Genomic DNA, 113,083 nt, shown 5'->3' with positions numbered 1-113,083 from the left:
CGTCGAGCGGGAAGTCGATCGGGAACTCGCCGAAGAGGATCCGCCCGGCGGTGCTCGCGGCATCCGTCACCGCCTGGGCGGCGGCCTCGGCGTGCTCGACCGGAGTGTGGACGATGACCTCGTCGTGCAGGAAGAACGCGATATGCGGGCGCCGGGCGAACGCCGGGCCCGACGACGGCGCGCTCGCCTCCGCGGCGACCGGCGCGATCGCCGACAGACGCGTGCGCAGGTCGGCGAGCCACGCGAGCGCCCACTCGGCGGCGGTGCCCTGCACCACGAAGTTGCGCGTGAACCGGCCGCGGTCGCGTGCCCAGCGACGGGCGCGGGTCTCGTCGGCCCCGGATGCCTCGGCCTCGGTCGCGCGCGACTGCGCGTCCGACCAGGTCGAGGACGGCGGCGGCGAGGTGCGGCCGAGCCACGTCGAGACCAGCCCGCCATCCTCGCCGACGCGGGCCGCATCGTCGACCAGGCCCATCGCCTTCGGGTAGGCGCGGCGCAGACGCGGCACGAGCCGGCCGGACTCCCCCGTCGTCGCGCCGTACATCGCTCCGAGCATCGCGATCTTGGCCTCGGACCGTGTCGCGACCGTGCCGCTTTCGACGATGCCGGCGTACAGGTCGCGACCTCGCGCCGCCGCCGCGAGGGACAGGTCGCCCGCCATCGCGGCGAGCACGCGGGGCTCGAGTTGCGCGACGTCGGCCACCACCAGACGCCAGCCGGGATCAGCGCGGACCGCCTCGCGCAGCTGCCGGGGAAGCTGCAGCGCACCGCCGCCGGACGACGCCCATCGGCCTGTCACGACGCCCCCGGGCACGTACACCGGCCGGAAGCGCCCCCCGGTGACCCACTCGTCGACCCATGACCAGCCGTTCGCCGACAGCAGCCGCGCGAGCTTCTTGTACTCCAGGAGCGGTTCGACGACGGGGTGCCGCTGCTGAGCCAGTTCCCATCGGCTCGTGGAATCCACCAGCACACCGACCCGGTGCAGCGCCCGCAGGAGCTTCGGCTGCGAGTCGAGGCTCGCGGCCGGATCTCCGAGCGCGTCCCGGACGCGCGCGGCCGCCGCGGCGAGCTTCGCAGGCTGCCCACCGCTCGGGCTGCGCTCGCCGAGGCTCTCGACCAGGATGCGATCGTGCTCGGCGACATCCCACGGCAGGCCGGCCGCACGCATCTCCGCCGCGACCAGCGCGCCGGCGGATTCCGCCGCCGTGAGCAGACGGAGCCTGCCGTGATCGGTGCTGCCGGCGATCGCCTGACGCTGCCGCGCGAACTCCGCGATCGCGGCATCGGCATCGGAAGGCGGCCCGCTCGGGATCGACGCGTCGTCCAGAGTGAACAGGGCGGGCGCCGTGCCGGCGCTGTCGACCGCGGGCGCGGCATCCCATCCGCTCGCGTGGCGGACCTCCGCCCCAGGATCGACGAGCATCGACGAGCGCAGGATCGCGTGACAGAGCCTCAGGTCGTGGCAGCGCGCCACGCGGATGCCGCGGTCGAGCAGGGACGGGTACCACCGGGGCGTGTCGTGCCACACCCAGCGCGGCGCGAACCGCGCTTCCGCCTGCGCGATCCACTCGGCCTCGACGGATGCCGCGAACTGCTCACGCGCGTACTCCCGGCCTGTCGGGTCGAGAAGTGCCGCGACGGTGGTGTCATCCGCCCGGCCGAGGACGATCCAGGCCGGCGTGTCAGCCGAGTCCACTTCGTGTCACAGCCCGGACTCCTCGTCGCGCACCAGGATGCAGCCGCACTCGGGGCACGTGACGACCTCATCCTCGGGTGTCTGCCGCAGCGCGTTGAGGTCGGTGCCCGAGAGCACCATGTGACAGCCCTCGCACGTGCGGCGGCGCAGCAGCGCCGCGCCCGCGCTGCGCGCCGCGACCCTCTCGTACAGCGCAAGCAGGTCGGCGGGCACGGTCCCGGCGATCGCCGCGCGGTCACGCGTCGCCGCGTCGAAGGCGGCGGTCGCCTCGGCGACGGCACGCTTTCCCTCGGCGCTCAGCTCGGATCCCTCGGCGTTCGTGGCCGCGATCAGCGCCTCCTGCTCCGCCACCGCGGCATCGGCAGCCTCCAGGCGCTCCATCACCGCCAGCTCGGCGTCTTCCAGATCGCTCTTGCGCCGGGCGAGAGCCGCGAGCTCGCTCTCGAAGCCTTGAGCCTGCTTCGAGTTGCTCGACGCGGCGAGGCGCTCGGTGTCGCGGGCGGCGCGCGCGTCGACCACGACGACGTCGGACTCGATTCGCGCGAGCTCCGCACGGAGGTCATCACGCACGCCCAGCCGCGTCGACAGCTCGCGCGACAGCTCCTGACGGCGGGACAGCAGCTCCTGAACGCGGCTCGCCTGCGGCGGGTTCTTGCGGGCGTTGTCGGCGTGACGGATCCGGGCGTCGAGCTGGGCCACCTCGACGAGGCGGCGCTGGTCTGCGGGGCTGGCGTTCACGGATACAACCTACCGCGCATCGCCCTCCCCGCCGACGGGGACCGACCTGGCCGATGTGCTGACCGAAACCGGTCCAGGTGGTCCCAGCGCAGGCCTTGCAGGTCGTGCCGAGCCCACGGTCAGACGGCCGGGCAGTGGCAGCGGTCGGCCTCGGGCACTCCGGCGAGTGCGACCTCGATGTGCTGACCGCACCCGGTCCATGTCGGTCGGCCGCAGCGTGAGCAGGTGACTTGCTGGCACATAGGCGTTCTCCTCGGTGTCTTGTCTGCGGGCGGGGTCAGGCGAGCATCATGAAGAGCTTCTCGAGCTCTTCGGTGGTGATGCCGTCTTCGGCGAGGGCGGCGTCGGGGTCGCTGAGGCAGTCCTTCATCGCGGTGGACACGATCGCGAAGCCGGCGCGGTCGAGGGCGCTGGAGACGGCGGCGAGCTGGGTGACGATGTCACGACAGGGCTTCTCCTGCTCGACCGCGTTGATGACGGCATCGAGCTGGCCGCGGGCGCGGCGCAGTCGGTGCACGATGCGACGCTGCACCTCGGGGTCGGTCGTGCGCATGGGGTTCCTCTCGGTCGGGGACGGTCCGGTGATGTCGATGTGCCGGCGGGGCTCAGGCATGCTGCATCGCCTCGTCGAATCGGAGGAGCTCGGCGGCGCGGTCTGCGAGCGCGGCCTGGAGGGTGAGGATGCCCCCGGACAGGGAGGCGGAATCGAACCCCGCCTGTGCCAGGACGCGGTGCGCGATCGCCGAGCGCACTCCGGAGGCGCACATCACGCGGACAGGACGCCCTTCGGACGCGGTGCGGACCTCGCCGAGACGTTCGCGCAGCTCGGTATGAGGGATGTTCAGCGCGCCGGGCAGATGCCCGGTGGCGAACTCCGCCCGGCTGCGCGTGTCGAGGACGAACGCTTCCGCGAGGATCCGGTCCACGTCCTGCGCGTACCAGAGTGCGAGCGTTCCGGTGCGGACGTTCTCCCCGAGCATCCCGGCGAGGTTCACCGGGTCCTTGGCCTGTCCGTAGGGCGGCGAATAGGCCAGATCCAGATCGATCAGGTCTTCTACGGTCATTCCTGCGCGAATGGCGGTGGCGAGCACGTCGATGCGCTTGTCCACCCCTTGCGCACCGACCGCCTGTGCGCCGAGCAGCAGCCCGTCCGATTCGCGGAAGTGGACGATCAGGTGGAGCTGGCTCGCTCCGGGGAAGTACCCGGCGTGCTGGTTCGGGTGCAGATGGATCGTCCGGTAGACGCTGCCGGCGGCATCGAGCGCAGCGCGGTTCGCACCCGTGAGCGCAGCCGTCAACGAGCCGATGCGCACGATCGCGGTGCCCACCGGGTGCGGGATCGGCCGGGCGGTGCCGGGTCGGAGGATGTCGTCGGCCACGAGCCGCCCCGCACGGTTCGCTGGTCCCGCCAGGGCGACGGGGCGGCGGTCTCCGGTGACGGCGTCGGTGCTCACCGTCGCATCGCCCACGGCCCAGATGCCGGGAACGGAGGTGCGGCCGTGCTCGTCCACCACGATCGCGCTCCGCTCGCACCTCACCCCTGCGGCCTCGAACGCAGTGGTGTCGGGTCGCACGCCGACCGAGAGCACGATCAGCTCTGCGGGCAGCTGCGTGCCATCACCGAGGGCGACCAGGTCGTGCCCGGCGCCCGGCTGGATGCCGGTGGCGGCGATCCCGATGCGGGTGTCGATGCCGAGCGCGTGCAGCTCGTCCGACACCAGGGCGGCGAGCTCCCGTTCCAGCGGAGGCAGGACATGGTCGGCGAGCTCGACCACGGTCACGTCCAGCCCTTGGCGGGCGAGTGCCTCGGCGGCTTCGATGCCGATGAACCCGGCACCGAGGACGACCGCGCGCCGCGCTCCCTCCTCGACCTGCTCGCGCAGGGCAAGGGCGTCGTCGACGGTGCGGAGACTGCGCACTCGCGGAGAGTCCAGGCCCGGGATCGGCGGTCGTGCGGCCTGGGCGCCCGGTGCGAGCACCAGGGCGTCGTAGCTGATCCGCTCGATACCCTCGGGGGTGTGCACGGTCAGGACCCGCTCCCGAGGGTCGAGTCCGGTGACCTCGTGACGGGTACGCACGTCCAGGTCGAGAGCGGCACGCAGCGACTGCGGGGTCTGCACGAGCAGCTTCGCGGGGTCGGCGATCTCCCCGCCGACGAAGTAGGGCAGCCCGCAGTTCGCGTAGGAGACATACTCGCCGCGTTCGATCACGATGATCTCGGCGGACTCGTCCAGGCGCCGGGCGCGGGCGGCGCAGCTCATGCCGCCGGCGACGCCTCCGACGACGACGATCCTCATCGCGTCGCCTCCTGCTCCTGATGTGCCTGAGCGGCGAGCTGCGCGCGGACCTGGTCCATGTCCAGGTCGCGCACGGCGGCGATCACCTGTTCCAGTTGCGCGGGTGCGAGAGCGCCCGGCTGGGCGAACACCAGGATGTTCTCGCGGAAAGCCATCAGGGTCGGGATCGAGGTGATCCGGAACCCTGCCGCGAGCTGCTGCTGCGCCTCGGTGTCGATCTTGCCGAACACCACGTCGGGGTAGGCTGCGGATGCCTGCTCGAATACGGGCGCGAACGCGCGGCACGGGCCGCACCATTCCGCCCAGAAGTCCAGGAGCACGATGTCGTTCCCGGTGATGGTGGGTTCGAGGTTGTCGAGGGTGATCTCGCGGGTAGTCATAGTACCAGTATACCCCCCAGGGTATCCCGGAGGGCCGGGAAGGGCAGTGGACAGACCCTCACTCGGCATCGTGCACGCACTCGACACGACAGTCGCCGATCTCATCGGAAGGAATCACGACGCGTCGCGTCCTGTGGGCCCTGCCGGGATCGAACCGACGACATCCACGGTGTAAACGTGGCGCTCTACCAGCTGAGCTAAAGGCCCGCGCCGCCAGTCTACGAGGTGCGTCCGTACCGGCTCGAACTCGCTAGGCTGGCAGATGGTGCGTTGTGCGAGGCTGACAAAGCCCGCAGCGCTCCGGCAGTGATTCCCTGGCACGATCTGCCAGACGACGAAAGGTCTTCTGTGACTGTCAACGATCAGGATCCGTACTCGCAGGACCCCCTCGACAGCGATCCCGACGAGACCGCCGAGTGGCAGGAGTCCCTGCAGCAGCTCGTGCAGGCCAAGGGCCACGGTCGTGGCCGGGAGATCATGCTGAGTCTTCTGCAGACCTCACACGAGCTGCAGCTGAACGTGCCGCAGGTTCCGACCACGGACTACATCAACACGATCGCCCCCGACAACGAGCCCGAGTTCCCCGGCGACGAAGAGCTCGAGCGGCGCTACCGCCGCTGGATCCGCTGGAACGCGGCCATCACGGTGCACCGTGCGCAGCGCCCCGGCATCGGCGTGGGCGGCCACATCTCGACGTACGCGTCGTCCGCCTCGCTCTACGAAGTCGGCTTCAACCACTTCTTCCGCGGGCTCGACGCCCAGGGCGGTGGCGACCAGATCTTCATCCAGGGTCACGCCTCCCCCGGCATCTACGCCCGCTCGTTCCTCGAGGGCCGCCTCAGCGAGACGCAGCTCGACGGATTCCGTCAGGAGAAGTCCAAGGCGCCGGAAGGCCTGCCGTCGTACCCGCACCCGCGGCTCATGCCTGACTACTGGCAGTTCCCCACGGTCTCGATGGGCCTCGGTCCGATCAACGCCATCTACCAGGCGATGACCAACAAGTACCTCACCAACCGCGGCGTCAAGGACCTCTCGGACTCGCGCGTGTGGGCCTTCCTCGGCGACGGCGAGATGGACGAGGTCGAGAGCCGTGGTCAGCTGCAGGTCGCGGCGAACGAGGGCCTCGACAACCTGACCTTCGTCGTCAACTGCAACCTCCAGCGGCTCGACGGCCCGGTGCGCGGCAATGGCAAGATCATCCAGGAGCTCGAGAGCTTCTTCCGCGGCGCCGGGTGGAACGTCATCAAGGTCGTGTGGGGCTCGGGCTGGGACGAGCTGCTGTCCCAGGACGTGGACGGCGCCCTGGTGCACCTGATGAACACGACGCCGGACGGCGACTTCCAGACCTACCGCGCCGAGGACGGCGCATTCATCCGTGAGCACTTCTTCGGTCGCGACGAGCGCACCGCCGCGCTGGTGAAGGACTGGTCCGACGAGGACATCTGGGGCAAGCTGCGCCGCGGCGGACTGGACTACCGCAAGGTCTACGCCGCGTACAAGGCCGCCACCGAGCACAAGGGCCAGCCGACGGTCATCCTCGCCAAGACCATCAAGGGCTACGGCCTCGGGCATCACTTCGAGGGCCGCAACGCGACCCACCAGATGAAGAAGATGACGCTGCAGGACCTGAAGTACTTCCGCGACTCGATGCGCATCCCGATCTCCGACGCTCAGCTCGAAGAGAACCCGTACCTACCCCCGTACTACAACCCGGGCGCGCAGGAGGAGACGATCCAGTACATGCTGGAGCGCCGCCGCGCTCTGGGCGGATTCCTGCCCGAGCGCCGCTCGCACCACGTCGGCCTGCAGCTGCCCGGCGACGAGGCGTACGCCCTGCCCAAGAAGGGGTCGGGCACGCAGGAGATCGCCACGACGATGGCGTTCGTGCGCCTGCTGAAGGACCTCCTCCGGGCGAAGGACTTCGGCCACCGCATCGTGCCGATCATCCCCGATGAAGCACGCACGTTCGGTATGGACGCGTACTTCCCGACGGCGAAGATCTACAACCCGCACGGCCAGAACTACACCTCGGTCGACCGCGAGCTGCTCCTGGCCTACAAGGAGAGCCCGCAGGGGCAGATCATGCACGTCGGCATCAACGAGGCCGGCGCGGTGGCCGCGTTCACGGCGACCGGCACCTCGTACTCGACGCACGGTGAGCCGCTCATCCCGGTGTACGTCTTCTACTCGATGTTCGGGTTCCAGCGCACCGGCGACGCCCAGTGGGCCGCCGGTGACCAGATGGCACGCGGCTTCATCATCGGCGCCACCGCAGGCCGCACCACGCTCACCGGCGAGGGACTCCAGCACGCCGACGGCCACTCGCAGCTGCTGGCCTCGACGAACCCCGCCACGGTCTCGTACGACCCGGCGTACGGGTACGAGATCGCCCACATCGTGCGTTCGGGCATCGAGCGCATGTACGGCGGCAACCATCCCGACCCGAACGTCATGTACTACCTCACGGTCTACAACGAGCCTCTCGTGCAGCCCGCCGAGCCGGAGGGCGTGGACGTCGACGGCATCGTGCGCGGCATCCATCGGATCTCCTCGCCCGAGGGCGACGGACCCCGCACGCAGATCCTGGCGTCGGGCGTCGGAGTGCCGTGGGCGCTCGAGGCGCAGCAGCTGCTTCGTGACGACTGGGGCGTGCAGGCCGACGTGTGGTCGGTGACCTCGTGGACCGAGCTGCGCCGCGACGGCCTCGCCGCCGACGAGCACAACTTCCTGCACCCGCAGGAGGAGCCGCGCACGGCGTACGTCACCGAGAAGCTGCGCGACGCCGCAGGACCGGTCGTTGCTGTGAGCGACTTCATGCATGCCGTGCAGGACCAGATCCGCCCGTGGGTGCCGAACCGGTTCGTCACGCTGGGCGCCGACGGCTTCGGCTTCTCGGACACGCGTCCCGCTGCCCGCCGCTTCTTCAAGATCGACGGCCCGTCGATCGTGGTCCGCGCGCTCCAGGCCCTCGCGGCCGAGGGCGCGGTGGACCAGGGCCTCGCCGCGCAGGCGATCGAACGGTACCGCCTGCACGACGTCACCGCGGGCACGAGCGGGAACGCGGGCGGCGAGAGCTGACGCCTTGATGGCCGAACCGACCGAGGTGATGGGCAAGACCGAGACGCTGGCATGGCTGCGGCGCATCTCGGGCGACCTCGCCACCGTCACCATCAAACGGCTCGAAGACACCCTCCCGTGGTATGCCGAGATGCCGCCGGCCCGACGCTCCGCCGTCGGGCTGGTGGCTCAGGCGGGAATCACGTCGTTCATCCAGTGGTACGACGACCCCGGCTCGACCCCATGGATCGCCTCGGACATCTTCGCGGTGGCCCCCCGCGAGCTGCTGCGCAGCGTGAGCCTGCAGCAGACGCTGCAGCTGATCCGCGTGACCGTCGAGGTCACCGAGGAGCGGGTCGCCGGCAAGGGCGAGCACCTGCGTGAGGCGATCCTGCTCTACTCGCGCGAGGTGGCCTTCGCGGCGGCCGACGTGTACGCACGCGCCGCCGAGGCACGTGGCCTGTGGGATGCCCGGCTCGAGGCGCTCGTCGTCGACTCCATCCTCACCGGAGAGGCCGACGAAGAGCTTCCCAGCCGCATCGCCGCCCTCGGCTGGCACGGCCACGGCGAGGTCGCCGTGCTGGTGGGCACCACGCCCCCGCAGTTCGACGTCGATCAGCTGCGCCGCACAGCCCGCAAACTCGGCGTGGACGTTCTGATCGGCGTGCAGGGCTCGCGGCTGGTCCTCGTGCTCGGCCGCGCCGAGCCGTCCGCGCGCGCCGACGAGGCGACCGGCGAGCTGCCGTTCGGCGAGATCGCGAAGCGGCTGGAGCCGGGATTCGGCACCGGACACCTCGTTCTCGGGCCCACCGTCCCCGCTCTGGTCGACGCGAGCCAGAGCGCCCGCGCCGCGCTCGCGGGGTTCGCCGTCGCGCGGGCCTGGCGCCATGCGCCGCGTCCGGTCGAGGCCGACGACCTCCTGCCCGAGCGGGCGCTCGCGGGCGATCCCCTGGCGAAGCAGACGCTCGTCGAGCGCATCTACCGCCCGCTGCAGACGCACAGCACCGACCTCGTCGCCACGCTGTGGGCCTACCTCGACAACGGCCGGTCCCTCGAGGCCACCGCACGGGAGCTGTTCGTGCACCCCAACACGGTGCGCTATCGCCTCAAGCGCGTCTCCGAGGTGATCGGCTGGGACGCGACCGGGCCGCGGGAGGCCCTCATCCTCCAGACGGCGCTGGTCCTCGGTTCGATCGGCACCGATGCCACTCGACGCCGGCCGCAGAACATTCGCCGCAGCCAGGTCTGACCCGAAGGACGCACCATGACTGTGTGGGACGCACACAAAGCCCTTTGCGATTCTTGTGACGGTGTCGCCAGAACCCGCTCCTCGATCGTTGGCAGGATGGAACGGTGAGAATCGCGGTCTTCCCCGGGCAGGGTTCGCAGTCCCCCGGCTTCCTTGCCCCCTGGCTCGACGTCGACGGCACTCGCGATCGACTCGCGCAGTACTCCGAGTGGTCCGGCGTCGACCTCATCGCCGCCGGCACCGAATGGGATGTCGACCGCATCCGCGACACCCAGGTGGCACAGCCGCTCATCGTCGCCGCGAGTCTGCTCTCGTGGAACGCGCTCCCCGACCGCGACCGCGTGGGCGGTGTCGCCGGCCACTCGGTCGGCGAGTTCGCCGCCGCGGCGGCCGCGGGCATCCTCAGCGAGCAGGCGGCGCTCACGCTCGTCGGCATCCGCGGCCGCGCGATGGCGGAGGCCGCTGCCGCGGCCGAGACCGGCATGAGCGCCGTGATCGGCGGTGACGAGGCGGCCGTCCTGTCGCGGCTCGATCAGCTCGGCCTCACGCCCGCGAACTACAACGGCGGCGGACAGCTCGTGGTCGCCGGTGCGATCCACGCGCTCCAGGAACTTGCCGCCGAGCCGGTCGCCGGTACCCGGGTCATCCCGCTCCAGGTCGCCGGCGCCTTCCACACCCGCTACATGGCCCCAGCCGTCGAGACGCTCCGCGCGGCGGCGGCCGAGGTCGCGGCATCCGACCCCGCCGTCACGGTGTGGAGCAACCGCGACGGGCGCGCGGTCGAGGGCGGTCCCGCCTTCGTCGACCTGCTCGTCGACCAGGTCGCCTCTCCGGTCCGCTGGGACCTCTGCATGACGTCCTTCGCCGACGCCGGCGTCACGGGCCTCGTCGAGTTCTCGCCCGCGGGCACGCTCACGGGGCTCGCCAAGCGCGCGCTGCGCGGCGTGCCGGCCGTCGCCGTCAAGACCCCTGCCGACCTGGACGCGGCCGCGACCCTGCTGGCCGCCGACGCCTGACCGGAGAGATCCCGATGATCCGCTCGATCGTGCAGCCCACCGGGCCCGCGCACACCCGCATCTACTCGTACGGCGCCGCGCGCGGCGAGATCGCCGTCCCCAACGACGACCTCGTCGGCCCGATCGACTCGAGCGACGAGTGGATCCGCCAGCGCACCGGAATCGTGACGCGCATGCGCGCGGTCGCCGAGACCGATGCGATCGATCTCGCGACGGATGCTGCCCGTGAGGCCATCGAGCGCTCCGGGGTCGACGCGTCCCTGGTGGACGCCGTGATCGTGGCGACCGTCAGCAACCCCAAGCAGACGCCGTCGGTCTCGGCGATCGTGGCCGACCGGGTCGGCGCCAACCCCGCGGCCGCCTACGACGTCAACGCGGCATGCGCCGGCTTCGCCTACGGGATCGCCCAGGCCGATGCGCTCATCCGCGCGGGCGCCGCGAACTACGCGCTCGTGATCGGCGCCGAGAAGCTCAGCGACGTCGTCGACCCGACCGACCGCAGCATCTCGTTCCTGCTCGGCGACGGCGCCGGCGCCGCGCTGGTCGGCCCGAGCGACACGCCCGGCATCGGTCCCACCGTGTGGGGCTCGGACGGCTCGAAGGCCGACGCCGTCGGTATGAACCACACGCTCACCGACTTCCGCGACGGAAAGGCCCCCTGGCCGACGCTGCGGCAGGAGGGCCCCACGGTGTTCCGCTGGGCGGTGTGGGAGATGGTGAAGGTCGCGCGGCAGGCTCTCGAGGCCGCCGGGATCGAGGCATCCGATCTCGCCGCGTTCGTGCCGCACCAGGCCAACATGCGCATCATCGACGAGTTCGCCAAGCAGCTCGGGCTCCCCGACACCGTCCTCGTCGGCCGCGACATCGAGACGACCGGCAACACGTCGGCGGCCTCGATCCCGCTGGCGACCCACCGGCTCCTCGCCGAGCACCCCGAGCTCAGCGGCGGCCTGGCGCTCCAGATCGGCTTCGGTGCCGGCCTGGTCTTCGGCGCCCAGGTGGTCGTCCTCCCCTGAGGGCGCAAGCCCCGACTCTAGACTGAGACCCGGCCCCCGGGCTCGTGACCCCTAAGAAACAGGAGAAAACCCATGGCATTCACCAACGACGAGGTTCTCGCCGGACTCGCCGAGCTCATCACCGACGAGACCGGCATCTCGGCCGACGAGGTCGCCCTCGAGAAGTCGTTCACCGACGACCTCGACATCGACTCGATCTCGATGATGACGATCGTCGTCAACGCCGAAGAGAAGTTCGGCGTCACCATCCCCGACGACGAGGTCAAGAACCTGAAGACCGTCGGCGACGCCGTCAGCTACATCGCGTCCAACCAGGCGTAATCCCCCCGGTGGGGGCTGCGGCCCCCACCGGCACACCCACGAGGACTTCCACTGCACATGAGCACCTCCCGCATCGTCGTCACCGGCATCGGCGCGTCGTCTCCGCTCGGGGGCACCGCACCCGAGAGCTGGGCCGCACTCCTGGACGGCGCCTCGGGCGCCAGCACCCTCGAGTACGACTGGGTCGAGCAGTATCAGCTGCCCGTCACGTTCGCCGCCCAGGCCAAGGTTCGCCCCGACACCGTTCTCGAGCGACCTGTCGCGAAGCGCCTCGACCCGTCCTCGCAGTTCGCGCTGGTGGCGGCCATGGAGGCGTGGGCGGATGCCGGGAGCCCCGAGGTCGAGCCCGAACGGCTCGGCGTCGACTTCGCCACCGGCATCGGCGGTCTGTGGACGCTCCTGGACGCGTGGGACACCCTGCGCGAAAAGGGTCCGCGTCGCGTGCTGCCGATGACGGTCCCGATGCTCATGCCCAACGCGGCGGCCGGAAACCTCTCGCTCCACTTCAACGCACGGGCGTACGCGCGCACGGTCGCCAGTGCCTGCGCCTCGAGCACCGAATCGATCGTCAACGCGGTCGAGCACCTGCGTGCCGGGCTCGCCGATGTCGTGATCGCGGGCGGCACCGAATCGACCATCCACCCGATCACGATCGCAGCGTTCTCGTCCATGCAGGCGCTGTCGCGTCGCAATGACGACCCGGCCACCGCGTCGCGCCCCTGCAGCGTCGATCGCGACGGCTTCGTCATGGGAGAGGGCGCGGGAGTGCTCATCCTCGAGACCGAGGAGCACGCGCGCGCCCGCGGTGCCAAGATCTACGCCGCCGTCGTCGGCGGCGGCGTCACGGCGGATTCGTACCACATCACGGCGAACGACCCCGAGGGGCTCGGCGCCTCGCGGGCGGTGCGCATGGCACTCGAGATGGCGGATGCCTCGCCCGACGACGTGACGCACATCAACGCGCACGCGACATCGACGCCGGTCGGTGACCCGAACGAGTACACCGCCCTCAAGACGGTGTTCGGTTCGCGCATCGACGACATCCCGGTCTCGGCGACGAAGGCCTCGACGGGTCACCTGCTCGGCGGCACCGGCGCGCTCGAAGCGATCTTCACGGTTCTGGCGATCCGCGACCGCGTGGCACCGCCCACGATCAACATCACGACGCAGGATCCCGAGGTGCCGTTCCGCATCTCGGGCGAGACGGCGCCACTCGGCGACGGTTCGCAGCTCGCGATCAGCAACTCGTTCGGCTTCGGCGGGCACAACGCCGTCGCTGCATTCGCCTCGGTCTGACACCGCGCACGACGCAGGCTCCTCGCGGCGCCCCCGGCACCCTTCGACACGCTCAGGGATCGAACCGGGGGCGTCGCGTCGAAAGACGGGCGGTGGCGATTCGCCTTCCCAGCGCCAGGACTCTTCTCACCGGCATCCGGTAGTCGCGCCTCGCCCCGCCCGTGTCTCTCGACCTCACCCCACCTTGTGCAGCCACACCACCGGCGCGTCGTCGCTCGCGTGGCGGAACGGCTCGAGCTCCTGATCCCAGGCGGCGCCCAGCGCGACCTGGAGCTCACGCTGCAGCTCCAGCGCGTCGCCGCCGGCGATCTCCATGGCGTAGCGGATGCGGTCCTCGCCGATGACGACGTTGCCGGCGGAATCGGTCTGGGCGTAGTGGATGCCGAGCCCCGGCGTGTGCAGCCACCGGCCGCCGTCGCTGCGGGGCGTGGGATCCTCCGTCACCTCGAACCGCAGATGCTCCCACCCACGTATGGCGGTCGCGAGTGCCGCGCCGGTGCCTGCGGCGCCCTCCCAGTAGAACTCGCTCCGACGACTGCCGGCGAGTACGGGCTGGTCTGCCCAGTCGAAGCTGACGGCACGCCCGAGGGCGCGCCCCACCGCCCACTCGAGGTGGGGGCACAACGCTCTTGGCGCGGAGTGGATGTAGATCACCCCACGCGCCTGTGGTGTCGCCATGTTCTCTCCGTTCGTCAGGTGCGTCTTCCCCTACGACCTGAGACCGGTTCACGGCGATGCTGTTCGGTTGTGCTGCGGCCATTATCGCCGAGAGGGCGGTCGAATCACAAGAGTGTGATTCGACCGCCCTCCGGCGTGGTCTCGGACCGGCTCGGCTCAGGCCTCGCTCATCGCCTGGACCTCGGCCTTGCCCTTGGCCGCGTAGTAGGCGGCGCGGGCGGCGTCGCGGCGAGCCTGCTCGGCCTGGCCGGCGTCGAGCACGTCCTGCGCGACTTCGAACTGGTCGGTCGTCGGCTTGCCGTGGTACTTCTCGATATAGGCATCGAGCTCGGGGCCCGACTCCCACGACGTGATGAGGCAGTAGCGGGGCTCGTCGCCGTCGTGGTGCACGGCGTGCCACAGGCGCTGCGTGTCGACGATCAGCTGCGCGCCCGCGGGCAGCGCGACGCGGTACTCGATGCTGGGGTCGGTGCGGTTCTCGCGCAGCACGAAGTAACTGTTCTTGTCGTCGGTGAGGTTGAAGAACCCACGCACGACCCACCCGGTGCCGTCGGGGTTGAGGCGGTTGTTGTCGTCCTGGTGGAGGTTGTACAGCGCGTCGGCGTAGCTGTTGGGCTGCAGCTCGATGATGCGGCAGCGGCCGACGTTCGCGCCGGGCTCCTGAGCACGGCGGGTGAGGGTCGGGGCCTTCTCGACCTGCGACGGGATCCAGACGCCGTCCTTGTCGGTGCGCGGCGGCGTGTGGTTCCAGAAGCCGTTGCACTCGATCTCGCCCTTGGCCGAGGCCAGCGGCGCGAAGCGGGTGTCACCCGAGGACTTCCAGTCGACGTACTCGATGGACAGCCATTCCTGAGGGTCGATCTCCTCGTTGTAGGAGTCGAGCACCACGAAGCCGGTCTCATCGAGAGCGGCGGACTTGATGTAACCCATGACGAATCATGCCTTTCGGTCAGTGAGCCAGCACGTTTTTACAGGCTCAACTTAGGCAAGCCTACCTCGGCGTCCCGGCAGGCCCCGGCAGCGCGGCCCGGCGCCGCCGGGACCGGAGCCGCCCCCCATAGACTGGACGGGCCATGGTCACTGCCACGAATGTCGACGCGACTGCCGTCAACACGATCGGGTGGCTGTCCGCCGCGGACTGGACCATCGTCGTCCCCGTCTACCAGCGGCAGTACCGGTGGGATATCGGCGGCTGCGAGCAGCTCCTCGCCGACATCCGCGCGGTGGCAGACCTCGACGATCGTCACATGCACTTCATCGGCTCGATCCTCTCGTCCGCCAGCGGCGGATCTGGCGACACCGAGCTCGTCCTGATCGACGGTCAGCAGCGCACCACCACGCTGATGCTCCTCGTGGCGGCGCTGCAGCACACCGTGCGCGAGGCCCACCCCGAGCTCGCCGATCAGCTGCAGCGGGTCCTTGTGCACTCTGAGGACCCTTCGCGGACGAAACTGCGTCCGCACCCGGCCTGGGCGTCGGTGTTCGAGCGTGTCGTCCTGGACCTGTCACCGTCACCCGGCGAGCAGCGCGACTCGCGCTTCGACGACAACTACGCGTTCTTCCGCAGCCAGATCAGTCTCGACGAGGCGCCCCACATCTGGCGCGGACTCCAGAAGCTCGAGCACGTCGCGATCACGCTGGGGGCCGGGGCCAACGCCCAGCAGATCTTCGAGAGCCTCAACTCCACGGGCGAACCGCTGCGCGATCACGAGCTCATCCACAACTACGTGCTCATGGGCCTCAACCACGTCGAGCAGCGCCAGATCGAATCCGACTTCTGGCAGCCGATCGAGCGCGACACCGGCGAGCACATCGCCGACTTCTGGCGTCAGTACCTCACGATGCGGACGGGCCGCGAGGTGACCGTCGTCGGCGGCCGCGGCGTGTACGACGCGTTCCGTCACGAGTTCCCGCGGCTGGAGTTCGCCGACCTGCTCGCGCACGCCGAGGAGTGGCGGGCGCTCGCGCGGGTGTACCGCACCCTGCTGGATCCCGCGCAGGCTCCGGATGCCGACATCGCCCGTCAGTTGCGGCATCTCAACACGTTCGGCTCGGGCATGTACCCCCTCGTCATGCGCGCCTACCGCGATCTCGAGCAGGGCCGGATCGATCGTGTGGAACTGCTCGACACGCTCGAGATGGTGCAGTCGCTGCTGATGCGCCGCTGCGTCGTCGGCACCGGCATCGAGCGGTTGGTCGCGCGGCTGTGCCGTGCACGCGAGGACGGCCGCGACGCGTTCATCGCGGCGGTGTCGCGCATCACCCCGTCGGACGAGCGGATCGCCGTCGCGCTGAAGTACTCCGAGCTGCCCTACGCGACCTACGTCCTCACTCGGATCGCGGGTGTCGACGGCGCGGAAGCACTCGACCTCGAGCACATCTTCCCGCTCGCACCGGCCGACTCGTGGACGGGCGACGGTGTGCGCGAGTGGTCGGCGTACACCGAGGACGAGCAGAACAGCCACCGCGCGCTCGCACAGACGATCGGCAACCTGACCGTACTCGAGGAAGACCTCGCCGTTCGCGCCTTCGACCGCCCGTTCCCCGAGAAGAAGAGCCTCTATGCGCGCAGTGCCGTCGCGGCGACGGCCGAGCTCGCGCAGCTCCCGGCGTGGGGAACCGCGGCGATCGCCGAGCGCTCGGCGCGCCTCACCGAGCGGTTCGTACAGGTGTGGCGTCGTCCCGGTGGCCCCGCGATCGACGATGACGGCCTCACCCCCGTCCTCGATGCGGTGCGCCGGCGCGGCTGGCCGCTCGGCTGGCACCGCGAGTGGTCGTATGTCGAGTACTGCGGTGAGCACTGGGAGGTGTACGACGTCAAGCACCTCTTCAACCGCGTGTTCAAGCGGCTGTGGGCCGACGCGCGCGACGCGGTCGTCTCGTACAGCGCCCGCCGCGGCGGGCCGGTCTACACCGCGCAGTCGTGGAACGGGCAGTGGGACCGGCTCGACGACGATCACTCGCTGTACATGGGGTGGGACTCGAGCTACATGCTCAGCGCCGCGCAGGGCGTCCTCGAAGAGGCGGGTCTTGCTCCTGAGGTGTTCGTCAAGTACTCCTACATCGGCAACGCCATGTGAAAGGCGGTGACGGATGCCGAGGCATCCGTCACCGCCTTGTCACCTGCTAGACGAACTCGATCTTCGCGTTCTCGTTGTTGAGGACGATCACCGGGGTGATCGCAGGATGACCCGCCGCACGGATCCGGGCGAGGTCGAAGCGCAGCAGCGGCGTGCCCTCACGCACGGACTGGCCCTTCTCGACGAGCGTCTCGAAGCCGTCGCCCTTCATCCCGACCGTGTCGATGCCGACGTGGATGAGCAGTTCGGTGCCGTCGCCGAGGACGAGGGCCACCGCGTGGCTGCTCTCGAACGTGGCGCCCACCGTCGCGTCCGCGGGAGCCCTCACGGTGTCGCCGGCCGGCTCGATCGCCACTCCCGGGCCCATGATCCCCTCACCGAACGTCGGGTCGGGCACCTCCGACAGCGGAACGACCCTGCCGGCGAGCGGCTGACGCATCCTGACCGTCGTGGAGGTGGCCGGGGCGGTGCGCACGCCCGCGCCGCCGGCATCGGCGGAGGCGGCGGCCGACGACGAGGCGACCTCGGGCGTCGCCCCCGCGGGCACGGTCGCCTCACCGGCCATGACCTTCTCCATCGCGTCCTTCACGAACTGCACGTTGAGGCCGTAGACCACCTGGACGGACTTTCCTCCCGGCTTCATCGTGCCCGCAGCGCCCGCTCGCTTGAGCGCGGTGTCGTCGACCTTCGACACGTCGGCGACCTCCATGCGCAATCGTGTCGCGCAGTTGTCGAGTTCGAGGATGTTGTCTTTGCCGCCGAGGCCGTCGATGAAGCGGTCCGCGGTCACGAGGTACTTCTCGTCGACGGAGCTGGTGTCGAACTCGGTGCCCTCGGCGAGGATGTCGTCGTCCTCGCGTCCTGGCGTCTTCAGGTTGAACCGCTTGATGAAGAAGTAGAAGACGACGAAGTAGATGCCGAACCAGAAGAGGCCCATCACCGGGATCAGCCAGGGATTCTGGGCCATCGGATTCATCCAGCCCAGCACGAGGTCGACGAAACCGCCCGAGAACCCGAAGCCCATCCGCACGGGAAGTATCTGACTGATCGCCATCGAGATGCCCGTGAAGACCGCGTGCACCAGGTACAGCACCGGCGCGAGGAACATGAAGGCGAACTCGAGCGGCTCGGTGACTCCCACGAAGAACGACGAGATGGCGCCTCCGAGGAGGATTCCGTACGCCAGCTTCTTGCGCGTCGTCCTGGCCGTCAGATACATCGCCAGAGCGGCGCCCGGCAGGCCGAACATCATGATCGGGAAGAAGCCCGTCATGTACTGGCCCGTGACTCCGTACGTGCCCGTTCCGTCGAGGAAGTTGTTGAGGTCGTTGATGCCGGCGACATCGAACCAGAACACCGAGTTGAGTGCGTGGTGCAGGCCGACCGGGATCAGCAGCCGGTTGAGGAAGCCGTAAATGCCGGTTCCGAAGGCGCCGAGCGTGACGATCCATTCGCCGAAGCCGACGAGAGCGGTGTACACGAAGGGCCAGACGAAGAACAGGATGATCGCCAGCACGAGCGAGAAGCCCGCCGTGACGATCGCGACCGAGCGCTTGCCCGAGAAGAACGACAGCGCGTCGGGCAGCTTGGTGTCTTTGAACCTGTTGTAGCACCACGCTCCGATCAGGCCGCAGATGATGCCGACGAACACGTTCTGCACCCGGAGGAACGCCGGGTCGACCTCATTGACATCGCCGACGCCCGTGAAGAGCATCACGGTCTCGGGCTTGAGCAGCGTCGTGACGACGAGCCACGACACGAGACCGGCCAGTGCCGAGGTGCCGTCGGACTTGTTCGCCATGCCGATCGAGATGCCGACCGCGAAGAGCAGGGCCATGTTCCCGAGCAGCGAACCGCCCGCCGCGTCGAGGAAGATCGAGACGAGGTTCGGACTCTTGCCGCCGTCGCTGATCCAGAATCCGATGCCCGACAGGATCGCCGCGACCGGCAGCACGGCCACCGGGAGCATGATCGATCTTCCGAGCCTCTGCAGGAACTTCATTGTTCGCCTCCGTGGGGAGTCAGGGACAGTGTGATGCCGAAGACGCTACACGGAACGCGAACCGCGCAGACAGGCAGCCCCCTCCGAAAGTAAGGATGGTGAACGAATTCTCACGCGGGCCGCGGTCGCGACACGGCGCTGTCGATGCTCGCCCCGCGGCGAGGGCTCTACGCTGGCGACATGACGGAGCTCACCGCACCGCCCCGCCTGCGCATCCGCTGGGGCTGGTTCACCGCCTGCATCGCCCTGGGCGCAGCGGGCATTCTCGCCGGCCTCGCCATCGCACCGCCGGAAGACCGCAGCACCTACGTCGCCGGCGTCCTCGGCGGAGCCAGCACGACGCTGCTCCTGGTGGGCATCGTGGTGCTGCTCGAGCGCCGCATCATCGACGCCGCCGTCCACGTGGTGCGCGATGCGGCAGAGGATGCCCGTGCTCGGTCGGATGCCCTGATGCGGGAGCAGGTTCGGGAGCTCGAGGATCGTCTCACAGCCATGTGGGCGATGACGGCGACCGCCGACGACGCCGCTCGTCACCGCGACGAGACGCGTCGCATGACGGATGACTTCGCCCGGCGCGTCGTCGACGAGTACACCGACGGAGCCGACCCGGCGTAATCCGAGTCCCGCCGCGGCCACTCAAGCAGCGACGGGACCCGGTCGGTAGGGCGGGTGGGACTTGAACCCACGATCGTCGGGTTATGAGCCCGCTGCCTTGACCAGCTTGGCCACCGCCCCTCGCACGTGCGTGCGCAGACGAGCCTACCCGCAGACGTCAGCGCTTTTCCGCGTCGTCCGCGGGATCTTTCACCGGCGGCTCGGGCCAGACCTTGGCGACGGCCTCGGTCACCCGGATCGAGCCGGTGCGCGGGTGCGCGGAATCCGTCGCTCCCCCGCTGCCACGCTTGATCGGGAGCTCCTGGCTGTCGCTGACGATCTGAGGATGGTGCCGCGCCAGCTGGAAGACGCCCCACACCGAGATCGCGCCTGCGACGCCGAACGCGATGTACACCCACAGCGGGGCTCCGGTGGCCTCCTGCAGCACCAGCAGGCCGATGAGGATCGCGACGAGCGGGTCGACGACCGTCAGTCCGGCCACGACGAGATCGGGCGGTCCGGAGGAGTATGCGGTCTGCACGAAGTAGGCGCCGACGATCGCGCTGAGGATGAGCGCGGCGAGGCACGTGAAGGTCAGCCAGTCGAAGTCACCGGTCTGCACGCGCACGATGACGACCTTGGCGAGCGTCGCGACGAAGCCGTAGATCACACCCGCGGCCGTGATGTAGAACAGCGGCCCGACGCGCTTGCGGAACCAGATCCACAGTCCGGCGAAGACGATGGTCACGACCCCGAGCAGCACCAGGATCGTGATGAGCTGGCCGTTCGAGACGGGCTTCTCGGTGGCGAACAGCGCCGCGATCGTGACGAAGAGGAAGATGCCGCCCACGCACGCCGCGATCGCGATGAGCGAGCGTTTCGTCGGGCGATGCCCGCTGATCTGAGCATTCAGGAGTGTCGTGATGACCAGCGCGATGGCGCCGAGGGGCTGCACGACGATGAGCGGCGCGAACGCGAGGGCCGACAGCTGACACACGATCGCCAGCCCCAGCATGAGCGTGCCGATGACCCACGACGGGCGCGAGAGCAGCTTCAGCAGCTGTCCGGCACCCAGGCCCTGGTTTCCGGTCGACCCGCTGAGCCGCTCGACCTTCGTGACGCCGCGGTGCTGGTACTGCGCGCCGAACGACATGAACACGGCCCCGAGGAGGGCGAGCGGGATCCCGATGAGGATGCCGGGGTTCTGGAACGCGCCGACGAGCTGGTCCCCGACGTCCTCGAGCTCTACCACGGTCCACACCACATGAAGACACTAGCCGCAGCCACCCCGGATAGGCTCGAGGCGTGGCCGTTCTCCCGATTCGCATCATGGGCGATCCCGTCCTCCACTCCCCCGCGTCGCCCGTCGAGGCGATCACCGACGAGGTCCGCGAGCTCGTCGCCGACATGTTCGAGACGATGGATGCCGCGCCCGGCGTCGGCCTGGCCGCCCCGCAGGTCGGCGTGCCGCTGCGCATCTACACGTATTCGTACGCCGACGACGACGGCAACCCGTGGCGCGGCGTGATCCTCAACCCCGAGCTGTGGATGCGCCCGGCCGAGCCCGGCGAACCCGATCCCGACGAGGAGTCCGAGGGGTGCCTGTCGTTCCCCGGCGAGCGGTTCCCGCTCCGCCGTTCCGACGAGGTGCTCGTGACGGGCACCGACCTCGATGGCGAGCCGGTGCGGATCCAGGTCGACGGGTGGCGGGCGCGCATCATGCAGCACGAGTTCGACCACCTCGACGGCGTGCTCTACGTCGACCGTCTCGGCGACAGCGACTGGAAGACGGTTCAGAAGATCGCCCGCAAGCGCGGCTGGGGTCGGCCTGGCCAGGCCTGGACCCCGGGGATCGACGACCTCGACGCCTGACGACACGCGCAGCGCACGAAGAAAGCCCCGAGGGTGGAGCCTCGGGGCTTTCGCTCCCCCACTTGGACTCGAACCAAGAACCTATCGGTTAACAGCCGATTGCTCTGCCAATTGAGCTATGGAGGAATGTCCGCGCTCTCGCGCGGGCAACCAGTCCATATTAGCAAAGCCCGCGGGGTGGTCATGACACCGCGGGCGGATGGTCACGACCCGACGAGCCGCCGGTCGGCCTCCGCGCTCGGTGTCCACAGCAGGTCGCGGGTGCCGTGCCCGTACGCGACGGCGTGGCCGCCGCGGAGCACGAGCACGTCGGCGTCGAGTTCGCGGACGACTTCCGCATCGTTCGTGACGACGAGCGCCGCCATGCCGAAGTCGTGACGACGGCGCAGGATCGCGTCGCGGACAGCCTTGCGCACCTCGACGTCGAGGTTCGCGAACGGCTCGTCGGCGATCAGCACGCGCGGCTGGAGCACGAGCGCCCGCGCGATGGCGACGCGCTGGCGCATTCCGGCGCTGAGCTCATAGGGATACTTGGCAGCCACGCCGAGCGGCAGCATCATCTCGTCGAGCAGCGCCGACACGCGAACAGCGAGAGCTCGCTGGTTCACGCGCCGGTCCCGGCTGGTGATGGGCTCGCCGATCACCTCGCCGACGGTGAGCCTCGCAGGCAGGCGCGCGCCCGCCGACTGCGGCAGGTGGCCGCAGTAGTAGGTGAGCAGGCGGTGCGCCCGCCCGGGACGGCGCACCGGGATCCCCTCGACGTGCGCCGTGCCGCCGACCACGGCGAGCCCGGACTCGTCAGCCCCGGCGAGGACGGCGGCGAGCGACGACTTGCCGGCGCCGGTGGGCCCCATGAGAGCGAGGGCGGCACGGTGCTCGAGCACGAATGACACGCCGTCGATGACTCGCGCCGTCGATCCGCCCCGCGCAACGCGCGCGATCGAGAGATCCGAGCAGTGGATCGCGACCTCAGCGTCTCGTCGTCGGGGCATGCCCTCATCCTGCCTTGCGGACGCCGCCGATACCAACGGTGCGGCGTGTCACGCCTCGTCGGCGAGGGTCCGTCGCTGCGCGTCCAGCTCGCGCAGCAGGATCCGGATGCGGCGCCCCTCCTCCGAGTCGGGGGGCACGCGCTGGATCGCGCCCAGCAGTTCGGCCTTCTCACGGTCGAGGGCCCTCATCACGAGCCGTCGCAGCAGGTCTCCGGCCGATGCCACCGCCGCGTCGTCGCTCAACGCGGGGAAGTCCCCGGCGAGCAGCTCCGCACCGAGTGTGCGGTACGGCTCGCGCACGGCATCGAGCGCGTCGATCGCCCATCCGGGCCGCTGCCGGTCGCCGGCGGCGCGCACGGCGCCGCGGACGGCGTCGAGGGCGGGGTGACGCATCGGCGGCTCGAGTGCCCGCTCGATCAGGGCTTGGTCGAGGCGGTGACCGAACTGCAGCACCCCCATGAGCGCGTCGCGCTCGAGGCCGGCCTCGGGCGTGCGCGGCAGGTCAGCAATCCCCACGCGTAGTCCGGACTCCGCACCCGGCGCCGGCGCCGACGCGGGCTGCGGACCGCTCTCCCGCCGCGAGGCGCCACCGCCGCGACCCGCGCGATCGACCTCGCGTCTCACGTCCTCGGTGTCCATCCCGAGCCGCCGGGCCAGCACGCGGACGTACTCGGGCTGCAGCAGCGGGTCGCGCAGTTCGGCGACCACGGGGGCTGCGGACCGCAGTGCCCCGACGCGGCCCTCGACGCTCGCGAGGTCGTACCCCGAGATGCGCTGGTCGAGCACGAATTCGACCATCGGTACCTTGGTCTCGACCAGGGCGCGCACGGCGCCGTCGCCGCGGGCGAGGCGCAGGTCGCAGGGATCGAGTCCTTCGGGGCCGGTCGCGACGTACGTCTGGGCGTTGAACCGCTTGGCATCGGCGAACGCCCGCAGCGCTGCCTTCTGGCCTGCGGCATCCGGATCGAAGGTGAACACCACTTCGCCCGAGGTCGAGTCGTCGCCCATCACCCGGCGGAGCACCGTGATGTGGTCCGAGCCGAACGCGGTGCCGCACGTCGCGACGGCCGTCGTGATGCCGGCCAGGTGGCACGCCATGACGTCGGTGTAGCCCTCGACCACGACGACGCGGTGCTCGCGCGAGATGTCGCGCTTGGCGAGATCGAGCCCGTAAAGCACCTGGGCCTTCTTGTAGATCGTCGTCTCGGGCGTGTTGAGGTACTTGGGACCCTGGTCGTCGTCGAAGAGCTTCCGTGCGCCGAACCCGATCACCTGACCGGTGACGTCGCGGATCGGCCACACGAGCCGGCCACGGAACCGGTCGTAGACGCCGCGCTGCCCTTGCGACACCAGGCCCGCCGAGCTGAGCTCCTCGTCGCTGAATCCCTGCGATCTCAGCGCCGCGAGCATCGACGACCAGCCCTTGGGCGCGTAGCCGACCCCGAAGTGCGCGGCGGCGCCGGCGTCGAAGCCACGCTGCCCGAGGAACCGCCGGGCGGTGTCGGCCTCCGATGAGGTCAGCTGTCCGCGGAAGAACTCCGCCGCCGCCGCGTTGGCGGCGTACAGCCGGGCGCGTCCGCTGTGCTCGGGGGCCGCGCCGCCGTCCTCGTAGTGCAGCGTGTACCCGATGCGCGAAGCGAGCCGCTCGACCGCCTCGGTGAACGAGACGTGATCCATCGCCCGCAGGAACGAGTACACATCGCCGGACTCGCCGCAGCCGAAGCAGTGATAGAACCCCGCCTGGGGGCGCACGTTGAAGCTCGGACTGCGCTCGTCGTGGAACGGGCACAATCCCTTCATCGAGCCGACGCCCGCCGACTTCAGGGCGACCCGCTCGCCGATGATGTCGGCGATGTTCGTCCGCGCCTTCACCTCGTCGACGTCGGCCTGACGGATCCGCCCTGCCATCAGCGGCCCTCGCGCGATCGCGCGTCGACGGGCCGTGCGCCCGGAGCCCAGATGCCGACGGATGCCGCATCCACCGGCGCGATGAGGGCGCCGTGCCACGCGATCGCGAGCTGATCGGTGAGGCTCGCGACCTGGTCGACGACGACACGCCGGCGTGCGGCATCCGTCTCGGCTGCGGCGAAGTCCTGGCCGTGCAGCGGATCGAGCGCCTCGGGTCGCTCCCACAACGCCGTCGCGAGCCGCTTGAGCAGGCGGCGCTGCTCCTTGTACAGATCTTTGCGACCCTCGATCGAGACGACGGCGGCGCCGATGATGCCCTTGAGCACCGCCATCTCGGCCTCCACGACGCGCGGCACCACGAGGTGGCCGCGGTAGCGCGTGAGCACGCTCGCCGCATACGCCTCGCGCGTGGCCGTCGTCGCGGCTCGCGCGAAACGCCCGATCAGGTCGGACGTGAGGTTCTTCAGGCGCGCGAGGTCCGCGCGCGTGCCGTCGAAGCCGTCGATCCACTCCGGGATGCGGGTCAGCCGGAACAGCGCGTCCTCGAGCTCGTCGCGGGCGAAGTCGAACCCGACCCACGACTGGATCGCGGTGACCAGTGCATCGTGCTCGCCCGCGTCGGCGAGTCGCGCAGGGTCGAGGTAGCCGTTGACGATGGCGTCCTCGAAGTCATGCACCGAATAGGCGATGTCGTCCGAGAGGTCCATCACCTCGGCCTCGATGCACCGCACGCGCCCCGGTGCGTCCTCGCGCAGCCACCGGAAGACCGGCTCGTCGTCCGGGTACACGCCGAACTTCAGCCGCCCTCCCGGATCCGGCAGCGGGTGATCCGAGGTCCACGGGTACTTGCACGACGCGTCGAGGCTGGCGCGCGTGAGGTTCAGGCCGAAGCTGCGTCCGTCGTCGATCACCTTGGGCTCGAGCCGGGTGAGGATCCGCAGCGTCTGGGCGTTCCCCTCGAAGCCCCCGATGTCTTCGGACCACTCGTTCAGCGCGCGCTCGCCGTTGTGGCCGAACGGCGGGTGGCCGAGGTCGTGGCTCAGGCAGGCGGTGTCGACGACGTCGGCCGCGAGATCGAGCGCCGTGGCGAGCTCACGCCCCACCTGGGCGACCTCGAGCGAGTGCGTCAGCCGATTGCGAGCGAAGTCGGCGGGGCTGGCGGGGCTGAGCACCTGCGTCTTCGCAGCGAGGCGCCGCAGTGCCGCCGAGTGAAGCACCCGCGCCCGGTCCCGCGCGAAGTCGTCGCGCTGCGACCGGTGGTGCTCGGCATGGAAGCGGGCGGCATCCGCGTCGTCGTAACCGGTGGGACGGTCGGACGAGCCGACGAGGTCACCCACCACTGTGGTCGAGTTCCGCTTCGGCGAGGGCGCACGATGCCTCGGCCCCGAGCTCGCGGGAATCCAGCCACCCGTCAGGCAGTGCCGGGCGCTTCGGGCTGCCGGCGCGCCCGCGCTGGCCCTCTGCCGCGGCGCCCGGGTAGGGGGCGTCGAGTTCCATCGTGGCGAGGAGCGCGTCGATCTCGTCGAGGCTCGAGACGGTCGCGAGCTTCGCGCGCAGGTCGCCGCCCACCGGGTACCCCTTGAAGTACCACGCGACGTGCTTGCGGATGTCGCGGCATCCGCGGCCCTCGTCCTCGAAGAACTCCACGAGCAGCTCCGCGTGCCGCCGGAAGGCCCGGGCGACGAAGCCGAGCGTCGCGTCGACGGGCTGACCCGGGGCCGCGCCGGGCGAGCCGAGGGCCCGGGCGAGATCACCGAACAGCCACGGCCGGCCGAGGCATCCGCGTCCGACGACCACGCCGTCGCAGCCGGTCTCGACCATCATGCGCACGGCGTCGTCGGCGGACCAGATGTCGCCGTTGCCGAGCACCGGGATGCTGGTGACCGTCTCCTTGAGCTTCGCGATCGCCGACCAGTCCGCCTCGCCCGAGTAGAACTCGGAGGCCGTGCGGGCGTGCAGGGCGACGGCCGCGACGCCGGCATCCTCCGCGATGCGCCCGGCGTCGAGGTAGGTCAGGTGGTCGGCGTCGATGCCCTTGCGCATCTTCACCGTCAACGGCACATCGCCGGCGGCGCGCGCGGCACGCGTGACGATGTCGCGGAACAGGCCGATCTTCCACGGCAGCGCGGCGCCTCCGCCCTTGCGCGTCACCTTCGGGACCGGGCAGCCGAAGTTCAGGTCGATGTGATCGGCGCGATCCTCCTCGACGAGGAGGCGCACCGCAGCCTCGGTGGTCGCCGGGTCGACCCCGTACAGCTGGATGGAGCGCGGCGTCTCGGACTCATGGTGCGTGATGAGCCGCATCGTCGTCGCGTTGCGCTCCACCAGGGCACGCGTCGTGATCATCTCGCTGACGTAGAGGCCGGCGCCGTACTCGCGACACAGTCGCCGGAATGCCGTGTTGGTGATCCCCGCCATCGGCGCGAGCACGACCGGCGCGTCGAGGTCGATGGGCCCGATGCGGAGGGTCCGCGCGGGCGCGAGAGCAGTGGTCACGAGTTCATTCTCCCAGAGGAATCCGGCGCTTCGCTGAATCGGAGGGCATAGCCTGGGGATATGACCGAGGCGACCACGACCGACCTGCGCGAGATCCCCTTCCAGACTGCCGACGGAGGCACCGCGACGCTGTCCGACTACGCGGGCAACGTCCTGCTCGTCGTGAATGTGGCGTCCCGGTGCGGGCTCACGCCGCAGTACGAGCAGCTCGAGCAGCTGCAGCGCGCCTACGCCGACCGCGGCTTCACGGTGCTGGGATTCCCCTGCAACCAGTTCATGGGGCAGGAGCCGGGCTCGATCGACGACATCCTCGAGTACTGCTCCACGACGTGGGGGGTGACGTTCCCCGTGTTCGACAAGGTCAACGTCAACGGCGGCAAGGCCGCCCCGCTCTACAAGGAGCTCAAGCGGACGCGCGACGCGGACGGCAAGAAGGGCCGGGTCGGGTGGAACTTCGAGAAGTTCGTGATCACCCCCGAGGGCTCGGTTCACCGGTTCCGTTCCAAGGTCAAGCCCGACGACCCCGCGATCGTCGAGGTCATCGAGGCGCACCTGCCGCGCTGACGCCGCCGGTCAGCCCGCGGCCGTCACCGGCTCGCGGTGCTCGGCCCACACCTGGCGGACGATCTGCGCGAACGCCTCTGCAGGCTGCGCACCCGACACGCCGTACTTTCCGTCGATCACGAAGAACGGCACGCCGTTGATCCCGTAAGCCGCCGCCTGCGCCTGATCGGCGCGCACCGCGTCGAGGAACCGGCCGCTGCGCAGCGCCTCGCGTGCCGCGTCGGCGTCGAGTCCGGCATCCGTCGCCAGCTCCACGAGCTCGTCCTCGCGGCCGAGGTGGCGGCCCTCGGTGAAGTACGCCGACATCAGGCGCTCGGTGAGCTCGCGCTGACGCCCCTGCTCCTTCGCGAAGTGCAGCAGCTCGTGCGCCTTCACGGTGTTCGTGTGCTGGAGGATGTCGAACCGGTACTCCAGGCCCGCCTCGGCGGCGACGCCGGTGACGCGCTCCAGCATCTGCTGCGCCTGCGTGGCGGAGATCCCCTTGTGCGTGGCCAGGTACTCGGCCTCGCCGCCCTCGAAATCGACGGGTGTGTCGGGCGACAGCTCGAACGAGTGGAACGTCACCTCGACTGCGGGGGCGTCGTCATCAGCGGATGCCTCGGCCAGTCCCTTCTCGAGATTCCGCTTGCCGATGTAGCACCAGGGGCAGGCGATGTCGCTCCACACGTCGATCTTGATGGCATCCGTCATGCTGAGGGCAACCGCGAATGCCGCTCCTCGTATTCCATCGACCGCCGCGCGAGCACGGCGGCGAGGAAGAAGCACACCGCGCCCACGAACGTGCCCACGTTCACCCAGCGCATGTCGAAGACCTCCGCCGTCGCCGGGAGGACGTACGCGCCGACGGCCGAGAAGCCGAACGCGACGGATCCGGCCATGTTGAGCCACGTGCCGTGAGCGGTCCTGGCGTCGGGATCCCACAGCTCGTGGCGCCGGTAGGCCGCCACGAGGGCTGCGGCGCTCGAGAGGAGGAACGCCGCCGACCCCCAGGCATCCGGAACCCAGCCCGTCGACGCGGTCGACGACTGCTGAAGGGCGCCCACCAGCACCGCGCCGGTACTGACGTTGAACAGGAGCGTTCCGAGGAACTGCACCGCCGCCGACCACCAGTCGGCGAACTCAGCCGGCGATGACGAGCGATGCGGCGGACGCCGGCCGCTCAGTGCCAGCTGGATGAACGCCGCCAGCGTGAAGAAGACCGAACCGGCGAAGAACGTCGCCGCGTCCCATACCGCGCCGACGGCGTCGGCGTACCAGGGGACGACACCGAGCGCGAAGAACAGCGATCCGATGGCGAATCCCCAGGACTCGCGCCGCAGTCTCGTGGTTCGGGCTCGGGGTGTGCGCATCGCGTGCTTCGCGGTCGGTGTCGTACTCGGGTCTCGCGGTTCAGTGGTGGAAGGAACCTGCTTCCTCCTCCGTCATGGGCACCGTGATCGGATGCCGGTCGAAGTGCGCGATCGCGGCGCGGTAGTCGTCCATGAGAAGCGACGCCTCATCACGACTGAATCCGACGCGCACGAGGATGCGCTGGACGGCGAGGTCCTCGCGGTCGGCCGGCATCGTGTACGCGGGCACCTGCCATCCACGGGCGCGCAGGCGGTCGGCGAGATCGAACAGGGTGAACGGATGCTCGACGCCCTCCTTCAGCTTCCACGACACCGCGGGGATGCCGGCTTCGGGGCTTCCGTCATTGATGATCTCGAAGTGCTCGAGCTTGCCGATCTCGGCGGCGAGGAACATCGCGGTGTCGTAGCAGGACTGGTGGACCTTGCGATAGCCCTCCTTCCCGAGCCGGACGAAGTTGTAGTACTGGGCGACGATCTGGCCGCCGGGTCGCGAGAAGTTCAGCGCGAACGTCGGCATGTTCCCGCCGAGGTAGTTCACGTTGAAGATCAGGTCCTCGGGCAGGTTCTCGGCGTCCCGCCACACGATCCAGCCGACGCCGAGCGGAGCGAGCCCGAACTTGTGGCCGGAGGTGTTGATCGACTTGACGCGGGGCAGCCGGAAGTCCCACACGATGTCGGGGGCGGTGAACGGCGCAAGGAAGCCGCCGCTCGCACCGTCGACGTGGATCGGGATGTCGAGACCGGTCTCGGCCTGGAGCTTGTCGAGCGCCTCGCTCACCGCCTGCACGGGTTCGAACCCACCGGTGAAGGTGACGCCCAGCGTCGGCACGACGCCGATCGTGTTCTCGTCGACCCGCTTCAGGACCTCGTCGGGGGTCATCAGCAGGCGGTCGCCCTCCATGGGGATCTCACGGAGCTCGACATCCCAGTAGCGGGCGAACTTGTGCCAGCACACCTGCACCGGCCCCGAGATGAGGTTCGGCTTGTCGGTCGGCTTGCCCGCCGCCCGCCGCCGAGCACGCCAGTTCCACAGCAGCGCCATGCCACCGAGCATCGCCGCCTCGCTCGATCCGGTCGTGGAGGTGCCGAGCGTGTTCACCGCGTCGGGCGAGTTCCACAGGTCGGCGAGCATGTGCACGCAGCGCGCTTCGATCGCCGCGGTCTGCGGGTACTCGTCCTTGTCGACCATGTTCTTGTCGAGGGTCTCGTTCATGAGCTGACGGACCTCTGGCTCCAGCCAGGTCTGGCAGAACGTGGCCAGGTTCTGGCGCGAGTTGCCGTCCATCATGAGCTCGTCCGAGACGACCTGGTACGCGTGGCGGGCGAGATGCTCGGTCTCGGGGATCCGGTACTTCGGCATCGAGATCGACAGATCCGACGACGCGAAGACCTCGTCGAGCAGCTCGTCCCTGATGGATTCCCGCTTGTGCAGCATGGCTCTCCTTCCGCGCCGCGCCTCCCAGGCGCCGGCGACGCTCGAGGCCACGCTACGAGAATGCGCGGGGTGTCGTCATCCCGCGATCTGAGTGATGTGAGACGCGACCGAGAGTCTCACCCGCGCGCGGGTTCGTCAACCGCTCCGCCGAACCGGCGTTCGCGGCCGAGGTACAGGTCGATGCCGTGCCAGAGATCCTGACGCGTGAAGTCGGGCCACAGCGTGTCGAGGAAGACGAACTCCGCATAGGCCGACTCCCACAGCAGGAAGTTCGACGTGCGCTGCTCGCCGCTGGAGCGGAGGAACAGGTCGACGTCGGGCATGTCGGGGCGGTAGAGCCGCCGCTGGATGAGCTTCTCCGATACGGCGGACGGTCTCAGCCTCCCCGCCGCGACATCATCGGCGATCGAGCGCATCGCGTCGACGAGTTCGATGCGGCCGCCGTAGTTGACGCACATGGTGAGCGTCAGCACGTCGTTGCCGGCGGTGAGTCGCTCGGCGAACTGCAGCTCCTTGATGACGCTCGACCACAGGCGCGGCTTGCGGCCGGCCCACTGGATGCGCACGCCCCACTCGTTGAGCTGATCGCGCCGCCGGTGCAGGACGTCGCGGTTGTAGCCCATCAGGAACCGCACTTCGTCGGGCGATCGAGACCAGTTCTCGGTGGAGAACGCGTAGACCGACAGATGCTTGACGCCGGCCTGGATCGCGCCGGCCACCACGTCCAGCAGCGCGGCCTCGCCCGCCTTGTGGCCCTCGATGCGGGTCAACCCGCGGCGGTTCGCCCAGCGGCCGTTGCCGTCCATGACGATCGCGACATGGTTCGGCACCGTCCCGGGGTCGTACGCGGGCGGGTACACCCCGGTCCAGTCAAGCGGCCGGTAGGGCACGGCATCGCGATGCGTGTACGGCTTCGGGGTCACCGGGCGCCCTCCTGCGGTGCGGACGAGACATGGGAGAGCGAGCGGATGCCGCGCTCGAGGTGCCATTGGGCGTACGCGGCGATGAGGCCCGAGGCGGCCGCGGTCGAGCCCGGTGCCGCGGCATCCACCCTGTCCCACTCCCCCGCCATGAGCGACTGCAGCAGCGAGACCGTCGCGGTGTCGATGCGTGCCGCACCGGTGGGTGCGCAGTCGCCGCAGACGATGCCGCCCTGCTGCGCGACGAACGTGTCGTGCGGGCCTGCGCGTCCGCAGCGCGCGCACTCCGAGAGACCGGGAGCCCAGCCCGACAGCGCCATCGCCCGCAGCAGATACGAGTCGAGCACGCTGCGCGCGGCGTGCTCTCCGCGCGACAGGGCCCGCAGTCCGCCGACGAGGAGGAGGTACTGCTGCGGTGTCGCCTCGGCCTCGTTGAGTCTGTCGGCGGCCTCGACCATGGCGTGCGCGGCGGTGTATCGGTCGTAGTGCACGGCGATGTCGGCCCCGTATGAGCCGAGCGATTCGGCCTGCTGCACGATGTCGAGCGATCGTCCTCGGTAGAGCTGCACGTCGGCGACCATGAACGGCTCGAGCCGCGCGCCGAACCGCGAGGATGTGCGGCGCACGCCCTTGGCCACCGCGCGGAGCTTGCCGTGGCGACGGCTCAGCATCGTCACGATCCTGTCGGCTTCCCCCAGCTTGTGGGTTCGCAGGACCACGACCTCGTCGCGGTAGGTGGGCACCACCCAATTATCGCTGTGCCTGCCCGCCCGGGGGCGACCCCACGCGGCAGCGGCGGCGGTCTCCGCCCCGTCGGCGTGTGCTGGTGAACCGGGAAGTGCTAGGGGTTCATTATGTACACTATTCACTATGTCGGGCACGCACATTCTCGATCGGCTCCTCGCGATCTCACAGCTGCTGGAAGCAGACCAGGCGACCGAGCTCGACCGCCGAGGGCTGACGACGGCCCGCACGCACCTGCTCTGGGTGCTGTACCACGGCGGACCGGCCACGCAGATCCAGCTGGCTGAGGCGATCGGCGTCACGCCGCGCAACGTCACCGCGCTCGTCGACGCACTCGACGCCACCGGGTTCGCGCGCCGCGAGCCGCATCCGACCGACCGCCGCGCGGTGCTCGTGCACCTCACCGAACGTGGGCTGTCGATCATGGAGACGATGGATGCCGAGCACACCGCGCTCGGCAGCGATCTGGTCGCGGGTCTCGACGCCGACACCGTCGCCACGGTGGCGCGCGCCCTCGAGCACATCCAGGGCCGGCTCGCCGAGCTGATCGCCGACCATGCGGCCCGCGAGGACGAGCGGGCGGCCCTCGGATGAGCGTGGCGGCCGAAACGGCGCCTGCGCGCGGACACTCGATCGCACGCCTGGCTCGCGCGGCCTGGCGCGCAGAGGTCGGGATCTGGCTGAGCCTGTACCGGTGGGCGTTGCGGCGGCCGCGCGTCCCCGCCGGAGCCTCCGGGTTCTCGTACCACTCCCCCGTGCTCACGATCCTCGTGATCTTCATCGTCCTCTCGGCGGTGGAGCTGCCGATCATCGACCTCATCGTCCACCCGTGGCCCTGGCTGCGGATCCCGCTGCTCGCACTCGGCATCTGGGGCCTCACGTGGATGATCGGGTTCCTCCTCGGCTTCCTCACGCGCCCGCACGCGGTCGGTCCGGACGGCATCCGCGCCCGGCTCGGGACCCACCTGGACGTCGACCTGCCGTGGGACGTCATCGCCTCCGTCGAGCGGTCGCGCGACGTCACCGAGAAGGCGCCGAAGATCAGAGACGAGCCGCACGGCCGCACGCTCGCGATCCGCATCGCCAACGAGACGAACGTGCTCGTCATCCTCGAGCGGCCCGTGCGCACCCGACTCGGTACCGACGAGGTCGAGATCGACGCCGTGCGGCTGTGGGCCGACGATCTCGACGGCTTCCTCGACGCGGTGCGCACCCACATCCCGTGACACCCGCCACCGGTGCGGCGCACGCGACAATGGGAAGGTGAACGAGCAGACCTTCGTGATCCCGCTGTGGGCGGATCTGATCGCCGTCGGGCTCGGCGGCATCCAGGGCGCCCTCTTCGCGTCCGGCTTCCGCGGTCAGCGGCGCCTCGACCTCCTCGGGGTCGCCATCATCGGGATCGTCGTCGGCATGGGCGGCGGACTCATCCGCGACCTGCTGCTGAACGTCACGCCGACGACCTTGCAGAGCAACTGGTATCTGCTCACCGCGACGGGCGCTGCCCTGTTCGGGATGCTGCTGGCCGGCGTGTTCCAGCGGCTCAACGCCGTCATCGTCGGCCTCGACGCACTCGTCATCGGGCTCTTCGGCGCCTTCGGCACCAGCAAGGCTCTCGTGCTCGGGATGCCCCTGGTGCCGGCCGTCTTCGTCGGCGTCTGCTCCGCCGTCGGCGGCGCGATCCTGCGCGACATGATCATGGGGCTGCCCGTCGCGATCATGCACGTCGGCTCGCTCTACGCCGTCGCCGCCGGCGTCGGCTGCCTCGTGCTCGCGACCGCGCACGAGCTCGGCGCGGATGTCGTCGTGGCCGCCGCCATCGGGATCGCGGTGACCGCCGTCATCCGTCTGCTCGCGGTCATCTTCGACATCTCGCTGCCCGAGCAGCGCGCGCTGTACCGCCGCAAGGTCGCCGTCGAGACATCGACGATCCCGATCGTCAAGTCCTGAAGCGCCCGGCGCCCTCGCCGCCGACGCCATCACCGCACCGGACGAGCGAGGTCGGCGCTCCGGCGGGTGCGTGCAGGGATCGCACGCGCCCGCCGGACGGCGCCGGGAGCTGCTCGTCAGACTCCGGCGAGGGCCCCGGAGCGCTCCCGCGTGCGGATCGCGCGGTTCACGCCCGAAACGATCGCCTTCAGCGACGCGGTCGAGATATCGCCGTCGATGCCGACGCCCCACAGCCGCTCGCCATCGACCTGCAGCTCGACGTAGGCGGCGGCCTGCGCGTCGCCGCCCGCGCTCAGCGCGTGCTCGACGTAGTCGTAGAGCGTCACATCGAAGCCCTGCGCGCGGACGACTTCGAGGAACGCCGCGACCGGACCGTTGCCGTGGCCGGATGCCTCGTATTGCTCGTCGCCGTCACGCAGCGTGACGTCCAACGCGACGTCGCCCGACATGTCGCTGCGGGTGCTCGTGGCGAGCAGCTCGAAACGGCCCCAGCGGTCGCCCGAGACCACAGACGGCAGGTACTCGTCGGTGAAGATCGCCCAGATCTGGTCGCTGGTCACCTCGCCGCCCTCGGCATCCGTCTTCGCCTGCACGACGCCCGAGAACTCGATCTGGAGCCTGCGGGGCAGGTCGAGCGCGTGGTCGGTCTTGAGCAGGTAGGCGACACCGCCCTTGCCGGACTGCGAGTTGACGCGGATGACCGCCTCGTACGAGCGTCCGAGGTCTTTCGGGTCGATCGGCAGGTAGGGCACGCCCCACTCGATGTCGTCGACCGTCACGCCCGCCTCGGCGGCGCGCGCCGCCATCGCCTCGAAGCCCTTCTTGATGGCGTCCTGGTGCGAGCCGCTGAATGCCGTGAAGACGAGATCGCCCGCCCACGGGCTGCGCTCGTGAACCGGAAGCTGGTTGCAGTACTCGACCGTCCGCTTCACCTGGTCGACGTCGCTGAAGTCGATCTGCGGGTCGATGCCCTGCGTCAGCAGGTTGATGCCGAGCGCCACCAGGTCGACGTTGCCGGTGCGCTCGCCGTTGCCGAAGAGGCATCCTTCGATGCGGTCGGCGCCCGCCAGGTAGCCGAGTTCGGCCGCCGCGATCGCGGTTCCGCGGTCGTTGTGCGGGTGCAGCGAGAGGATCACGTTCTCGCGATGGTTCAGGTGACGGCTCATCCACTCGATGGAATCGGCGTAGACGTTCGGCGTCGCCATCTCGACCGTGGCCGGCAGGTTGATGATGACCTTCCGGTCGGGAGTGGGTTCGAACACGTCGAGCACCTGGTTGCACACGTCGACCGCGAACTCGAGCTCGGTGCCGGTGTAGCTCTCCGGCGAGTACTCGTAGAACACCTCGGTGCCGGGGACGCGCTTCTCGAACTCACGGCACAGCCGCGCTCCCTCGAGGGCGATGTCGATGATGCCCTGCTTGTCGGTCCGGAACACGACCTCCCGCTGCAGCACGCTCGTGGAGTTGTACAGGTGGACGATCGCGCGCTTGGCGCCCGCGATCGACTCGAACGTGCGCTCGATGAGGTGTGCGCGGGCCTGTGTCAGCACCTGGATCGTGACGTCGTCGGGGATGAGGTCGTCTTCGATCAGCTGCCGGACGAAGTCGAAGTCGGTCTGACTCGCCGACGGGAAGCCGACCTCGATCTCCTTGTAGCCCATGCTCACGAGCAAATCGAACATGACGCGCTTGCGCTCGGGACTCATCGGGTCGATGAGCGCCTGGTTGCCGTCGCGCAGGTCGACTGCACACCATCGGGGTGCGGTCGTGATGCGGTTGTCGGGCCAGGTGCGATCGGGCAGATTCACCGAGATCTGCTCGTGGAACGGCCGATACTTGTGGATCGGCATGCCGGACGGCTGCTGGGTGTTCTTCATGAGTGGTCGCTTCCGTTGTGATCCTCGATCGATGCGAGATCGAGGCTGGCTGAGAGCCAGATGTGCGGGCCAACGAGAAGCTCCGCGACGAGGAAGGCCCTAGAACGAGGTCTCGTCGCGGCGGCTAAGAAGGAGAAGCGAGCCAGCGCGCATGGTCCGATGGTAGCAGGGTGTCGCGAATCAGGGCGAGACGATCCTCCTTCGCGCGACACTTTCCGGGTATGAGCCGTCGTCATCGCCGATCTCCGGGTCTCGCCCTGCTCGCACTCGCCACCCTCGTGCTGGCCGGATGCGCGACGCCGTCCGCCTCGGATGCGCCTCCTGGGGCATCGCTCGGGTCGCTGTACCCAGCACCGCCCGAGGAAGAGGTCGTGGGCGTCGGCACGGTGATGGACGTCGGGGGCTCCGTCGAGCTGTGCCTCGGCCCGGTCGCCGAGTCCTACCCTCCCCAGTGCTCCGGGCTTCCCGTCCAGGGGTGGACGTGGGACGGCGTGGAGGGGTCCGAGAGCTCGGGCGACACCACCTGGGGCGCCTATGCCGTGCAGGGGACGTACGACGGCGAGTCGTTCACCGTGACGCGGCCGCCCATCATGCTGGCGCTGTACGACCCGATGATGATCGAGGACCCGACGGGCGGCGTGCCGGGCACCGCCGACGAGGCGACCCTCCTGCGCATCCAGGAGGAGCTGCCGGCGGCGCTGGGCTCTTCGTACCTGAGCTCCTCACCCCAGGACGGCCGGCTGTGGGTCGACGTGGTCTGGGACGACGGGACGTGGCAGCGGGCGGCCGACGACGACTTCGGCGCGGACGTCGTCGTGATCCGGTCCGCGCTGCGCGAGACGGCCGGCTGACGCCGCCGCGCCGTCGATCAGAATCCGAGGCGCCCCAGCTGCTTGGGGTCGCGCTGCCATTCCTTGGCGACGCGCACGTGCAGCGAGAGGAACACCCGCCGACCGAGCAGAGGCTCGATGCCCGCACGGGCACGCGCTCCGACATCGCGAAGACGCGACCCCTTGTGCCCGATGATGATCGCCTTCTGGCTGTCGCGCTCGACCACCACATCGGCGTAGACGTCGGTGAGATCCGAGTCCTCGCGCGGCGCGATGTCCTGCACGACGACGGCGATCGAGTGCGGAAGCTCGTCGCGGACGCCGTCGAGTGCGGCCTCGCGGATGATCTCGGCGATGCGGTCCTCCGTCGACTCGTCGGTGACGATGCCGTCCGGGTAGAGCGCGGGACCCTGGGGCATCAGCGACAGCAGCTCATCGCTCAGCACGTCCAGCTGGTCGCGGGTCAGCGCCGACAGCGGGATGACGGCGGCCCAGTCCTCGCGGAGCTGGTCGACCTCGATGAGGCGCTCGGTGATCTGCTCGCGGGTGGCGGCATCCGTCTTGGTCACGATGGCGACCTTCTTCGCACGCGCGTAGCCGTCGAGCGACTCCGCGATGCGGCGGTCGCCCGGGCCGACCTTCTCGGTGGCGGGCACGCAGAACCCGATGACATCCACATCGCCGAGCACCTGCTCGACCAGGTCGTTGAGCCGCTGCCCGAGGAGCGTGCGCGGCTTGTGGAGTCCAGGCGTGTCGACGATCACCAGCTGCCCGCCGGGACGATTCAGGATGCCCCGGATCGCGCGCCGCGTCGTCTGCGGCTTGTCGCTCGTGATCGCGACCTTCTCGCCGACGAGGGCGTTGGTGAGCGTGGACTTGCCGACGTTGGGCCGGCCGACGAACGTGACGAATCCGGACCGCCCCTCGGCAGCCTCGGTGACGGGCTCGGTCATGGGGTGTCCTCCTTCTTCGGGACGCGGGTCTCACCGGTGCGCGTCCCCACCGTGCGGATCTCGCCCGTCCGCGGCCCGCGACGGGGCTCCGGCGGCGAGGCACCGCGCTCGACGAACACCGTCGAGATGCCGCGGCCGCGACCGCGGGACGCGCCGCCGGTGAGTACGAGACCGGCGTACTCGGCGGTGGCGCCGGGCTGCGGCACGCGCCCGAGCGCCTTGCCGAGGAGGCCGCCGATCGAGTCGACATCCTCGTCCTCCAGCTCGAGGCCGAACAGATCGCCCACCGCGTCGAGTCCGAGTCGCGCGCTCACGCGGTAGTGCCCGGGCTCCAGCTCGGTCACCTCGTCGCCACGCGGGTCGTATTCGTCCGAGATGTCTCCGACGAGCTCCTCGATGAGATCCTCGAGCGTCACCAGGCCCGACACTCCGCCGTACTCGTCGATGACGAGGCACACGTGGACGGCCTCCCGCTTCATCTGCTGCAGGAGCGTCTCGGCCTTCATGGACTCCGGCACGAACACGGCAGGGCGCGCGATCCTCGTGATCGGCGCGTCGCGCCAGCCCGACTCGTCACGGAACGCGAACTGCACGAGATCCTTGAGGTACAGCACGCCGACCACGTCGTCGGCGTCGTCGTCGACGACCGGCACGCGCGACACGCCCTTGTCGAGGAACGTCGCCATGGCATCGCGGGTCGAGGCCGAGGCATCCATCGTCACCATGTCGGTGCGCGGCACCATGACGGCGCGCACGAACGTGTCGGTGAAATCGAACACCGAGTGGATGAGCTCCCGGTCGTCCTGCTCGATGAGCTCGTTCTCGGCCGCCTCGTCGATGATGCTCAGCAGCTGCTCCTCGGACGCGAATGATGCACCCCGCGTCGCGCCGGGAGTGATGCGCGTGCCGAGGGCGACGAGCCCGTGGGCGAGGGGTCCGAGCAGGATGCGCACGCCGCGGATGACGGGGGCCGACCCGCGAAGGAGAGCCTTCGAATAGAGGCGTCCGACCGTCCGCGGGCTCGCGCCCACGACGACGTACGAGACACCGGTCATGAGGATCGCCGCCGCGAGCATCGCCCACCAGATGCTGTCGAACAGGTCCACGAACGCCACGGTCACGAGGACCGCCGCCGAGGTCTCGGCCAGCACGCGGATGAACAGGACCGCGTTGGCATGCGCTTCGGGGTCGGCGGCGATGCGCTGCAGCGAGACGGTGTTGCGGCCGCCGGCGCCGAGCTCGGCGAGGTCGGCGCGCGACGTCACGCCCAGAGCGGCGTCGATGGCGACCATCAGGGCGCCGAACGCGAGCAGCAGCGCCGCCGCGACGAGCAGGAGGGCAGCGGTCATGTGCGCGGTCGGCGCCGCTCGGCGGCCTGGAACGACGTGATGAGCTCCCGCTGGAGCCCGAACATCTCACGCTCTTCCTCGGGCTCGGCGTGGTCGTACCCGAGCAGGTGCAGGAGCCCGTGGGTCGTCAGCAGGATCAGCTCGTCCATCGTGCTGTGCCGGGCGGCGGCGGCCTGCGTCTCGGCGACCTGAGGGCACAGGACGATGTCGCCGAGCAGACCCGGCGGCGTGGGGGTGTCCTCGGTGCCGGGCCGCAGCTCGTCCATCGGGAAGCTCAGCACGTCGGTCGGGCCGGGCTCGTCCATCCACTGCACGTGCAGCGCCTCCATGGCGCCCTCGTCGACCAGCAGGATCGCGACGTCGGCCTCCGGGCTCACATGCAGTTCGGCGAGGTTGTGCTCCATGAGCCGCAGGAGCACCGTCTCGTCGACGTCGATGCCCGACTCGTTCCCGATCTCGATGGTCATGAGCGTCCTCGCTTCGGAAGGTGATCCCGCGGTCCCGCCGGGCGCGCCGTCGAGCGGCGTTCGGCGCGATTGGCGAACTCGGTCGCCTCGTCGCGTTCGCGACGCGCGGCCAGCCGGCGTTCGTCGTATTCGCTGTACGCGTCGACGATGCGCCCGACGAGGGTGTGCCGCACCACGTCGTCGCTGGTGAGGTAGGCGAAGTGGATGTCGTCGATGCTGTTGAGCACACGGGTCACCAGGCGCAGCCCCGATGCCCCCTGCGGCAGGTCGATCTGGGTGATGTCGCCGGTCACCACCATCCGCGTGCCGAAGCCCAGACGCGTGAGGAACATCTTCATCTGCTCGGGCGTGGTGTTCTGCGCCTCGTCGAGCACGACGAACGAGTCGTTCAGCGTGCGTCCGCGCATGTAGGCCAGCGGCGCGACCTCGATTGTTCCCGTCGCCATGAGCTTGGGAACCAGCTCGGGATCCATCATCTCGTTGAGAGCGTCGTAGAGCGGCCGCAGATACGGGTCGATCTTGTCGGTGAGCGTCCCCGGCAGGAACCCCAGCCGCTCCCCCGCCTCGACGGCAGGGCGGGTCAGGATGATGCGGCTGACCTCCTTGCGTTGCAGCGCCTGGATGGCCTTCGCCATGGCGAGGTAGGTCTTCCCGGTTCCGGCCGGGCCGATCCCGAACACGATGGTGTTCTCTTCGATCGCGTCGACGTACGCCTTCTGACCGAGCGTCTTCGGACGGATCACCTTGCCACGGGATGAGAGGATCGCCTCGCCCAGCACCTCGGACGGGCGTGGACCGCCTTCGCTGCGGAGGATCCGGTTCGACGAGGCGACGTCCTCCTCGCCCAGCGCGTGTCCTGCCTTCGTCATGGCGAGGAGCTCGCCCACGAGCGTGCGCGCGGCGGCGACGGCCGCCGGCTCACCGCTCAGGGTGATCTCGTTGCCGCGCACGTGCACGTCCACGTCCGGATGCTCGCGCTCCACGACGCGCAGCAGACGATCCTGCGGGCCGAGCAGCTGGACCATCGCGACGCCGTCGGCGTACACGCGTTCGGTGGTGGATTCGTCAGGCACCCAGGCTCTTCTCTTCAAGGCCCCCCGCGAGCACATGCGCGTGCACGTGGAAGACGGTCTGGCCCGCGTTCGGGCCGGTGTTGAACACCAGGCGGAAGTCTCCGTCGGCGTGCTCGGCCGCCAGTGAGTTGGCGAGCCCGACGAGCTCGGCGAGCAGTTCGGGGTCGCCCGCGGCCAGTTCGACGACGTTGCGGAAGTCCTGGGTCTTCGGGATGACCAGGAGGTGCAGCGGCGCCTGCGGCGCGATGTCGCGGATGGCGAACGCGTTCTCGGTCTCGGCGACGATCTCGGACGGGATCTCGCCGCTGCGGATGCGGGTGAAGATCGAGGGCTCGCTCATGTGGAAAGTCTACCGACGCGCTCTCGCGCCGAGACCGGTGGCGCGGGCGCTGTCACCAGCGGTCGAGGGCGACGCTCACCACCGCCAGGGCGGCAGGTCCCGCCGTCGACGTGCGAAGCACGGTGCCGCCGAGCCGGACAGGACGTGCGCCCGCCGCGCCGAGCGTCGACAGCTCTTCGGGCGCGATGCCTCCCTCCGGTCCGACGACGAGCACGACGTCGCGGTCGTCATCCGGGTCCGGCCGCAGGTCGCTCAGCCTCTCGCCCGCCGTGGGCTCCAGCAGGAGCACACGGGAGACGGCGGCGCGTCGCGCGAGCTCCTTCGTCGTGACGAGCTCGGCGACGTCCGGCAGCCATGCGCGATGCGCCTGCTTGCCGGCTTCGCGCACGATCGACGCCCACCGTGCGCGCCCCTTCGCCGACTTCGCCGCATCCCACCGCGAGACGCTGCGCGCGGCCTGCCACGGCACGATCTCGTCGACGCCGAGCTCGGTCGCCGCCTGCACCGCCAGCTCGTCGCGATCGCCCTTGGCCAGCGCCTGGACGAGCACGATGCGAGGACTGGGGGCTGCGACATCCGTCCGGTCGTGGATGCGCACGACCACTTCGCGCGGGGCGACCGCCTCGACGGTCGCGGTGAGCCAGGCGCCGCGACCGTCGCCGACCGTGACCTCCTCACCGACACGCACCCGTCGCACCGTCGCCGCGTGATGCGCCTCGGCGCCGGTGAGCGTCACCGCCTCGCCGGGCCGGGCCGCCACGGGCGTGTCGAGCAGGAAGTGCAGCGGCATCCGTCAGCCGTTCCGGAAGCGGTCGCGCAGCTTCGCGAACAGCCCCTGGTGGAACTCCGCGAGCCTGGGCTGCGGCGCCTTGGTGCGCTTGGCGAACTCTTCGATCAGCGCCCGCTCCTTGTGGTCGAGGCGCGTGGGCGTGACGACGTGGACTCCGACGCGCAGATCGCCGCGCTGAGTGCCGCGCAGAGGTGTGATGCCTCGCCCCTTGATCGTGAGCACGTCGCCGGCCTGCACGCCCGGGCGCACCTCGAGCTCGACGGGGCCGTCGAGGGATTCGATCGTGGTCGTCGTCCCGAGGATCGCGTCCGGCATCGACACCTCGAGCGTCGCGAGCAGGTCGTCGCCGTCCCTGCTGAAGACCTCGTGGGGCGTGACCGTCACCTCGATGTAGAGGTCGCCGTTCGGGCCACCCGCCGGCCCGACCTCTCCGGAGCCCGGAAGCTGCAGCCGCAGGCCGGTCTCGACGCCGGCGGGGATGTCGAGCGACACGGTGCGACGTGCACGCACGCGGCCCTGGCCCTGGCACGTGGCGCACGGATACGGGATGGTCGTGCCGAATCCCTGGCACACGTTGCAGGGCTGGCTCGTGACGACGTTGCCCAGCAGGCTCCGCACCTGCCGCTGCACCTGTCCCGTGCCGTGGCAGATGTCGCACGTGACGGGCGTGGTCCCCGGCTGGCAGCACGAACCCTGACACGTCTCACACAGCACGGCCGTGTCGACCTCGAGCTCGCGGTGCACCCCGAACACGACGTCGCTGAGCTCGAGCGTGACCCGCACGAGCGCGTCCTGCCCGCGTTCGCGCCGCGAGCGGGGCCGGCCGCCCCGCGAGCCGGCGGCTCCGAAGAACGTCTCGAAGATGTCGTTGAACCCGCCGAAGCCCCCGGCGCCGCCGAACGGCGAGTCGCCGCCGCCCATGTCGTAGCGCGCGCGCTGCTCGGGATCGCTCAGCACGTCGTACGCATGCGTGACGAGCTTGAAGCGCTCGGACGCATCCTCCCCCGGGTTCACGTCGGGGTGCAGCTCCCGCGCGAGGCGCCGGTACGCCTTCTTGATCTCGTCGGGGGTGGCGTCGCGTGAGACGCCGAGAACCTCGTAGTGGTCAGCCACTTTCGCCTTCCTGCCGCGGTTCGGCCGCGGGATCGTGTGTGCGCGTGCGGGTCAGCGCGTGCTCTCGTCCTGCTCGAGCATCCGCGTGAGGTAGCGCGCGACGGCTCGCACCGCCGCCAGATTGGTCGGGTAGTCCATGCGCGTCGGACCCATGACGCCGACGCGCGCCCGGGACCCGGTGGCGTCGTAGTCGCTTGCGACGACGGATGCCTCGGCCAGGCCGAACGGCTCGTTCTCACGTCCGATGCTCGCCGCGAGACCGTGCTCGTCGGCGACCATCTCGCCCATCAGCCGCAGGATCGTGACCTGCTCCTCGATCGCCTCGAGCAGCGGGTAGATGCTGCCGCGGAAGTCGGCCTCGCGTCGCGCGAGCGTCGCGCTCCCGGCCATCACGAGCCGGTCCTGACGGAACTCTTCGAGCTCCTCGGCGACGGTGCGGACGATCTCGTCGGTCGCGCGGACGTGTGCAGCGGCGTGGGCAGCCGAGGCCGCCAAGCGGTCCTCGATGCGCTGCAGCCCGTCGCGGACGGGCCTGCCGACCAGCAGCGTGCCGAGTTCGGCGCGGATGCGCGCCAGGTCCGGCTCGTCGAACTCGTCGCCGACGAGCGTGAGTCGCTGCGACACGCGGCCGGTGTCGGTCACGACGATCACCAGCATCCGCCCCCCGCCCAGCTGGACCAGCTCGACGTGGGTGACGTTCGCGCGCGCGAACGAGGGGTACTGCACGATCGCGACCTGACCGGTGAGCTGCGTCAGCGCGCGGACGGTGCGGGCCAGCACGTCGTCGAGGTCGCCGGAATCGTCGAGGAAGGATGCGATCGCGGAGCGCTGCGCGGGTGTGAGGGGACGCAGCTCCGCGAGGTGGTCGACGAAGACGCGGTAGCCCTTGTCGGTGGGCACGCGGCCCGAGGAGGTGTGGGGGGCGGCGATGAGGTCTTCGTCTTCGAGCAGGGCCATGTCGTTGCGGATCGTCGCCGCCGACACGCCGAACGCGTGCCGTTCGACGATCGCCTTGCTGCCGACCGGCTCGCGCGTATCGACGTAGTCCTGGACGATCGCCCGCAGCACCTGGAGCCCGCGCTCGCTGACCATCCCGCCTCCTCACGCTGATTCCCGGCGCCAGAGCATCTGGCACTCGCATGACTGGAGTGCCAATTCTACCGGATCGGCCTCGCTTCGGCCCGGAGGCGCGTCACTCGGTGAGTGCCCGCACGACCGCGTCGGCGAGCAGCCGGCCCCGGCGGGTCAGCACGATCCGGCCTCCGCGGACGGCGGCAGGACCGTCGACAAGGCCGTCCGCGATGAGCGCGGCGACCGCGTGCCGCCCTTCGCCCAGGAGCTCGGAGACGGGCAGCCCGTCGCGAAGACGGCTGCGCAGCAGCACGTTCTCGAGCGCTCGGGCGGCAGCATCCGGCGTCTCCCTCGCCGCGGCGGGGGACTCCCCCGCCGCGAGCCGCTGCGCGTAGGCGGCGGGGTGCTTCACGTTCCAGAAGCGCACCCCCGCGATGTGACTGTGGGCCCCTGGTCCGAACCCCCACCAGTCGGCCCCGGTCCAGTACGCGAGGTTGTGACGGGAGCGGTGGGAGTCCTCGCGCGCCCAGTTCGACACCTCGTACCACTGGAACCCGGCGCCGACGAGGAGGTCGTCGGCCAGCTCGTACATGTCGGCCTGCAGGTCGTCGTCGGGCGCCTCGACCTCGCCTCGACGGATCTGACGCGCCAGCTTCGTGCCGTCCTCGATGATGAGCGCATACGCCGAGACATGGTCGGGCTGGAGCCCGATCGCGGCCTCGAGCGAGGCGCGCCAGTCCTCGAGAGACTCACCCGGCGCACCGTAGATCAGGTCGACGCTGACGTCGAGCCCCGCGCCGCGCGCCGCGCGCACGGCCGCCACGACATTCGCGGGCTCGTGCGTGCGGTCCAGCGCCGCCAGCACGTGCGGCACGGCGGACTGCATGCCGATCGACAGCCGGGTCACCCCCGCCGCCGCGAGCTCGGCCGCGACCGCGTCGGTGACCGTGTCGGGGTTCGCCTCGACGGTGACCTCGGCGCCGTCGACGACTCCGAACGCCTCGCGGATGCCCCCGAGCATGCGCGCCAGGTCGCCGGCCGGCAGCAGGGTCGGCGTGCCGCCGCCGAAGAACACCGTCGTGGCCGGGCGGTTGCCGCCGGTCCGCGCAAGCACGGCTTCGGCGAGCCGCACCTCGCGCAGCAGCGTGTCGGCGTACTCGTCCTGGCGCGTCCCTCGAAGCTCCGACGACGTGTACGTGTTGAAGTCGCAGTAGCCGCACCGCACGCGGCAGAACGGGACGTGGAGGTACACGCCGAAGTCGGTGCCTGCGTCCACCCGTACGTCGGCAGGGAGCGAGCCGTCCGCCGGCACGGGCTCTCCCAGCGGAAGCGCGGAGCCCATCAGCGCCTCACGCGGGCGTCGTGTAGAGCGGCGAGATCGCGCGCAGATAGCGGGTGAACAGCTCGCGGCGCCGGCGGCGCGTGAGCGCGGGCAGCATCTTGTACAGGAGTGCGCGCGGAGCGTCGAAAGCCCGCACGGTGAACCACACCTCGTCGTTGTCGAGCCAGTCGAGCATGAACGACTCCTCGCCGCTGACGACGGAATCGCTCACGGTGCCGAGGGCGAAGCCCACGCGACGGGGCTCCTCGACGGCGAAGATCACCCGCAGCTCGGCATCGGCGCGCATGCCCTTCACGCGCCCGTCGACGCGGATCGTGGTGCCGGCGCCGACGTACGGCGTGCCGTCGGCGTCGAATCGCTGCTCCGCCTCGGAGCGACTCGGTGCGATCGGGTTGCCCTCCGCGTCGAAGCTCACGCCGGAGTACATGGGACCGGCGGCCGGACGCACGTCCTTGACCGTGAGGCCGGCTCCGCGCTGCGCCGTCCACGACAGCAGCGCCTCGCTCGCCGCACGGAAGCGGTCCTCGCCGCTGCCGATGCGCCATGACTCCTCCGCCGGGACGCTGCGCTCCGGCGGATACTGCATGAGGTCCGGCGCCTGCGTCGCCCCGACGGCGGCGTAGTCGACGGTGTCGTCCCGGAAGCTCCCTCGACGCATGTTCCCCAGCCTACTTCGAGGCCTTCCCCTCGACGTCGCCCGACAGCGCGGCGATGAACGCCTCCTGGGGCACCTCCACGCGACCGACCATCTTCATGCGCTTCTTGCCCTCCTTCTGCTTCTCGAGCAGCTTGCGCTTGCGCGTGATGTCGCCGCCGTAGCACTTGGCGAGCACGTCCTTGCGCATGGCGCGGATGTTCTCGCGCGCGATGATCCGGGCCCCGATCGCCGCCTGGATCGGCACCTCGAACTGCTGACGAGGGATGAGCTTTCGCAGGCGCTCGGTCATCATCGTGCCGTAGGCATAGGCCTTCTCGCGGTGCACGATCGAGCTGAACGCATCGACCTTGTCGCCCTGCAGCAGGATGTCGACCTTCACCAGGTCGGCCTCCTGGCTGCCTGCGGGTTCGTAGTCGAGGCTCGCGTACCCCTGCGTGCGGCTCTTGAGCTGGTCGAAGAAGTCGAAGACGATCTCGCCGAGCGGCATGTTGTAACGCAGCTCGACGCGCTCCTCGCTGAAGTACTCCATGCCCAGCAGCTGGCCGCGCCGCCCCTGACACAGCTCCATGGCGGTGCCGACGTAGTCCTTCGGCAGCAGGATCGCCGCCTTGACGACGGGTTCGCTCACCGAGGCGACGCGACCGTCGGGGTACTCGCTCGGATTCGTGACGGTGACCTGCTCGCCCGTGTCGGTGGTCACCTCGTAGATCACCGACGGTGCCGTGGTGATGAGGTCGAGGTCGAACTCGCGCGAGAGGCGTTCGGTGATGATCTCGAGGTGCAGCAGGCCGAGGAAGCCGCAGCGGAAGCCGAAGCCCAGGGCGACCGAGGTCTCGGGCTCGTACTGCAGCGAGGCATCCGAGAGCTTCAGCTTGTCGAGGGCCTCGCGCAGGTCGCCGTAGTCGCTTCCGTCGATCGGGTAGACGCCCGAGAAGACCATCGGCTTCGGGTCGGTGTAGCCGGCGAGCGCGTCGGACGCCGGCTTGCGCGCGTTGGTGACGGTGTCGCCGACCTTCGACTGGCGCACGTCCTTCACACCGGTGATGAGGTAGCCGACCTCGCCGACGCCGAGGCCCTTGGTGGGCACCGGCTCCGGGCTCGAGACGCCGATCTCGAGCAGTTCGTGGGTCGCCTTCGTCGACATCATCTGGATCCGCTCGCGGGGCTCGAGCTTGCCGTCCACCATGCGCACGTAGGTGACGACACCGCGGTACGAGTCGTACACCGAGTCGAAGATCATGGCGCGGGCCGGGGCATCCGCGTTCCCCGTGGGCGCCGGGATCTCGCCGACGATGCGGTCCAGCAGGTATTCGACGCCCTGCCCGGTCTTTCCCGACACCCGCAGCACGTCGTCGGGCGAGCCGCCGATGAGGCCCGCGAGCTCGGCTGCGAACTTCTCGGGATCTGCGGCAGGCAGGTCGATCTTGTTGAGCACCGGGATGATGTGCAGATCGTTCTCGAGGGCGAGGTACAGGTTCGCGAGCGTCTGCGCCTCGATCCCCTGCGCGGCGTCGACGAGCAGGATCGCGCCCTCGCATGCGGCGAGCGAGCGCGACACCTCGTACGTGAAGTCCACGTGACCGGGCGTGTCGATCATGTTGAGCGTGAACGTCCCGTCGGCCGTCGCCCACGGCATCCGCACCGCCTGTGACTTGATCGTGATGCCGCGCTCGCGCTCGATGTCCATGCGATCGAGGTACTGCGCGCGCATGTCGCGGTCGGCGACCACGCCGGTGATCTGCAGCATCCGGTCGGCGAGCGTCGACTTGCCGTGGTCGATATGAGCGATGATGCAGAAGTTGCGGATCAGCTCGGGCGGCGTGGCGGACGGCTCGAGGGGCTTCAGGGCGCGCGGTGACATGTCCAGACGATTGTACGGGTGGCGGATGGGCCCGGCCTCCGCACACCGCGGCTACTCTGGGCGCATGGCGGTCCAGGTCGTCCTCGTCCACGGCATCCGCACGTCCGCCACGATGTGGCGATCACAGGTGGAGTACCTCCGGGAACGCGGGAATCCGGTGGTCGCCGTCGATCTCCCGGGCCATGGGTCGCGAATGGCCGAGGAGTACTCGCTCGACGGTGCGCTCGCGACCATCGACGAGGCGGTGACGGATGCCGCGACCCGCGGTCCGGTGCTGCTCGTGGGCCATTCGATGGGCGGTCTCGTGTCGATCGAGTACGCCGGCAGCCGGGACCGCCCACCGGTGGCGGGCCTCGTCGCGGCTTCGTGCACGGCGATCCCGCGCGGCGTGGGACTCGCGGCGTACCGCCTGCTCGCGCGCGGCTTCGACTCGCTGCCCGACCGGGGCCTGTGGCTGACCCGTCAGATGCTGTACCGCACGCTGCCGCCCGAGACCGTGGAGGACTTCGGAGCCGGCGGGTATGCCTTCGACACGCAAGACCTGGCGCTGCGCAGCCTTTCGGTGCTGGACCTGATGTCGGCGCTGCACCGGATCGACGTGCCGCTGTGGTTCGTCAACGGCCAGTACGACCAGCTCCGTGTCAATGAGAAGCTGTTCGTGCGCGTCGCCCGGCATGCCGAGCTGATCGTCCTCCCCCGCACCAGCCACCTCGTCAGCGCGATGCGTCCGCAGGCCTTCAACGCCGTCCTGAACCTCGCGATCACGACGCTCGCTCTTCGACAGGCTCGGGAACTGCGGGAGACCTGATAGAATCCTTGTTTGGCTTGCGTGTGGGTTCGTCCCTCACGACCGCCGCGAGGCGCCCTCTCTCGCCGACCGGCACATCCATCCGATTCCCTTCGAACGAAAGAACGTCGACACGTGGCGAACATCAAGTCGCAGATCAAGCGCAACAAGACCAACGAGAAGGCGCGCGAGCGCAACAAGGCCGTCAAGAGCGAGCTGAAGACGCACGTGCGCCGTACGCGCGAGGCCGTTGCCGCCGGCGACAAGGCTGCCGCCGAGAAGGCGCTGGCGACGGCGACCAAGAAGCTCGACAAGGCCGTCAGCAAGGGCGTCATCCACAAGAACCAGGCATCGAACCGCAAGTCGGCGATCGCCAAGCAGGTCGCTTCGCTCTGAGCCTGCGCAGACCCGACCTTCAGGTCCGAGGCCCGTCCCGTGTGGGGCGGGCCTTTCTGCTGTCCGCAGCGATCAGACGGGCCCGTGCGCTGATCAGGAGCCGTACGGGGCGCGCGTCGCGATCACCGTGATCATGCGTTCGAGGGCGAAGACCGCGTCGCGCGAGCCGCCCTTGACCTCGGCGTCTGCCCGCGCCGTCGCCTGGATCGCGCGGCCGAGGGACTCTTCGTTCCAGCCCACGAGGTCGCGCCGGGCGCGATCGACCTGCCAGTCCTTCATCCCCAGCCGAGCGGCGAGGGCCGCCGACGGCTCCCGCACGCCGGCCACCCGCGCCATCGTGCGCAGCTTCATCGCGACCGCGGCCACGAGCGGCACCGGATCGGCACCGGACGCCAGCGCGTGCCGCAGCGCGATCAGCGCCTCGCCGTAGCGGCCGGCGATCGCGGTGTCTGCGACCGTGAAGGCCGAGGTCTCGACGCGGCCGCCGTAGTAGCGCTGCACGACGTCTTCCGTCACGTCTCCGGGGACATCGGAGATGAGCTGCTGGCACGCGGCAGCAAGCTCCGTGAGGTCGTCGGCGAAGGCGGAGACGAGCGCACGCAGGGCGGCAGGAGCGATGCGCTTGCTCGCGGCCTGGAACTCTCCGGCCGCGAAGTCGTAGCGATCGGAGTCGCGCTTGACGGCCGGGCACGCGATCTCGACGCCCGAGCCCTCACCTGCTCGGATCGCATCGAGCAGCTTCTTGCCACGCACGCTCGCCCCGGTGTGCCGCAGCACGACCGTCGCGCCGTCCTGCGGCGCAGCGAGGTACGAGATCGCCTCGGCGAGGAACGTGTCGGAGCACTTCTCGACGCCGCTGACGCGCACCAGCCGCGGCTCGCCGAACAGCGACGGCGAGGTGACCCCGAGCAGAGTTCCCGCCGCGTAGTCGTCGGCGCGTACGTCGCTCACTTCCAGCGTCGGATCTTCGGCGCGCAGGTAGTCGCGCACCCCGGCGATGGCGCGTTCGGCGCACACTTCCTCGGGGCCTGAGACGAGCACGATCGGCGCCGGCTGAGGTGCGCGCCACGAGAGTTGCGGGATGACGCTGCGCGGCGCCTTCGCGGGGGCGCGGCGCGCGGGTGAAGCCATTCCCCCAGCCTACCGACGACCCCCGACTCGGTCCTCGCGTTCGCGCCACACGCGCAGGCCCGCGGCCGACTCCGCCACCGTCACGATGCCGTGCAGATCGGTGCGCGTCACCTGCGCGCCGAGATCCTCGAGCACCGCCAGGATCGTGTCGCGCGGGTGCCCGTAGTCGTTGCCCGCTCCGACCGTGATGAGAGCCAGCGACGGTGCCGCCGACGCGTAGAGGCCGGCATCCTGATCCCCGCTGCCGTGATGGGCGACCTTGACGACCGCGTACGGCGGCACCAGTGCGCCGGACGCCTCGAGCACGCGCTGCGGCGAGGCCGACAGGTCGCCGAGCAGCAGGATCGCCGGGATCCCGCCCCCGCGCACGTCGAGCACGACGCTGGCGTCGTTGCCGGGCGCGAACGCGCGGCTTCCGGCGGCCGGCCACAGCACGCGCCACCGCGCTTCTCCCAGCGAGCCGCTCACGCCGGCGGACGCCTCGACGCTGTGCGCGCCCGCGGCGACGAGGCTCGCGATCGCGACGCGCCCGTCGTCGTCCGGCGGACCGTGGATCACGGTTCCCACCCGGCCCACGACGGCCGCGATGCCGCCGGAATGGTCGAGGTCGAAGTGCGTCAGCGCGAGCAGGTCGATCCGGTCGATCCCCGCGCGCGCGAGGCACGCGCTCAGCGCCGCGGGATCCGGCCCGGTGTCGACGAGGGCGACGCTCCCCGCTGACCGGAGCAGTACGGCATCGCCCTGGCCGATGTCGCAGGCCAGGATGCTCCAGTCCGCGGGGAGCGTCCATCGCCCTGCCACCGTGCTGAGCGCGCCGCCGCCGAGCGCGACCCCCGTCACCGTCGCGACGAGGGCGAGCGAGGTGCCACGCAGCAGCAGCCGTGCACGCCCGGGGCCCCTGCGCACCGCGATCGCCACGGCGACCGCCGCACCGACGGCGGTGAGCGCGAGGGCACCCGCCCACCCCTCGAACCACGGCACCATCCCGGCCGGCAGCGCCGTCACCGTGGTCGCGGTCGCGGCGATCCACGAGGCGGGGAGCCACGCCAGGCCGGCGAGCCCCGCCTGCAGCAGGGGCAGCGGCGCGGCGAGGCAGGCCGCCAGCCCCACGACGGTCGCGACCGGCGCCGCCGGGCCCGCGAGCAGATTGGCGGCGACGCCGTACAGCGGCACACGCGGATCGATGAGCACCAGCAGCGGCCCGCATGCGAGCTGCGCGGCCAGCGGGATCGACAACGAGAGCGCGAGGGGGCGCGGCATCGCCCGCCCGAGTCCCTCGGCCAGAGGACGCGCGAGCAGGAGCAGCGATGCGGTCGCCACAACCGACAGCGCGAAGCCGAGCGAGGCGGAGAGCCAGGGATCGAGTGCCAGCAGCACGGCGACGGCGAGCGCCAGCATCGCGAGCCCGGCCCCCGTGCGGCCGAGCAGCACCGCGAGCATCGCGATGGACGCCATGCCCGCGGCCCGCACGACGCTCGGCTCGGGGGTCACCAGCAGCACGAACCCGCCGAGCACGGCCAGTCCCACGATGACGCGTGCGCCGCGTGAACCGCCGAGAGCGGCCGTCACCGCGAAGGCGATGCCGACCACGAGGGCGCAGTTGGCCCCGGACACCGCGGTGAGGTGCGAGAGCGACGACTGCTTCATCGCCACGTCGAGGTCGGGCGAGACGGCGCTGGTGTCACCGACCGCGAGCCCGGGCACCAGCCCCGCCCCCTCGCCGGGAAGACCCGCGACGGCGGCCACGAGGCCATGCCGAAGGTCGGCCGCGACCGCCATCGCACCGGCGGGCGGACCGACGACCTCCACGCCGCGCGAGGCCCAGAGTACGAACGCGGCGCGCTCGCCCGGTCGCGCCTCTGCCGCCGTGCCGCGGGCGACGATCACGGCACCGACGTCGACCGCTCCCCCGCGCTCGATGTCTGCAGGATCGACGCGCACGACGATGTCGACCGCGGCCTCGAGCGCGCGCGAGCCCGCCGTGATCCGGGTGGCGCGCGCGTCGAAGGCGAGCGAGCCGCCGGCGCGGCGCTCGACCTTGCCGATCACGGTCGCCTCCACGTCGATGACGCGGCCCGCCTCGATGGCGAACCCGGCGGCTGCGCCGCGCACCGGCGCCGTCAAGGCGACGTGGGATGCCGCGACCGCGGCACCCGCGAGGGCGAGCGCGACGATCACCGGCACGACGCGTGACCGGCGCCGGGATGCGGCGGTCATCCCCACAGCCGTCAGAGCCACGATCCACAGTCCTGCGGCGATCGCCGGGGCAGCCGCGGGCGTCAGGATCGCGACCGCGCCGGCCGACCACGTGGCCGCGGCCACCGGCACGAGGCGCAGGTGCGCCGGGCGCCGCATCGTCACACCGTCACGAGGTCGCGCAGCGACGCGAGCATCTTGTCGCCGATGCCCGGCACCGCGAGGAGGTCTTCGACGGTGGTGAACCCGCCGTTGGCGTCGCGCCACGAGATGATCCGCTCCGCCATCGCCGGACCGATGCGCGGCAGCGTCTCGAGCTGCGCCGAGTCGGCGGTGTTGAGATCGACGAGGCCGCCCGTCTGCGACGCTCCCGGTGCGACTGCCACGGCCTCGCCGATGCGCGGCACGTGGAGCTGCTCGCCGTCCGTGACCGTCCGCGCCAGGTTCACGCCGGCGGGGTCCGCGTCGTCGGCGAACCCGCCCGCCGCGGCGACGGCATCGACCACCCGGGCGCCGGCGGGCAGCACGTACAGACCCGGGGCCGAAACTGCACCGGCGACGTGGACGTACAGGTCGACGACGGCCGGCGTCGCGGTCGCGGCCGGCGCGTCGACGACCACGTGCTCGACGGGTGCGACGGCTCCGCGGAGGATGCCGATGGCGACCGTGACCGCGAGTGCCGCGATCATCAGCACGACGACCGCACCGATTCCCAGACGGCGCCGCCCTGAGGGATCGCCCGCTTCGCCCGTCACCGCCACGCGGCCACGCTAGAGGGGCCGCCGCCGTCCCGCGCCCCGCCGACGACGGAATGTGGACGGGACGGCTTCAGTCTGCGTTGGGGAGGAGCGGCGGCACGGTCAGTGCGTGCTGAAGCTGACGACCTTCGGCGGACGCACCACCGCGCGGGTGACCTCGCGATCACCGAGCGAGCGCACCACCTTCTCGTCGGCCCGTGCGAGCCGCTCGAGCTCGGCCGCGTCGATCCGCGCCGGCACCACGAGCGTCGCGCGGACCTTGCCGTCGATCTGCACCACCGCGGTGACGCTCTCCTCGACCAGGAGCGTCGGGTCGGCGTTGCGCCACGGCACGAGTCCGACGAAGCCGTCGTAGCCGAGGATCTGCCACATCTCCTCCGCGGTGTGCGGGGCGAAGAGGTCGAGGATCATCGCGGTGGCCTCGGCGGCCTCGCGCACGGCCGGGTCGGCGGGGCCGGCGCCGGTGTCGATGACCTTCCGCGTCGCGTTGACCAGCTCCATGAGCCGCGCCACGACGACGTTGAACTTCGTCTGCTCGACGAGCCCCGGCGCATCCGCGAGGAGCCGGTGGGTCACTCTGCGGAGTCCCGCGTCGCCCTCGGCCCAGATGACGTCGGGGGCGCTGGTGACATCCTTCGCGACCCGCCAGGCGCGCGCGAGGAACTTCTGCGCCCCCGTGGTCGAGACGTCCTCCCAGTTGATGTCGTCCTCGACCGGGCCGGCGAAGATCATCGCGACGCGGGAGGCGTCGGCACCGGGGTCCACCATGCTCGAGGCGAACTCGACGAGGTTGCCCTTCGACTTCGACATCTTCGATCCGCCGAGCAGGACCATGCCCTGGTTGATGAGGCTCGAGAACGGCTCGGTGAAGTCGATGAGCCCCATGTCGAACAGCACCTTCGTGATGAAGCGCGCGTACAGCAGGTGCAGGATCGCGTGCTCGACGCCGCCGATGTAGGAGTCGACGGGCGCCCACCGGTCCGCCTCGCGGGTGGGGAACGGCTGCGTGGCGTCGTTCGGCGAGAGGAAGCGCAGGAAGTACCACGAGCTGTCGACGAACGTGTCCATCGTGTCGGGGTCACGCAGCGCCGGCTCCCCCGTCTCAGGGTCGGTGGTCTGCATCCACTCGGCCGCGCCGCCCAGCGGCGAGGTCCCCTTCGGCGCCAGGTCGAGGCCCTTCGCGTCGGGCAGGCGCAGCGGAAGCTGGTCGTCCGGCACGGGCACGATCCGCCCGTCCTCGGTGTGGATCATCGGGATCGGCGTGCCCCAGAACCGCTGGCGCGAGATCAGCCAGTCCCGCAGGCGATAGGACCTCGCGGCGCGACCGGTGCCGGCCTCCTCGAGTTCCTCGATGACCCGCGCGATCGCGTTGCGCTTGGAGAGGCCGTCCAGAGAGCCCGAGTTGACCATGCGTCCGTCGCCGGTCAGTGCGATGCCCGTCGAGGCGGGGTCGATGTCGGCGAGCGTCTCGAGGGGGCCCGGATCGATCGGGACGCCGTCGTCGTCGAGCTCGATCACCGGAATGGCGCCCGTGATCGGCGCGGTGGTGTCGACGACGACCTTGATCGGCAGGTCGAACGCGCGCGCGAAGTCGAGGTCGCGCTGGTCGTGGGCGGGAACGGCCATGACGGCGCCGTGGCCGTAGTCGGCCAGCACGTAGTCCGCGGCCCAGATCGGCAGACGGTCTCCGTTGATCGGGTTGACCGCGTACCGGTCGAGGAACACGCCGGTCTTGGGACGGTCGGTGCTCTGGCGCTCGATGTCGGTCTCGCGCTGGACACGCTCGAGGTAGTCCTGGAAGCGCATGCGGACCTCGGCCGACGAACCGGCCGCCAGCTCGGCCGCGAGATCGCTGTCGGGCGCGACGACCATGAACGTCGCCCCGTGCAGCGTGTCGGGCCGCGTCGAGAACACGGTCACCTTCTCGGCGCGACCTTCGATCTCGAAGTCGATGTCGGCGCCGATCGAGCGGCCGATCCAGTTCCGCTGCATGCGGATGACCTTCTGCGGCCAGAAGCCCTCGAGCTGGTTGAGGTCGTCGAGCAGCCGGTCGGCGTACTCGGTGATCTTGAAGTACCACTGCGTGAGCTTCTTCTTCACGACCTCGGCGCCGCAGCGCTCGCAGTGACCGTCGACGACCTGCTCGTTCGCGAGCACGGTCTGGTCGTTCGGGCACCAGTTGACCGGGCTCTCCTTGCGGTACGCCAGATCGCGCTCGTACAGCCGCTGGAACAGCCACTGGTTCCAGCGGTAGTACTCCGGGTCGCTGGTGTGCAGGATGCGCGACCAGTCGTAGGACGAGCCGTACTGGCGGAAGCTCTTCTTGTGCAGCTCGATGTTGGCGTACGTCCACTCGCGCGGATCCGCGCCGCGTTGGATCGCCGCGTTCTCGGCGGGCAGGCCGAAGGAGTCCCAGCCGATCGGGTTGAGGACGTTGTAGCCGCGATGGCGCCAGAACCGCGCGACCACGTCGACGTAGGCGTAGTTCTCGGCGTGGCCCATGTGCAGGTCGCCCGACGGGTACGGGAACATGCCCAGCACGTACTTGCGGGGCCGGGTGTCGTCGTCTCCGCCGGCACGGAACGGGTCGGCCTCCGCCCAGCGCGCCTGCCACTTCTCCTGGATCGCGTAGGCGTCGTAGCCGTCGGTGGGCGCGGTGGTGTCGGAGGACATGGTCTGACTCACGGGGGAAGAACCAATCATGGGATGCCGGGTGGCGCGCGAAGCGCAACCTCCAGGTTAGCGGACGGGGCGCTCACCAACCCGGCGGCAGCGGGGCCCCGAGAGCGGCCAGGGGGCCGCGCGCCTTGATGCCCACCTCGGCGACCTCGGCGGCGGCATCCGATCGCCACGTGATCCCTCCGCCGGCGCCGACGTAGGCGCCCGCGGGATGACTCACGATCGAGCGGATGACCATCGCGAGATCGAGCCCGCCGTCGTCGCCGACCCAGCCGAAGCAGCCCGAGAACACGCCGCGCGGCGCGCCTTCGAGCTCGTGGAGGATCGTCATCGCCGACAGCTTCGGCGCCCCCGTCATCGATCCGGCGGGAAACGCGGCGTCGAGCAGCTCTCCGAGGGTCGTGCCGGGGGTGAGCCTGCCCGAGACCGTGCTCACGAGCTGGTGCACGGCGGGATAGGACTCGACCTCCAGCAGGGCGTCCACACCGACCGATCCGGCGACGCACACGCGCGACAGGTCGTTGCGCATGAGATCGACGATCATGACGTTCTCGGCGCGCTCCTTCTCGCTCGCGGTGAGTTCGGCCGCCAGGGCGGCGTCGGTCGCGGCGTCGGCGGCTCGCGGCCGGGTCCCCTTGATCGGCCTGGTGCGCACGACGCCGTCGGAGACGTCCAGGAACCGCTCGGGGCTCGCGCTGAGCAGCGCGACGTCACCCGAGCGCAGGAAGCCGCCGTGATGGGCGGGCGTGGCGTGGCGCAGGCGTCGGTAGGTCTCCAACGCCTCGACGGAGGCCTCGACCTCGAAGCGCGTCGTGAGGCACAGCTGGTACGCATCGCCTTCGCGGATCGCGTCGCGGCATCGCTCGATGAGGGCGGCGTACTCGTCGGGCGAATGGCGCGCCCGGGCGTGCACCGCAGGTGCCGGTGCCGGCGGAGCAGGTGCCGGACCCGCGGTCGACAGCTGGGCGGCGAGCTGCTCCGACTCGCCGCTCGGCGCGAGCACCCACGCGCGCTGCCGGGCGTGGTCGAACGCGACGAGCCGCCGCGCGCGAAGCCAGATCTCCTGCGGCACTCCGATCGCGTCCCGCACGGCCGGGACCCCCGCCCGTGCGGCCGCGTCGTCGTAGCCGATCCACCCGACCCAGCCGCCGCGGAAGCGGGTCTCCTCACCCGGCTGCGTCCGCCCTTCGCACACCGTCCCGCGCACGCGTGCAGGGTCGTCGCGGACACCGTCGCCGAGCCAGCTCCAGCCGTCCCGCGCAGCGGGTCCGGCGTCGAGCCAGAACGAGTGATCCGCCTCCGCGAACACCGATGCGAAGACGGATGCCGGATCCACCCACCGTGGGATCTCCACGGCGACGAACGGCTCCGACATGTTCCCAGGCTAGACGGCGCCGCGCCCTCTAGGCTCATGGCGTGAACGAGTTCCTGACGTGGCTCCTCGACGCTGTCCAGAGCGTCGACCCGGTCATCAGGACACTTCTGGCGGGTCTTGCCATCATGCTCGAGACGAGCGTGCTCATCGGGCTCGTGGTGCCCGGCGACACCGTCGTCATCGTCGCCGGCACGGCTGTCTCGTCGGTCCTCGAGGGCGTGGTGCTGGGCGTCGTGGTCGTCCTCGGCGCGCTTGCCGGCGAGAGCATCGGATTCTGGCTCGGTCGTCTCATCGGACCCCGCCTCCAGCACTCACGGCTGGGGCGCCGCATCGGCGAGAAGAACTGGCAGCGCTCCGAACGGTACCTCCGCCGCCGCGGCGGTCCTGCGATCTTCATCTCGCGCTTCCTCCCGGTGCTGCACTCGCTGGTGCCGCTGACGGTGGGGATGAGCGGATACCCCTATCGTCGCTTCCTGGCGTGGACGATCCCCGCCTGCGTCGTGTGGTCGACGCTCTACATCTCCGTGGCGGCGGTCGCCGCGGGCACGTACCGGGAGCTCGCCGACACGCTGCACTACGCCGGATACGTCTTCGTCGGCGTCATCGTGCTCTTCCTCATCCTCGTCTTCGTCGGCAAGAAGCTCCTCGAGAGGATCGAGCGCAGGCACCTCGATCACGAGCACCCGGGCGAGGCGCCGACGGTCGACATGGAAGACTGAAGGGGATGCCCGAAACGCCTCCCCCCTCCGCGCGCGCCAAGGTCCTCTGGCTCGCGCGCTTGGAGTACCGGTTCCACTCCTGGCGAGAGCGCCGCGCCCGGCGGCGCGGCCACAAGCCCACGGTGACGCCGTTCCCCGGTTACGCCGGTCCTGACTGGGTGCGAGTGCTCGGACGCGTCATGATCGTGCCGCCCGTCAAGCGCACGGAGTCCGGCGAGTACGCCAGTGTGCGCGGCTGGCGCAGTTTCGTCGCGGTGCCGATCGGCTACGCCCAGGTGACCGTCACCATCGGCGGCATCGAGCACGAGGTCGTCGCCGATCGCGGCGGGGTGATCGACACGCGGCTGCCGGCCCGCCTCGAGCCGGGCTGGCGGACCTTCACCATGTCGGTCGAGGGGGGTGAGCCCATCGAGACCCGCGCGTTCGTGGTCGGTCCCGATGTCGACTTCGGCATCGTGTCGGACGTCGACGACACCGTGATGGTCACCTCGCTCCCGCGTCCGCTGCTGGCCGCGTGGAACTCGTTCGTCGTCGACGAGCACGCGCGTCAGCCGGTGCCGGGGATGGCGGTCCTGCTCGAGCGGGTCGTGCGGGATCATCCCGGCGCACCGCTGGTGTACCTCTCCACCGGCGCTTGGAACATCGCCCCGACGCTCATGCGGTTCCTCCGGCGCCACGTGTTCCCGCCCGGTGCCCTGCTCCTCACCGACTGGGGTCCCACGCACGACCGCTGGTTCCGCAGCGGCAAGGCGCACAAGCTGTCGAACCTCCGCCGCCTCGCTCAGGAGTTCCCGCACGTGCGGTGGCTGCTGATCGGCGACGACGGGCAGCACGATGACGAGATCTACACCACCTTCACCGACGAGCATCCGCAGAACGTCGTCGCGGTCGCCATCCGCCGGCTCTCCCCCGCCGAGGCGGTGCTCGCCGGTGGACGGACCGCGGTCAACGACCACGCCGCAGCGGCGGTGCCGTGGGTGAGCGACATCGACGGCGCGGGCCTGCTCGAACGCCTGGAGGACGCCGGGGTGCTGTCCACCGGCTGATCCGTGCCGACGTCGGCACCCGCGCGTAGGCTGGCCGCATGTGCGGACGATTCGTCGTGGCCAGTGCCGGATCCGACCTCGTGGGCGTGCTCCGCGTCGATGTCGAGGGTGACGACCTTCCTGAGCCGTCGTACAACGTCGCGCCGACCGACCGGGTGGCGATCGTCATGGATTCGGCGAAGACCGAGCCGCCCACCCGCCGCCTCGAGGCGGCGCGCTGGGGACTCATCCCCGGATGGGCGAAGGACCCCAAGATCGGCGCCCGCGCCTTCAACGCGCGATCCGAAGAGCTCGAAGACAAGCCGATGTTCCGCAACGCCCTCGAGAAGCGGCGGGCCGTGGTGCCGACCTCCGGGTACTACGAATGGAAGACCGAGGGCGGTGTCAAAGTCCCCCACTACATCCATCCGGCCGACGGCGAGCCGCTGTTCCTGGCCGGCCTGTACGAATGGTGGCGCGACAAGACGAAAGCCGACGACGACCCCGAGCGGTGGCTCCTGAGCTTCACGATCCTGACCCGCGACGCGGTCGGCGACCTGGGCTCCATCCACGACCGCATGCCGCTGTTCCTCGATCCCGACCACGCGGACGCGTGGCTGGATCCCACGACCGACAATGTCCGGGACGTGCTCGACGCCGCGATCGACGCGGCGCCGGCTCTCGCCGGCACCCTGGACAACCATGTCGTGTCGAAGGCGGTCGGCAATGTGCGCAACAACTCCCCCGAGCTGATCGAGCCGGCCGAGGACTGATCGCCGCGCGTATTCTCGTACGGTGACTCTCACCGCCTCCACTGTCGTGCTCGCGCGCGACGAGTGGGGCGCGCGCGAAACCGCGCACACCGCCCGGGCAGACGCCCTCACGCGCGATCACCGCGAACGCGCGAGTCGGCACGAGACCCATCCGGTCGAGGATTTCCTGTTCACGTACTACTCGTACAAGCCGTCGGTGCTGAGGCGTTGGCATCCGGGCGAAGGCGTCGAACTGGCGGATGCCGCCACCGCCCCGCGCGCACAGTGGCGCTGGTATCGGCCGGGCGCCGCGCCGGGCTCCATCGTCGCGGACGGCCGCGCCTTCCGCGACGAGCGCGGCAGCCTCGTGGCGAACATCGCGACGATCCTGCGCGCGACGCGGGAACGATCCGGGTCGTACGGGTGCTTCGGCCTGCACGAATGGGCGATGGTGTACCGGCAGCGCGAGCACCGTCACCCGGTCCCCCTCCGGCTCGGGCAGGCCGGCACCGACGCGGTGGTCGAGGCCCATGAGCTTCGCTGCACGCACTACGACGCCTTCCGCTTCTTCACCCCGGAGGCGGTGCCACGCAACCGGACCCCGCTCGCACGTGCCGACCAGCCGCTGCGCGAGCAGCCCGGGTGCCTGCACGCGGGCATGGATCTCTACAAGTGGGCGGTCAAGCTCGGTCCGCTCGTGCCCGGCGAGGTGCTTCTCGACGCGTTCGAACTCGCGCGGGACGTGCGCGAGCTCGACATGCGCGCCTCACCCTACGACTTGACGGAGTGGGGCTACGCACCCGTGCGCATCGAAGACCCCGACGGCAAGGCGGAGTACGTGCAGGCACAGCGCGGCTTCGCGGCGCGAGGCCAGGATCTGCGCGCGCGACTCCTCGCCATCGCCGAGGGCTGACTCAGCCCGCCGCCTCGCACGCCGCACACGGCAGCAGACCGCGGCCTTCGGCCGCGAGCTCCAGACGGAGCGCCATGACCCGCTCCGCGGCCTCCCGGAGACGCCCGGCCGGGATCGTGCCCGCCTCGACGGCGGCGGCGATGCCCTCGGCAGTGCGCACCGCCGTCTCGGGGGTGGACCCGACGACGGTCAGCACCATGTCGTTCCCCGCGGCGATGGAGACCACCGCGTTGGCCACCGGATCCGCGTACTGCGCGAGGCCCGACCCCTGCAGCATGCCGAGGTCGTCGGTGATGGCCACGCCCTCGAAGCCCAGCTCGTCGCGGGCGATGCGGTGCCACTCCGCCGAGAGGCTGGCGGGAGCGGCATCCACTGCGGTGTAGGCGAGGTGTCCGTACATCAGCACCGGCGCTCCGGCGTCGATCCCGGCCGCGAACGGCCGGCCGTCGTTCGCGCGCCAGTCGTCGAACGACATCGCGGTGGAGGGGATCGACGAGTGCGAGTCCCCCGGTGCGGCGCCGTGACCCGGGAAGTGCTTCAGCGTGGACGCCGCCGTGAGCCCTTCGCCCCGCACCGCTGCGGACACCCGCTCCGCCGCGCTCGTCGGGGACGTCCCGAGCGCGCGGCGGTAGATGAACGAGGACGGGTCCGACGTCTCGTCGGCGACGATCCCGAAGTTCACGCCGATGCCGGCCCGTCGCACGAGCGCGGCGCGGCCGGCGAAGGCGTCCTCCGAGGCCTCGGGAGGCGCGTCCTTGAGCGTGCGCGCCGACGGGAACGCGTCCCAGGGAAGACGCGAGACATCGCCGCCCTCCTGATCGATCGCGATGAGCGGCGGCCGCGCGGGATCGACCGTGAGGGCTGCGGTCAGCGCGCGCAGCGACACCTCGTCCGCGGGGATGTTCGCGCCCATCAGGATGAAGCCGCCGATGCCGGTGGATTCCATGTAGCTGCGCAGGGCCGCGGCATCCGTCGTCGGAATGTGACCCATCACGACACTCGCGGCCTGCTCCTGCACCGACATCGCCGAGACGGCGGCCACGGCGGCGGCCGTGAGGTCGGCGTCGCCGGCCGCCTGCACCACGACCTCGGTCGACGCCGCCGACGTGTCGGCCGCGCTCTGCGGTGTCGGCAGCGCGACGCCGAGCGCGAGCAGGATTCCGGCGGCAGCGCCGGAGACGCGGAATGACGTCCTCACCCCGTCAGCCTACGTGCGCCGCGTCGCCGCGTCAGTGGCGCGCGACGATGGCCGCGGCATCCGTCCCCGTCGGGAGCACGCCGTACTGCGCACCGCGATCGTCCCCCAGCCGGGCCGCGACGAACGCCTCGGCGGCGCGCGCCGGCGCATGGCGGAGCATGAGGGAGGCCTGGAACGCGAGTGCGAGGTTCTCGCTGAGCCGACGTGCCTCGGGCTGCGCCTCGGCGGGGTCGGCGCCGGCGAGCCGTCTCACGAGGCCGAGGGTCCTCTCGACGTGGGCGTCGAGCAGGGCCGAGGCGCCGCGCGTGGCGCTCAGTTCGTCGGCGAACGCTTCGCCGGACGACGCGTCGCGGGTCAGGGCGCGCAGCACGTCGAGCGCGATGACGTTTCCCGAGCCCTCCCAGATCGCCATGACGGGCTGCTCGCGGTACCGCCGCGCCAACGGGAACGATTCGGTGTACCCGTTGCCGCCGAGGCACTCCATCGCCTCGTACGCGTGGTGCGGGCCGCGCTTGCACACCCAGTACTTCGACACCGGCGTCGCGAGCCGGCGCAGCGCGACGTCCCGATCGGACGCGCCGGAGTCGAACAGCTCGGCGAGCCGCAGCCCAGTGAGCATCGCCGCCTCGTACTCGAGTGCGAGATCCGCCAGCACCGCGGTCATCGCCGGCTGATCGACGAGCAGCGCACCGAAGGCCTGGCGACCCCGCGCATGCCACAGCGCCTCCGCCACGGACTGCCGCATGCCCGCGGCCGTGCCGAGCACGCAGTCCAGGCGGGTGCGCTGCACCATCTCGATGATCGTGCGCACGCCGCGTCCGGGTTCTCCGAGCACGAAGCCGACCGTGCCGTCGAATTCGACCTCGGCCGACGCGTTCGACCGGTTCCCGAGCTTGTCCTTCAGCCGCTGGATGCGGAACACGTTGCGCACGCCGTGCGGCAGCACGCGCGGCACGAACAGACACGACAGGCCCTCGTCGCCCGCCCCGCGCCGAGTGCGGGCGAGCACGAGGAACGCGTCCGACATCGGGGCCGAGCAGAACCACTTGTGCCCGGTGAGCTGGTACGCATGGCCGCCCATCGACTCGCCGACCGTGGTCCCGGCACGCACATCCGAACCGCCCTGCTTCTCGGTCATCGCCATGCCCACGAGCGCGCTGCGCTTGTCTTCGCCCGGCAGGAGCCGCGGATCGTAGTCGCGCGAGTAGAGGCGGGGCAGCCACTCGTCGGCGACCCACGGCGACCCCTCGATCGAGGCGACCGCCGCGTGCGTCATCGAGATCGGGCACGCGTGGCCAGGCTCGACCTGGGCGAACAGCATGAACATGGCGGCGCGGGCCGTCTGTGCACCTGCTCGCGGGTCCGCCCACGCCGAGGTGTGCGCGCCACGCGCGATCGCCTCGCCGATCACGCGGTGGTACGACGGGTCGTACTCGACCTCGTCGAGGCGGAAGCCCCAGCGATCGTGCGCGTGCGCGACCGGGGTGTGCGTGTTCGCGAGGTGCGCGTCGCGCTGGAACGACGCCGACCCGACGAGGCGCCCCGCCTCACGAAGGTCGTCGTCCGCCCACGGCGCGCCGAACGAATCCACCGCCGACCGCAACACGGCGTTGCCCGAGTATTCGTCGACGTCGACCCGCCACGGCGGCTGGTTCTCGACGTAGTGCGTCGCGGCGCCGATGACGCGCTGACCGCGTGCGAATGCCGTCATGGGTCTCACCGTAGCGTCAGCCGGCGGACACGACCGCCACTCGCAGCAGCAGATCGTCCTCCGGACGGGGACTCCCGCGCCCGTCGGTGTTGCTGGTGAGCACCCAGAGCGAGCCGTCACCCGCCGCCACGACATCCCTCAGCCGCCCCTGCTCGCCGGTGAGCGCCGCCACCGGCTCCCCCGCGAGCGCGCCGTCACGTGTGTCCACCGCCCACAGCCGCTCGCCGCGGAGCCCGGCCAGGAAGACCGTGCCGCCGCGCGCGGCGATGCCGCTCGGGCTCGCCTCGTCGGTCGTCCACGCCACGACGGGGTCGACGTACCCGTCCGCCCCGCCCACGCCTTCGACGGCTGGCCACCCGTAGTTCGAGCCGGGTTCGATGAGGTTCAGCTCGTCCCACGCGTTCTGCCCGAACTCACTCGCCCACATGCGTCCGTCCGAGGTCCACGCGATGCCCTGCACATTCCGGTGTCCCATCGACCACACCGCGTTGTCCCACGGATTCCCGGGCGCGGGCTCACCGGTCGGCGTCACCCGGAGGATCTTGCCGCCGAGCGCACCGAGGTCCTGCGCGGCGTCACGCTGCTGGGCGTCGCCCGTCGTCACGTAGAGATAGCCGTCGGGGCCGAACGCGAGACGCCCGCCATCGTGCGTGCTCGCACGCGGGATGCCGTCGAGCACGACCTCGGCGGCGCCCAGCTCGAACGAGCCGGGCGCGCCGAGCAGCGGCATCCGCACCACCCGGTTATCGGCCTCCGCGCCGAAGTACGCGTACAGCAGCGTGTCGTCGCCGTCCGCGTGCAACGCGAGCCCATGGAGCCCCGACTCACCCCCGGACACCACGCCGTCCACCACGCCGACATCACGGAGCGCCCCGTCCGGGCCGAGTTCGCGGATGAGGCCGTCATCCCGCTGCGAGATGAGCGCTCCCCCGCCCTCGAGCGGCACGACCGACCACGGAGCGGCGAGTCCCGTCGCCAGCGTCGCGACTTCTCCTGCGCGCCACCAACCGTCGGCGTCGGGGGACGTCGTCGGCGCGGCAGATCCGGGCTCGAGGCTCGGATCGGCGGCCGAGGGCACCGGACCGGGCGAGGACGGACCGCACGCGGATGCCGCGAGCAGCGCCGCCACCAGGCACGCCGCCACGGCCACGCCACGCGCTCCGTGCCGCGTCATCCGCCCGCCGCGGCCGCCTCGAGCGCCGCGATGTCGATGCGGCGCATCTTCAGCATCGCCTGCACCGAACGGTGCGCCACGTCGGGGTCGGGGTGGCGGATGAGCTCCATGAGACGGTCGGGGATGATCTGCCACGACAGGCCCCAGCGGTCCTTCAGCCAGCCGCATGGCTGCTCTTGGCCGCCGTCCGAGGTCAGCGCGTCCCAGTATCTGTCGACCTCGGCCTGGTCGGCGCACGAGACGTACAGCGAGACAGCCTCGGTGAACGGGAACTGCGGACCCGCGTCCATGGCGAGGAAGTCGCGCCCGCCGAGGCGGAAGTGCACGTGCATCACCTTGCCGCCCATTCCGGGCACCTCGTCGGGGTACCGCCGCAGCGACACGATCTGAGAGTCGGGGATGAGCTCTGTGTAGAACGCGACGGCTTCTTCTGCCGCGTCGTCGAACCAGAGGAACGGGGTCACGGCTGTCATGCGTTCACCCTGTCTCACGCCATCCCGTCGACGCAATGGGGGGGGTGCGGTGCGGGCAGCGCGCTGCAGACCGGGAGGGAGCGCGCCGACCCTACGCGCCGGCGGCCCTGCCTGCTCCGATCCGGGCTGCCATCAGCGTCACGAGCTCGTAGACGACGTGGCTCGCGGCGATGCCGGTCAGCTGCGCGTGGTCGTACGCGGGCGACACCTCGACCACGTCGGCGCCCACGACGTCGAGATCGCTCAGGGCACGCAGCATCCGGAGCAGTTCGCGGCTCGTCATGCCGCCAGCCTCGGGTGTTCCGGTTCCCGGGGCGTGAGCAGGGTCGAGCACGTCGATGTCGATCGAGATGTACAGCGGCTTGTCGCCCACCCGGCGGCGCACACGCTCGATCGCCGCCTCGATGCCGCGTTCCTCGATGTCGACGCTCGACACGATCGAGAACCCGAGCAGCTCGTCGTCGTCGAGGTCCTGCTTCGAGTACAACGGGCCGCGCGTGCCGACGTGGCAGCTCGCCCTGAGGTCGATGAGCCCCTCTTCGCTGGCACGGCGGAACGGCGTGCCGTGCGTGATAGGGGCGCCGAAGTAGGTGTCCCACGTGTCGAGGTGCGCGTCGAAGTGAAGCACCGCGACCGGTCCGTGCTTCTTGTTCAGGGCGCGCAGCAGCGGCAGGGCGATGGTGTGGTCGCCGCCGACGGTGACGATGCGCTCGACCCGCGATCCCAGCTCGACCGCCGCGGTCTCGATGTCGGCGACGGCAGCCTCGATATGGAACGGGTTCGCCGGGATGTCGCCTGCGTCGACGACCTGCGCCGCGGCGAAGGGCGACACGTCCTGCGCGGGGTTGTAGGGACGCAGCAGGCGCGACGACTCGCGCACATGGGACGGGCCGAACCGGGCGCCGGGCCGGTAGCTGACGCCCGTGTCGAAGGGGATGCCGATGATCGCGATGTCGGCGCGCGGCACTTCCTCGATGCGGGGCAGGCGTGCGAAGGTCGCGATGCCGGCATAGCGGGGGTAGACGGACGCGTCGACGGGACCCACGGGCTCCTGGTGTTCGGTCATGACTCACCTCTCGGGGTGGAGGACTGGGCGCTCCCTGCGCCGTGGCTCTGCGGGATGTGGACGAGCTGCACGCCACCGGCGTCGATCGCCGCGGCGAGCGCCGACCCGACTTCGTCGGCCGTCGAAGCGCGCCGGCCGGTCGCGCCGAACGCGTTCGCGAGGGCGACCCAGTCGGGCTGAACGAGATCGACGCCGACGGGACGGATGCCGCGGTCCACCTCGTTCTGCTTGATCTCGGCGTACCCGCCGTTGTCGACGCACACGACGGTGAGGTCGAGTCGCTGCTCGACCGCGGTGGCGAGTTCGTTGAGGCAGAACATCAAGGCCCCGTCGCCGACCACGGCGACGACGGGACGACCGCCCTCGGCAGGCTGGGCGATGCGCGCACCGATGGCGGCGGGCAGTCCGTAGCCCAGCGTCGCGTAGGTCGGGGTGTACAGCAGCGAGTGCGGAGCGGACTGGCGGAGCACGTTGGCGAGCGCCATGTAGACGATCTGCGACGAGTCGCCCGCCACGATGGCATCCGGTGGCAGAGCCGCCGCGATCGTCTCGGCCAATGCCACCGTCTCGGGCAGGATCGCGCGGGTCTCCGCAGCGATCGCGGCCCGTTCCTCCGCCACGTCACGCGCGGGTCGCGGCTCTTCTGCGATCCCGACGAGCAGCTCCTCGACCACGGCGGCGCAGTCCCCCACGATGCCGACCGTCGCGTCCAGGTTCTTGTGCAGCTGAGCGGCCGAGATGTCGACGCGAACGACGGCGCCGCGCGCCTCGAGCGCGGGCGCCCACAGCTCCGCCTCGCCCAGCTTCGAACCGAGCACGAGGAGAACATCGGCATCCTCCGCAACCCGTCGTGCGGCCTCGAGACGCAGGTTCGAGCCGAGCGACAGCGGGTGGTGCTCGTCGACGGCGGCCTTGCCGTTGAGCGCCGTGAGCACCGGTGCACCCAGCCGCTCGGCGAGTGCGGTGACGGGCCGACCGGCGCGGGACGCCCCTCCGCCCGCGACGATGACAGGGCGCTCCGCTCCACTCAACAGCGCCACCGCCTCCCGCACCGCCGAAGGGTCGCCGCGCACGGGCGCCGGCGCCGGCCGGGCGGCGCGCGCCGCCGCGGGCACGTCGGCCGGCGACTCCAGCACGTCCATCGGGATCTCGATGTGCACGGGGCGCGGACGCCCGGTGCGGAACAGCGCGAACGCTTCGTGGACCGCATCGACGGCATCCGTCCCGCTCGTCACTCGCCGCGACCACTCCGCGACCGCGCCGACCATCGCGGTGGCATCCTTCGTCTCGTGGAGCGTGCCGACGTCGCGGAACTCGGCCCCGAGCGCCACGCCCGGCGAGATGACGAGCAGCGGCCGCGACTCGCAGAACGCGGTGCCGATCGCGCTCATGGCGTTCTGAAGGCCCGGCCCCGACGTCGTGATCACGACGCCCGGCAGCCCTGTCTGCTGCGCCCAGCCGTCGGCGCCGTAGCCTGACCCCTGCTCGTGCCGGTTGGTGACGGCGCGCAGTCCGAGGTCGGCAAGGGGACGGTACAACTCCAGATTGTGCGTGCCAGGGATGCCGAACACGGCCGTCACTCCGTAGTTGCGCACCGTCTCGAGCACCGCCCGGCCGGTGGTGTCGGAGTACGGGGCCGCGGTGTCGTCGGCGCTCATGTCGCCAGCTCCCCGACGCGCGCCGACGCGTAGATACGTTCGCCGCCCACCCACGTCTCGAGCACGGGGATCTGCGAGATCTCGGCCGCGTCGACCGCGAGCGGATCTCCGCCGAGCACCGCGAAGTCGGCGTACTTGCCGGCCTCGAGCGAACCCAGATCGTCCTCGCGGCCGATCGACACGGCGCCTTCGTACGTGTGCGCGCGCAGCGCCGCCGCCGCCGACACCCGCAGGCCGTCGGGACCGAGCTTGTGACCCCGTCGGGTCTCACGGGTCACGGCCGTCTGGATCGCCTCGAGCGGGATCGGCTCTGCGACCGGCGCGTCCGACGAGATCGTGATCGGCACCCCCTCGGCCACGAACTCGCCGAGCGGGTTGAACCGCTCGCCCGGCGTGCCGATCGCCTGCTCGACGCCCTCACCCCAGTTGAAGTAGTGCTGGGTCTGGTTGACAGGGCGGATGCCGGCTGCCGCCATGCGCCGGATCTGCTCGGGCGTCGGCAGCCCGCAGTGCTCGATGCGGTGCCGCGCGTCGTCGTCGGGCCGCTCGGCGAGCGCCCTCTCGATCGCCGACACGACCATCTCGATCGCCGTCGGTGACTGAGCGTGCGTCGCCGTCTGCAGGCCCGCGGCATGCGCCTTACGGATCAGTTCGGCGTATTCCGCAGGCTCGTGGTACAGCTGACCGGTGCGGCACGGGTCGCCGACGTAGCCGTCGGGGAAGTAGGCGGTCCAGCCGCCGAGCGTGCCGTCGGCGTACAGCTTGATGCCGGCGAAGCTCAGGTGCGCGTTGCCGAACTGGCCGACGAGTCCCATCTCGAGCGCCTCGTCGAGCAGGTGCGACAGCAGGTACATCGACACTCGCAGCTCCAGGCGGCCGGCCTCGGCGAGCCGCAGGTACATGTCGAACTCGCGCCGCGACACCTGCGCATCGCCGATCGTCGTCACTCCCCCTTCGAGGAAGCGCCGGGTCGCGACATCCAGCTGCCGCAAGTGCTCGTCCGGCTCGTCCGCGAGATGGAAGTTCGGGCCGTGGTGGCCGATCTTCACACCGTGAACACCGGTCAGCATGTTGCACGCGGCGTCCGAGATCTCGCCGGTGAGCTCGCCGCCCGCATCGCGGAAGATCGTGCCGCCCTCGGGGTCGGGGGTGTCGCGGTCGACGCCGTTGAGCTCGAACGTGTACGAATTCACGACGCCGCCGTGACCCGACGCGTTCATCAGGTACACCTCGCGATCGCTCGCGACCTCATCGAGCTCGAACCGGGACGGATGCCGCTGCTCGGCCAGGTTGCGATGCTCGTAGCCGTACCCGCGCACCGGCCGGCCCGCGGGCAGGTCGGCGGCGGCAGTCTTCAGCAGCGCTACGATCTCGGGGATGCTGCCTGCCTTCTCGGGCCCGCAGTCCACCCAGGTCATGAGCTGACCGTACATGAGCGGGTGCGCGTGAGCGTCGACGAACCCGGGCACGATCACCGCGTCACCGAGGTCGACGACCTCGGGGTCGAGGCGCAGCGCGGCGGCGGCATCCCAGCATTGCTGCGCCGTGCCGATCTCGACGATCCGGCCGCGGTCGGTCAGCATCGCGGCGGCGGTGCTGCCCTCGGCGTCGACGGTGTGGATCGCGCCGGCCGTCACCAGACGCGGGGTCTGCTGCGCGGGGCGGTCGAACGGGGCGAGCTTTCTCATGCTGTCCTCACAGGTGCAGTGGAGCCCGGGCCGGGCGGGCGCGCGGTGCAACCGTCCGGCCCGGGGCGAGTCAGATGGTGCGGGCCGTCGTGGTGTCGGTGCGCGGCGTGAACGAGTCCGTCACGGGCGCCTCGTCAGAGTGCTGCGGCGCGAGCCACGTGCAGAGGCCGGAGAGCGCGGCCATGCCGACGAACATCCCGAGCACCGACCAGATGCTGCCGGTCCAGGCGATCAGCATCGTGGCGAACCAGGGCGAGAACCCGGCCCAGATCGCGGCGCCGACGCCATACGACAGCGCGATCGACGTGTAGCGGGCCTGCGGACGGAACATCTGCGCGAGGATCGCGGCGATCGGCGCGTATGTGGCGCTCATCGCGATGCGCACGAGCGACGCCATCAGGAAGATGACAGGCTCCACCTTGCCCGGCAGCACCAGCATGAACGGCACGAACGTGAGCACCGAGGTCACCAGTCCGATGTACATGATGTTCTTGCGGCCCCACTTGTCGCCGAGCCACGCGACCGGCAGGGTCACGACGAACTCGATGAACGAGGCGATCGTCATGGCGTCGAGGATGACCTGCGCGCTCATGCTGATGGGCTCGCCGGTCGCGTAGGAGGTCGCGAACGTGGTGGCGAGGTAGTAGCCGCCGGTCGAGATCGGCAGCAGGCCGATGCCCAGCAGGATCGGCTTCCAGTTGACGCGCAGCGCGAACGCGAGGGGCATGGTCTGCTTGCGGCCCTCGACCTTCTGCTCGAAGACCGGCGACTCCTCGACCCGGTAACGCACCCAGAAGCCGACGGCGATGAGCACGACCGACAGGAGGAACGGGATGCGCCACCCGCCGTTCAGGATGAAGTCCTCGCCGAAGCGCGACATGATCGCGAAGACGCCCGAGGCCAGCAGCGCGCCGGCCGGGTTGCCCAGCTGCGTGAAGCCGCCGTAGAACGTCTTCTTGCCGGCCGGGGCGTGCTCGACGCTCATCAGCACCGCCCCACCCCACTCGCCTCCCACCGCGAGGCCCTGGAGCGCCCGCAGGAGGATCAGCAGGATCGGGGCGACGATCCCGATCGTCTCGTAGGTGGGAAGGCATCCGACGAGCACGGTCGCGATGCCCATCAGCAGCAGCGTGATCACGAGCGACACGCGACGCCCGAGCTTGTCGCCGATGTGGCCGAAGATGATGCCGCCGAGCGGGCGGACCAGGAACGCGACCGCGAACGTCGCGAACGCCGCGGCGGTCTCGGCCAAGGGGTCGCCGCTCGGGAAGAACAAGGGTCCGAACACGAGCGCCGCGGCGGTCGCATAGATGTAGAAGTCGTACCACTCGATGGTGGTCCCCACGAACGCGGCGATCCCTGCGCGCCGCGCCCTGCTGGTGGTGGAAGTCATGACCGCTCCTTTGCGGGGAAATGTCGGGGTGCGATGGATGCTAGGGACGAACGGATGCCGCTGGCAAGGGCAGAACTCCAGCCTCCAGCGCACTCCACTAGTGTTCTGCTCGTCATTTCGTTCAGATCATCGCATCACGTCCGACGAAAGGGGCTCTACACTCGGATTCTGCGCACCTGGACGTGCGATCTAGGGAATCTCGACGAATCGAGGATCGCGATGGATTTCGACGCCGAACTCATCCGCGAGCTGCAGATCGACGGTCGCGCCAGCATCCATACGCTGGCCGGCCGGCTCGGGCAGTCGCGTGCCTCGGTCTCCGCCCGGCTGAATGCAATGCTGACCGACGGCACGGTGCGCGTGGTCGCCGCCGTCGACCCGGTCTTCCTCGGGCAGCACGTGCTGGCGCACGTGTCGATCCGCACGCGCGGCGGCGTCGAGCCCGTCGCGCAGCACCTGCGTGGCCTCAGCGAGACCGTGCTCGTCTCGGCGGTGGGTGGAGCGCACGACCTGGTCACAGAGGTGCGGCTCGGATCGATGCCGGCGCTGCACGACCTGCTCGCCGAGATGCGCGCGCTCCCGGGAGTCGCCGACATCAACACCCTCATCTACACCGACGTGGTCAAAGGCTTCTTCGTGTCGGAATACCGCGGCGACGTCACGATCGATGCGATCGACACCGCCCTCATCGAGCAGCTGCAGCGCGACGGCCGCAAGAGCTACCGCGCGCTCGGTGAGGCGGTGCGCCTCTCCCCCTCCGCTGTGACCACCCGTGTCCAGCGGCTCGTCGACGGCGGCGTCATCAAGATCAGCGCCGTCGAGGCACGCGGACTGGCGCACCGCCAGCTCTCGATGGGAGTCGGCCTCAACCTCGCCGGCACCGACGACCGCGTGACCGAGGCGCTGCGCACGTGGCGCGGCGTCGACTTCGCGGCGCGCACGCTCGGACGCTTCGATGTGGTCACGACCCTCGTGGAGCCGTCGGCCGGTGCGCTCTACGCCAGTCTGGAGCGGATCCGGGCGATCCCCGGCGTCGCGCATCTCGAGGCCTGGTTCCACCTCGCGGTCCTCAAGGAGGACTACGCCCGCACACTTCGACCGGCAGGCGGCGGCGTCCCGCAGCCGCTCGGATCGACCGGCGGATAGCGGGGCGGACCGTGTCATCACCAGAGGTTCGGTCTCCCCGATCAGGGAGCGAAGATTCGGTGCTTGACCGAGAATTTTGGTGGACCTGAGGGGACTCGAACCCCTGACCCCCTGCATGCCATGCAGGTGCGCTACCAGCTGCGCCACAGGCCCGGATGTCTTCCCGCGGAGCGCGGGGCAACTCGTCTAGCTTACAACATCCCGCGCGGTGCTTCGAACCACGGTCACTCCTCCGTGGCGTGCGCGGGAAGGTGCACCGGCACGACGGGGCAGTCCTTCCAGAGGCGCTCCAGACCGTAGTAGACGCGCTCCTGCTCGTGGAACACGTGGACGACGAGATCGCCGAAATCGATCAGCACCCATCGGGACTCCTGGCGCCCCTCGCGTCGCAGCCGCTTGTGGCCCGCCTCGAGCAGCTTGTCTTCGATCTCGTCCGCGATGGCGGCGACATTGCGCTCGTTGCGCCCGGTGACCAACAGGAAGATGTCGACCAGCGGCAGCGGCCCCGACACGTCGAGGGCGACGAGGTCCTCGCCGCCCTTCGCGTCCGCCGCAGCTGCGGCGATCTGCAGCATGTCGTGGGACTGCGCACTCGCGGTCATCAGAGGGCTCCTGTCGCGAACGCGAGGATCAAGACGCCGACGAGCGCGATCGCGAGGACACCCGCCGTGATCGCAAGCGACATCATGAGTCGGTTGCCCTTCTCGGGCGTCGGGGGTTTGATGACCTCACCGGGCATCTTGACGGTGCTCACCGCGGCGCTCGCCGCGATCGGGGTGGGCGACGAGTGCGACGGCAGCTCGCCGTCGACCAGTGTCGCGTCGATCTCCTTGCCGTCGGCGGTCCCCTTCGCGTGACCGGTCGAACCCAGCCCCTCGGGGAGATTGAACGTGCCGGTGACCAGCACCTCGCCGGTCGCCGTGACGGGACCGACGAGCTGCGACACCTCCGGCGCCTGCGAGACGATGAGCGCATTCGGCGCCGAGATCGCCCCGGTCGACCGCGAGAGCAGCTGGTCGAAGGATGCCGGCAGCTCGGGCGCCGCGACGGGCGCGGGAGCCGACGGGTCGCCGCTGAGCAGCTCCGCACCGAGCATCGGGCTCACGACGGCCTTCGGCTCGTCGTGCTGGTCTTCGTCACGCGCGGAGCCACCGAGGACCTCGTGGATCGAGGCCTCCTCGCTCTCGTCCAGCACCGCGGCGCTCTCGACCGGCCGCACTTCGGCAACGGGTGCCTCGGCGACGGGCGTCTCGGGCTGAGGCGTCGGCTGCGGGGCCGGCCGCGCCCACACCGACGCGTCGGCCTCCTCACGAGGCTCGCTCTGCGTGCGCGGCAGCCCGAAGAGTGCGTGCATGCCGCTCTCGGTGCTCACCTGCGAGCTCGCCTCCTCCGGGGCGGAGAACGGCGAACGCTGCGGCTGAGGAGCAGCCGGCGCGGGAGTGGCGGGCGGCGCGAAGGACGGAGCCGAACCCGTGGCCGCGGCGTGCGCGGCGACGACCTCCGGAGTGATGACCGGCACAGAGGCGGTGCGGATCTTCTCCTGCTGGCGCGCCTGGCGGCGGGTGAGCGGCGAGACGCCCAGGTCGACCGCCGAGTCCGCCACCGGCGGTGGCGGGATCACGGGCGGTTCGGCTGGGCGCGGGAAAGGCGCCGCGTTGACCGGAACCGACGGAGTCGGCTGCGGCGTCGGAGGCGGAGTGGGGGTCGGCGCGTCATCCGCAGGCGGCGCGGTCGCGATCACCGGCGTGGAGCCGGTGTTGCGGATCTCGCGCAACTGCTTGCGCGTCAGGGGTGGCGTTGCCGGCTGCTCGGGTGTACTCATTCCTTGCTCCGGTAGAGATGATGCTTCGCAATGTATTGGACGACCCCGTCGGGCACGAGGTACCACACCGGGTGTCCTCGCGTCACCCGGTCACGGCAGTCCGTCGACGAGATGGCGAGGGCGGGGATCTCGAGCTGGCTGACGTCGTCGCTGGGCAGTCCATCGGTGTTCAGGACGTGCCCCGGACGTGACACCGCGACGAAATGGGCGAGGTCCCATAACTCATCATGGTCTCTCCAACTGAGAATTTGCGCTATGGCGTCGGCGCCCGTGATGAAGAACAGCTCGGCATCCGGGCGCAGAGCCTTCAGATCGCGGAGCGTGTCGATGGTGTACGTCGGTCCGGAGCGGTCGATGTCGACGCGGCTCACCGTGAAACGGGGGTTGGATGCCGTGGCGATGACCGTCATCAGGTACCGGTGCTCGCTCGGCGAGACCTCCTCCTTCTGCCATGGTCGTCCGGTGGGGACGAACACGACCTCGTCGAGGTCGAACCACTGCGCCACCTCGCTGGCGGCGACCAGGTGACCGTGATGGATGGGATCGAACGTCCCACCCATGACCCCGATCCTCGGGGCACCCGTCACCGACATGCAGTCGGCCTAGTGGCCGTGCCCCGCTCGCTGGACGTCGTTCGCGTGGGCCCTCGCGTAGGCATCGGCCTTGCGCGAGTGCCGGTTGGCCACGTTGCGGTACGACACCGTCACGAGCGCCAGTCCGGCGAAGACCACCAGTGCCACGATGCCGTAGCCGACGGTCTCGAGCGCGACGTTGCCGTGGGACTCCGTCTCTTCGGCGGCGAGGGCGATGATCGTGGCGAGTGTCATTCGGGCTCCGTTCGGGTTCGCCTCAAGGGGCGCAGGACTGGTCCAGTTTATGCCTCACGCGCGGACTTGTCCGGCACCGCGCGCGAGCCACTTGGAGCTGGTGAGCTCGGCCAGCCCCATCGGGCCGCGTGCGTGGAGCTTCTGCGTCGAGATGCCGACCTCGGCGCCGAAGCCGAACTCGCCACCGTCGGTGAAGCGCGTCGACGCGTTGGCCATCACCACGGCCGAGTCCACCTCGGCGAGGAATCGCTCCTCGCTCGCGGCATCCTGGGTCACGATCGACTCGGTGTGGTGCGTCGAATATCGGCGGATGTGCGCGAGCGCGTCGTCGAGGTCGTCGACCACGCGCATCGCCACGTCCAGGCTCAGGTACTCCGCGGCCCAGTCCTCGTCGGTCGCCGCCGCCACGCCCGAGGCGAGGTCCTGCACGGCGGCGTCGCCGTGGACGGTGACGCCCTGCTCCTGGAGTGCGGCCACCACAGGTCCGACGAGTCGCTGCGCGGCGCCGCGGTGGACGAGGACGGTCTCGACGGCGTTGCACACGCTCGGCCGCTGCACCTTGGCGTTCACGACGATGTCACGCGCCCACTCGAGCGGCGCCGTCTCGTCGAGCACGATGTGGACGACGCCCGCGCCGGTCTCGATGACGGGCACCGACGACTCGGTCACGACCGTCTCGATGAGCTGGGCGCTGCCCCGCGGCACCAGCACGTCCACGATCCCGCGCGCCTGCATCAGCTCCCGTGCGCCTTCGCGGCCGAATTCGTCGACCGTCTGGATGGCCTCAGGGTCGACTCCGCGCGCTGCCAGCGCCTCGCGCATCGCGCGCACCAGTGCGGCGTTGGTGTGCTCGGCGGCGGTCCCACCGCGCAGCACCACCGCGTTGCCGGACCGCAGCGCGAGCGCGGCGATGTCGACCGTCACATTCGGCCGCGCCTCATAGATCGAGCCGACGACACCGAACGGCACCGCGACCTTGGTCAGCGACACGCCGTTGGCCAGCGTGCGCTCGTCCAGGACGCGGCCCACCGGATCGGGCAGCGCGGCGATCTCGCGCACTGCGGCGGCCAGTGCCGCGACGCGCGGCTCGTCCAGGCGGAGCCGATCCTGTAATGCCTCCGAGAGCCCGGTATCGCGGCCGCGGCGCAGATCCTCGGCATTCGCCGCGACGACCTCCGGCGCAGCGGCTTCGATCGCGTCGGCGATGGCCAGCAGCGCGTCGCGCTTGGCCTCGTCGCCGAGGAGGCCGACCGTGCGTGCCGCTTCCTTGGCGAGCAGCATCCGTTCCCGTGCCGTCGTGGCGGTGATCGTCATCAGCCCAGCTTATCGACGGCGGTGCGCACCGGACCCGTCACCGGGGCCGCAGCGGGCTCGGGGTTCGGCTGGAACCACGTGCCGATCTCGGCGCCGGCCAGCGCCTCGCCCACGCGATCGGCGCTCGTGACGAGCACGCCGATCCCGGATGCGGCGGCCAGGCGTGCCGCAGAGACCTTCGTCGCCGCCCCTCCGGTGCCGACGCTGTTGACGACCACCGAGCCGAACTCGAAGCCGTGCAGGTCGGCGCCGTAGGCCACGCGCGGGATGGGAAGCGCCCCCGGCTCGTCCGGCGGGCGCGTGTACAGGCAGTCGATGTCGCTGAGCAGCACCAGCGCGTCGGCCCCGATCAGCTGCGCGACGAGGGCCGCGAGCCGGTCGTTGTCGCCGAAGCGGATCTCGTGCGTGGCGACGGTGTCGTTCTCGTTGACGATAGGGAGGATGCGCAGCCCCAGCAGCCGTTCCATCGCGCGTCGCGCGTTGGAGCGGTGCGTGGCGTTCTCGAGATCGCCGGCCGTGAGCAGCACCTGCCCCGCGACGATACGGAACGGCCGCAGCGCCTCCTGGTAGCGATAGATCAGGACGTTCTGCCCGACCGCTGCCGCCGCCTGCTGTGTGGCGAGATCGCTCGGGCGCTCGTCGAGCAGCAGGAACGGCATCCCCGTCGCGATCGCACCCGACGACACGAGCACGACCTCGGTGCCGCGCGCGTGCGCTGCCGCGAGGGCATCGACCAGCGGGGCGATCCGGTGAGCGCCGTCGCCGCTGATCGAGGACGAGCCGACCTTGACGACGACGCGACGCGCGGAGGGGATGTCGGCGCGTTCGGCTGAGCTCACTCGTCCTCCTCGTCCTGCGAGGCCCTCGCGATCCGCTCGGCCTCGAGCTGGGCGCGGGCCGCGGCCTTGGCATCCATCCGCTCGTGATACTGCTCGCGGCGCTCGTTGCTGGTCCGGCGACCGCCCTCGTACAGGCGCGGATCGGTGCCGCGCGGAGCGGTCATCAGCTCCGCCGCCGAAGAGAGCGCGGGCTGCCAGTCGAACACGACGCCGTCGCCCTCGCCGATGACGACGGTCGCGCCCGGGGTCGCACCGGCGCGGTAGAGCTCATCCTCGACGCCGAGCCGTTCCAGGCGGTCGGCGAGGTAGCCGACGGCCTCGTCGTTCTGGAAGTCGGTCTGGTGCACCCACCGCACCGGCTTGTCACCGAGGATGCGGTAGATGTTGCCGTAGGTGCCGCCCTCGACCCGTACCGCGAACTCCTTGTCGGAGCCCTTCGGCCGGATCACGATGCGCTCGGGCGCCGGCGTCGCGGCGAGCTCGGCCCGATGCGCCGCGACGATCTCGCCGAGCGCGAAGGTGAGCTGGCGCAGACCCTCGTGGCTCACGGTCGAGATCTCGAAGACGCGGTAGCCGCGGGCCTCGAGGTCGGGACGCACCAGATCGGCCAGATCCTTCGCCTCCGGCACGTCCACCTTGTTCAGCGCGACGACCTGCGGGCGCTCGAGCAGCGGAGTCTGCCCCTCGGGGACGGGGTAGGCGGCGAGTTCGGCGAGGATCACGTCGAGATCGCTCAGCGGGTCGCGTCCGGGTTCGAGCGTGGCGCAGTCGAGCACGTGCACGAGCGCCGTGCAGCGCTCGACGTGACGCAGGAACTCCAGTCCCAGGCCCTTGCCCTCGCTCGCCCCCTCGATGAGACCGGGCACGTCGGCGACGGTGAAGCGCACGTCGCCCGCCTGCACGACGCCGAGGTTGGGGTGCAGCGTCGTGAACGGGTAGTCGGCGATCTTCGGCCGCGCCGCCGAGACGGCCGCGATGAGGCTCGACTTGCCCGCCGACGGGAACCCCACCAGGGCGACGTCGGCGACCGTCTTCAGCTCGAGGAGGACGTCGCCCTCCCACCCCGGAGTGCCCAGCAGCGCGAAGCCGGGCGCCTTGCGCTTCGGACTCGCGAGCGCCGCGTTTCCGAGCCCACCCTGACCGCCGGGCGCGACGACGAAGCGCATGCCGGGTTCGATCATGTCGACGAGCGTCTCGCCCGAGACATCCTTCACGACCGTGCCGACGGGCACCGGCAGGTCGAGCGACTCGCCCGCGGCGCCGGAGCGGTTGTCGCCCATGCCGAACCCGCCGTTGCCCGCCGAGCGGTGCGGCGAGTGGTGGTACGACAGCAGGGTGGTGACTTGGGGATCAGCGACGAGCACGACGTCGCCGCCGTGGCCGCCATTCCCCCCGTCGGGGCCCGCGAGGGGCTTGAACTTCTCGCGGCGCACCGAGACGCAGCCGTTTCCGCCCTTCCCCGCGCGCAGGTGCAGCGTCACGCGATCGACGAACGTGACCATGCGTCCCCCTCAGGTGTGGTGTTCTTCCCGGTGTCGGGAAGGGATAAAGGGAAAGGGCGAGCCGAAGCCCGCCCCCTCCTGGAAGTCTGCGTCCTGCGTGGATTACTCCGAGGCCGCCACGATGTTGACGACCTTGCGGCCGCCCTTCTGGCCGAACTCGACAGCACCGGCGGCCAGGGCGAACAGCGTGTCGTCGCCGCCGCGGCCGACGTTGGCGCCGGGGTGGAAGTGGGTGCCGCGCTGACGGACGAGGATCTCGCCGGCGTTGACGGCCTGACCGCCGAAGCGCTTCACGCCGAGGCGCTGCGCGTTGGAGTCACGACCGTTGCGGGTGGAGCTTGCGCCCTTCTTGTGTGCCATCTCTGCGTCTCTTCTCTGCCTGCTCGGGCGGACTTACTTGATGCCGGTGACCTTGACGCGCGTGAGGTCCTGACGGTGCCCCTGGCGCTTCTTGTAGCCGGTCTTGTTCTTGAACTTCTGGATCACGATCTTCGGGCCGCGCTCCTCGCCGAGGACCTCGGCGGTCACGGTGACCTTCGAGAGCTTGTCGGCGTCGGTGGTGACGGTGTCGCCGTCCACGTAGAGCACCGCGGGGAGCTCGATCTTGTCACCGATCTTCGCCGCCTGACGATCGAGGACGACGATCGTGCCGACCTCGACCTTCTCCTGCCGGCCGCCGGCGCGCACAACTGCGTAAACCACTTCACACCTGTTTCTTCTGGGAGCGCACGCGCTCGGGATGTCACGAAAGACGTGGTGCGGATTTCTCGACGCACCAAAGAGCTACTTTACCGGATGCGGGAGACCACCGCAAAAGCTGCGGGTTCCGGCCGGTCCGGCGCGACGGGCGCGGCGCACGCAGGGTGCGTAGTATCGGGCGCGTGGCGATCCTCATCGACGACCCGCTGTGGCCCGCCCACGGCCGCCTGTGGGCGCACCTGGTGAGCGATTCCGACCTCGACGAGCTCCACGCGTTCGCCGCGGCCAACGGCATCCCCCGCCGCGGTTTCGACCTGGACCACTATGACGTCCCCGACGACGCGCACGGGCGTCTGGTCGCCGCGGGCGCACGGCACGTGAGCGGTCATGAACTGGTGCGCCGGCTCATCGCGTCCGGCCTTCGCGTGACCGCACGAGAGCGTCGCGGGCGCTGAGCACCCGCGACGCTCGTCGCATCAGTCCTCTGTCGGAGTGTGCGGCACCGGCGTGCCGGTGAGCGCCGCCGTCGTCACCCGGCGCCGGGAACGGCCCTGGCCGGGCGCCTTCGGCTCGGGAAGCGCCTGGAGCACCGAGTCGAGGAGCATGTCCTTCTCGGTCTTGGGCGGCTTGGAGTCCTGGCGCTTCTTGCGCTGCTTCTTCGGACGCTCCGCGGCCGGGGCCTCCTCCACCGCGACGACAGCCGCTGCGGGCGCGGGCGCCTCTTCGCCGTGGTGGATCGTGGAGGCCGCGATCTGAGCGAGCGCCGACTTCACGCCTTCGGTGATGACGTGCGTGCCGTTCGAGCCGCTCGGCGCCTGCGAGGCGCCGCCGCGAGAGCGACGACCGGACGACGGCGCGGGCGCCGCTGAGCGGTGCTTGACGACGGGGTCGTGATGCACGATGAGCCCGCGCCCTGCGCAGACCTCGCACGGCTCGCTGAACGTCTCGAGCAGGCCGAGGCCGAGCTTCTTGCGCGTCATCTGCACGAGTCCGAGAGAGGTGACCTCGGCCACCTGGTGCTTGGTCCGGTCCCGGCTGAGGCACTCCACGAGACGTCGGAGGACGAGGTCGCGGTTGGACTCGAGCACCATGTCGATGAAGTCGACCACGATGATGCCGCCGATGTCGCGCAGCCTCAGCTGGCGGACGATCTCCTCGGCGGCCTCGAGGTTGTTCTTCGTCACGGTCTCTTCGAGGTTGCCGCCCGAGCCGACGAACTTGCCGGTGTTGACGTCGACGACAGTCATCGCCTCGGTGCGGTCGATCACGAGCGAGCCGCCGGAGGGCAGCCACACCTTGCGGTCGAGCGCCTTCTCGATCTGCTCGGTCACCCGGAACTCGTCGAACGGATCGTGCTCGCCCTCGAAGCGCTCGACGCGCTCCAGCAGGTCGGGTGCGACGGACTCGAGGTACTTGGTGATCGTGTGGTGCGCGTCGTCGCCCTGGATGAGCATCTTCGAGAAGTCCTCGTTGAAGACGTCGCGCACGATCTTGACCAGGAGGTCGGGCTCGGAGTGGAGCAGCGCCGGCGCCTGGATCGACTCGATCTGCTTGCTGATGTGCTCCCACTGGTTCGTGAGGCGCTGCACGTCGCGCGTCAGCTGATCCTCGGTCGCGCCCTCGGCGGCGGTGCGCACGATGACGCCCGACGACTCCGGGAGCACCTCCTTGAGGATCTTCTTCAGACGCGCCCGCTCGGTGTCGGGCAGCTTGCGCGAGATGCCGTTCATGGCGCCGCCCGGCACGTACACGAGGTAGCGGCCCGGCAGCGAGATCTGGCTCGTGAGGCGGGCGCCCTTGTGTCCGACGGGGTCCTTCGTGACCTGAACGAGCACGCGATCGCCGCTCTTGAGGGCGAGCTCGATGCGCCGCGGCTGGTTGCCGGTCTCGACCGCATCCCAGTCGACCTCGCCGGAGTACAGCACCGCATTGCGGCCCCGGCCGATGTCGACGAACGCCGCCTCCATGCTCGGGAGCACGTTCTGCACGCGCCCCAGGTACACGTTGCCGATCAGCGAGGCGTCCTGGCTGCGTGCCACGTAGTGCTCGACGAGCACGTTGTCTTCGAGCACGGCGATCTGGATGCGACCGTTGCGCGAGCGCACGATCATGACGCGATCGACGGCCTCGCGGCGTGCCAGGAACTCCGCCTCGGTCACGACGGCACGGCGGCGGCCGGCCTCCCGCCCGTCGCGGCGGCGCTGCTTCTTCGCCTCGAGGCGCGTGGAGCCCTTGATGCGCTGCGGCTCGGTGATGAGCTCGACGGCGCGCTGACGCGGCTGCGGCGGCTCGGAAGGGGATGCCTCGTCCTTGGCCTCGCCGCCGCGGCGGCGGTTTCGACGGCGCGAGTTCGCCGACGGTGCCGGCTCCGCGTCGGGCTCGGGCTCGGGGCGCTCAGGAAGGGGTGCGACTTCCGGGGCGTAGAAGTGCAGCTGCGTCGACACCGCCGACACGAACACCTCGGGCAGCAGTCCGAGGCTGACGGCGGTCACCGGCCCCGACTCGGCCTCGTCGGCAGCGGGCTCGGCCGGTGCGTCGGTGGCAGCGGGCTCGGCCGGTGCCTCAGCGGCGGACTCGTCGGCGGCCTCGGCGGGCGCCACGGCCGGCTCGGCAGCCTCCTCAGAGCGAGCCTCGGCCGCCTCGGCAGCCTTCTCATGCGGAGCCTCGCTCGACTCGTCACGGGACTGTTCCGGCTCGTCCGCCGTCTCCGTCTCGGCAGACTCGGTGTCGGCGGCGCCGCCGACGGCATCGCCGGCCTCGGCGTCACTCTCGCCGGGACCCGACGGTGCGGGCCCGTCCGACTCGATCGTCTCGACAGACGAGACCGTGTCGTCCAGTTCGATCTGCGGTGCCTCCGCGACGCCCTTCTGCTCTCCGGCCGAATCGGCGGAGTCGGACGCTAGCGGGGCCTCCGGTTCTGTCTGCGGGTCGAACTCTGCATCGTTTCCATCTGCCATCACTGGCGTACTCCCTGCCGGTGCGACACCGCGCGTCGCCCGGCGAAATCTCGTGCGGTGCCGCACCTGCGGTGCCGCGAACTCACTCGGTCTGCAGCGCCATCCTGCTCTCAGCGGATGCCTGCGCTGTCACGGGCGTTCGTCGCCCTGAAGTCTTCGGTGATGTCCGTCGCGGCGCGGCCGCGCGTCATCGCCCCCCATTATCGCACTTCCCCGCTCCGATTGCCCATTCACGGCGCGCCAGCGCATCGGCGCGTCTCGGAGCGACGCCGCCGAGCGCGCTCGACGAGGCATCCGCTCAGCCCGCGGATGCCATAATCCGAGGCATGCCCGAGCAGCAGACGCACACCCGCCCCGTTGCCCTCGCCGTGTGGCTCGTCCTCGCCGGCGTCATCGGATGGTGGGCGGCGTTCTCGCTCACGATGGAGAAGTTCGAGGCGCTCGCCGACCCGGATGCAATCGCGTCATGCGACTTCAGTCCGCTCGTCCAGTGCAGCGCCAACCTCGACTCGTGGCAAGGCAGCGTGTTCGGCTTCCCGAATCCGATCCTCGGCCTCGCCGGCTGGGTGGCCCCGGTCGTGGTCGGCATGGCGATCCTCGCGCGAGCCCGTTTCGCCCGCTGGTTCTGGCTCCTGTTCGCGGGGGGCATGCTCTTCGCGTTCGGATTCGTGTGCTGGCTGATCTCCCAGAGCATCTTCGTCCTCGGCACGCTGTGCCCGTGGTGCATGGTGACCTGGGTGGTGACGATCCCCACCTTCTACGCGGTGACGCTGCACGTCGTGCGCAGCGGCAAGCTCCCCGCGCCGGCATCGCTTCGGCGGGTGGCGGACCGGCTCATGAGCTGGGTGCCGCTGCTCGCGATCCTCAGCTACGCGGTCATCGGCATCCTCGCGCAGGTAGAGCTCGACGTGCTGGGCCGCGTCTTCTGACGCCCAGCTGGCCGGCGCGCTGCGCGCCACCGGCCGGCCCTCTCAGCCGAACCAGATCTCGAGCTCGCGGGCGGCGGACTCGGGGCTGTCGGATCCGTGCACGAGGTTCTGCTGCACCTTCAGTCCCCAATCGCGACCGAAGTCGCCACGGATCGTGCCCGGTGCCGCCGTCGTCGGGTCGGTGGTGCCCGCGAGCGAGCGGAACCCCTCGATCACACGGTTGCCCGCGAGGCGGATCGCCACCGACGGACCCGACATCATGAACTCGAGCAGCGGCTCGTAGAACGGCTTGCCCTCGTGCTCGGCGTAGTGACGCTCGAGCGTCGCTCGGTCGGGCTCGACGAGTCGGATGTCGACGAGCGCGTAGCCCTTCGCCTCGATGCGGGCGAGGATCGCGCCCGTGAGGCCGCGGGCGACGCCATCGGGCTTGACGAGGACGAGGGTCTCTTCGGTGGCCATGCAGATTCTCCGTTCGCCGGTTCAGGCAGGTTCGGGGGGATCGGCCGCGAGCTGCGCGTTGTGGCGGTCGATCGCGGCCCCCTTGATGGTGGCATATCCGTACATGCCGCCGAAAACGAGAGCGACGAGCCCGAGGGCCGGGACGAGGAACGCGCCCAGTGCGACGACCGCCTGCAGCCCCCACCCCACGGCGATGCCCCACCGGTAGCGGGTGAATCGCGTGACCACGATCATCAGCACGGCAAGCGTCGTACCCGCGACGATCCCCCACCACGACGCGATCGGCTCGGGCAGCGCCTTGAGGCCGTACACGGCGAGCCCGCCGAGGAACGCGACGAGCGACTCGAATCCCAGCACGATCGTGGCGAGGGACTCCGCCGCGCCGCGCTTCCGGCGGGCGGGCAGCTGCGGCTGAGCGGTCACTCGCGCCACCCGCCCTTCCACTCGTCGGCCGCCGAGAGCACCAGCGCCTCACCGGCGAGCACGACGGACCCTGCGATGACGACGGCGCGCCGATCGGATGCCGCAGCCCACGCGCGCGCCGCGTCAGCGGCCTCCGCGAGGGCGTCGTGCACCGTCACCGGCAGCCCCCGGGCCTCGGCGAGGTCTGCGAGCGCGTCGGCGCTGTCGGCGCGGTCGGAGTCGGGCACGGTCGCGAAGACGTGCGCGGCGATCGGTGCGAGCGCCGAGACGATTCCGCCGGCATCCTTGTCGGAGAGGATGCCGAGCACGACGCCCCACTCGTCGAAGTCGAACGATCCGCGCAGCGCCGTGACGAGCGCCTGCGCCCCGTGGGGATTGTGCGCGGCGTCCACGACGACGGTGGGGTTGGCGCCCACGAGCTGCAAGCGGCCCGGCGACGTCGCGGCACCCAGCCCGTCCGCGAGCACGTCGCCGGCGATCGGCTGCGAGCCCCCGCCCACCAGCGACTCGACCGCCGCGATGGCGAGGGCGGCGTTGAAGCCCTGGTGCTCGCCGTACATCGGGAGGTACTCCTCCTCGTACGTGCCCGCCAGGCCTCTCACGGTGATCTGCTGGCCGCCGACGGCGAGCCGCTGCTCCACGAGTGCGAAGGCCTCGCCCTCGAACGCGATGCTCGCCCCGTGCGCCGCCGCCGTCTCGCGCAGCACGGCCTCGACCGCGGCGTCCTGACGGGCTGACACCACGGCCGCGCCGTCCTTGATGATGCCCGCCTTCACCGCCGCGATCTCGGCCACGGTCTCGCCGAGGCGGTCGGCGTGATCCAGCGCCACCGGGGCGAACACGGCGACATCGCCGTCGGCGGTGTTGGTGGAGTCCCACGACCCGCCCATGCCCACCTCGAGCACGAGGACGTCGATCGGGGCGTCGGCGAAAGCGACGAACGCCAGCACCGTCAGCAGTTCGAAGAACGTCAGCGGGGCGTCGCCGCCGGCCTCGAGCTCGGCGTCGACGATGCCGACGAACGGCTCGATTTCGTCCCAGGCGTCGGCGACGGCGGCGTCCGAGATCGGCTCTCCGTCGACCACGATCCGCTCGGTGAACCGCTCGAGGTGCGGGCTCGTGAACAGGCCGGTCCGCAGACCGTGGGCCCGCACCAGGCTCTCGATGATGCGGCTCGTCGAGGTCTTGCCGTTCGTACCCGTCACGTGCACGACGCGATAGGTCTTCTGCGGGTCATCGAGCAGCTCGAGGACCCGGCGGGTGCGCTCGACGCGCGGCTGCACCCACCGCTCCCCCTGGCGCTGCAGAAGGGCCTCGTACACGGCGTCCGCGCGCCGGCGGTCCTTGTCGCTCACGCGGATGCCTCCACCTTCGTGACGGCCACCGCGAACGCTCCTCGGTTGGCGAAGGTGGCGGCGGCGAACTCGGCGACGTGACCGGGAACCGGCTCGGCGGGCCGGCCGCCGCGAGGACCGTACAGCGCGTGCTCGACCGCGAGGGTCTCACCGGCGACGTCGGCCGCCTCGAACGCCGATTCGACGGCCACCCGGTCGTCGACGTCGTCGAACGCGAGCTGCAGGCGGATCCGGTCGCTGACGTCGAAGCCGGCGGCCTTGCGGGTGTCCTGCACGGCACGGATGACGTCGCGTGCGAGACCCTCCGCCTCGAGATCGGGCGTCGTCGCGGTGTCGAGCAGCACGAAGCCGCCGTCGCCGACCAGCGAGATCGCCGTGCCGTCCTCGACGCCTCCGGCCTCGAGCGTGAGCTCGTACTCGCCGTCCTCGAGCGCGATGCCGTCCACGACCACCGCGCCGTCGCGCTCCTCCCACACGCCTGCCTTGGCTCCGGCGATGACGTGCTGCACCTGCTTGCCCAGTCGCGGACCGGCCGCGCGGGCGTTCACGCTGAGGCGCTTGCTGATGCCGTAGCGCTCGGCGAGCCCGTCGCCGAGCTCGACCAGCTCGACCTCCTTGACGTTGAGCTCGTCGCGCAGGATGCCGTCGAACTGCGCGAGGGATGCGGCATCCGTCACCGCCACGGTGAGCTTCGGAAGCGGCAGGCGCACGCGCTTGCCCTCCTTCTTGCGCAGCGCGTTGGCGACGCTGGAGACCTCGCGCACCGCGTCCATCGCGGAGCGGATGTCGTCGGCGGCGGGGAAGGCGTCGGCGTCGGGCCAGTCCTGCAGGTGGACGCTGCGACCGCCGGTGAGTCCCTGCCACACCTTCTCGGAGATGAGCGGGATCAGCGGTGCGGCGACGCGCGTGAGCGTCTCGAGGACGGTGTAGAGCGTGTCGAACGCCTCGGTGCTCTTCGGATCGTCCGTGACGCCGACCCAGAACCGGTCGCGCGAGCGCCGGATGTACCAGTTCGTCAGCGCCTCGCCGAACTCGCGCAGCTTCGCCGCCGCGAGCGTCGAGTCGAGCCCCTCGAGGTCGGCGGCGACGTCGCGCACGAGGTCGCCGGTCAGCGCCAGGATGTAGCGATCGAGGACGTCGGTCGAGTCGGTGCGCCACGAGGCCTGGTATCCCCGCTCCGTCTCGTCGCGCTCCGCGCGCTCAGCGACCGGCAGTGCCGCGTTCGCATACGTCGCGAAGAAGTACCACGCGTTCCACAGCGGCAGCAGGAACTCGCGCACTCCGGCGCGGATCCCTTCCTCGGTGACAACGAGATTGCCGCCGCGCAGCACCGAGCTCGACATGAGGAACCACCGCATCGCGTCGGAGCCGTCGCGATCGAACACCTCGCTGACGTCGGGGTAGTTCCGCAGCGACTTCGACATCTTCTGTCCGTCGCTGCCGAGCACGATGCCGTGGCACGACACCCCGGTGAACGCCGGCCGGTCGAACAGCGCGGTCGAGAGCACGTGCATCACGTAGAACCAGCCGCGGGTCTGCCCGATGTACTCGACGATGAAGTCCGCCGGCGAATGCGCGTCGAACCACTCCTGATTCTCGAACGGGTAGTGCACCTGGGCGTACGGCATCGATCCCGAGTCGAACCACACGTCGAAGACGTCTTCGATGCGGCGCATGGTGCTCTGGCCGGTCGGGTCGTCGGGGTTCGGACGCGTCAGGTCGTCGATGTACGGGCGGTGCAGGTCCACCTCGCCCTCGGCGTTGCGGGGCAGGCGGCCGAAGTCGCGCTCGAGCTCTTCGAGCGAGCCGTACACGTCGACGCGCGGGTGCTCCGGGTCGTCGCTCTTCCACACCGGGATCGGCGAGCCCCAGTAGCGGTTGCGGCTGATCGACCAGTCACGCGCGCCTTCGAGCCACTTGCCGAACTGGCCGTGCTTGACGTTCTCGGGCACCCAGGTGATCTGCTCGTTGCCCGCGAGCAGGCGGTCCTTGATCTCGGTGACGCGCACGAACCAGCTCGAGACCGCGCGGTAGATCAGGGGGTTGCGGCACCGCCAGCAGTGCGGGTACGAGTGCTCGTAGCTCGCCTCGCGCAGCAGACGCCCCTCCTGCCGCAGCAGGCGGATGAGCGGGCGGTTCGCATCCATCCACAGCTCACCGGCGACATCCGTCACCTGCGGCAGGAAGCGTCCGCCGTCGTCGAGGCTCATGATGAGCGGGATGCCGGCGGCCTCGGTCACCCGCTGGTCGTCCTCGCCGTAGGCCGGGGCCTGGTGGACGATGCCGGTGCCGTCGCCGGTCGTGACGTAGTCGTCGACGAGGATGCGCCACGCGTCCTGCGTGCCCCAGGTCGCGGCGTCCGCGTAGTAGTCGAAGAGGCGGTCGTAGGCGACGTCCGCGAGGTCGGCGCCGAGGACGGTCTGCACGACGGCTTCACGCGCGGCCTCGGCTGAGTCGTACCCGAGGTCCTTCGCGTACCCCGCCAGCAGCTCCTCGGCGAGGAGGTAACGGTGCGCGTACGCCTCCTCGGCCTCGTCGGCCCGGCCGTCGGGCGCGCGGTGCACGTCCGCCGCGCCGTTCGGGCCGCCGGGCACCACGACGTAGCGGATGTCGGGACCCACCGCGAGAGCGAAGTTCGTCGGCAGCGTCCAGGGGGTCGTCGTCCACGCGAGAGCCCGCACGCCCGTCAGCCCCAGTGCCTCGGCCTTCGCGCCGACGAGGGGGAACGTGACGGTGACCGACGGGTCCTGCCGCATCTTGTAGACGTCGTCGTCCATGCGGAGCTCGTGCGCCGACAGCGGCGTCTCGTCGCGCCAGCAGTACGGCAGCACACGGTACCCCTCGTACGCGAGCCCCTTGTCGTAGATCGTCTTGAACGCCCAGAGCACCGACTCCATGTACCCGAGGTCGAGCGTCTTGTAGCCACGCTCGAAGTCCACCCAGCGCGCCTGGCGGGTGACGTAGTCCTCCCACTCGCGCGTGTAGGCGAGCACCGACTCGCGCGACTTGGCGTTGAACGTGGCGATGCCCATCGCCTCGATCTCGCTCTTCTCGGTGATGCCGAGCTGCTTCATCGCCTCGAGCTCGGCGGGCAGACCGTGGGTGTCCCACCCGAAGACGCGGTCGACCTTCTTGCCGCGCATGGTCTGGAAGCGCGGGAACACGTCCTTCGCATACCCGGTGAGCAGGTGTCCGTAGTGCGGCAGGCCGTTGGCGAACGGCGGACCGTCGTAGAAGACCCACTCCTCGGCACCCTCGCGCTGCGCGATGGACGCGCGGAAGGTCTGGTCGGCCTCCCAGAACGCGAGCGTCTCCCGCTCGATGTCGGGGAAGCGCGGGCTCGGCACGACGGGGCTCGTGGCGGCGTCGGCCGCCGGCCCGAACGCGGAGGGGCGGGGATAGGTCATGTTCTCTCGCAGGTGCTCGCTCATGTGCTTCCTGCGGGGACGACGCGCTCGGAATCCAGTCCGGCGAACCGCGGTACCACCCTGCATTGACGAGATGCCTCGGCCGAGGCATCCGTCCCCTCTCACTGCGGCTGTGACGGGCCTGCCCCGCTCGGTTCTAGTGAGGACCGAAGTCCCGTTCTTCCGAGAGCTCCCCGGTGATGGCCGGATCAGCACTGGTGGGAAGAGTCTACGCGGGCTCCGCGCCCGCCGCACGCGGAGGCTCGAACCCCGACGCCGCCAGCAGCTCACGAGTGAACGCATGCCGCGCCCCGGCGAACACGTCGGCGGTGCGGCCCTGTTCGACCACGACGCCGTCCTTCATCACGACGACGTCGTCGGCGACGGCCGCCACGACGTCGAGGTCGTGCGACACCAGCAGCAGGGTGAGGTCCCGCTCGCGCTGCAGCCGCGCGAGCAGCGCGAGCACCGTCTCGCGCACGAGCGGGTCCAGCGCCGACACGGGCTCGTCGAGCACCAGGACCTCCGGGTCGGCCGCAAGCGCCCGGGCGATCGCGACCCGCTGGCGCTGTCCGCCCGAGAGCGCGGCCGGGCGCCGCCGTGCCAGGTCGGGGTGGAGTTCCACCTCTGCCATGAGTTCGCGCACGCGTCGGGCGCGCTCGGAACGCGGCACCCCGGCCGCCCCGAGCGCCTCGCGCAGCGACCGGTCGACCCGCCACCGCGGATCGAGCGCGCCGAGCGGGTTCTGATGCACGAGCTGCACACGCCGGCGCGTCGCGGGCGTGGGCGCGCTGCCGTCGAGGAGCACGTCTCCGGCGTCGGGCCGTTCCACCCCCACGATCATCCGCGCCAGGGTCGTCTTGCCCGACCCCGACTCCCCGACGATGCCGAGCGTGCGTCCGCGCGGCACCGAGAACGAGACGTCGACCACCGCCGGCGTGTCGAAGGACTTGGAGAGGCCTCGTACGGTCACCCGGTCGGGCGGTGCGTCCACGACGGGCGCGCGCGGCTCGTGGAGGGCGGCGGCGACGAGTCGGCGCGTGTAGGGATCGGCGGGGTCGCTGAACACGGCGGCGGTCGGCCCGCTCTCCACGACGCGCCCCTCGCGCATCACCAGCACGCGATCGGCGATGCGGCGAACCGCCGTGAAGTCATGGCTGATGATCACGACCGCCACGCCGCGGTCGGCGATCGTGCGCAAGAGTGCCAGGACGCGGGCCTGCACGGTCGCATCGAGCGCGGTGGTGGGCTCGTCGGCGACGAGGATCGTCGGCGACCCGGCGAGAGCCGACGCGATGAGCGCGCGCTGGCGCAGACCTCCCGACAGCTCGTGCGGATACTGTCGCGCGCGCCGCGGGGCATCGGGCATCGCCACCTCGCGCAGCAGCGCCGTGACCCGCGCCCGGAGCGCTGTGCGCGGCATCCGCCCGCCGTGGAGCACCAGCGGCTCGGCGATCTCCGCCTCGATGCGGCGCAGCGGGTCGAGTGAGACCAGGGCGTCCTGCGACACGAGCGCGATGCGCGAGCCGCGCAACCGTCGCCAGGCCCGCTCACCCAGGGAGCGGGCGTCGATCCCGTCGATCTCGAGCGCGCCGGCGCCGACCACCGCGCCCTCGGGCGACAGGCCCAGCAGTGCGCGGGCGGTGAGCGACTTGCCGGCACCGGACTCGCCGATGACGGCGACGCACTCCCCCGGCGCCACCGACAGGTCGAGGCCGTCCACCGCGAGACGGCCGTCGATCGCCACGCGGAGTCCCTGCACGACAAGCCCGGTCATCGCGTACGACCCTCCGCCCGCGCCCGCAGGACGCGGCCCACGACCGTCGCCGCCACGACGGTGAGCGTGATCGCGGCGCCGGGGAACGCCGACACCCACCACGCCTGGCCGATCACGTTCCGCCCGCCGGCCAGCATCAGTCCCCACTCAGGGCTGGGCTCGGCGGGACCGAGACCGAGGAAGCTCAGACCTGCGGCGGCGAGGATGCTGGAGCCGATGCCGATCGTGGCCAGCACGCTCAGCGCACCGACGACGCCGGGCACCACGTGCCGGACGAACGCCATCGGCCCGGGCACTCCCAGGATGCGCGCCGCCTCGACGTGCTCGGCGAGGCGGAGCGAGCGCGTCTGCACGCGTGCGAGACGGATGTAGATCGGCACGGCGGCGATGGTCACCGCGACGGCGACGTTCACCGGCCCCGGGCCCAGCACCGCCACCACGACCAGGGCGATCAGGAACTCGGGGAACGCGAGCAGGATGTCGGTCGCCCGCATGGCGACCGCGTCGACGGCGCGCGGCGCGACGCCGGACAGGGCACCGATCACGAGCCCGACCGCGAACGCCAGGGCGGTGGCGAGGACGCCGATGCCGACTGACCGCGCCGCGCCGTACACGACGCGCGAGTAGACGTCGCGACCGCTCTGATCGGTGCCGAAGAAGTGGTCCGGGCTGGGCGGCAGGAGCGCCGCGCGCACATCGGTCTGCAGCGGATCATGCGTGGCGAAGAGCTGGGGCGCCAGGGCGAGAGCCGCGATGGCCCCGAGCACGAGAACGGCCGTGCCCAGGGCGAGCCGCCGCGCCGGCGTCATGGGGCCGACCTCGTGCGCACCGCGCCCACCGCGGGGCTGCGACGCAGCCGCGGGTCGATGAGCGGGTGCGTGACCTCGACGATGACGTTGACGACGACGAACACGACGGCGCTGAGCAGGATGATCCCGGTGATGACCGGCAGGTCGCGGTCGGTGATGGCCGCCAGCGTCACCCTGCCGAGACCCGGTCGCGCGAACACCGTCTCGACGAGGACCGCGCCGCCCAGGAGCGATCCCACGAGGTATGCGGCGAGCGTCAGCGCGCCGGCCGACCCGTGGCGCAGCGTGTGGTGCAGCGTGAGCCTCGTCGGTCCCGCGCCGCGGGCGCGGACCGTGAGCGCGAACGGCTGCCGCTCGGCGGCCTCGATGCCGTCGCGCAGTACCTGGCCGAGGAGCGCTGCGACCGGGAGCGCCAGCGTGATCGCGGGGAGGACGATCGTCGCAGGGTTGCGCGATCCCGCCACGGGGAACCAGCCCAGCCCGAAGGCGAACACGCTCAGCAGGAGCAGCCCGATCCAGAACACCGGCGACGAGAGGATGACGAGTTCCACGGCGGCGGCGACCCCGCGCGCCGCGCGACCACGCGCCAGGAGCGCGACGGCGAACGCGATCACGACAGCGAGCAGCAGGGCCAGCGCCGACAGCTGCAGCGTCGCACCGAGCTGGCGGCCGATGACCTCGGTCACCGGCATCCGGAGCTGGTAGGACTCGCCGAGGTCGCCGCGCAGCAACTGCCCCAGGTAGGCGACGTACTGCTCGATCGGCGGGCGGTCCAGTCCCAGCTCCGACCGGATGGCGTCTTTCACCTGCTCGCTGACCTGGGCCTGCGGGCCGAGCATCACGTCGACCGGGTCGCCCGGGATCACCCGGAGGGCGAGGAAGGCCACTGTCGCGGCGCCCCACAGCACGATGACGACGGATGCCGCGACCGCTGTCACGCGCACGCCGACTCGGCGGAGCTGCCCTCGCTGTGCCGTCATCGTGCGCGCGGCCGTGCCCTTTCCGGGCGGGGGCTCAGCCCACACTCACGTCGTAGAAGAGCGGACGCCCGTAGAGATCGTAGGCGAGGCCTGTCACCGAGTCGGACACCGCAGTGATGAGCGACGGGCTGTACAGCGGCACGATCGCCACGTGATCGGCGTTCCACTGCTGCACGTCGGTGTAGATCTCGGCCCGCTCCGCGGTGTCGGAGGTCGCGACCCCCGCCTCGAGCAGCGCGTCGAGGTCGGCGTCGCTCACCTGCGACGCGTTCTGGAAGCCGTCCGTGTGGAGGTGGCTGCGCAGCAGGTCGGGGTCGACACCCGAGAATCCCCAGTCGGTGAGGTCGAACGTCTTCGGGCCGTACTGCTCGTTGTAGGCGCCGGGCTCGAGCACCTCGCGCACGACCTCGAAGCCGACCGCCTTGAGGTCCGACTGGATGGCATTGGCGAGCGCGGCACGGTCGTCGGGCACGGGCGTCCATGCGATCCAGCGGGCGGAGAGCCGCTCGCCGTCCTTCGTGCGGTAGCCGTCGGAGTCCCGCTCCGTCCAGCCCGCCTCGTCCAGGAGCGCCCCGGCCTCGCTCGCGTCGTACGGCCACGAGCCCTCGAGCGACGCGTCGTACGCCGGCGTGGTCGACCCCAGGATGGACCAGGCGCGCGGGAACTGGCCGAAGAAGATCTCCTCCACGGAGGTGTCGATGTCGATGGCACGTGAGAACGCCTCGCGCACGCGTTCGTCGGCGAAGACGCCGTGCTTCTCGTTCAGGTACAGCGAGTACGGCAGGCCGGGGTACTCGTTCGCGTCCACGGTCAGCGCGTCGTCGAGGTCGGCGGCGAGGTTCGGCGGCAGCTGGCTCGCGAGGTCGGCCTCGCCGCTTTCGACGACCCCGACGCGGACGGAGGCCTCGGGGAGGATCTCGACGCGGAGCGTCTCGAACTTCGCGGCTCCGGCGTCGTGCGGACCCCACGCGTAGTCGTCGTTGCGGGTGTAGACGATCTCCTGGTCGGGCGTGTACTCGGTGAGCTCGAACGGCCCGGTGCCCACCGTGACTCCCGGGCCCCCCGCCTTCAGCTGGTCGGCGGACTCCTCGAGGACGGCGGGCGAGTAGAAGCCGAGCAGCGCGGTGCTCGCGGCCTGGAGGAACGGGGAGTACGGCTGAGCGAACGACACGCGCACGGTGTGCTCATCGACGACCTCCGTGCCCTCGTAGAACTCGCCGCCGAGCATGCTCGCGGCCTGTGCGGACGCCGTCTCGGGGTCGGCGATGCGGTCGAAGTTGGCCTTCACCGCCGCGGCGTCGAAGGGCTCGCCGTCGTGGAACGTCACATCGTCACGGAGCGTGAACACGTAGGCGGCGCCGTCGTCCTCGATCTCCCACGATTCTGCGAGCCACGGCGAGAACGATCCGTCGGCCTCCTGGAAGACGAGCGAGTCCAGCGCCGCCCGCTGCACCATGGCCGAGACGTCGAGCTGGCTGGTCTGGGGATCCATGTGACCCGCCGACAGGTTGGCGCCCTCGATGGCCCACACGACCTCACCGCTCGGGTCCGCGCCGGACGGGTCCTCTCCGCCGGCCGCGCACGAAGCGAGTGCGAGGGTGGCGACGAGGGGGAACGCGACGACGGCTAGGCGTCGGCGCAGGGCGGAAGCGGGCATGACGGACCTCGGATGATCTGAGAAGGGACGGCTATACGGTACCTGTTTGTGGACGCAGTCGATAAACGCGCGGTGCCACGCCGTTGTTCCCGGCGCGAGCGAGACGCCGGGCCTGAGGGGGGACCCGGTAGAATCGAGCGACCTTCCACACTCAGGCACGCTCACACAGTGCCGCACATATCGCTCGAGGAGTTCGCATGCCCGATGCCCGCCCCGCACAGGCACAGATCCCGGATAAGCCCGCACTGGAGGGCCTCGAGCAGAAGTGGGATGCGGCGTGGACCGCGCAGGGCACCTACCTGTTCGACCGCATCCGCGCCGCCGAGGTGGGCCGCGAGGGGATCTACTCGGTCGACACTCCCCCGCCGACGGCCTCGGGCAGTCTGCACATCGGACACGTCTTCTCGTTCACCCACACCGACCTCAAGGTGCGCTTCGAGCGCATGCGCGGCAAGACCGTGTTCTACCCGATGGGCTGGGACGACAACGGTCTGCCCACCGAGCGCCGCGTGCAGAACTACTACGGCGTGCGCTGCGACCCGTCGCTGGCGTACGACCCCGACTTCACTCCGCCGTTCGAAGGCGGCGACAACAAGTCGAGCCGTGCAGCCGATCAGGTGCCGATCAGCCGCCGCAACTTCATCGAGCTGTGCGAACGGCTGACCGTCGAGGACGAGAAGCACTTCGAGGCGCTGTTCCGCCAGCTCGGCCTCAGCGTGGACTGGGCGCAGACGTACCGCACCATCTCGGACGACACGATCCGCACCAGCCAGCTCGCGTTCCTGCGCAACCTCGAGCGCGGAGAGGCGTACCAGGACCTCGCGCCCACCATGTGGGACATCGACTTCCGCACCGCGATCGCACAGGCCGAGCTCGAGGAGCGCGAGCAGCCCGCGGCGTTCCACCGCCTGGCGTTCCACAAGACCGACGGCTCGGGCGACATCCACATCGAGACCACGCGTCCCGAGCTTCTCGCGGCGTGCGTGGCGCTCGTGGCGCACCCCGATGACGAGCGCTACCAGCCCCTGTTCGGCAGCACCGTTCGCACTCCCCTGTTCGACGTCGAGGTGCCCGTGCTGGCTCATCCGCTCGCGCAGCCCGACAAGGGTTCCGGAATCGCGATGATCTGCACGTTCGGCGACGTGACCGACATCGTGTGGTGGCGTGAGCTCGACCTGCCGAACCGCACCATCCTGGGTCTCGACGGTCGCGTGATCGCGGACGCCCCCGAGGCGATCACGACGGATGCCGGCAAGGCGGCGTACGCGGAGCTCGCAGGCAAGACCGTCTTCAGCGCGAAGAAGCGCGTGGTCGAGTTGCTGCAGGAGTCGGGCGAGATGGTGGGCGACCCGAAGCCCTTCCACCACGTCGTGAAGTTCTACGAGAAGGGCGATCGCCCGATGGAGATCGTCTCGACGCGCCAGTGGTACCTGCGCAACGGCGCACGCGACGAGTCGCTGCGCGAGAGGCTCATCGCACTGGGCGCGCAGATGTCGTGGCATCCCGATTTCATGCGGGTGCGCTTCGAGAACTGGACCAACGGCCTCACCGGCGACTGGCTCGTGTCGCGTCAGCGCTTCTTCGGAGTGCCGATCCCGGTCTGGTACGCGCTGGACGAGAACGGCGAGCGGGACTACAGCCGCGTGCTCGTGCCCGACCACGCATCGCTCCCGGTCGACCCGTCGATCGACGTGCCGGCGGGATACACCGCCGATCAGCGCGGCGTGCCGGGCGGGTTCGACGGCGAGAACGACATCTTCGACACGTGGGCGACGTCGTCGCTCACGCCGCAGCTCGCCGGCGGCTGGGAGCGCGACCGGGAGCTGTGGGATCTCGTCGCGCCGTTCGACCTTCGCCCGCAGGGTCAGGACATCATCCGCACCTGGCTGTTCTCGACGCTGCTGCGCAGCGCACTCGAGGACGATCGCGCGCCGTGGACGGATGCCGCCATCTCGGGCTTCATCGTCGACCCCGACCGCAAGAAGATGTCGAAGTCGAAGGGCAACGTGGTCACGCCCGCCGACGTCCTCGCCCAGCACGGGTCCGACGCGGTGCGGTACTGGGCGGCGTCCAGTCGCCTGGGCACGGACGCGGCCTTCGACCCGCAGAACCCCACGCAGATCAAGATCGGCCGCCGTCTGGCGATCAAGGTGCTGAACGCGGCGAAGTTCGTGCTGTCGTTCCCCGTGCCCGAAGGCGCCGAGATCACGCACGCCCTCGACGCGTCGATGCTCGCGAGCCTGCACACGGTCGTCCGCGAGGCGACGAAGGCGTTCGAGAACTACGACCATGCCCGTGCCCTCGAGGTGACCGAGTCGTTCTTCTGGACGTTCTGCGACGACTACCTCGAGCTCGTGAAGGAGCGCGCGTACAACCAGACCGACGTCGGCCAGGCCTCGGCGGCGCTCGCGCTGCGCCTCGCGCTGTCGGCCCTCCTGCGGCTCCTCGCCCCGGTGCTCGCGTTCGCGGCCGAGGAGGCGTGGTCGTGGTTCAACGAGGGCTCGGTCCACAACGCCGAATGGCCCATGGCTCCCGGCGAGGAGTCCGGTGACGTCGCGGTCCTCACCGCGGTCAGCCAGGCGCTCATCGGTGTGCGCCGTGCCAAGACCGAAGCCAAAGCAAGCCAGAAGACGCCCGTCGCGTCGCTCACGATCGCCGGGCCTGCCGCGACGCTCGACGTGATCCGCCTCGCCGAGGGCGACCTCAAGGCGGTCGGACGCATCGCCGAGATCCGGTACGCGCAGGCGAACGCCCTCGAGGTGACCGACATCGTGCTCGCCCCCCAGGAGGACTGACATGCAGCTCGGAACACGCTGGACCTCCGGCGACGAACCGCCCAAGGCCGTGCCCGACGCCCTTCGCCACGGCATCCGTCGTGTCGACGAGGCCATCCCGGGCGACGACCTCGGTCAGCCCCGGCCGCGCTGGACGCTCACGTGGCTCGAGGGGCGCCCGATCGCCGAGCTCGACACGGGAGTGATCGTGTCGCTCGACGCGGACGGCGAGGCCGTCGTGCACCACGACGACGAGTCCGGGTTCGGCGGCCACTGACACGACCGCCGACCCCGGCGCTCGTCACCCGCGTGCGGACTCGACCTCGGCGCCGGCCCTGCGAGTGCCCGCCACGAGAAGCCGTGCCCCGAGGATCGTCGCGACGATGATGAACACGCCGGCCGCGACGAAGGGCAGCCGCAGCGAGCTCTGTGCAGCCCAGCCACCCAGGACTGTGGCGATCGGGAACATCCCCCACGTGAGCGTGCGGATGATGCCGAGCACGCGGCCGAAGAGGCGCTGCGGCACGATCTGCTGACGGAGGGCGCCCCACGGCACATTCCACACCGAGATCGAGAACGCGCCGAACGCGTAGGCGATGCACGCCGAGAAGACCTCGGGTGCGAGGCCGGTCAGGCCCAGTCCGAGGGCGGCGCCGACGTTGGCTCCGAGCATGACGGGCCCGCGGCCGAACCGTGAGACGAGCCGTGGCGCGACCAGCGAGCCGAGCAGCGCCCCGACTCCGATGCCGGCCGTGACGAAGCCGATCGCGAACTCCTTCACGCCCAGGTCGTCGAGGAAGTAGAGCAGCGTCGCCGCCTGCGCGAACGAGAGCGCACTGCCGACCAGCGACGTGTACAGCGTCATCGCGCGCAGGTACTTGTGGTGCCAGAGGTACGACAGCGCCTCGCGCGCCGACGTGCCGGAGGGCGTCTGCGAGGCGGGGACGGGCTCTGCGACAGGCCCGCCGGCGGCGACGTCGGGCGCCCCGGCATCCACGACGCGCGACTCGTCGCGCAGCGGTCGCGCCGCGGCGACCGGCAGGAGCAGTGCGAGCACGATCGGGATGAGGTACCCCGCGGAGCCGATCCACAGTGGCAGCGCCAGGGAGATGGCGAACAGGACGCCGGCGATGGGCTGCGCCACGAACATGTCGATCGTGATCTGAGCCGCCTGCATGCGACCGTTGGCCCGATCGAGCTGCCGGCGCTTCACGACCCCCGGGATCACCGCGTTGGTCGCGTTGTCGAAGAGGGTCTCGCCGAGCCCGAAGACGAGCGTGCCGACGAACAGCGCCCACAGCTCGAGGCCGCCCGTCGCCGTGAGGATCGCCAGCCACAGCGCCACGCCGAACCGCAGGACGTTCGCGGCGGCCATGATGATCCGGCGATCGAAGCGGTCCACGATCATGCCGGCCGGAAGACCGAACAGCAGCCACGGCAAGAAGGCCAGCGCGCCGATCACCGAGATCGCCAGGGGGTCCCGCGTGAGGGTGGTCGCGATCAGGGGGACGGCCGTGCGTCCGATGCCGTCGGCCAGATTGCTGAACGCGGCGGCGGTCCAGAGCTTGCCGAAGTCGCGGCCGAGCGGGTCCCTGCGTGCCCGCCCGGCCGGCGCTTCGGACGCCGTCACGGTGTCGGTGCCGCCGCTCATCGCGGCAGGAGCCCGATGGCGCCGCGGGCCTCGGCGTCGCGACGTCGCTGCGTCGCCGCCGTCTGGGCCGCCGAGGCGCGGCGGGATTCGGCACTCGCGCGCCGCTCGAGTCGCGCCACCACGAACGAGTCGATGGCGGATGCCGCACGCAGCAGCATGCGGTCGAAACGGGTGGCACGGACCGCGAGAGCGGGAGCCACGATGAGCTGAGTGTGCGGGGCGGTCGCAGTGGTCATGACTTGTCTCCTAGTTCTGGAAGCGGGAAGAGATCGGCCCGGATTGTCACCGGGCGGACGCCTTCGCCGGTCTGGTTGCGGTACGAGTCCACGGCGTCGTCGACCAGCGCCTGGATCTTGCCGATGAGCTCCTTGGTCTGCTCGGCGGTGAGGCGCGTCGACGCGGTGGAGATCATGGTGCCCTCCTGCCACGACTCGTCGAGGTGGTCGAGCTCGCTGTTGACGAAGTCGAGCAGCTGGTCGTTGCGGTGGCGGAGGAACTCGTTCATCACGAGCTGTGTCGCGGCGCGACCGGCGGGCGTCGCCATCGCGTCGGGGTTGCTGAACGAGACGCCTCCGACCGGCCGCTCCCACCAGCGCTCCCGCCCGCTGCCTTGGTCCTCGCGCTCACGGATCAGGTCGTGCTTCGCGAGGGCGCGCAGGTGATAGCTGGTGGAGCCGCTCGACTCGCCGAGACGGGCGGCCAGGCTCGAGGCCGTCTGGGGCCCGTACTGGCTGAGGATGTCGAAGATCTTGACCCGGAGCGGGTGAGCCATCGCACGGAGTGCGCCGACGTCGAGGACGCGGTCCTGCCGCTCCTCGCGGGGTGGCACTGCCTCGGTGTTCTCGTCTGCCATGCCTCGACGTTAGCGTATGCAAAGAGTTCTTTGCAAGCATTTCTTTGCAATGCTCTGTTTGCAAAGGTTCGTCGGCATGTGGCGCTCTCGCAGCTAGGCTGAACCTCATGCCGACCGACAACCCGCTCCTCTCCCCCAGCACGCTCCCGTACGGTCTCCCGGACTACCCCGCCATCCGCCCCGAGCACTACCTCCCGGCGTTCGAGGCGGCCTTCGCAGAGCACACGCGCGAGATCCAGAACATCACCCGCGCGCGATCGATGCCGACGTTCGAGAACACGATGGTTCCGCTCGAGGAGAGCGGGAAGCTGCTGGGTGACGTGGCCCGCACGTTCTACACCGTCTCATCCGCCGACGCGACGCCGGCGATCCAGGAGATCGAAGAGACGCTCGCGCCGCTCATGTCGGCGCACCAGGATTCGATCCAGCTCGACTCCGCGCTCTTCTGGCGGATCAAGACTCTCCACGACCAGCTCGACGACCTCGATCTCACGCCTGAGCAGCGCTACCTCGTCGAGCGGCACCACACCGAGATGTCGCACGCGGGGGCGGGCCTCGACGACGACGCGAAGGAGAGGCTCACGGAGCTCAACCGACGGTTGTCGACTCTCACCACGCAGTTCGAGAAGAACCTCCTCGCCGACACGAACGACCTCGCCGTCGTCTTCGACGATGTGGCGGAGCTCGACGGACTGAGCGAGGGTGAGATCTCGGCAGCCGCGCAGGCAGCGGCCGACCGTGGGCTTGAAGGCCGCTGGGTCGTCACGCTGACACTGTTCACGGGGCATCCCTACCTCTCCAGCCTCACCGATCGCACGTCGCGCGCACGGCTGCTCGAAGCGTCACGTGCCCGAGGGTCGCGTGGCGATGAGCATGACAACCGCGGCACGCTCCTCGAGATCGTTCGGCTGCGCGCGGAGCGCGCGGCTCTCCTCGGGTACGACTCGCACGCCGCCTATGTGACGTCCGACGAGACCGCGGGCTCGCCGGAGGCCGTGCACGACCTGCTCCGGCGCCTCGCCGTGCCCGCGGCGCGCAACGCACGGCGCGAACAGGAGAAGCTGCAGGCGATCGTCGACGCGGAGCCCGCACCGTTCCCCCTCGAGGCCCACGACTGGGCGTTCTACACCGAGAAGGTGCGCGCCGCCGAGTACGACCTCGATCGTGCGGCCCTGCGTCCGTGGTTCGAGGCCGAACGCGTGCTGCGCGACGGCGTCTTCCGCGCCGCGACCGAGCTCTACGGCATCACGTTCCGGGAGCGGCCCGATCTGCCGGCGTACCATCCCGACGCGCGCGTGTTCGAGGTCTTCAACGCGGACGGGTCGGAGCTCGGCCTCTTCGTCCTCGACCTGTACACGCGGGACACGAAGCGCGGCGGTGCGTGGATGAATTCGATCGTCCTCCAGTCCCAGCTCCGCGGGACCGCCCCGGTCGTGGTCAACAACCTCAACGTCCCCAAGCCCGCGCCCGGCCGCCCGACCCTTCTCACGCTGGACGAGGTCACCACGCTGTTCCACGAGTTCGGCCACGCGCTCCACGGTCTCTTCGCGACGGTGACGTATCCCCACTTCGCCGGCACGAACGTGTACCGCGACTTCGTCGAGTTCCCCAGTCAGGTGAACGAGATGTGGATCTACTGGCCCGAGATCCTCGCGTCGTACGCCCGCCACATCGACACCGATGAGCCTCTTCCGGCCGACGTCGTCGAGAAGCTTCACGCGTCCGAAGCGTTCAACCAGGGTTTCGCCACCAGCGAGTACCTCGCCGCGGCGTGGCTCGACCAGGCGTGGCACTCACTCGCACTCGACGACGCCGCGGGGGACCTCGACGTCGCCGCGTTCGAGGCATCCGCCCTCGCCGATATCGGACTCGACAACCCCGCCGTGCCGACGCGCTACTCCTCGACCTACTTCGCGCACATCTTCTCGGGCGGGTACAGCGCCGGCTACTACTCCTACATCTGGAGCGAGGTGCTCGACGCCGACACCGTGGAGTGGTTCCGCGAGAACGGCGGCCTGCGCCGCGAGAACGGCGACCGCTTCCGCGAGCGGCTGCTGGGCGTGGGCGGGTCGAAGGACCCGCTGGAGGCCTACCGTGACTTCCGCGGTCGGGATGCCGAGATCCAGCCGCTGCTGAATCGTCGGGGCCTCGCCGGCTGAGCCTCAGCGGGCGTGCGCGACGGCCCAGGCCGCCGCGGCCGCCCGAGAGGGCACGCCCAGCTTGGTGCGCGCGTTCGCGACGTGCCGATGGACGGTGTGGACGCTGAGGAACAGCTCGGCGGCGATCTGGGCGTCGGTGCGGCCCTGTGCGACCAGGAGCAGCACCTCGAGCTCGCGCTCCGAGATCGGCGACGCGGGTGCTCGTCGGTGATCTGTCGCGCCGACGCCGACGAGGTCGGGCTCCAGGCGCACCAGCGTCTCGTCCAGCCCGTCGAACGCCATCGCGCGGCGCAGGAACGCCTCCGCGTCGCCGTGCCACGGGTGGTGGGCGTTTCCATCGAGAACCTCGAGGTGGGCACCGGGGATCGCCTGCGCCGTCGCCACGCCGAGCGCGAGCCGGATGGCGCGATCCCCGCGGCGGTGCAGGACCAGGGTCGGCGCGCGCACCGCTGCGGCCGACTCCCGCGCGTCCAGCTGGTAGACGGCTTCGAGCGCCGCGGCGGCCGTGCTCGAGGTCGCGGTGGACCGCTGATGGGCGACATACGCCCGTCGCTGCGCAGGCGTCGCGTCCGGGTAGAAGATGTCGGACATCACGCGCGAACTGACTCCCCAGCTGCGGCGCACCAGGTCTACGAGGGCGTCGCGATCCGCTGCCGAGGCCACTGCCGCCCCGTCCAGGTACGCCCCCGCGAGCATCAGCCGCCGCACCCGATCGGGATGGCGGGCGGCGAACTCCACCGCCACCGGACACCCGGACGACCCTGCCAGGAACGTCACCTGATCCACCTCCGCCGCGTCGAGCACCGCGGCCACGGCGTCGACATGCGGAGCGAGCGTGCCGGGCGTCTCACCTCTCGAACGGGAGAATCCGCTTCCGGGCGGATCCATGCGGATCACGCGGCGATGCCGGGAGATCGCCGTCACGAACGACCGGAACGGCGGGTACGCCCAGTCGTAGGCGAGGTGGCTCATCCACCACCCTCCGATGAGGACGGGGGCGCCGCTGCCGAGCTCCGACCATGCGACATCGTCGGTGCCCGACCACGCATAGCGAACGTCGACGGACGTGGACTCCACGACATCAGTATGAACGACGACCCGCGCCGCTGGGCCCGACGCGGGTCGAGCAGTCCGGCCGGGGCTGTGAAAGGGCAGGAACTGCATCCACAGCGGCAGCGCGTGCGTGTACCCGCTCGGTATCCGGTGGCGCGCGCGAGCTGGGCAGCCGTCGCGGTTCCGAGCGTATCGAGTGCGGAGTAGAGCCCGAGCCGGTGGCCCAGCTCGATCGTGAGCAGCTCCAGCGCGGAGGGCACCGACTCGAGGAGCCGTTGGGTCGGTGCTGCACCGGCCTGCGCCTCGTGCTCTGCACGCTCGTCAGCGACGGCGACGGGCTCGTCGACGATGGTGGACATGGAACCGCCCTCTCAGCTCCCCGGGTGGTCCCCGGTGTCGATGGCAGTCCACTCGCGATGCCCGTCCTGTCGCATCGGCAGGATCGGCCATCGCGGGTTCGCGGGCATCGCCGGAATCGGCCATGCCCTCGTCACAGCAGGTGCGGGAAGAGCCGGACCAGGCGCTGGCGCTTGACAGCGATCCAGGTCGCGTCGGCCCGGGCGATCTGCACGCCGGCGGCGTCGACGATCGCGACAGAGGTCTCGTACCGGCGGCCGTGCTGCTCCCGCGTCCACGAGTACACGACGAGGGACTCTCCCACGAACGGGCGCCGCTCGACGCGCGCGGTCATCGTGCCGAGCACGCTCATCACCCGATTCTCCAGGGCTGCGGCCGGAAAGCTCGGGCAGTCCATCGCCGCCCACACCGTGGGGAAGTCCGCGATGCCGGCGTGGGCGTTCTGCGCCCCGACGACCCACGGCGCGGCCAGGATCCCCGGACGACCCTGCACAGGGCCGGGGGTCACGTGCATCCCGTCGGTGCGGGCGGGACCGCACACGACGCAGTCCGAGAGCGAATGGCGCACTCCGAGGAACGGATGCGCCTCACGTGCGAGCCGCGCGTCGTCGAACGACGGCGCAGGCGGGGCGACCGACGCGACCAGCCTCCCCGGCCGCGCCTCGGCGACGAGCACTCCCTTGTCCTGGACGGCGACGGCCCCCGTCGACTCGCTCGAGACCTCGAGCGGCACACCCAGGCGGATCGGGCGACGCAGCACGACCGTCACGGTGTCGGAGTCCACGCGAGACGCGATGGTGCCCGCCGCGAAGCCTCCGTTGGCCGAGCGGCGCGGTCCGTTGAGACGGCGATCGATCTCGAGTGGCCCCGGCTCGACGTCGAACGGAAGACCGATCGCCGCGGCGACGGTCGGAGCAGTGCTCTCGTGCGTGGTTGCTGTTGACATGCCCACCAGGGAACCCGATCCCACGTTTGGCGGGCATCACCGCGATCGGCCATAGGAGTGGCCCGATCGGGCCATTCAGGCCCTGCTCAGAGCGTCCCGCGCCCCACCTCTGCGGCCAGCGCGCGTGCGCGGTCGGCCATGACGCCAGGCACCTCTGCGACGGTGAAGTGGCCGCCCTCGTCCAGCCGCTCGAAGGTCCGGAGGTCGCGATAGAACCGGCGGGCGAGCGATTCCGGGTAGTCCGACTCGTGACGCTGGATGTGGACGGATGCCGGAACCTCGACGGGTGGCATGACGTCGGGCTGGTCGGCCCCCTCGTAGTAGGGCCGGAACGTCGTGCCGATGCTCTGCGTCGTCCAGTAGATCATCGCCTCGGTCAGCAGTCGCTCGCGTGAGATCCGCTGCTCGACCTGTCGGGGATCGCCGTCCGGCGTATCGCTCCATTCGACGAGCTTCTCGACGAGCCAGGCGAGAAGGCCCGCGGGCGAGTCGTTCAACGCCGCCGCGAGCGTATCGGGGCGCGTCGCCTGGATGTGGCCGTAGCCGCCGTTCGCCCCGCCCCATTCATCGAGTCGAGCGAAGAAGGCGACCTCGTCGGGCGCGTCGAGGTGCTCACGCTCGGCGCGCGACGGGAAGTGAGAATGTGTCACGAGCACGCCTGCCACGGCCTGCGGATAGGAGCCGGCGATGAGATCGTTGACGTTGGCCGACACATCCTCGCCGTACGTGAAGTAGTGCTGGTAGCCGAGCACGTCGGTCATCAACCGGTGCATGGTCTCGGCGAGCCGCACCTCGGTCATCGGTCCGTCGGCGTATGCCGACGAGTAGGCGAACCCGGGAAGGCTCGGCACGACGACGTCGAAGTCGGGGAGCAGGTCGGCGAAGTCGAGCTGCAGCGCGAACGTGTGCGGCCAGCCGTGCATGACGAGCAGTGCGGGCGCGTCGTCACGCTCCGAGCGCTGATGCACGAAGTGCACCGTGGTGTCGCCGACGTCGGCGAGGAACTGCGGGTGCGCGTTCAGCCACCGCTCCCGGCTGCGCCAGTCCCAGGATCGCCAGGAGTCCACGAGCTCGGCGAGGTAGCCGGCGCTCATGCCCGATACCGGGCGGCGCGGCGAGTCGGGCAGGGCGCGGAACCGGGTGAGCCGGTCGTGCAGGTCGGAGAGCTCGTCGTCACCGACGTGCAGCGAGAAGGGGCGAGGCGTGGTCATCCGCCGACGCTACCGCCGGCCTCCGACACCAGCCCCGGGTCAGGCGCTCTTGCGCTTCTCGCGCAGCACCAGCGTGGGCAGCGCGCCCTCTTCGACGGCCGCGCGCGTCACGATCACCTTGTCGACATCGTCGGTCGACGGGATCTCGAACATGATCGGGCCCAGCACGTCCTCGAGGATCGCGCGCAGGCCGCGCGCGCCGGTCTTGCGCGCCACGGCGAGGTCGGCGATGGCCTCAAGGGCCTCACGGTCGAACTCGAGAGTGACCCCGTCGAGCTCGAACATACGGTGGTACTGCTTGACCAGGGCGTTCTTCGGCTCGGTGAGGATCTCCATGAGCGCCTCGCGGTCGAGCGGCGACACCGACGCGACCACCGGAAGGCGGCCGATGAACTCGGGGATGAGGCCGAACTTGTGCAGGTCTTCGGGCCGCACCTCGCTGAACAGGCTCAGGTCGTCGCCCTTGTTGTGCAGCGGCGCACCGAATCCGACGCCGTGCTTGCCGACGCGGGACGAGATGATGTCTTCGAGCCCCGCGAAGGCGCCCGCCACGATGAACAGCACGTTCGTCGTGTCGATCTGGATGAACTCCTGATGCGGGTGCTTGCGACCGCCCTGCGGCGGCACCGAGGCGACGGTGCCCTCCAGGATCTTCAGCAGCGCCTGCTGTACGCCCTCGCCCGACACGTCGCGCGTGATCGACGGGTTCTCGGCCTTGCGGGCGATCTTGTCGACCTCGTCGATGTAGATGATGCCGGTCTCGGCTCGCTTGGTGTCGAAGTCGGCCGCCTGCAGGAGCTTGAGCAGGATGTTCTCGACGTCTTCGCCGACGTAGCCGGCCTCGGTGAGGGCGGTGGCATCGGCGACGGCGAACGGCACGTTCAGTCGCTTGGCGAGTGTCTGGGCGAGGTAGGTCTTGCCGCAGCCCGTCGGACCCAGGAGGAGGATGTTGCTCTTGGCGATCTCGATCTCGTCGGCGCGCTGCTCTGCCGACTGGATCGTGCCGTGGGCGCGCACGCGCTTGTAGTGGTTGTACACGGCCACCGAGAGAGCGCGCTTGGCGTCGTTCTGCCCGACCACGTACTCCTCGAGGAACGCGTAGATCTCACGCGGCTTCGGAAGGTCGAAGTCGGCCACGACGCCCGACGAGGACTCGGCCATGCGCTCTTCGATGATCTCGTTGCACAACTCGACGCATTCGTCGCAGATGTACACGCCGGGACCGGCGATCAGCTGCTGGACCTGCTTCTGGCTCTTGCCGCAGAAGGAGCACTTGAACAGGTCGGCGCTCTCACCGATGCGTGCCATGAGGCTCCTCCTCGTCACGACGGAGGTCGTCCCCCGTGCTGTCCTCCGAGCCTAACCTCTGCCGGCGACATGGGGTGGGATTGCGACGCACGTTGTGGAACGCGTACGCCGTGGGCAGAACGGACGCAACGACGACGCCCCGTCGCCGGAGATCCGGCGACGGGGCGTCGTGCGGGCGGGGCCGGTGGGCCGGTCTCGACCGCGCTACTTCGTCAACGCCTGCTGCCCGCGCTTGCGGGTCGTCAGGACCTGATCGACGAGACCGTACGACACGGCCTCCTCCGCCGACAGGATCTTGTCGCGGTCGATGTCCTTGTTGACCTCTTCCTTGGTCTTCTTGGAGTGCATCGCGAGCGTCTCCTCGAGCCAGGTGCGCATGCGCATGATCTCGGCCGCCTGGATCTCGATGTCGGATGCCTGACCGTGACCCGCCTCGCCCATCGCGGGCTGGTGGATCAGGATGCGGGCGTTCGGCAGCGCCAGGCGCTTGCCCGGTGCGCCGGCCGCGAGCAGCACGGCCGCCGCGGATGCCGCCTGACCGAGCACGACCGTCTGGATCTGCGGCGACACGTACTGCATGGTGTCGTAGATCGCCGTCATCGCCGTGAACGATCCGCCGGGCGAGTTGATGTACATGATGATGTCGCGATCGGGGTCCTGGGACTCGAGCACGAGCAGCTGGGCCATCACATCGTCGGCGGACGCGTCGTCGACCTGCACGCCGAGGAAGATGACGCGGTCCTCGAAGAGCTTGTTGTACGGGTCCTGGCGCTTGTAGCCATAGGCGGTGCGCTCTTCGAACTGGGGCAGGATGTAGCGGCTGCCGGGCATCTGGAGGCCCTGGGGGCTCGCCGGGCCGAAGGTGGGGGTCTGCATTCGGGTTCTCTCTCTTTCGCCTTCGGGTGCCGTCAGTTCGCCGTGCCGCCGCCGCCCACGACGTCGGTCGCGGACTCGCGGATGTGGTCGACGAAGCCGTACTCGAGCGCCTCTTCGGCCGAGAACCAGCGGTCGCGGTCGCCATCGGCGTTGATCTGCTCGACGGTCTTGCCGGTCTGCGCCGCGGTGATCTCGGCGAGACGCTTCTTCATGTCGAGGATCAGCTGGGCCTGCGTCTGGATGTCGCTGGCGGTGCCGCCGAACCCGCCGTGCGGCTGGTGCAGCAGCACGCGGGCGTTGGGGGTGATGTAGCGCTTGCCCTTGGTGCCGGCCGTCAGCAGCAGCTGGCCCATCGAGGCGGCCATGCCGATGCCGACCGTGACGATGTCGTTCGGGACGAACTGCATGGTGTCGTAGATCGCCATGCCGGCCGTGATCGAGCCGCCCGGCGAGTTGATGTAGAGGTAGATGTCCTTCTGCGAGTCCTCGGCCGCGAGGAGAAGGATCTTCGCGCAGATCTCGTTGGCGTTCTCGTCGCGCACCTCCGACCCGAGCCAGATGATGCGGTCCTTCAGCAGCCTGTCGAAGACGCTCGTCGCGACAAGTGGTTCGGCCATGTGTGCTCCTGTTTCCTAGGGTCGCCCTCGAATCTACCGGGGCGCCGCGAGCGACCCGGCCGTGTTCGCCCTGGGCAGATCAGGCCCCGTCGGCGCGCAGCTCGGCGGCGTAGGACGCCACCGAGCGCCGGTAGCGCGTGAGGTGCGGGGCGAGTGTCGTGAGGGCGACGGATGCCGCCTCGCGTGCGTCTCCGGCCGAGACGAGGCACAGCGCGAGGAAGGCGGCCGCCTCGTCCCGCAGGGGCGAGACCGGGTCTCGGTCGAGCTCGGCACGCAGCATCCTCATCGCCTCGTCGGGGCGATCGAGGTTGCGCAGCGTGCTCGCGAGCTGGATGACCGCCTGCGGCCGGTGGTCGTCGTCGAGCCCCGCCTCGAGGGCGGCGCGGTACAGCGGTTCGGCCTCGGCCTCGCGGCCGGCCGCATCGCGGGCTCCCGCGCGTTCGAACAGCGCCCGCGCCTCACCGGCCGGGCGCTCGGCCGCCAGCCGATCCATGAGCGCGATCCGCTCGTCGTCGCTCACCGTCTCGTCGTCCCAGAGCGCCGCCACGCGCGAGTGCCAGTCGTCGGTCACGTCTCTCCTCGATGACGGAGGGGACGGATGCCGCGGCATCCGTCCCCTCACGATGTGTTGCCTCGCGCGGCGCTCACTCGGCGTCGGCGTCGGCCTTCTTGGTGCTCTTCTTGGCAGCGGCCTTCTTCGCCGGAGCCTTCTTGGCGGGCTTCTCGGCCTCGATCACGGCGTCGGCGTCGGCTGCGGCATCCGCGATCTCCTGCGCCTCCTCGACGACCTCTTCTTCGGCCGCGGCCTCGTCCTCGACGGCGACGAAGCCGGTCAGGTCGACGGGCTTGCCGTTGGTGTCGACGACGGCCACCTTGCCGAGCGCGACCGCGAGGGCCTTGTTGCGCGCGACCTCGCCGATGACGGCGGGCAGCTGGTTGCCCTCCTGGAGCGCGTTGACGAAGTCCTGCGGCGGCATGCCGTACTGGGCGGCGGACTGCACGAGGTACTGGGTCAGCTCGTCCTGCGAGACCTGCACGTCGACCTGCTCGGCGATCTTGTCGAGGAGCATCTGCGTCTTGAACTGCTTCTCGCTCGCCTCGGCGACCTCGGCGCGGTGCACGTCGTCCTCAAGACGGCCTTCGCCCTCGAGGTGGTTGTGCACCTCGTCCTCGATGAGCTGCGGCGGGACGGGGATGTCGACCTGCTCGAGGAGCGTCTCGATGAGCTTGTCGCGCGCGGCCGAGCCCTGCGTGAACACCGACTGCTGGCCGACACGCTCCTTGATGCTCTCGCGCAGCTCGGCGATGGTGTCGAACTCGCTCGCGATCTGGGCGAAGTCGTCGTCGGCCTCGGGCAGCTCGCGCTCCTTGACGGCCTTCACCGTGACCGAGACCTCGGCTTCCTCGCCGGCGTGGTCGCCGCCGACGAGCTTCGAGCGGAACGTGGTGTCCTCACCGGCGGTGAGCGAGTCGATCGCCTCGTCGATGCCCTCGAGCAGCTCGCCCGAGCCGACCTCGTACGAGACGCCCTCGGCGCGGTCGATCTCGGTGCCCCCGATCGTCGCGACGAGGTCGAGCTCGACGAAGTCGCCGGTCGCGGCGGGGCGGTCGACGGTCACGAGGGTGCCGAAGCGGCCGCGCAGGCGGTCGAGCTCCTCATCGACCGCGGCCTCGTCGACCTCGACCGCGTCGACCTCGACGGTGGTGCCCTCGAATGCCGGCAGGTCGAACTCAGGACGCACGTCGACCTCGACCTCGACCTCGAGGTCGCCCGAGAAGTCCTTCTCGTTCGGCCACTCGGTGACCTCGGCGGACGGCCGGCCGAGCACACGGAGCTCGTTGGCCGCGACGGCCTCGCGGTAGAAGGTGTCGAGCCCTTCGCTCACGGCGTGCTCGAGCACGGCGACGCGACCGATGCGCTGATCGATGATGGGCGCCGGAACCTTGCCCTTGCGGAAGCCGGGGATCTGCACGTCCTGAGCGATGTGCTCGTACGCGTGCTTGATGCTGGGCTTCAGCTCTTCGGGGCTGACCGTGATGTGCAGCTTCACCCGGGTCGGGCTGAGCTTCTCGACGGTGCTGTTCACCATGCCTGTTCGTTCTCCTCTATCGGACCGCGCGCGGGCGCGGCTGGGTCAAGTCTGGCTTCCGGAATTCTGCGATGGCCGTGATGTCGGGGCGACAGGATTTGAACCTGCGGCCTCCCGCTCCCAAAGCGGGCGCTCTACCAAGCTGAGCTACGCCCCGGGCGGGTTCGCACGTATGCGCGCGCCTTTCGGCCCCGAGAAGTCTAGCCGACGCGCCCGGCCATCGCCTGCGGCCGCCCCCGGGGCCGGTGCGCGGCCACTTCCCGCATCCGCTGCAGATCGCGACGCAGCGATTGCAGGGAACTGCAGCGGCCGACGCGCACCGCGCGGCGCATTCGTAGCGCGTCCGGTTCGTGACATAGACTTATGGATGCCGCGGCACGCCGCTGCGGGGATGTAGCTCAATGGTAGAGCCTCAGTCTTCCAAACTGATGGTGCGGGTTCGATTCCCGTCATCCCCTCCACATTCGTTATCTCCAGGTCACCGCCGAATTCAGTGCGCCTTGCCGCTGGCCACCTCTGCGGTCCCGTCGGAGCGCTCTGCCTCCCCAAGACGGAACCCATGTGGAAGTGCTCCGACGCGTTCGGCGCTGGGCCGGTGTGAACGGCCGATGAGGACGCAGGTCTAGACGCGCCCCAGCGACCGAGGGTCGCACTCAGGACGGCCCGCGCCCGGCGGCATCCTCGGCGATGCGGATCGTCGCCGAGGGGCAGAGCGCCTCCGCCTCCCGCACCGCCGCCCATTCCGACTCCGGCGGGTGCTCGTCGAGGAGGCTGACGAACCCGTCGTCCTCGTCGCGGTTCGCGAACACGTTCGGGGCGATGCGGCCGCAGTTGCCCGACGCGATGCAGGTCGTCGGATTCACCGTCACCCTCATGACTCCTCCTCGAGCTCGTCTGCCGGTTTGCACACCGGCCGTGCGAAGAGCCCGTCGTCGGGCGCCCTCCTGCTCGATGCTAGACACGCGCCTCCGGGGGCCGCCAGTGGACCCCGGTCTCGCATTCACGCGATCCGCACTATGGCTACGGTGCCCGGCAGGGCCAGACTGGTCTCGGCACCGACCTACGCCTTCAGGAGCCTTGATGAGCACGCCGACCTCACCGTCAGAACCGGTCCCGCCGCGCAAGCTGCCGCGGCGCCCGGCATCGAGCCTCGCCGAGAAGTGGACGACGATCGACGGCATCGACGTGTTCTACCGTGAGTCGCCTCGCCCGCCGGCGGATGCGCGGGTCATGGCGCACGTGCACGGCTTCGGACTCTCGGGCCGCTACCTGCTGCCGACGGCGGAGCGCCTGTCGGACGAGTTCCACACCTACGTCCCCGACCTCCCGGGGTTCGGCCGCAGCGGCAAGCGCCGGGACATGCTCGACATCCCCGATCTCGCACGCGCGGCCCGCGACTTCCTCGACGATCGCGGTGTCGACAAGGCGACGCTCGTGGGCAACTCGATGGGCTGCCCGGTGATCATCGAGTTCGCGCACACGTACCCCGAGCGCATCGATCGCGCGGTGCTGGTGTCGCCGGCCGGCGGGATCTACAACCAGCCGCTGCGCCGGGCGATCCGTCAGCTGGCGGCCGACGCGCCGCGCGAGCCCACGAGGATGGCGAGCGTCGCGGTGCCCGACTACGTGCGGTTCGGGGTGCCGAGCACGATGCGCATGTTCCGGTCGCTGACCCAGTACCCGTCGCTGCAGCGCCTGCTCGAGCTGCGGATCCCCACGCTCGTCGTGCTGGGCGAGCGCGATCCGCTCCTGCCGCACGCGCATCGCGTCGACGAGGTCGCGAGCCAGACCGACAGCCACGTGCTCGTGGTGCTGCTGGAGGGCGCCGCGCACGCGATCAACTTCAGTCATCCGGGACAGCTCGCACACGTCATCCGTCTGTTCATGGACGACCAGCCGATCGTCAACGACCCCACCTGGCCCGGCCACGTGCGGCTGTTCGAGGTGCACCGGGGCAAGCACCACCCCGAACCGAAGGGCTGAGCGTCAGTCCGCGTCGATCACGCGGGCGAACGACTGCGGCAGCACGACGTTCGCGGGAGCGCCGGCGAAGTACCGCGCGACCTGCTCCGGCGTATAGCCGGCGATGCCGCAGCCCACTTCGGTCATGAGGAACCTCAGCTCGGGGTGCTCGCGCGCGAACTCCACGAACCGCGCCGACTGCTCGGCGAGCACCTCGAGGCCCGACATCGTGTCGATGCCGTACGACCGGCCCTGCAACCCTTCGGATTGCCCCCAGACCGCTCGGAAGCGCTCATAGGCGAGCCGCGCGGCTCCGCCGCCGTGCGCGCCGTGCGCGTTCGAGCCGAAGACGAAGACCTCGTCGGGCCGGAGCTGCTCGATGCGCATCGCCGTCACTCCCGAGGATCCGCCTCGTCGTGCTCCCGCACGTGCACCAGATAGTGCTCCGCGTTGCGCAGCAGCCCCGCTCGCTCCTCATCGGTCAGAGAACGCCGCACCTTGCCGGGCACGCCCGCGACGAGGGACCCGTCGGGGATCTCGGACCCTTCGAGCACGACCGCACCGCCGGCGATGAGGCATCCGGAGCCGATCCTGGCGCCGTTGAGCACCACGGCACCCATGCCGATCAGCGAGCCGTCGCCGATGGTGCAGCCGTGCACGACGGCGTTGTGCCCGATCGAGACGTTCTCGCCGATGACGACCGGTCTTCCGGCGTCGACGTGGACCGAGACGTTGTCCTGCACGTTGCTGTTCGCGCCGACCGTGATCGTGTCGCCGTCGGCGCGCAGCACGGCGTTGTACCAGACGCTCGCGCCCGGGCCCAGCGTCACTCCCCCGACGATGCGGGCGCCCGCCGCGACGAACGCCGTCGCGTGCAGGTCCGGCGTGCGGCCCGCCGCGGAGAGGACGGATGCGTGAACTGCGACGGTCATGGTGCGACTCTCCTTGCCAGGGCGGTCTCGACGGCCTCGGTGTACCACGGGGCGAGGGTGTCGGCGAAGGTGACGGTGAGGTGGTCCTGATCGCGGTACACATTCGCCCCGCCGACGACAGGCTCGCACACCTCTGCCCGGCAGAACACGTCGGTGAAGTCGAGCAGGGTGACGCCGTCGACTCCGGATGCCGCGTCCCGCAGCGGGTCGTCGGCCACCAGCACATCCGCCTTCAAGGCATCGCACTCGGCGGCGTCGCGCGTGCGCAGGCACTTGTTGGGATCTGTCTCCCACACCGGATTGTCGACGACGGTGATCACCGGGATGCCGCGGTCGAGCACCGTCGACCACGCGCCCTGGTAGCCGGCGACGGCGGCGTCGTGCGACGACGGGTGCCCGGCCGACGAGTACGGGGTCGTCGCGATCGCGGCGGTGAAGACCGCGTCGAGGTCGGCGTCGTCGATGGCGGACTGCACGCGGTCGCGCCACTCGGTGCACGCGGCTCCGAATGCGCCCGGGGTCGCCAGCGGCGTCGTGTTCCAGGGGCACGCGCCCTTGAACCAGGTGACCAGGTGCCAGCCGTTCTGGTCGGCCATGCGCTGGAACGTCGAGAGGAGCTGGTACGCGTGGCTGTCGCCGATCAGCGCGACGCGCGGGGCATCGGGCTCGTCCGAGCCGAACTCGCACGAGACAGGCCTCGAATCGGTGAGCTGCACGAAGCACTGCTCGTCGGTCGGCCGGTCGATGCCCGCGAAGCCGGGGGCGGGCAGGATCGTCCCCCCGAAGTCCGCGTCCGCGCACGAGGGATCCAGCACGGATGCCGCGCCGAAGCACTCCGGCGGGTCCTGCTGCAGCTGCGCGATGTCGCGAGAGCCCTGGCTGTACAGCGGCGCGTTGACGAGCCACGCCGTCCCCGCCACGAG

Annotated in this window: 103 protein-coding genes and 6 tRNA genes (2 of these 109 cut by a window edge); 28 read left to right on the top strand and 81 right to left on the bottom strand. The window is 70.4% G+C overall.

Annotated elements, in window-relative coordinates:
• The 6 genes from IM778_RS08485 to IM778_RS08460 form a co-directional block, all read right to left on the bottom strand.
• On the bottom strand, window positions 1-1,699 hold the 5' portion of the coding sequence (locus IM778_RS08485) for a bifunctional 3'-5' exonuclease/DNA polymerase (RefSeq protein ID WP_194411567.1). It extends 32 nt beyond the left edge of the window; the window shows 1,699 of its 1,731 coding nt (coding positions 1-1,699); the start codon lies at window positions 1,697-1,699; its stop codon lies beyond the left edge, outside the window.
• A 6-nt stretch (window positions 1,700-1,705) separates the two neighbouring features.
• Window positions 1,706-2,437: a zinc ribbon domain-containing protein gene (locus tag IM778_RS08480; RefSeq protein ID WP_194411566.1), complete on the bottom strand. Its 732-nt coding sequence runs from the start codon at window positions 2,435-2,437 to the stop codon at window positions 1,706-1,708.
• Between the two features lie 277 nt (window positions 2,438-2,714).
• Window positions 2,715-2,990, bottom strand: a complete 276-nt coding sequence (locus IM778_RS08475) for a metal-sensitive transcriptional regulator (protein WP_194411787.1) — start codon at window positions 2,988-2,990, stop codon at window positions 2,715-2,717.
• Between the two features lie 52 nt (window positions 2,991-3,042).
• A complete protein-coding gene (locus tag IM778_RS08470; RefSeq protein WP_194411565.1) occupies window positions 3,043-4,734 on the bottom strand; it encodes an FAD-dependent oxidoreductase in 1,692 nt (563 codons plus the stop codon).
• Complete coding sequence (locus IM778_RS08465) at window positions 4,731-5,114, bottom strand: thioredoxin family protein (RefSeq protein WP_194411564.1); 384 nt, start codon at window positions 5,112-5,114, stop codon at window positions 4,731-4,733. The genes IM778_RS08470 and IM778_RS08465 overlap by 4 nt, the downstream gene beginning before the upstream one ends.
• Window positions 5,115-5,248: 134 nt before the next feature.
• Window positions 5,249-5,321: transfer RNA gene (locus IM778_RS08460), tRNA-Val, on the bottom strand.
• Between the two features lie 141 nt (window positions 5,322-5,462).
• Here IM778_RS08460 and aceE point away from each other — a divergent pair.
• From aceE to IM778_RS08430, 6 genes are all read left to right on the top strand, one after another.
• A complete protein-coding gene (gene aceE, locus IM778_RS08455) occupies window positions 5,463-8,192 on the top strand; it encodes a pyruvate dehydrogenase (acetyl-transferring), homodimeric type (RefSeq protein ID WP_194411563.1) in 2,730 nt (909 codons plus the stop codon).
• A gap of 7 nt (window positions 8,193-8,199) precedes the next feature.
• Window positions 8,200-9,420, top strand: a complete 1,221-nt coding sequence (locus IM778_RS08450) for a PucR family transcriptional regulator (RefSeq protein ID WP_228484808.1) — start codon at window positions 8,200-8,202, stop codon at window positions 9,418-9,420.
• 104 nt (window positions 9,421-9,524) lie between these two features.
• Window positions 9,525-10,436 carry an ACP S-malonyltransferase gene (locus IM778_RS08445; protein WP_194411562.1) on the top strand — a complete coding sequence of 304 codons (912 nt, stop codon included), beginning with the start codon at window positions 9,525-9,527 and terminating at the stop codon, window positions 10,434-10,436.
• A 14-nt stretch (window positions 10,437-10,450) separates the two neighbouring features.
• Window positions 10,451-11,452, top strand: a complete 1,002-nt coding sequence (locus tag IM778_RS08440; protein ID WP_194411561.1) for a beta-ketoacyl-ACP synthase III — start codon at window positions 10,451-10,453, stop codon at window positions 11,450-11,452.
• Window positions 11,453-11,524: 72 nt separating this feature from the next.
• On the top strand, window positions 11,525-11,773 hold the full coding sequence (locus IM778_RS08435; protein ID WP_194411560.1) for an acyl carrier protein: 249 nt from the start codon (window positions 11,525-11,527) through the stop codon (window positions 11,771-11,773).
• Between the two features lie 57 nt (window positions 11,774-11,830).
• Window positions 11,831-13,069: a beta-ketoacyl-[acyl-carrier-protein] synthase family protein gene (locus IM778_RS08430; protein ID WP_194411559.1), complete on the top strand. Its 1,239-nt coding sequence runs from the start codon at window positions 11,831-11,833 to the stop codon at window positions 13,067-13,069.
• A gap of 174 nt (window positions 13,070-13,243) precedes the next feature.
• Here the strand turns inward: IM778_RS08430 and IM778_RS08425 are convergent, their stop codons facing one another.
• Window positions 13,244-13,747, bottom strand: coding sequence for a DUF3145 domain-containing protein (locus IM778_RS08425; RefSeq protein ID WP_194411558.1), 504 nt, complete (start codon window positions 13,745-13,747; stop codon window positions 13,244-13,246).
• A gap of 156 nt (window positions 13,748-13,903) precedes the next feature.
• Window positions 13,904-14,677: a hypothetical protein gene (locus IM778_RS08420; protein ID WP_194411557.1), complete on the bottom strand. Its 774-nt coding sequence runs from the start codon at window positions 14,675-14,677 to the stop codon at window positions 13,904-13,906.
• Between the two features lie 143 nt (window positions 14,678-14,820).
• Here IM778_RS08420 and IM778_RS08415 point away from each other — a divergent pair, with 143 nt between their 5' ends.
• On the top strand, window positions 14,821-16,827 hold the full coding sequence (locus tag IM778_RS08415; protein ID WP_194411556.1) for a DUF262 domain-containing protein: 2,007 nt from the start codon (window positions 14,821-14,823) through the stop codon (window positions 16,825-16,827).
• Window positions 16,828-16,873: 46 nt separating this feature from the next.
• On the opposite strand, the gene nagE is transcribed toward IM778_RS08415, so the two are convergent.
• The gene (nagE, locus tag IM778_RS08410; protein ID WP_194411555.1) at window positions 16,874-18,829 is read right to left on the bottom strand and encodes an N-acetylglucosamine-specific PTS transporter subunit IIBC; all 1,956 of its coding nucleotides are present in this window, start codon (window positions 18,827-18,829) and stop codon (window positions 16,874-16,876) included.
• A gap of 180 nt (window positions 18,830-19,009) precedes the next feature.
• On the opposite strand from nagE, the gene IM778_RS08405 reads away from it, so the two are divergent.
• Complete coding sequence (locus IM778_RS08405) at window positions 19,010-19,444, top strand: hypothetical protein (protein WP_194411554.1); 435 nt, start codon at window positions 19,010-19,012, stop codon at window positions 19,442-19,444.
• Window positions 19,445-19,490: 46 nt separating this feature from the next.
• Here the strand turns inward: IM778_RS08405 and IM778_RS08400 are convergent.
• Together IM778_RS08400 and IM778_RS08395 are read right to left on the bottom strand one after the other, a co-directional pair.
• A tRNA-Ile gene (locus IM778_RS08400) sits at window positions 19,491-19,564 on the bottom strand.
• 37 nt (window positions 19,565-19,601) lie between these two features.
• Entirely contained in the window at window positions 19,602-20,687 is a 1,086-nt protein-coding gene (locus tag IM778_RS08395; RefSeq protein WP_194411553.1) for a DMT family transporter, read from the bottom strand.
• A 41-nt stretch (window positions 20,688-20,728) separates the two neighbouring features.
• On the opposite strand from IM778_RS08395, the gene def reads away from it, so the two are divergent.
• Entirely contained in the window at window positions 20,729-21,295 is a 567-nt protein-coding gene (gene def, locus IM778_RS08390) for a peptide deformylase (protein ID WP_194411552.1), read from the top strand.
• Window positions 21,296-21,348: 53 nt separating this feature from the next.
• Here def and IM778_RS08385 read toward each other — a convergent pair.
• The 5 genes from IM778_RS08385 to dusB form a co-directional block, all read right to left on the bottom strand.
• Window positions 21,349-21,421: transfer RNA gene (locus IM778_RS08385), tRNA-Asn, on the bottom strand.
• A gap of 77 nt (window positions 21,422-21,498) precedes the next feature.
• Window positions 21,499-22,287 (bottom strand): ATP-binding cassette domain-containing protein, encoded by a 789-nt coding sequence (locus IM778_RS08380; protein WP_194411551.1) that lies wholly within the window; start codon window positions 22,285-22,287, stop codon window positions 21,499-21,501.
• A 48-nt stretch (window positions 22,288-22,335) separates the two neighbouring features.
• A complete protein-coding gene (gene dnaG / locus IM778_RS08375) occupies window positions 22,336-24,195 on the bottom strand; it encodes a DNA primase (RefSeq protein ID WP_194411550.1) in 1,860 nt (619 codons plus the stop codon).
• A complete protein-coding gene (locus IM778_RS08370; RefSeq protein ID WP_194411549.1) occupies window positions 24,195-25,535 on the bottom strand; it encodes a deoxyguanosinetriphosphate triphosphohydrolase in 1,341 nt (446 codons plus the stop codon). Before IM778_RS08370 ends, dnaG begins: the two co-directional genes overlap by 1 nt.
• On the bottom strand, window positions 25,525-26,691 hold the full coding sequence (gene dusB / locus IM778_RS08365; RefSeq protein WP_194411548.1) for a tRNA dihydrouridine synthase DusB: 1,167 nt from the start codon (window positions 26,689-26,691) through the stop codon (window positions 25,525-25,527). The genes IM778_RS08370 and dusB overlap by 11 nt, the downstream gene beginning before the upstream one ends.
• 60 nt (window positions 26,692-26,751) lie before the next feature.
• Between dusB and IM778_RS08360 the strand changes: the two genes are divergently transcribed.
• The gene (locus tag IM778_RS08360) at window positions 26,752-27,255 is read left to right on the top strand and encodes a glutathione peroxidase (RefSeq protein ID WP_194411547.1); all 504 of its coding nucleotides are present in this window, start codon (window positions 26,752-26,754) and stop codon (window positions 27,253-27,255) included.
• Window positions 27,256-27,264: 9 nt separating this feature from the next.
• On the opposite strand, the gene IM778_RS08355 is transcribed toward IM778_RS08360, so the two are convergent.
• The 5 genes from IM778_RS08355 to recO form a co-directional block, all read right to left on the bottom strand.
• The gene (locus tag IM778_RS08355; protein WP_194411546.1) at window positions 27,265-27,945 is read right to left on the bottom strand and encodes a DsbA family oxidoreductase; all 681 of its coding nucleotides are present in this window, start codon (window positions 27,943-27,945) and stop codon (window positions 27,265-27,267) included.
• The gene (locus IM778_RS08350) at window positions 27,942-28,604 is read right to left on the bottom strand and encodes a hypothetical protein (protein WP_194411545.1); all 663 of its coding nucleotides are present in this window, start codon (window positions 28,602-28,604) and stop codon (window positions 27,942-27,944) included. The genes IM778_RS08355 and IM778_RS08350 overlap by 4 nt, the downstream gene beginning before the upstream one ends.
• 40 nt (window positions 28,605-28,644) lie before the next feature.
• Complete coding sequence (gene gad / locus IM778_RS08345; RefSeq protein ID WP_194411544.1) at window positions 28,645-30,039, bottom strand: glutamate decarboxylase; 1,395 nt, start codon at window positions 30,037-30,039, stop codon at window positions 28,645-28,647.
• A gap of 116 nt (window positions 30,040-30,155) precedes the next feature.
• The gene (locus IM778_RS08340; protein ID WP_194411543.1) at window positions 30,156-30,962 is read right to left on the bottom strand and encodes an isoprenyl transferase; all 807 of its coding nucleotides are present in this window, start codon (window positions 30,960-30,962) and stop codon (window positions 30,156-30,158) included.
• Window positions 30,959-31,702 carry a DNA repair protein RecO gene (gene recO / locus IM778_RS08335; protein WP_194411542.1) on the bottom strand — a complete coding sequence of 248 codons (744 nt, stop codon included), beginning with the start codon at window positions 31,700-31,702 and terminating at the stop codon, window positions 30,959-30,961. The genes IM778_RS08340 and recO overlap by 4 nt, the downstream gene beginning before the upstream one ends.
• 127 nt (window positions 31,703-31,829) lie before the next feature.
• On the opposite strand from recO, the gene IM778_RS08330 reads away from it, so the two are divergent.
• Genes IM778_RS08330 through IM778_RS08320 form a run of 3 tightly spaced genes read left to right on the top strand, consistent with a single transcriptional unit; the run spans window position 31,830 to window position 33,653 of the window.
• On the top strand, window positions 31,830-32,297 hold the full coding sequence (locus IM778_RS08330) for a MarR family winged helix-turn-helix transcriptional regulator (protein ID WP_194411541.1): 468 nt from the start codon (window positions 31,830-31,832) through the stop codon (window positions 32,295-32,297).
• Window positions 32,298-32,299: 2 nt separating this feature from the next.
• Window positions 32,300-32,929 carry a hypothetical protein gene (locus tag IM778_RS08325; RefSeq protein WP_420488848.1) on the top strand — a complete coding sequence of 210 codons (630 nt, stop codon included), beginning with the start codon at window positions 32,300-32,302 and terminating at the stop codon, window positions 32,927-32,929.
• Between the two features lie 37 nt (window positions 32,930-32,966).
• Window positions 32,967-33,653, top strand: coding sequence for a trimeric intracellular cation channel family protein (locus IM778_RS08320; protein ID WP_194411539.1), 687 nt, complete (start codon window positions 32,967-32,969; stop codon window positions 33,651-33,653).
• A 116-nt stretch (window positions 33,654-33,769) separates the two neighbouring features.
• Here IM778_RS08320 and leuA read toward each other — a convergent pair whose 3' ends face one another.
• Window positions 33,770-35,530, bottom strand: coding sequence for a 2-isopropylmalate synthase (gene leuA, locus IM778_RS08315; RefSeq protein WP_194411538.1), 1,761 nt, complete (start codon window positions 35,528-35,530; stop codon window positions 33,770-33,772).
• 221 nt (window positions 35,531-35,751) lie between these two features.
• On the opposite strand from leuA, the gene IM778_RS08310 reads away from it, so the two are divergent.
• Window positions 35,752-36,381 (top strand): hypothetical protein, encoded by a 630-nt coding sequence (locus IM778_RS08310; RefSeq protein ID WP_194411537.1) that lies wholly within the window; start codon window positions 35,752-35,754, stop codon window positions 36,379-36,381.
• Between the two features lie 17 nt (window positions 36,382-36,398).
• Here the strand turns inward: IM778_RS08310 and era are convergent, their stop codons facing one another.
• The 11 genes from era to lepA all read right to left on the bottom strand — a co-directional run bounded on the left by era (window position 36,399) and on the right by lepA (window position 47,377).
• Window positions 36,399-37,313, bottom strand: a complete 915-nt coding sequence (era, locus tag IM778_RS08305; protein WP_194411536.1) for a GTPase Era — start codon at window positions 37,311-37,313, stop codon at window positions 36,399-36,401.
• Entirely contained in the window at window positions 37,310-38,662 is a 1,353-nt protein-coding gene (locus tag IM778_RS08300; protein ID WP_194411535.1) for a hemolysin family protein, read from the bottom strand. The genes era and IM778_RS08300 overlap by 4 nt, the downstream gene beginning before the upstream one ends.
• Complete coding sequence (ybeY, locus tag IM778_RS08295; protein WP_194411534.1) at window positions 38,659-39,129, bottom strand: rRNA maturation RNase YbeY; 471 nt, start codon at window positions 39,127-39,129, stop codon at window positions 38,659-38,661. Before ybeY ends, IM778_RS08300 begins: the two co-directional genes overlap by 4 nt.
• The gene (locus IM778_RS08290; RefSeq protein ID WP_228484835.1) at window positions 39,126-40,154 is read right to left on the bottom strand and encodes a PhoH family protein; all 1,029 of its coding nucleotides are present in this window, start codon (window positions 40,152-40,154) and stop codon (window positions 39,126-39,128) included. The genes ybeY and IM778_RS08290 overlap by 4 nt, the downstream gene beginning before the upstream one ends.
• A gap of 40 nt (window positions 40,155-40,194) precedes the next feature.
• Window positions 40,195-40,542: an HIT domain-containing protein gene (locus IM778_RS08285; RefSeq protein ID WP_194411532.1), complete on the bottom strand. Its 348-nt coding sequence runs from the start codon at window positions 40,540-40,542 to the stop codon at window positions 40,195-40,197.
• A 52-nt stretch (window positions 40,543-40,594) separates the two neighbouring features.
• A complete protein-coding gene (locus tag IM778_RS08280) occupies window positions 40,595-41,332 on the bottom strand; it encodes a 16S rRNA (uracil(1498)-N(3))-methyltransferase (RefSeq protein ID WP_194411531.1) in 738 nt (245 codons plus the stop codon).
• Window positions 41,333-41,335: 3 nt separating this feature from the next.
• A complete protein-coding gene (dnaJ, locus tag IM778_RS08275; RefSeq protein WP_194411530.1) occupies window positions 41,336-42,445 on the bottom strand; it encodes a molecular chaperone DnaJ in 1,110 nt (369 codons plus the stop codon).
• Between the two features lie 51 nt (window positions 42,446-42,496).
• Entirely contained in the window at window positions 42,497-43,537 is a 1,041-nt protein-coding gene (gene hrcA, locus IM778_RS08270; protein ID WP_194411529.1) for a heat-inducible transcriptional repressor HrcA, read from the bottom strand.
• A gap of 100 nt (window positions 43,538-43,637) precedes the next feature.
• Window positions 43,638-44,858, bottom strand: a complete 1,221-nt coding sequence (hemW, locus tag IM778_RS08265; RefSeq protein ID WP_194411528.1) for a radical SAM family heme chaperone HemW — start codon at window positions 44,856-44,858, stop codon at window positions 43,638-43,640.
• Between the two features lie 7 nt (window positions 44,859-44,865).
• Entirely contained in the window at window positions 44,866-45,516 is a 651-nt protein-coding gene (locus tag IM778_RS08260; protein ID WP_194411527.1) for a DUF1990 family protein, read from the bottom strand.
• Window positions 45,517-45,526: 10 nt separating this feature from the next.
• A complete protein-coding gene (gene lepA / locus IM778_RS08255) occupies window positions 45,527-47,377 on the bottom strand; it encodes a translation elongation factor 4 (RefSeq protein WP_194411526.1) in 1,851 nt (616 codons plus the stop codon).
• 64 nt (window positions 47,378-47,441) lie between these two features.
• On the opposite strand from lepA, the gene IM778_RS08250 reads away from it, so the two are divergent.
• Together IM778_RS08250 and rpsT are read left to right on the top strand one after the other, a co-directional pair.
• The gene (locus IM778_RS08250) at window positions 47,442-48,185 is read left to right on the top strand and encodes an alpha/beta fold hydrolase (RefSeq protein WP_194411525.1); all 744 of its coding nucleotides are present in this window, start codon (window positions 47,442-47,444) and stop codon (window positions 48,183-48,185) included.
• Window positions 48,186-48,299: 114 nt separating this feature from the next.
• Window positions 48,300-48,560, top strand: a complete 261-nt coding sequence (rpsT, locus tag IM778_RS08245) for a 30S ribosomal protein S20 (RefSeq protein WP_194411524.1) — start codon at window positions 48,300-48,302, stop codon at window positions 48,558-48,560.
• 93 nt (window positions 48,561-48,653) lie between these two features.
• On the opposite strand, the gene holA is transcribed toward rpsT, so the two are convergent.
• The 5 genes from holA to pabB form a co-directional block, all read right to left on the bottom strand.
• On the bottom strand, window positions 48,654-49,691 hold the full coding sequence (gene holA / locus IM778_RS08240) for a DNA polymerase III subunit delta (RefSeq protein WP_194411523.1): 1,038 nt from the start codon (window positions 49,689-49,691) through the stop codon (window positions 48,654-48,656).
• Between the two features lie 9 nt (window positions 49,692-49,700).
• Window positions 49,701-52,046: a ComEC/Rec2 family competence protein gene (locus tag IM778_RS08235; protein ID WP_194411522.1), complete on the bottom strand. Its 2,346-nt coding sequence runs from the start codon at window positions 52,044-52,046 to the stop codon at window positions 49,701-49,703.
• Between the two features lie 2 nt (window positions 52,047-52,048).
• Window positions 52,049-52,576: a ComEA family DNA-binding protein gene (locus IM778_RS08230; protein ID WP_194411785.1), complete on the bottom strand. Its 528-nt coding sequence runs from the start codon at window positions 52,574-52,576 to the stop codon at window positions 52,049-52,051.
• 171 nt (window positions 52,577-52,747) lie between these two features.
• A complete protein-coding gene (gene leuS / locus IM778_RS08225) occupies window positions 52,748-55,318 on the bottom strand; it encodes a leucine--tRNA ligase (protein ID WP_194411521.1) in 2,571 nt (856 codons plus the stop codon).
• A gap of 82 nt (window positions 55,319-55,400) precedes the next feature.
• Window positions 55,401-56,699, bottom strand: a complete 1,299-nt coding sequence (pabB, locus tag IM778_RS08220) for an aminodeoxychorismate synthase component I (RefSeq protein WP_194411520.1) — start codon at window positions 56,697-56,699, stop codon at window positions 55,401-55,403.
• Window positions 56,700-56,740: 41 nt separating this feature from the next.
• Here pabB and IM778_RS08215 point away from each other — a divergent pair, with 41 nt between their 5' ends.
• From IM778_RS08215 to IM778_RS08200, 4 genes are read left to right on the top strand one after another with little or no spacing between them, the layout of a single operon-like run.
• Window positions 56,741-57,418, top strand: coding sequence for a DedA family protein (locus IM778_RS08215; protein ID WP_194411519.1), 678 nt, complete (start codon window positions 56,741-56,743; stop codon window positions 57,416-57,418).
• A 5-nt stretch (window positions 57,419-57,423) separates the two neighbouring features.
• The gene (locus IM778_RS08210) at window positions 57,424-58,464 is read left to right on the top strand and encodes an App1 family protein (protein WP_194411518.1); all 1,041 of its coding nucleotides are present in this window, start codon (window positions 57,424-57,426) and stop codon (window positions 58,462-58,464) included.
• Window positions 58,465-58,502: 38 nt separating this feature from the next.
• A complete protein-coding gene (locus tag IM778_RS08205; RefSeq protein WP_194411517.1) occupies window positions 58,503-59,216 on the top strand; it encodes an SOS response-associated peptidase in 714 nt (237 codons plus the stop codon).
• Between the two features lie 22 nt (window positions 59,217-59,238).
• Window positions 59,239-60,108 (top strand): 3-methyladenine DNA glycosylase, encoded by an 870-nt coding sequence (locus IM778_RS08200; RefSeq protein WP_194411516.1) that lies wholly within the window; start codon window positions 59,239-59,241, stop codon window positions 60,106-60,108.
• A 1-nt stretch (window position 60,109) separates the two neighbouring features.
• Here IM778_RS08200 and IM778_RS08195 read toward each other — a convergent pair whose 3' ends face one another.
• From IM778_RS08195 to IM778_RS08160, 8 genes are all read right to left on the bottom strand, one after another.
• Window positions 60,110-61,306, bottom strand: a complete 1,197-nt coding sequence (locus IM778_RS08195) for a glycoside hydrolase family 3 N-terminal domain-containing protein (RefSeq protein ID WP_194411515.1) — start codon at window positions 61,304-61,306, stop codon at window positions 60,110-60,112.
• Between the two features lie 31 nt (window positions 61,307-61,337).
• Window positions 61,338-63,017 carry an acyl-CoA dehydrogenase family protein gene (locus tag IM778_RS08190; protein ID WP_194411514.1) on the bottom strand — a complete coding sequence of 560 codons (1,680 nt, stop codon included), beginning with the start codon at window positions 63,015-63,017 and terminating at the stop codon, window positions 61,338-61,340.
• A gap of 16 nt (window positions 63,018-63,033) precedes the next feature.
• A complete protein-coding gene (locus tag IM778_RS08185; protein ID WP_194411513.1) occupies window positions 63,034-64,191 on the bottom strand; it encodes a PQQ-dependent sugar dehydrogenase in 1,158 nt (385 codons plus the stop codon).
• Window positions 64,188-64,664, bottom strand: coding sequence for a VOC family protein (locus IM778_RS08180; RefSeq protein WP_194411512.1), 477 nt, complete (start codon window positions 64,662-64,664; stop codon window positions 64,188-64,190). Before IM778_RS08180 ends, IM778_RS08185 begins: the two co-directional genes overlap by 4 nt.
• Window positions 64,665-64,755: 91 nt before the next feature.
• Window positions 64,756-65,730 (bottom strand): agmatinase, encoded by a 975-nt coding sequence (gene speB / locus IM778_RS08175; protein ID WP_194411511.1) that lies wholly within the window; start codon window positions 65,728-65,730, stop codon window positions 64,756-64,758.
• On the bottom strand, window positions 65,727-67,388 hold the full coding sequence (locus IM778_RS08170; RefSeq protein WP_194411510.1) for a thiamine pyrophosphate-binding protein: 1,662 nt from the start codon (window positions 67,386-67,388) through the stop codon (window positions 65,727-65,729). Before IM778_RS08170 ends, speB begins: the two co-directional genes overlap by 4 nt.
• On the bottom strand, window positions 67,385-69,076 hold the full coding sequence (locus tag IM778_RS08165) for an amidohydrolase (protein ID WP_194411509.1): 1,692 nt from the start codon (window positions 69,074-69,076) through the stop codon (window positions 67,385-67,387). Before IM778_RS08165 ends, IM778_RS08170 begins: the two co-directional genes overlap by 4 nt.
• Window positions 69,077-69,146: 70 nt before the next feature.
• Window positions 69,147-70,469, bottom strand: a complete 1,323-nt coding sequence (locus tag IM778_RS08160; protein ID WP_194411508.1) for an MFS transporter — start codon at window positions 70,467-70,469, stop codon at window positions 69,147-69,149.
• A gap of 219 nt (window positions 70,470-70,688) precedes the next feature.
• Between IM778_RS08160 and IM778_RS08155 the strand changes: the two genes are divergently transcribed.
• Entirely contained in the window at window positions 70,689-71,615 is a 927-nt protein-coding gene (locus IM778_RS08155; protein WP_194411507.1) for an Lrp/AsnC family transcriptional regulator, read from the top strand.
• Between the two features lie 77 nt (window positions 71,616-71,692).
• On the opposite strand, the gene IM778_RS08150 is transcribed toward IM778_RS08155, so the two are convergent.
• The 10 genes from IM778_RS08150 to rplU all read right to left on the bottom strand — a co-directional run bounded on the left by IM778_RS08150 (window position 71,693) and on the right by rplU (window position 78,621).
• Window positions 71,693-71,768, bottom strand: a tRNA-Ala gene (locus tag IM778_RS08150).
• Window positions 71,769-71,839: 71 nt separating this feature from the next.
• Window positions 71,840-72,217: a ribosome silencing factor gene (gene rsfS, locus IM778_RS08145; protein WP_194411506.1), complete on the bottom strand. Its 378-nt coding sequence runs from the start codon at window positions 72,215-72,217 to the stop codon at window positions 71,840-71,842.
• Window positions 72,217-73,437, bottom strand: a complete 1,221-nt coding sequence (locus tag IM778_RS08140) for a hypothetical protein (RefSeq protein ID WP_194411505.1) — start codon at window positions 73,435-73,437, stop codon at window positions 72,217-72,219. Before IM778_RS08140 ends, rsfS begins: the two co-directional genes overlap by 1 nt.
• The gene (nadD, locus tag IM778_RS08135; RefSeq protein ID WP_194411504.1) at window positions 73,434-74,030 is read right to left on the bottom strand and encodes a nicotinate-nucleotide adenylyltransferase; all 597 of its coding nucleotides are present in this window, start codon (window positions 74,028-74,030) and stop codon (window positions 73,434-73,436) included. The genes IM778_RS08140 and nadD overlap by 4 nt, the downstream gene beginning before the upstream one ends.
• A gap of 9 nt (window positions 74,031-74,039) precedes the next feature.
• On the bottom strand, window positions 74,040-74,264 hold the full coding sequence (locus tag IM778_RS08130; protein WP_194411503.1) for a hypothetical protein: 225 nt from the start codon (window positions 74,262-74,264) through the stop codon (window positions 74,040-74,042).
• Window positions 74,265-74,318: 54 nt separating this feature from the next.
• Window positions 74,319-75,578, bottom strand: a complete 1,260-nt coding sequence (locus IM778_RS08125; protein WP_194411502.1) for a glutamate-5-semialdehyde dehydrogenase — start codon at window positions 75,576-75,578, stop codon at window positions 74,319-74,321.
• Window positions 75,578-76,417, bottom strand: coding sequence for a glutamate 5-kinase (proB, locus tag IM778_RS08120; protein WP_194411501.1), 840 nt, complete (start codon window positions 76,415-76,417; stop codon window positions 75,578-75,580). The genes IM778_RS08125 and proB overlap by 1 nt, the downstream gene beginning before the upstream one ends.
• Window positions 76,414-77,919 carry a GTPase ObgE gene (obgE, locus tag IM778_RS08115; RefSeq protein WP_194411500.1) on the bottom strand — a complete coding sequence of 502 codons (1,506 nt, stop codon included), beginning with the start codon at window positions 77,917-77,919 and terminating at the stop codon, window positions 76,414-76,416. Before obgE ends, proB begins: the two co-directional genes overlap by 4 nt.
• 102 nt (window positions 77,920-78,021) lie before the next feature.
• Window positions 78,022-78,279: a 50S ribosomal protein L27 gene (gene rpmA / locus IM778_RS08110; protein WP_194411499.1), complete on the bottom strand. Its 258-nt coding sequence runs from the start codon at window positions 78,277-78,279 to the stop codon at window positions 78,022-78,024.
• A gap of 33 nt (window positions 78,280-78,312) precedes the next feature.
• Window positions 78,313-78,621, bottom strand: a complete 309-nt coding sequence (gene rplU, locus IM778_RS08105; RefSeq protein WP_194411498.1) for a 50S ribosomal protein L21 — start codon at window positions 78,619-78,621, stop codon at window positions 78,313-78,315.
• Between the two features lie 179 nt (window positions 78,622-78,800).
• Between rplU and IM778_RS08100 the strand changes: the two genes are divergently transcribed.
• On the top strand, window positions 78,801-79,073 hold the full coding sequence (locus IM778_RS08100; RefSeq protein ID WP_194411497.1) for a DUF4031 domain-containing protein: 273 nt from the start codon (window positions 78,801-78,803) through the stop codon (window positions 79,071-79,073).
• A gap of 21 nt (window positions 79,074-79,094) precedes the next feature.
• Here IM778_RS08100 and IM778_RS08095 read toward each other — a convergent pair whose 3' ends face one another.
• Window positions 79,095-81,575 carry an Rne/Rng family ribonuclease gene (locus IM778_RS08095; protein WP_194411496.1) on the bottom strand — a complete coding sequence of 827 codons (2,481 nt, stop codon included), beginning with the start codon at window positions 81,573-81,575 and terminating at the stop codon, window positions 79,095-79,097.
• 326 nt (window positions 81,576-81,901) lie between these two features.
• Here IM778_RS08095 and IM778_RS08090 point away from each other — a divergent pair, with 326 nt between their 5' ends.
• Window positions 81,902-82,504, top strand: coding sequence for a vitamin K epoxide reductase family protein (locus IM778_RS08090; RefSeq protein WP_194411495.1), 603 nt, complete (start codon window positions 81,902-81,904; stop codon window positions 82,502-82,504).
• 42 nt (window positions 82,505-82,546) lie between these two features.
• On the opposite strand, the gene ndk is transcribed toward IM778_RS08090, so the two are convergent.
• From ndk to IM778_RS08050, 8 genes are all read right to left on the bottom strand, one after another.
• Window positions 82,547-82,963, bottom strand: coding sequence for a nucleoside-diphosphate kinase (gene ndk / locus IM778_RS08085; protein ID WP_194411494.1), 417 nt, complete (start codon window positions 82,961-82,963; stop codon window positions 82,547-82,549).
• A gap of 21 nt (window positions 82,964-82,984) precedes the next feature.
• Window positions 82,985-83,386 carry a DUF4233 domain-containing protein gene (locus tag IM778_RS08080; RefSeq protein ID WP_228484807.1) on the bottom strand — a complete coding sequence of 134 codons (402 nt, stop codon included), beginning with the start codon at window positions 83,384-83,386 and terminating at the stop codon, window positions 82,985-82,987.
• Window positions 83,383-84,741: a bifunctional folylpolyglutamate synthase/dihydrofolate synthase gene (locus IM778_RS08075; protein ID WP_194411492.1), complete on the bottom strand. Its 1,359-nt coding sequence runs from the start codon at window positions 84,739-84,741 to the stop codon at window positions 83,383-83,385. Before IM778_RS08075 ends, IM778_RS08080 begins: the two co-directional genes overlap by 4 nt.
• Window positions 84,738-88,148: an isoleucine--tRNA ligase gene (gene ileS / locus IM778_RS08070; RefSeq protein ID WP_194411784.1), complete on the bottom strand. Its 3,411-nt coding sequence runs from the start codon at window positions 88,146-88,148 to the stop codon at window positions 84,738-84,740. Before ileS ends, IM778_RS08075 begins: the two co-directional genes overlap by 4 nt.
• Window positions 88,149-88,377: 229 nt before the next feature.
• On the bottom strand, window positions 88,378-89,925 hold the full coding sequence (locus tag IM778_RS08065) for an ATP-binding cassette domain-containing protein (protein ID WP_194411491.1): 1,548 nt from the start codon (window positions 89,923-89,925) through the stop codon (window positions 88,378-88,380).
• The gene (locus IM778_RS08060; RefSeq protein WP_194411490.1) at window positions 89,922-90,734 is read right to left on the bottom strand and encodes an ABC transporter permease; all 813 of its coding nucleotides are present in this window, start codon (window positions 90,732-90,734) and stop codon (window positions 89,922-89,924) included. The genes IM778_RS08065 and IM778_RS08060 overlap by 4 nt, the downstream gene beginning before the upstream one ends.
• Window positions 90,731-91,714 carry an ABC transporter permease gene (locus tag IM778_RS08055; RefSeq protein ID WP_194411489.1) on the bottom strand — a complete coding sequence of 328 codons (984 nt, stop codon included), beginning with the start codon at window positions 91,712-91,714 and terminating at the stop codon, window positions 90,731-90,733. Before IM778_RS08055 ends, IM778_RS08060 begins: the two co-directional genes overlap by 4 nt.
• Window positions 91,715-91,748: 34 nt before the next feature.
• Window positions 91,749-93,371 carry an ABC transporter substrate-binding protein gene (locus IM778_RS08050; RefSeq protein ID WP_194411488.1) on the bottom strand — a complete coding sequence of 541 codons (1,623 nt, stop codon included), beginning with the start codon at window positions 93,369-93,371 and terminating at the stop codon, window positions 91,749-91,751.
• A gap of 197 nt (window positions 93,372-93,568) precedes the next feature.
• Between IM778_RS08050 and valS the strand changes: the two genes are divergently transcribed.
• Entirely contained in the window at window positions 93,569-96,166 is a 2,598-nt protein-coding gene (gene valS, locus IM778_RS08045; RefSeq protein ID WP_194411487.1) for a valine--tRNA ligase, read from the top strand.
• Window position 96,167: 1 nt separating this feature from the next.
• On the top strand, window positions 96,168-96,422 hold the full coding sequence (locus tag IM778_RS08040) for a hypothetical protein (protein ID WP_194411486.1): 255 nt from the start codon (window positions 96,168-96,170) through the stop codon (window positions 96,420-96,422).
• Between the two features lie 24 nt (window positions 96,423-96,446).
• On the opposite strand, the gene IM778_RS08035 is transcribed toward IM778_RS08040, so the two are convergent.
• The 3 genes from IM778_RS08035 to IM778_RS08025 are packed head-to-tail and all read right to left on the bottom strand — an operon-like array spanning window position 96,447 to window position 98,649.
• Window positions 96,447-97,796: an MFS transporter gene (locus tag IM778_RS08035; protein WP_194411485.1), complete on the bottom strand. Its 1,350-nt coding sequence runs from the start codon at window positions 97,794-97,796 to the stop codon at window positions 96,447-96,449.
• Window positions 97,793-98,032, bottom strand: a complete 240-nt coding sequence (locus IM778_RS08030) for a hypothetical protein (RefSeq protein ID WP_194411484.1) — start codon at window positions 98,030-98,032, stop codon at window positions 97,793-97,795. The genes IM778_RS08035 and IM778_RS08030 overlap by 4 nt, the downstream gene beginning before the upstream one ends.
• Complete coding sequence (locus IM778_RS08025) at window positions 98,029-98,649, bottom strand: ArsR/SmtB family transcription factor (RefSeq protein WP_194411483.1); 621 nt, start codon at window positions 98,647-98,649, stop codon at window positions 98,029-98,031. The genes IM778_RS08030 and IM778_RS08025 overlap by 4 nt, the downstream gene beginning before the upstream one ends.
• Before the next feature lie 107 nt (window positions 98,650-98,756).
• Here IM778_RS08025 and IM778_RS08020 point away from each other — a divergent pair, with 107 nt between their 5' ends.
• Window positions 98,757-100,808 carry a M3 family metallopeptidase gene (locus tag IM778_RS08020; RefSeq protein WP_194411482.1) on the top strand — a complete coding sequence of 684 codons (2,052 nt, stop codon included), beginning with the start codon at window positions 98,757-98,759 and terminating at the stop codon, window positions 100,806-100,808.
• Between the two features lie 3 nt (window positions 100,809-100,811).
• Here IM778_RS08020 and IM778_RS08015 read toward each other — a convergent pair whose 3' ends face one another.
• From IM778_RS08015 to IM778_RS07975, 9 genes are all read right to left on the bottom strand, one after another.
• On the bottom strand, window positions 100,812-101,885 hold the full coding sequence (locus tag IM778_RS08015; protein WP_194411481.1) for an alpha/beta fold hydrolase: 1,074 nt from the start codon (window positions 101,883-101,885) through the stop codon (window positions 100,812-100,814).
• Between the two features lie 466 nt (window positions 101,886-102,351).
• Window positions 102,352-103,164, bottom strand: a complete 813-nt coding sequence (locus IM778_RS08010; RefSeq protein ID WP_194411480.1) for a hypothetical protein — start codon at window positions 103,162-103,164, stop codon at window positions 102,352-102,354.
• 86 nt (window positions 103,165-103,250) lie between these two features.
• Window positions 103,251-104,375, bottom strand: coding sequence for an epoxide hydrolase family protein (locus IM778_RS08005; protein WP_194411479.1), 1,125 nt, complete (start codon window positions 104,373-104,375; stop codon window positions 103,251-103,253).
• A gap of 39 nt (window positions 104,376-104,414) precedes the next feature.
• Window positions 104,415-105,683: an ATP-dependent Clp protease ATP-binding subunit ClpX gene (clpX, locus tag IM778_RS08000; protein WP_194411478.1), complete on the bottom strand. Its 1,269-nt coding sequence runs from the start codon at window positions 105,681-105,683 to the stop codon at window positions 104,415-104,417.
• Window positions 105,684-105,887: 204 nt separating this feature from the next.
• Entirely contained in the window at window positions 105,888-106,559 is a 672-nt protein-coding gene (locus IM778_RS07995) for an ATP-dependent Clp protease proteolytic subunit (protein WP_194411477.1), read from the bottom strand.
• Window positions 106,560-106,591: 32 nt separating this feature from the next.
• Entirely contained in the window at window positions 106,592-107,176 is a 585-nt protein-coding gene (locus IM778_RS07990; protein ID WP_194411476.1) for an ATP-dependent Clp protease proteolytic subunit, read from the bottom strand.
• Between the two features lie 79 nt (window positions 107,177-107,255).
• Window positions 107,256-107,747, bottom strand: coding sequence for a tetratricopeptide repeat protein (locus IM778_RS07985; RefSeq protein WP_228484806.1), 492 nt, complete (start codon window positions 107,745-107,747; stop codon window positions 107,256-107,258).
• A gap of 73 nt (window positions 107,748-107,820) precedes the next feature.
• A complete protein-coding gene (gene tig, locus IM778_RS07980; RefSeq protein ID WP_194411474.1) occupies window positions 107,821-109,266 on the bottom strand; it encodes a trigger factor in 1,446 nt (481 codons plus the stop codon).
• A gap of 83 nt (window positions 109,267-109,349) precedes the next feature.
• Window positions 109,350-109,423, bottom strand: a tRNA-Pro gene (locus IM778_RS07975).
• Between the two features lie 230 nt (window positions 109,424-109,653).
• Between IM778_RS07975 and IM778_RS07970 the strand changes: the two genes are divergently transcribed.
• Window positions 109,654-109,727 (top strand) — tRNA-Gly (locus IM778_RS07970).
• A gap of 192 nt (window positions 109,728-109,919) precedes the next feature.
• Here the strand turns inward: IM778_RS07970 and IM778_RS07965 are convergent.
• Window positions 109,920-110,141: a ferredoxin gene (locus IM778_RS07965; RefSeq protein WP_194411473.1), complete on the bottom strand. Its 222-nt coding sequence runs from the start codon at window positions 110,139-110,141 to the stop codon at window positions 109,920-109,922.
• 205 nt (window positions 110,142-110,346) lie between these two features.
• On the opposite strand from IM778_RS07965, the gene IM778_RS07960 reads away from it, so the two are divergent.
• Window positions 110,347-111,249, top strand: coding sequence for an alpha/beta fold hydrolase (locus IM778_RS07960; RefSeq protein ID WP_194411472.1), 903 nt, complete (start codon window positions 110,347-110,349; stop codon window positions 111,247-111,249).
• 3 nt (window positions 111,250-111,252) lie between these two features.
• Here the strand turns inward: IM778_RS07960 and IM778_RS07955 are convergent, their stop codons facing one another.
• The 3 genes in view from IM778_RS07955 to IM778_RS07945 are tightly spaced (at most 5 nt apart) and all read right to left on the bottom strand, a layout consistent with a single transcriptional unit that may run on beyond the window.
• Window positions 111,253-111,615, bottom strand: a complete 363-nt coding sequence (locus tag IM778_RS07955) for an A1S_2505 family phage non-structural protein (RefSeq protein ID WP_194411783.1) — start codon at window positions 111,613-111,615, stop codon at window positions 111,253-111,255.
• Between the two features lie 5 nt (window positions 111,616-111,620).
• Window positions 111,621-112,160, bottom strand: a complete 540-nt coding sequence (locus IM778_RS07950; protein WP_194411471.1) for a gamma carbonic anhydrase family protein — start codon at window positions 112,158-112,160, stop codon at window positions 111,621-111,623.
• On the bottom strand, window positions 112,157-113,083 hold the final stretch of the coding sequence (locus tag IM778_RS07945) for an acyltransferase family protein (RefSeq protein WP_194411470.1). 1,221 nt of this gene lie beyond the right edge of the window; 927 of the gene's 2,148 nt are visible here — the last part of the coding sequence; its start codon lies off the right edge, out of view — the gene reads right to left on this strand; it ends in the stop codon at window positions 112,157-112,159. Before IM778_RS07945 ends, IM778_RS07950 begins: the two co-directional genes overlap by 4 nt.

This window comes from Microbacterium cremeum (assembly GCF_015277855.1).
Lineage (GTDB): Bacteria > Actinomycetota > Actinomycetes > Actinomycetales > Microbacteriaceae > Microbacterium > Microbacterium cremeum.
The sequence above is the reverse complement of the archived record's forward strand: the minus strand, read 5'-3'. Positions and strand labels throughout refer to the sequence as shown.

What these genes read in the sequence shown, in the direction of transcription:
- rsfS (WP_194411506.1), bottom strand. Translation starts at nt 72,217, where the DNA reads ATGACCGCGAGTGCGCAGTCCCACGACATGCTGCAGATCGCCGCAGCT.
- IM778_RS08185 (WP_194411513.1), bottom strand. Translation starts at nt 64,191, where the DNA reads ATGACGCGGCACGGAGCGCGTGGCGTGGCCGTGGCGGCGTGCCTGGTG.
- speB (WP_194411511.1), bottom strand. Translation starts at nt 65,730, where the DNA reads ATGACCGAACACCAGGAGCCCGTGGGTCCCGTCGACGCGTCCGTCTAC.
- leuS (WP_194411521.1), bottom strand. Translation starts at nt 55,318, where the DNA reads ATGTCCTCCGACACCACCGCGCCCACCGACGGCTACGACGCCTACGCG.
- IM778_RS07995 (WP_194411477.1), bottom strand. Translation starts at nt 106,559, where the DNA reads ATGCAGACCCCCACCTTCGGCCCGGCGAGCCCCCAGGGCCTCCAGATG.
- IM778_RS08065 (WP_194411491.1), bottom strand. Translation starts at nt 89,925, where the DNA reads ATGACCGGGCTTGTCGTGCAGGGACTCCGCGTGGCGATCGACGGCCGT.
- IM778_RS07950 (WP_194411471.1), bottom strand. Translation starts at nt 112,160, where the DNA reads ATGACCGTCGCAGTTCACGCATCCGTCCTCTCCGCGGCGGGCCGCACG.
- gad (WP_194411544.1), bottom strand. Translation starts at nt 30,039, where the DNA reads ATGCTGCACAAGCGGGAATCCATCAGGGACGAGCTGCTCGACGAGGTC.
- leuA (WP_194411538.1), bottom strand. Translation starts at nt 35,530, where the DNA reads ATGAAGAACACCCAGCAGCCGTCCGGCATGCCGATCCACAAGTATCGG.
- IM778_RS08055 (WP_194411489.1), bottom strand. Translation starts at nt 91,714, where the DNA reads ATGACGGCACAGCGAGGGCAGCTCCGCCGAGTCGGCGTGCGCGTGACA.
- IM778_RS08205 (WP_194411517.1), top strand. Translation starts at nt 58,503, where the DNA reads ATGTGCGGACGATTCGTCGTGGCCAGTGCCGGATCCGACCTCGTGGGC.
- lepA (WP_194411526.1), bottom strand. Translation starts at nt 47,377, where the DNA reads ATGTCACCGCGCGCCCTGAAGCCCCTCGAGCCGTCCGCCACGCCGCCC.
- IM778_RS07965 (WP_194411473.1), bottom strand. Translation starts at nt 110,141, where the DNA reads ATGAGGGTGACGGTGAATCCGACGACCTGCATCGCGTCGGGCAACTGC.
- IM778_RS08290 (WP_228484835.1), bottom strand. Translation starts at nt 40,154, where the DNA reads ATGGTCCAGCTGCTCGGCCCGCAGGATCGTCTGCTGCGCGTCGTGGAG.
- IM778_RS08430 (WP_194411559.1), top strand. Translation starts at nt 11,831, where the DNA reads ATGAGCACCTCCCGCATCGTCGTCACCGGCATCGGCGCGTCGTCTCCG.
- IM778_RS08170 (WP_194411510.1), bottom strand. Translation starts at nt 67,388, where the DNA reads ATGAGCGCCGACGACACCGCGGCCCCGTACTCCGACACCACCGGCCGG.
- IM778_RS08355 (WP_194411546.1), bottom strand. Translation starts at nt 27,945, where the DNA reads ATGACGGATGCCATCAAGATCGACGTGTGGAGCGACATCGCCTGCCCC.
- IM778_RS08035 (WP_194411485.1), bottom strand. Translation starts at nt 97,796, where the DNA reads ATGAGCGGCGGCACCGACACCGTGACGGCGTCCGAAGCGCCGGCCGGG.
- IM778_RS08450 (WP_228484808.1), top strand. Translation starts at nt 8,200, where the DNA reads ATGGCCGAACCGACCGAGGTGATGGGCAAGACCGAGACGCTGGCATGG.
- IM778_RS08125 (WP_194411502.1), bottom strand. Translation starts at nt 75,578, where the DNA reads ATGACGATCACCGCCACGACGGCACGGGAACGGATGCTGCTCGCCAAG.
- IM778_RS08155 (WP_194411507.1), top strand. Translation starts at nt 70,689, where the DNA reads ATGGATTTCGACGCCGAACTCATCCGCGAGCTGCAGATCGACGGTCGC.
- IM778_RS08010 (WP_194411480.1), bottom strand. Translation starts at nt 103,164, where the DNA reads ATGTCAACAGCAACCACGCACGAGAGCACTGCTCCGACCGTCGCCGCG.
- ybeY (WP_194411534.1), bottom strand. Translation starts at nt 39,129, where the DNA reads ATGACCATCGAGATCGGGAACGAGTCGGGCATCGACGTCGACGAGACG.
- IM778_RS08440 (WP_194411561.1), top strand. Translation starts at nt 10,451, where the DNA reads ATGATCCGCTCGATCGTGCAGCCCACCGGGCCCGCGCACACCCGCATC.
- IM778_RS08425 (WP_194411558.1), bottom strand. Translation starts at nt 13,747, where the DNA reads ATGGCGACACCACAGGCGCGTGGGGTGATCTACATCCACTCCGCGCCA.
- IM778_RS08005 (WP_194411479.1), bottom strand. Translation starts at nt 104,375, where the DNA reads ATGACCACGCCTCGCCCCTTCTCGCTGCACGTCGGTGACGACGAGCTC.
- IM778_RS08470 (WP_194411565.1), bottom strand. Translation starts at nt 4,734, where the DNA reads ATGAGGATCGTCGTCGTCGGAGGCGTCGCCGGCGGCATGAGCTGCGCC.
- nadD (WP_194411504.1), bottom strand. Translation starts at nt 74,030, where the DNA reads ATGTCGGTGACGGGTGCCCCGAGGATCGGGGTCATGGGTGGGACGTTC.
- era (WP_194411536.1), bottom strand. Translation starts at nt 37,313, where the DNA reads ATGACCGAGCCCGTCACCGAGGCTGCCGAGGGGCGGTCCGGATTCGTC.
- IM778_RS08475 (WP_194411787.1), bottom strand. Translation starts at nt 2,990, where the DNA reads ATGCGCACGACCGACCCCGAGGTGCAGCGTCGCATCGTGCACCGACTG.
- IM778_RS08260 (WP_194411527.1), bottom strand. Translation starts at nt 45,516, where the DNA reads ATGCGTCGAGGGAGCTTCCGGGACGACACCGTCGACTACGCCGCCGTC.
- IM778_RS07955 (WP_194411783.1), bottom strand. Translation starts at nt 111,615, where the DNA reads ATGCGCATCGAGCAGCTCCGGCCCGACGAGGTCTTCGTCTTCGGCTCG.
- IM778_RS08405 (WP_194411554.1), top strand. Translation starts at nt 19,010, where the DNA reads ATGACGGAGCTCACCGCACCGCCCCGCCTGCGCATCCGCTGGGGCTGG.
- dnaG (WP_194411550.1), bottom strand. Translation starts at nt 24,195, where the DNA reads ATGGCAGGGCGGATCCGTCAGGCCGACGTCGACGAGGTGAAGGCGCGG.
- IM778_RS08140 (WP_194411505.1), bottom strand. Translation starts at nt 73,437, where the DNA reads ATGAGTACACCCGAGCAGCCGGCAACGCCACCCCTGACGCGCAAGCAG.
- nagE (WP_194411555.1), bottom strand. Translation starts at nt 18,829, where the DNA reads ATGAAGTTCCTGCAGAGGCTCGGAAGATCGATCATGCTCCCGGTGGCC.
- IM778_RS08050 (WP_194411488.1), bottom strand. Translation starts at nt 93,371, where the DNA reads ATGCCCGCTTCCGCCCTGCGCCGACGCCTAGCCGTCGTCGCGTTCCCC.
- IM778_RS08350 (WP_194411545.1), bottom strand. Translation starts at nt 28,604, where the DNA reads ATGCGCACACCCCGAGCCCGAACCACGAGACTGCGGCGCGAGTCCTGG.
- hemW (WP_194411528.1), bottom strand. Translation starts at nt 44,858, where the DNA reads ATGGGCTCCGCGCTTCCGCTGGGAGAGCCCGTGCCGGCGGACGGCTCG.
- IM778_RS08025 (WP_194411483.1), bottom strand. Translation starts at nt 98,649, where the DNA reads ATGGCAGACGAGAACACCGAGGCAGTGCCACCCCGCGAGGAGCGGCAG.
- tig (WP_194411474.1), bottom strand. Translation starts at nt 109,266, where the DNA reads ATGGTGAACAGCACCGTCGAGAAGCTCAGCCCGACCCGGGTGAAGCTG.
- IM778_RS08210 (WP_194411518.1), top strand. Translation starts at nt 57,424, where the DNA reads ATGCCCGAAACGCCTCCCCCCTCCGCGCGCGCCAAGGTCCTCTGGCTC.
- IM778_RS08190 (WP_194411514.1), bottom strand. Translation starts at nt 63,017, where the DNA reads ATGACGGCATTCGCACGCGGTCAGCGCGTCATCGGCGCCGCGACGCAC.
- valS (WP_194411487.1), top strand. Translation starts at nt 93,569, where the DNA reads ATGCCCGATGCCCGCCCCGCACAGGCACAGATCCCGGATAAGCCCGCA.
- IM778_RS07960 (WP_194411472.1), top strand. Translation starts at nt 110,347, where the DNA reads ATGAGCACGCCGACCTCACCGTCAGAACCGGTCCCGCCGCGCAAGCTG.
- IM778_RS08160 (WP_194411508.1), bottom strand. Translation starts at nt 70,469, where the DNA reads ATGACTTCCACCACCAGCAGGGCGCGGCGCGCAGGGATCGCCGCGTTC.
- clpX (WP_194411478.1), bottom strand. Translation starts at nt 105,683, where the DNA reads ATGGCACGCATCGGTGAGAGCGCCGACCTGTTCAAGTGCTCCTTCTGC.
- IM778_RS08280 (WP_194411531.1), bottom strand. Translation starts at nt 41,332, where the DNA reads ATGCCGCTGCACTTCCTGCTCGACACGCCCGTGGCGGCCCGGCCCGGC.
- IM778_RS08310 (WP_194411537.1), top strand. Translation starts at nt 35,752, where the DNA reads ATGAGCCGTCGTCATCGCCGATCTCCGGGTCTCGCCCTGCTCGCACTC.
- rpmA (WP_194411499.1), bottom strand. Translation starts at nt 78,279, where the DNA reads ATGGCACACAAGAAGGGCGCAAGCTCCACCCGCAACGGTCGTGACTCC.
- IM778_RS08360 (WP_194411547.1), top strand. Translation starts at nt 26,752, where the DNA reads ATGACCGAGGCGACCACGACCGACCTGCGCGAGATCCCCTTCCAGACT.
- IM778_RS08090 (WP_194411495.1), top strand. Translation starts at nt 81,902, where the DNA reads ATGCCCGAGCAGCAGACGCACACCCGCCCCGTTGCCCTCGCCGTGTGG.
- IM778_RS08465 (WP_194411564.1), bottom strand. Translation starts at nt 5,114, where the DNA reads ATGACTACCCGCGAGATCACCCTCGACAACCTCGAACCCACCATCACC.
- IM778_RS08095 (WP_194411496.1), bottom strand. Translation starts at nt 81,575, where the DNA reads ATGGCAGATGGAAACGATGCAGAGTTCGACCCGCAGACAGAACCGGAG.
- IM778_RS08130 (WP_194411503.1), bottom strand. Translation starts at nt 74,264, where the DNA reads ATGACACTCGCCACGATCATCGCCCTCGCCGCCGAAGAGACGGAGTCC.
- IM778_RS08020 (WP_194411482.1), top strand. Translation starts at nt 98,757, where the DNA reads ATGCCGACCGACAACCCGCTCCTCTCCCCCAGCACGCTCCCGTACGGT.
- IM778_RS08435 (WP_194411560.1), top strand. Translation starts at nt 11,525, where the DNA reads ATGGCATTCACCAACGACGAGGTTCTCGCCGGACTCGCCGAGCTCATC.
- hrcA (WP_194411529.1), bottom strand. Translation starts at nt 43,537, where the DNA reads ATGGTCAGCGAGCGCGGGCTCCAGGTGCTGCGGGCGATCGTCCAGGAC.
- ileS (WP_194411784.1), bottom strand. Translation starts at nt 88,148, where the DNA reads ATGACCTATCCCCGCCCCTCCGCGTTCGGGCCGGCGGCCGACGCCGCC.
- holA (WP_194411523.1), bottom strand. Translation starts at nt 49,691, where the DNA reads ATGGCTTCACCCGCGCGCCGCGCCCCCGCGAAGGCGCCGCGCAGCGTC.
- IM778_RS08285 (WP_194411532.1), bottom strand. Translation starts at nt 40,542, where the DNA reads ATGAGCGAGCCCTCGATCTTCACCCGCATCCGCAGCGGCGAGATCCCG.
- IM778_RS08165 (WP_194411509.1), bottom strand. Translation starts at nt 69,076, where the DNA reads ATGAGAAAGCTCGCCCCGTTCGACCGCCCCGCGCAGCAGACCCCGCGT.
- IM778_RS08040 (WP_194411486.1), top strand. Translation starts at nt 96,168, where the DNA reads ATGCAGCTCGGAACACGCTGGACCTCCGGCGACGAACCGCCCAAGGCC.
- IM778_RS08380 (WP_194411551.1), bottom strand. Translation starts at nt 22,287, where the DNA reads ATGCCCCGACGACGAGACGCTGAGGTCGCGATCCACTGCTCGGATCTC.
- ndk (WP_194411494.1), bottom strand. Translation starts at nt 82,963, where the DNA reads ATGGCCACCGAAGAGACCCTCGTCCTCGTCAAGCCCGATGGCGTCGCC.
- IM778_RS08420 (WP_194411557.1), bottom strand. Translation starts at nt 14,677, where the DNA reads ATGGGTTACATCAAGTCCGCCGCTCTCGATGAGACCGGCTTCGTGGTG.
- IM778_RS08300 (WP_194411535.1), bottom strand. Translation starts at nt 38,662, where the DNA reads ATGACCGCTGCCCTCCTGCTCGTCGCGGCGGCGCTGCTGCTCGCGTTC.
- IM778_RS07990 (WP_194411476.1), bottom strand. Translation starts at nt 107,176, where the DNA reads ATGGCCGAACCACTTGTCGCGACGAGCGTCTTCGACAGGCTGCTGAAG.
- IM778_RS08230 (WP_194411785.1), bottom strand. Translation starts at nt 52,576, where the DNA reads ATGATCGCGGCACTCGCGGTCACGGTCGCCATCGGCATCCTCCGCGGA.
- IM778_RS08180 (WP_194411512.1), bottom strand. Translation starts at nt 64,664, where the DNA reads ATGACAGCCGTGACCCCGTTCCTCTGGTTCGACGACGCGGCAGAAGAA.
- IM778_RS08235 (WP_194411522.1), bottom strand. Translation starts at nt 52,046, where the DNA reads ATGCGGCGCCCGGCGCACCTGCGCCTCGTGCCGGTGGCCGCGGCCACG.
- IM778_RS08415 (WP_194411556.1), top strand. Translation starts at nt 14,821, where the DNA reads ATGGTCACTGCCACGAATGTCGACGCGACTGCCGTCAACACGATCGGG.
- IM778_RS08060 (WP_194411490.1), bottom strand. Translation starts at nt 90,734, where the DNA reads ATGACGCCGGCGCGGCGGCTCGCCCTGGGCACGGCCGTTCTCGTGCTC.
- IM778_RS08030 (WP_194411484.1), bottom strand. Translation starts at nt 98,032, where the DNA reads ATGACCACTGCGACCGCCCCGCACACTCAGCTCATCGTGGCTCCCGCT.
- pabB (WP_194411520.1), bottom strand. Translation starts at nt 56,699, where the DNA reads ATGTCGGAGCCGTTCGTCGCCGTGGAGATCCCACGGTGGGTGGATCCG.
- IM778_RS08330 (WP_194411541.1), top strand. Translation starts at nt 31,830, where the DNA reads ATGTCGGGCACGCACATTCTCGATCGGCTCCTCGCGATCTCACAGCTG.
- IM778_RS08250 (WP_194411525.1), top strand. Translation starts at nt 47,442, where the DNA reads ATGGCGGTCCAGGTCGTCCTCGTCCACGGCATCCGCACGTCCGCCACG.
- obgE (WP_194411500.1), bottom strand. Translation starts at nt 77,919, where the DNA reads ATGGTCACGTTCGTCGATCGCGTGACGCTGCACCTGCGCGCGGGGAAG.